The sequence below is a fragment of the Alteromonas sp. CyTr2 genome, from assembly GCF_947311905.1.
GTDB classification, from domain to species: Bacteria; Pseudomonadota; Gammaproteobacteria; order Enterobacterales; family Alteromonadaceae; genus Alteromonas; species Alteromonas macleodii.
In genome coordinates this window covers 1-88,663 of record NZ_CAMZMZ010000016.1, presented here as the reverse complement: position 1 = coordinate 88,663, position 88,663 = coordinate 1, and the positions used below count along the sequence as shown (strand labels likewise).

Below are 88,663 nucleotides of genomic sequence, written 5' to 3'. Positions count from 1 at the left end.
AAATCAATATGAGGCGGACATGAAGAAATTGAAAAAAGTAGCTTAACTGGGTTGGTCAATTTTGGTTGACCACGTCAATAATTAACCGGAAAAAGAAGACAGGATGAAAATTTCACTGGAAGAAATAAACAAATCTAACTATGAGCAGGTTTGTGACTTGGATGTGGCGGATGATCAACAAGCGTTTGTAGCGTGCAATATGTGGTCGTTGGTTGAGTCTTTTTACAACGAGAACCATACCTGCAAAGCCATTTATTGCAACTACCAGCCCGTAGGGTTCTTGATGTGGGTTCAGGAAACGCCAACCAAAGTGTCCATTTGGCGCTTTATGATTGATGAGAGCCATCAGAATAATGGAATTGGCAGAGTTGCTTTATCTCAAGCTATCACGCTTATAAAGCAAACTTCTGAGCTCAAACAGATAGAGATATGCTATAACCCCAAGAATCCTGTCGCCAAAGCCTTCTATTCAAGCTTTGGTTTCGAAGAGGTGGGGTTAGATGAAGATGGCGAAGACATGCTTGCTGTTATTGCCATTTAGCCACGATTTAAATTTAAAGCAGCGAAATGCGAGGGATCTCAAGATATGGACGTCATAGATATTAAGACTTTTATTCCAAGCAAAAACTACGACATTTCTAAAGCATTTTATTCTGAGATTGGATTTAATGCAGAATACGTAAATGAAGACCTAACACTGTTTGAAAATGGTGATTGTCTCTTCTTTCTTCAGCGCTTTTATAACCCTGAATTGGCGAATAACTTTATGCTACAAATATGTGTAGCAGACATTCAGGACGCTTTTGATTTGTGCTCGCGCTCGTTACATAAAACGAAAATTTCATCAATTGAGCAACAACATTGGGGAAGTGTTTTCTATCTATGGGGCCCGTCGGGCGAACTACTTCACATTACCGAATTAGGTAGCTAGCTTTTGCGAAAACGAGGGGCGGAATGACGAATGATGCATACCAATTACACCGTTAAAGAAAGTCCTCCGTCAGCTGAAGACTTTACCAGTCTGAGAAAATTGATTGGATGGAGTAACCCGTGTTTATCGGTTGTTCAAAAAAGTATTGATGCCTCGTTGTTTTGGGCAACAATTTACCTCGACAACAACCTTGTAGGCTGTGGTCGGGTGATTGGCGATGGCGCAATGTATTTTTATATTCAAGACGTCATTATTCATCCAGAACATCAGAATAAAGGCTTGGGATCGAAAATAATGAACACGTTGATTGCACATTTGGAGTCTTGCTGCGCACCTGGCGCAACCATTGGCCTGTTGGCTGCGCATGGTAAGGAAAGTTTTTATCTTAAATTCGGTTTTGAACCTCGTGATGGTGAAAGTTTAGGTTTAGGCATGTGCAGGTTTATTTAGCTAATTGGTCATTAACGCGGCATGAGAGTCCCGGGAGTTCTCAAGTTTTTTAATCACTTGGCATTGTGATCATTGCCTATTTAATTATCGGCAGCTTTCTGTCCTAAGGCGGCAAGTCGCCTCCGCTTTTCATGCACGGCCTGACGATAAACATCAAGTTCTTTTAACACTGAGAAAGGTACATCTCCTGAAACTAGGCGCTTTACGTCACTTGGTTATCAGCAATTTTTTTTCAATGTAACCTCCAATGTAACGGTCAATGCTGCTTGTAGCCTCTCTTTGGTGTGAATTTTGCAAAAGCCTGTTTAAATACACTGAAAATGTCGGTTTGCGTAGTAGCTGATCACTGTTTTTTGATGAGTTTTTGCTTCTTTCCGATAGAAATTTGACGTTTTTCACTGGACACGTGTAATGAAAAGTATGACAAAACCTGTCTCTCACGCTTTGCCGACAGAAAATGGTCGCTTAGTCGCGAAAGCCTTGGCATATACCGCGCTTATCTTGGGCTTACTCTCTGCTTGCTCTTCATCTGATGAACCTAAGAGCCAATTTGCACAAACCGATGCCAGCGATGTATCGGCATTGGGGAATGTGGAATACCATACCTATATGTTGGCGAACGAACTTTTTGCTGATGTGGGTCCAGCACGTCAGTCTCGCTATGCGGTAGTCGGCTTTGTACCTGCGGATACTATGAAATACAGTGCTGGTCATCAACATCCGCTAATGTTGTTGGGCCATCAACTTGAACAGGGAATGATTACTGAGGCCACGAAAAGAGGCTTTTCTACTCAAGAATTTAAGCTTTCGAACGATATAATTGTTAGTAACGAAAGCGACAGAGTATTAACCCGCGATATCGACCAGCTTTCCAACATTGAGCGCGTCGATTTTTATATAACCGGCACTATGGTGTATCAAGAGTCTGGCGCGGTGGTTAACGCTCGAATTATCAACGCTAGAAATAAAAACATTGTCGCTGCAGCAACACGCTTTTTCCCTGCCGAACTGTTTTGGCGCGAAGAACAAGTAACCACCAGAAACGGCAAGTTATACAGAACTGAAGGTACGAGGTAACCCCATGAAAAGACGAAATCAATACGCGGCGCTTTCGCTTTGTGCTTCACTGCTAAGCGTCAGCGGGTGTTCTATGATGATGGGGGAAGAAGAGGTAGCCGAACAAGCGCCTCAGCGCCCGGCCATGAACGTGATTGATATTACTGCCGCCGACCGCGCTCCCTCAAAGCCAGTTGAAAATACGAGTGATACTCAGTCTCAGGGTATGGATGCGTACGGCGCTATCGGTCAACCTCCTTTGTATTCGAGCGTACAGGGCGCGTATAAAGGTCGACCTCTAACCAAGCATATTGGCGACTATGTGAAGAACATGGCGCAAGACTTAATTGCCAATATGGAATATGTGAATAACAAAACACCTATTGGTGTAACCCATTTCGCACTGCTAGATACTGACTTGCAGAAAACAGATTTGCTTGGTCGTCAGATGGCGGAATCTTTTGTTCACGAACTGCATAAATTCCGCGTGCCGGTTATCGACTTCAAAGCCACTGAATATATTCGCATTACTGACGATGGCGATTTTGTATTAAGCCGAGACTATCTGGAATTGAGCAGCAGCCTTCCTATTGAATACGTGTTAACGGGAACGATGACAAAGCACCAAGGTGGCGTGTTAGTTAACGCTCGTATTTTGGGCATGGAGTCGCGCGCAGTTGTGGCAACTGCGCAAATGTTAGTGCCGTTCTACGTAGTAGATGCACTTATTCCAAGTGACGGTAGCCAGCAAAACGGTATGCGCGATGGTGTTAAGCTAAGTCGCGGCTAGGAGTTTCAGTATGGTGTTTACAAAGAAGCTTGTGTCAAGCAGTTGGGCAGCCGTTGGCGTAATGCTGAGTGTATGTATGACAGGGTGCACTAGCACAGAGTCTATTGGCTCATTTTGGTTAGGTGAAGACGGTGAAATTACTCATCACGCCGAGCCAGTGCCTGTACCAAGCCGCTCAGGGCTGGAGTACACACCAGATTCTCGCGATAGACAATATCAACAGCACGTGGAAGTCGAACCCGGCTATAAAGACCCACTACATCATGGCTATTCACCTTCACAAACGCATAAGCGCTTAAATGATTACGCCTCGCAACTTGCGATGGAGTTAATGGACAATGCAACCCGTCTTACGCAGCAAGATATGGTGGGTGTGGCGAGCTTTGTGAGGCTTAATCAGTCGTTGAGCGACAGCACCGTGTTAGGCAATCAGCTTTCAGAGTATCTAATAGCCGAGCTACAAGACTTTGGGTTAGCGGTTGTCGACTTTAAGCTTGCAGGTGGCATTACCGTAACGCCAATTGGCGATTTCGTACTTACTCGAGATGGTACTGCACTCGCTAAACAGGTTGAAATGGACCATGTTGTAACAGGCACTATCATTGAAGATGACAGAGGCGTCCGCGTAAACGCCCGTATCGTGTCGCTGGAAAATAAACAAGTGGTGGCAAGCGCCAACGTATACATTCCTGCGTTTATCGTGATGGATTTAAATAAAATGGCTAGCGTAAACTAGCCATTTACTTCCATTGGGCTCTGTTTTTTCAAAGCGAATTTCTTTCATGTTCGCTTTCAAACCTCTAAACGTCTGGTCTTTTGTGTCCTGCACAGGAGAATTTTTACAAAGACCTCTCCGTTTATTAACCCTGACTTCTAATTGCTTCGCGAGTCATAAAGCGGCTTGTGTTCACTGCATTAAGCAAATCGTTGCTTAAAGGCAGCGGCTCCTTACATAGACTGCTCACCAAGACCTCTGCCATTAAAGGCGCTGTGGTTAACCCTCGTGACCCTAAGCAAGTAAGGGTGGAAACTACGCTGCTTGGCAACACTGGCGCGCTAGTCAACGGTTTGCCCACGCCTAGCATAGTGTAGTGTTCTTTTAATGAGTCAAAATTATGTAGTGCACCGACAACAGGCTGATGGTCGGGTGAACCTAAACGCGTAGCCGCTCTGGCTTTACCGTCATGTTGTAATGCTTGCACGATGTCGGTGTTTGCCAGCGCCTGTTCGTGGGTGGCGAGGTTCATTTCAGTTTCATCGCTTCTCACATCGGTACTTAAGTCGTTTTTAACGTAGGTTGAACCTAACGCATGCCGACCTTCGAATACAGGTGTCATATAGCCTTTGTGACACAACACAGTGTTAAGCTGTTCAATTGGCATTTGGGTGGGAATAGCTTCAACCTGGCCGCGAACGGGGCGAAGGGACAGGCTGTTAAAATCGCTAGCGTTTACCGCACCTGCACCAAGGGCAAGGATAAGATGATCGGCAGTAATAACTTCTTCATTCTCAGCGCTATCTAAGTTAAAACGAATCCGCACCTGTTGCTTTGTTGTCTCAACTGCCTCATGAGATACATAGATATGATTGGGTTTCAGCGTGAGTTTGCCACTTTGAAGTGCTTCTTCAATCATGGCAGTAACTAGCTGTGGAGGAGAAATCCATCCGCCCAAGCCAATGTATAAGCCAGAGTAGGGAAGAGCTAGGTTAGCGATATCGCTCACTTCTTTGCTGTCTACGGGCTTAATTAAAGTTTCAGGCCAAACGTCGGCAGCAGCCAATTTATTTTGGCGTTCTGCTACCTTGTCGTTAAAGCTTAGTTGAATAACGCCACAGAAATCGTGGGCAACGTCAGATAGGCCACAGGCTTTTGCATGTTCAATAGTGTGGTCGTAGGCTTTTCTAGCATACAAAAAACTGTGCGCCTGAATGCGGCTGGCAATACTTGCTTCGCTATGGAGCTGCGGATAAAAGCCGCCTTGCGGGTTGCCAGAAGCGCCGCTTGCAAGGGTGTCACCATCAAAATACAAAGTGGTGCTAATGCCGCGTTTTACTAAAGCCAAGCATGCCGTAGCTGCTGCAAGGCCGGAGCCTACTACTGCGACTTTGCTTGTTTTATCTAAACTGTCGTCAGCGTACCTGTAATAGGGGCCAGCAGGCAGACGAAGTTTATGCTGCACATTCTCATTGTCTTGGTTAAAAACGCCGGTCAGCATGTCGCGCTTACGGCCAAAACCGTTGCGTTTTTTAACGGTAAAACCCACACCAGCTAGCCCACGTTTTACGACACCTGCGGCGGTAAAGGTTCCAAAGGTTGTACCGGTTTTTGACAAGCGAGCCATTTGGCTAAACAGTGCATCGGTCCACATATCAGGGTTTTTGCTTGGTGCAAAACCATCTAAAAACCAGGCATCGATGAGGCCATTTGCAGGAGAATGCCATTGAGGCAAAAGCTCGTGCACATCACCAATCCACAAGTCGAGTGTGGTTGAATGGTTATCAAAATGAAGGCGATGACAACCTTCTAGGCCCATGGGGTAAAGTGAGGCGAGTGCTTGCGCTTCGTTTTTAAGGGCAGGAAAAGCTTCTAGCGCACGCTGCATATCCTGTTGAGGCAGTGGAAACTTTTCCGTGGTAATAAAATACAGGCGCTTTAACGGATGATCAGGGTTCGCTGCTCTAAATTCGTTAAAGGCACGCATGGCAACCAAAAAGTTCAGCCCAGTTCCAAAACCTGTTTCGGCGATGACAAAAGTAGGGGTGCGCCACTGTTGCCAGCGCTCAGCAAGGTCGTTGCCTGCAACAAAAACGTGTTGGGTTTCATCAATTCCGCTGTCGTTAGAAAAATAAACGTCGTCAAAATGGTCGGCGACAGGCGTACCGCTCTCATTAAAATGAACCTGTGCATGCTTAGATTTCACTGTTTATTTTTCTCCGTTTATGTCGTCGTTGTGTTGGCACTTTGAATTGGAGGCAGTTTTCACTACTTCAACAGCTTGCCCATCCGTTGCTTGTTTTGAAACGCCAGAGCTAACCTGGCTTTTAGAGGGACAGGACACTTCTGCAGGTGTTGAAAAGTGCGATGTTACTTTACTGGTTACGAGCTGCGCGCCAAGCATACCGCCAATAGTAACCCAAGAACCGTTAACGTTAATTAATCCGCGATGATCCATCGTAGGCGCTTCAGCTTCTGTTTTCGAGATAACCCAAGTGCCTTCGGAAATATCAAAGGTCCATATGGCGTCATCTGCAGTTGAAGGCTCGCCGTTATAGCCAATGCCATTATAATTGTACGGATTAGTCGAGCCGCCAACAAAATAGATTTTATTGGTGGCCTTATCGCCCGCTGCCGCCATGCGATAGCGCGCAGTACCCGTTGGATGGTCAAGTGTGCGCCAATCAATCTTAAAAGGGTTTTTCTTATCAATTACGCCTTTAAAGCAGGCAGTTTCTGCAGCAAAGCTACGGCGTTTATCACTGTGAGGTGTTACAGAAACGCCGTCACAAATTACCATAGTGTTATTAACGATGCCGCCAGCTTGCCCGAATACCGGATTGCCAAGAAAAGGGCTCGCCTGTTGCCATTGGCCGGTTTGCGTATCGTAAACCTGCACAAGGTTTACGTTGCCATCGTTGTGCCAGCCTGAAACTAAGTAAACGTAGCGGTCTTGGTAGACTAAAGCAGTTGCATCATCAACAGGCACAGGCATAGGCGTTAATAGCGTATATTTCCCAGTTACAGGCGCGTATTTATAAACATCTGGGGTACTAATTTCATTGTGATCTTCATCAACCGTGTAACCGCCAAAAATATAAATGCTGTCATTAACGCCCACTGCTACGGAGGCTAAACGGCCTTTAAGCGCAAGGCTGGATGAAACTGGGGTAAGGGCTTGCCATTGCAAAGGTTTATCTTTGTTGTTGATAACAAGTTGCCAAGCACGGTTGTGCACGTCTTTATGGGTCTTGCCTTTGCCCAGCCCCATAAAACTAAATACATATTGTGTGTCGTCGATGGTTACAGAAGCTACGGCATTGTTTGAAACTGGCTCTGGTAGCGCGGGGAGGACGATAGGCGCAGCTGTTACTGAGACAGTCGCTGCAGAAGCAATAATAAAGGCAGCCACCACAAAAGAAAGTCGGGGTACCGCACTTTGAAAAATGCGTAGAGCAATGGTTCTTGGCTTTTTTAATAACACAGCAATCTTCAGTTTTATCTAAATTTCGAACGTTTGGCCGCGTATTCTACCTGTCACCTTTTTGTTTTTCCGCAAAAGTTTGTACCTGCTTAAAACTCTTCTTTTCTTATTGCTTTTGCAAATAAAAATCTATCAGTAAAAACAATACGTTTATTTAATTGTTATTGTAAATAATTTGTTAAATTTAGCGCTAGGTCTATTCAAGATAGTTCAGGGAGAAGGTATGGCGGGCGTGTTTCACCAATGTGGTCAAAGCATTTGCAAACGCACTAGAGACGAAATGGATGATCGTGCACGTATCATAGCACGTGCACTGGCTGAGCAAGGTGTGTGCGATAACGATGTGGTAGCTATTTTTATGCGAAACCATGTCGATATATTTGAAATAGTTGAGGCATGCCGATATGTGGGTTCGCGCTATGTTCTGCTTAATTGGCACAGCCCTGTTGCCGAACTTTTGCCTATTTTAGACGACTGTGGCGCTAAAGTGCTATTCGCTCATCGCGACTTATTAAAGGGGGAGAATGACCGCCAAACGTTGTCACGCGTTCCCACCTTGTCAATGATATACACGATTAAAACGCCGGAAAGTATTTTAGAGCGCTATCATCTTACAGGTGATTCTGAATTGGCGAAAGAACCGAAAGCTGGGGCACAGTACCAGTGCCTTGATACGCTATTAGCTGCCCCAAACGCAACGCGCCACAATGAGCCGCCAAAACATTTTAAGGGCATGTTTCCCTACACATCTGGCAGTACCGGAAAACCTAAAGGTATTAAGCGAGATGAAGACCTAACGCGGCCAGACCCTTATTTAATATTTAAAGGGCTGTCTGAAGCGTTAATGCAGCTATCAATAGGTGATCGCTTTTTCGTCTCGGCACCGCTTTATCACAGTGCACCACATGCGCTTACGCTCTGCTGTTTAGCGGCGGGTAATATTGATGTATACATTGAGCCTCAATTCGATCCCGAACGCTTTTTACAAGACATAGAGCGGTTTAAGCTGACTCACGCCTATATTGTTCCCACTATGATGGTGAGGCTACTCAAACTGCCCGAGTCGATAAGAAGCAAATACGACACTTCAAGTTTGCGTTTTGCCTTATCAACCGGGTCAGCACTGCCAAGCGATGTGAAAGAAGCAATGATTAACTGGTTTGGTCCAATTTTCTATGAATCTTATGGTGCTAGTGAATTAGGCTTTATGACCCTAATTTCATCTCAAGAAGCATTAGATAAGCCAAATTCAGTGGGTAAGCCCATTCCTGGTGCCGCGATTAAAATACTGAGCGACGATAAAGAGGAGTGCGAAGTAGGTGGTGTTGGCGTTATATATGCGCACCTTTCCATGTTCGCGCCATTCAAATATACCAATACTACGGGCACGCAAAGCGACTTACATGTTGGTGAATTCACGACATTAGGTGATATGGGTTATGTGGATGAAGATGGCTACTTATATATTTGCGATAGGAAAAAAGACATGATCATCTCAGGTGGCGCCAATATATTTCCTGCTGAAATAGAAAGCGTCATCATAGAAATGCCTGAGGTTGCAGACTGCGCGGTATTCGGTGTGCCTGATGCTGAGTATGGCGAGAAAGTCGTGGTGGCTGTTCAATGCTCACCCGACAACGCGCTGTCGATTGATGCGCTACACGGGTATTTAGATGGCAAACTGGCACGGTTCAAGTGGCCTAAAATGTTGCAAATGCTCGATACTCTGCCCAGAGAAGATACGGGTAAAATATTTAAGAACAAACTTAGAGCCCAATTTACTTAATAAAAGAAACCGCTAAAGCTATTTTGAAGGTTTTATGAAGGTATAAATTAACGCTGGTCATGACCCTGTGCATTCATGCTACATTGGAAATATTCTGAACAAGAAAGCTTAGACAAAGACGGCAGAAACGAAAAAGAAGGGAAGTGGGAAACTACCTGTTTATATACATAAGCCCAGAATTGAAACAGCTACTGCAACGCTCAAGTTTAGCAAATTTGAGTATGGCAATTGGCAGAGCAGACCACTTTACCATTCAAAATCGTTACCATAAGCCGCAACAACGCAAAGGGTAAACTATGAGAAGAGCAGTTATCACCGGTCTTGGTATCGTATCAAGCATCGGCGTAAATAAAGAAGACGTACTTGCTTCACTTAAAGCGGGTAAGTCTGGAATTACATTTTCAGAACAGTTCGCCGAAATGGGCCTTCGCAGCCAAGTTTGGGGCAACATCGACATCGATTTGAAAGACCATATTGACCGTAAAGCTATGCGCTTTATGGGCGATGCGGCAGGCTACGCATACGTGGCGATGCAACAAGCCATTGCAGACTCTGGTTTAGAAGATAGCGACATTTCAAACGAGCGCACAGGTATTATTGCTGGCTCAGGTGGCGCGTCTTCTGAAAACCAAGTACTTTCTGCTGATATTCTTCGCGAAAAAGGCGTTAAGCGTGTTGGTCCATACATGGTCCCTCGCTGTATGGCATCTACGGTATCGGCTTGCTTAGCGACACCGTTTAAAATTCGTGGCGTGAACTATTCAATTGCCTCTGCGTGTGCAACTAGTGCCCACTGTATTGGTAATGCGCTAGAGCTTATTCAGCTTGGTAAGCAAGACGTAGTATTCGCCGGTGGCGGCGAAGAACTACATTGGTCACTATCAAGCCAATTCGACGCTATGGGCGCACTAAGCTCTAAATATAACGACAATCCTGCCGTTGCATCACGTACTTATGACGCAGCACGCGACGGCTTTGTAAGTTCTGGCGGCGGCGGTATGGTTGTTGTTGAAGAACTTGAGCACGCGCTTGCACGCGGCGCAAAAATCTACGGCGAAGTAGTAGGTTACGGCGCTACATCAGACGGTTTCGACATGGTTGCACCGTCGGGTGAAGGCGCAATTCGCTGTATGAAAATGGCAATGCAAAATATCGATGCGCCAATCGATTACTTGAATACCCACGGCACATCTACGCCTGTAGGTGACGTGAAGGAACTTGCGGCGATTCAAGAAGTGTTTGGCCAAGCGGGCGTACCTATTAGTGCAACTAAGTCACTGACAGGTCACGCACTAGGTGCTGCGGGTGTAAACGAAGCTATCTATAGCTTGTTGATGATGGAGAATAACTTTATTGCGCCATCAATTAATATCGACACGCTAGACGACGCGGCACAAGGGCTAGATATTGTTACCCAAGCACGTGAAGCAACGTTAAACACAATTATGTCTAACAGTTTTGGTTTCGGCGGCACTAACGCAACGCTTGTTATGCAGCGTTATAACGGTTAATTAAAACCGCTTGAACCAGTAAGCTTTTTTAACTTCAGTTAAGAAGTTTCAAAGAAGACAAAAGGGCGTAAACCTGAGCACCGTGGGTGCTTGTGTTTACGCCCTTTTTTTATTGGTATTTTTTAAATAAAACCTGTGTTTTCAGAAGCGGCCGCTTAAGCGATTGTAATTGTGTGTTTTGTCCGTGAAGCAGAATGTCAAATTTTTATTAAGCGCAGTGTTTCGAGTGACGCTAAATTTGTCGTTTAACTAAGTGCTCTGAGCTATCGGTTAAACCAACTTTCATTACTCAATCGGCAATCTTTGTCAATGTTTGCCATAATTTGCAAATGGTGGACATTCGGAAATAGACAATGGCAACTTTAAATGTGTCGCTTCCTGACGAAATGCGTACGTGGATTGATGAACAAGTAAAAACTGGCAAATTTGCTAATGCTAGTGATTATATTCGCGATTTAGTGCGTCGCAATCAGAGTGAGCGAGAGGCAATTAGCTTAGCTCTCATAGAAGGTGAATTGAGTGGGAAAAGTGATAAGAATGTTTTAGATATTATTCAAGTTAAGAAAACTCGAGCCTCAGAATGAATAAATATACCCTCTCCAATAAAGCAGAGGAAGTTATCTCCGGGATTTACGATTATTCAGCCAATATTCATGGCGTAACTCAAGCTGAAGCCTATCTTGTTGCCCTACACGAAGCTCTAGTCATTCTGGCGGAAAAACCTAGTATCGGTACTTCAGCAGAGGATATCAGAAAGAATTACTTTCAACTGCCAGTTCATAGGCACATGGTCTTCTATAAAAAAGTCGATGACGGCATTTTCGTTATTAGGGTACTTCATCAACAGATGAAATACTCTATACATCTATGCGATTGAAATACGGAGGAAAGACCCAGTAATGTGGCTGAAGCGTCAAGTCAAATAAACTGATAACGACTAAACAAGGTATCTGGCTCGGGAATAGTGATTTTCCCGTAATGCCGTTTTACCAAACCTTCTTGTTGAAGTTCACCTAATAACTGGTTCACCGTTTGCCTACTGCTATTTATCATTTGCGCTAAAGACTCTTGCGAAAGGGTAAGTGTAATCGCGTTATGTTTGGGCAAATGCTGACCGTAACTGGTGGTAAGCATTAAAAGCCGTTTTACCAGCTGGTGCTTAAGGCTAAGCCCCGCGCTTGAGTCAATAAACTGAAACGCACTGCGCACGCGCGTGCATAAAAGGCGAGTAAAATGCGGGTAGAGTTCAGGGAACTGTTCAAGCAGTGCTTTAAACGCGTTCTTTTGAATAATCGCTACCGTGCAATTTGTCTCGCAGAAGTTGTCGTGAGTACGGGGGAGGTCGTCAAACATCGATATCTCACCAAACCAGGTGCCGGGGCCCAGAAGCGCAAATAGCATTTCGCGACCATCCACGCCCACTGTAACAACTCTTAAACGGCCCTCGCATACGCCATAAAAACCGACACCGTCTTCACCTTTGGCATGCAGTTGCTGCCCAGCTTTTAGGTGTTTTAGACGCATCTTGTCGAACATGGCTTCCTGCAAATAGGGTGGGAGCGCGCCAAACCAAGTAGAGCTAGCGAGAACAGGTTTAAATTTTTCCATTTAACAAATTTCTTACAATGTCGTATATGCGACAGTGTATAGCAATTACAGCGCGTAATGTAGGTGGTAAGAGAAAGTTAGTGGAAGTTTAATTGAAACGTTCAAGGTATCGAGCCTTCCACCTAGGGCTCCCGCCTCAAATGAAATTAATTTGTACGTTAAAAGAGTAAATCTATGACAGATTCAGTAAAGTCGAAAGTTAGCAGTGAAGAATGGCAAACCCGTGTTGACCTTGCCGCATGTTATCGCGCAGTTGCTATGTATGGTTGGGACGACCTTATTTTCACCCATATTTCTGCCCGTGTTCCTGGGCCTGATCATCATTTCTTGATCAATCCTTACGGTTTAATGTTTGATGAAGTTACTGCATCAAGCTTGGTTAAAGTTGATCTTCACGGTAACAAGGTAATGGAAAGTGAGTACGACATTAACCCAGCAGGTTTTACTATTCATAGCGCTGTTCATGAGGCTAGATACGATGCAAAATGTGTCCTGCATTTGCACACAGCAGAAGGTGTGGCGGTATCCATTTTAGAAGAAGGGTTGCAGCCATACTCGCAACAGTCGCTTTTTCCGCTGGCGTCGCTTTCCTATCATGCCTACGAAGGCGTGGCGCTAAACCCAGAAGAAAAAGTGCGATTGGTTCGCGACCTTGGCGATACCCAATTTATGATTTTGCGCAATCACGGGCTTTTAACCTGTGCAGACAATATTCCCGATGCATTCTTGTTTATGTTTATTATGCAGCGCGCCTGTGAAATTCAGTTAAAAGCGCAGGCCACAGGCAAACCGCTTATTCCAATTCATTCGGCAATTCTAGATGGCATTCGTACACAAGCCGATCAAGTCACCCGGCAGGCTGGTGGTTCGTTAGCATGGCCGGGTATTAAACGACGCGTTGAACGCCGTTTCCCTGGTTACGACAAGTAACTATTTAAAGTTAACGTTATCCAATACCACGTTCGCAACGGATGAAGTGGACAAAAAACGTGAGCTAAAGCGGTTTGCTTCAAGCGTTCCCGTGTTAAAGGATTGTATGAACTTCGGCCGTCTCTTTAATGTTGCGGCCAAACGTGCATCAAAATGACGTAAATTAAACGAATCACCGATAAGATAAATCAAGGGCGCTTGGTTACTAAAAGCCTAAGTTAAGGTACACTTAGCGCCATGAAAATACTTCTTGAAGATACCATTCCGTTTGGCACCGATTACCTTAATAGCGTAGGTGAGATTGAAACCTATGCGTGGCAATCTCTTGTGCCTGAAATGCTGCGCGATGTAGATATTCTTGCGCTACGTTCTACCACCAAGGTTACCCCTGAACTGCTGACCAGCGCTAGCAAGCTCAAGTTTGTTACTACGGCAACGGCGGGGACCAATCATCTAGATAAAACGCATTTAGATAGCGTGGGTATTATGCATAGCAGTGCAGCAGGCTGTAATGCCGTAGCGGTTGCCGAGTACGTGTTGAGTGTTTTGCTGCACGCGCAAAAAGCCCAAAAGATCGATTTATATAATGCGACAGTGGGAATAGTAGGTGCTGGTAATGTGGGAACTGCATTATCAAGAATTTTAATGGCAATTGGCGTTAAACACTGTCTGTATGACCCACCGCTACAGCAAGCGCTAGCAAAATCTGGTAAGAAGGAGCATAACGGTCAGTCATTTGTAGACTTAGCGCAAATAGCAAAGTGCGATGTTATCTCGCTTCACGTGCCTTTTATTAAAGGCGGCGAATATCCTACATATCAGATGATAGACGAAGCGTTTCTGGAAGGATTAACGTCAAACCAGCTGCTTATAAATGCATGCCGGGGTGAGGTTATTGATGAAGTGGCACTACTTAGTGTACTTCGAGGTGAAAAACCGCCAACGGTGGTACTCGACGTATTCGACAATGAGCCTGCCATAAATACAGCATTATTTGACTATGTTTGGTTCGTTACACCACATATCGCGGGGCACTCTGTAGAAGGCAAAGTGCGCGGTACGCAAATGATTTACGAGCAAATTTGTGACGTAGTGGGCAAAGCCCCAGACAAAGTGCTTAGCGACTTTTTAGAGAAAACCAATCCGATCAAAGTTGCGTTAAATTCGCCTGAGGCGGTGCGGTTGTCGGTTGAGGATCTCATTGCCGTATTCCACAATGTGTATGATGTAGCTATTGACGATGAGATAACGCGAAACGCGTTTGCGTCAGGCCATAATGAAACGCCAGAGACACACATAGCAAATACGTTCTCTACATTGCGCAAGCAATACAGAGTGCGTCGCGAGTGCAGCGCCTATGCGTTACACTTGCCAAAAAACACCAGTAAGCAAATCCAAGACACATTCACCAAACTGGGCTTTCACGTAAGTCTGGTTTAGTTATTTTAATATTAGGAGCATAAAGCATTATGTCGCAAGCGTTTGACGTAGCGGTACTTGGCGCCACAGGTCTAGTGGGCCAAACCATGATTGAACTATTAGAAGAGCGAGACTTTCCGGTAAACCGTTTGTATCCGCTTGCCAGTAAACGTTCAGCAGGTAGTACCGTGTCGTTTAAAGGCGAAGACATTGAAGTATTAGATGCTGATGATTTCGACTGGTCATTAGTGCAATTTGGCTTTTTCTCAGCTGGAGGCAGCATTTCTGCAAAATTTGCTCCGATAGCGGCAGAGGAAGGCTGTATTGTTATCGATAATACTTCAGAGTTTCGTTACGAGCCAGATATCCCACTTGTGGTGCCAGAAGTTAACGCCCATGCACTGGCAGAATTTCGCAATAGAAACATTATTGCGAACCCAAATTGCTCAACCATTCAAATGTTGGTTGCACTTAAACCTATTCAAGACGCTGTTGGTATTGACCGTATTAACGTGTGCACATACCAGTCAGTTTCTGGTGCAGGTAAAGAAGCCATGGAAGAACTGGCTAAACAAACCGCAGGTTTGCTAAACGCACGTGAAGTAAAGCCAGAGTCGTTTAGTCGCCAAATTGCCTTTAATGTCATACCTCAAATCGACGTATTCCAAGACAACGACTACACCAAAGAAGAAATGAAAATGCTGTGGGAAACCCAAAAAATCATGGGCGATCAAAGTATTTTGGTAAACGCGACGGCTGTGCGCGTGCCGGTTTTCTACGGACATGCTGAGGCCATTCACCTTGAAACGCGTTCGCCAATAGATGCGCAGCATGTTAAAGAGCTTTTAGCCGATGCGCCAGGCGTAACAGTTTACGACGGCAATGAGCAATTCCCAACGCAAGTAAGCAGTGCTAGCGGCAACGACATTGTGCATGTAGGGCGTATCAGGAATGATATTACTCACCCTTGTGGTTTAAATTTGTGGGTGGTGTCAGACAACATTCGCAAAGGTGCAGCGACAAACAGCATTCAAATTGCTGAGACACTTATTCGCGACTACTTATAAGTATTCTACAGAGACACAGCCTCTGATTAATCGGATAAGCACAGGAAAAGGTAAACATTTTTCTGTGCTTGCCGATACGCAATGAAAGGGTAATGCCTGCTGCAATTGAAAAAAGCATTTAATGCAATGAAGCGGCGGTATGCAATGAAATAGAAAGACTGTGCTTGATACTACTTTCGACGGCTTTTAGTGAAAATTTGAGCATTAGAGTGATCCAATACTACTGTCTAACTAGATCACCCTTAATAACTGGTTTATAGTTTGTAGAGTTAGGAATAGAACAACGTTAAAAACAATACTCAGTCAGACACTTAGGCGAAGGGTAAGAACTCTAAAAAGCGCAAATAAATCTTACTGCTAAGTTCATAAAGACTGTAAAACGCTAGCTTGATTATTAATGGTTTCAAGGTGGCTTAAGAATAAAAATAAAAGCCAATATTTTCTTCCGTACTGATTGGCTAGAAAATCCGCCCATACGTCTCGGGTGGTAAATACGCTTGAGGGCATATAGGACTGCTATGAAATTGCATTTGACGGGCTTACTTTTACTAACACTTTGTTTGTCTGGCCCTATCATCACTGTTGATGCACAAGAACGCGCTACCTTCTTAAAAGGTCCCAAAGACGCAACTGATCAGTATTCAGGCCTAGAATATGGCCCTATCGACGCCAACGATACCCTATGGCGTATTGCTGAGCGTTATCGCCAAAATAATAACCTGAGCGTATATCAGGTTATGACCGCCATTTACGAGCTCAATCCAAACGCCTTTGAAAACGGCAATTTAAATTTATTAGTTGATGGTGCGGTATTAAAGCTACCATCAGAACGCTATATCGCCAGAATTGATAAGCAAAAAGCCCAGATGCGCGCTGAGCAGGATGATAGGGCATTTGCTGAAATGCTTAATAAGCCCGGCAGTAGCGTAAGAAATATCAAGCCTGCATCGCCTTTAGTCAATCAACAAGACTTAACGCAAACCCAAACTGATATTGAGCAGAAAATCACTCGCTTGGATCAGGAGCAAACCCGACAATTCGACGAACTGCGTATGCAGTTTGCAGCCTCATTGGAAAATGTTGAAGCAATTCTTAACGAAAACAGACGCTTGTACGAGCGTGTTGAGGCCGTTAATGGCGAACTTGAAACCTTGCGTGGGCAAGTCGAAGGAGATGTTAAGAGCCAACTAGATATGCAAGTGGCGCTTCAGCAAGAATTGCTCGACATGATCAAGGCCGAGCAAGCGCAGCGCGAAGCAGAAAAGCAGTCTTCTTTTTTAAGCGCGCTTAGCGGCCCACTCAGTCTAATCATAGGCTCTGCAATTCTGTCACTATTGTTAGTAGGTGGCCTTATCCTGTGGCTGCTAAAACGTAATAGTAAGCCTGACGAAGCGCCTGCGGCTGGACCTACGATTACAGCCGATAACGATGAAGTGCCGGTACCTGATTCTGACATTGGCGATCTTTCAAGTGCACTGGCCCCTGACTTTGATGATAAAGCAGAGTTGTCAGATGATGACTTGTTCAATGACGACGACCTACTTGATGACGTACTTACCTCAGATTTAGAAGAAAGCCTAGATGACGAACTAGAAACCTTCGCCGACCTTGAAGACGACATGTTGGTGCCAGACGATGGCAGTGATGACTTGTTTGAAGCTGGCGATGATGAGCTTGATCAAAGTGAACTAGATAGTCTGTTTGATGACGATGACCTGTCAGATAAAGTATTAAACGAAAACGACACTGACGACCTTGAAGGCTTCGACCTGTCAGGGGATGACGACATCTTTGATGAAGATGCTGCCGATGAAAGCGAGCCAGAGACGGAAGTTGCTGACGAGGCTGCATCGACAGATGCCGATGATTTTGACATTGATGACTTGCTTGATGATGTACAAAGCCAAGACGCGGCAGAACTTGAGAGTGATGAGCTAGATGAGTCGGGCGACATAGACCCTGACGACATACTGGCTGAGGTCAACGGAACCGCAGAATCTGACAATGTTGATGAAGACGATATCGACGCTTTGCTTGCCAGCTCGGTTGATGATTTATCTGACGCTGACGAAGAAACAGAAAGTGTTTCTTCTTTGCCAACCGTAGAAGATGAGGACGATAAGCCTGAAATCAGTATTGACGATTTGCTAGAAGAGCACGGCGTTGATGCAGGTCTTACTGATGAGCTAGACAGCAATGACGACCTTATCAATGAGGATATGCTAAGCAAGCTCGACGACGAGATTAATCAGCAAAATAAAGAAATTGATAAAATCACCGACGATTTGTTAAATGAAATTGAGCAAATCGAAATGATGGGTGGCTTGGGTGAAGAAGGTGACGAAGACGAGGATGATCTCGAGGAAGAAATAACAACGTCTTCGCCGTCGCCGCAGTCTATTCAGAGTCTTGATGCCATTACCGACGATTTAGACGAAATAGTCACCGACGAAATCGAAACTAACGCGGACTTCAGTGACCCTCTTTCCGATGAGCTTATTGCTGAACTACAGGCGGAAGATGAGCTTGCTGAAGAGCCTTCAGCGGATCAAATGCCTTCAGCGGATCAAATGCCCTCAGTTGATGAAGAGCTTAATGAAAGCGCTTCTAGCGAGTTACCTACTCAATCCGATGAGGAAGGTGATTTTGACGATCCGTTTACTGATGAACTACTTGCAGAGCTTGAAGCAGAGTTAGATGGCGAGCCTGAAGTTAGTCCAGAAGCTCACGATGAAGACGTAGGCCTTGAAACGCCTGAAGGCGATGAAGAAGATGCAAGCGAAGATGATTTTAGCGACCCGCTAACTGATGAGTTACTTGCTGAACTAGAAGCTGAAGAATCTAAAAGCAGTGAAGATGTAGATTTGCTGACAGACGAGCTACTTTCTGAGCTTGAGTCTGAAATAGAACCAGATGATGAAACAGATGCAGAGTTCGAACCTGAAGTCGAGTTTGAGTCAGAACCAGAAGCTGAGCTAGAAGCTGACATTGAAGATGAAGTAGAGCTTGAGACGGAAGCCGAAGGTGAACCGCAGTCAGAACTAGAATCAGAGCTTGGCACTGAAGTAGAAGCAGAGCAAGACGCTGAGATTGAGCCTGAACTAGAAGCGGAACTTGAGTCTGAGCCGGAGCCGGAATCAGAGCTAGAATTTGAAGCTGATTCTGAATCTGAATTCGAACAGGATTTCGATTCTGAAACAGAACTAGACCAAGAAGCAGAAGAAAAAGCTGAGCCTGAAGCCGCCTCGGAAGATGCAGTAGAGTTAGAGACGGAAGCCGAGGGGAAAACGGAGTCAGAACTAGATTCAGAGCCGGAGTTTGGCACTGAGGTAGAAGCAGAACAAGACGCTGATATTGAGCCTGAACTAGAAACAGAACTTGAGTCTGAACCAGCGACGGAGTCAGAGCTTGAATTTGAAGCTGAGCCTGAGCTTGAATCTGAATTAGAACAGGATATCGATTCTGAAACAGAACAAGACCAAGAACCAGAAGAAAACGTTGAACCTGAAACTGAAACTGAAGCTGAACCTGAAACTGACTTGGAAGATGAAGTAGAGCTAGAGGCGGAAGCCGAAGGTGAACCAGAGTCAGAACTAGATTCAGAGCCAGAGTTTGGCACTGAAATAGGAGCAGAACAAGACGCTGAGATTGAGCCTGAACTAGAAACGGAACTTGAATCTGAGCCGGAGCCGGAATCAGAGCTAGAATTTGAAGCTGAATCTGAATTAGAACAGGATATCGATTCTGAAACAGAACAAGACCAAGAACCAGAAGAAAAAGTTGAACCTGAAACTGAAGTTGAACCTGAAACTGAACCTGAAACCGACTTGGAAGATGAAGTAGAGCTAGAGGCGGAAGCCGAAGGTGAACCAGAGTTTGGCACTGAAGTAGATGCAGAACAAGACACTGAGATTGAGCCTGAATTAGAGGCGGAACTTGAATCTGAGCCAGAGCCAGAATCAGAGCTAGAATTCGAAGCTGAGCCTGAAACCGACTCGGAAGATGAAGTAGAGCTAGAAACGGAAGCCGAGGCAGAACTACAGCCAGAAACAGGCGTAGAGCCAGAGCTCGACGCTGTCGATGAAGACGTTGAAGAAAAGGCAGGGCAAACGTCAGACGATCCACTAGATGACGCTATTGAAGCGTTTGAAAGACAGATGATGGATGATATTCCTTCGTTCAGTCAGATGGATACGGAAAAGCCATCAGCGCCAGCGGAAGATGCTTCAGCAGAAGACAGTGATGAATACGACGACAGCCTGTTAAACGCTGCGTATGACGAAGTAGAAAGCTTTGAATTAGAGCAAGAAATTGACGGTGTAGTAGACGGTGAAGATGAAGGTGACGAAATATCATCAGAATCTACTGCTGCTGAAGAATCGAGCTCGCCTGAAGAAACTGATTTAAACCAAAGCGATTCAGATAAGAACAGCGAAGAAGACTTTAACGAACTTGACGATGTTCCAGGCCTTGACGACTGGTTGTCTGCTTCCGGTGACGATGATCATGTAGACGACAACGAGATTCTTGACGATCTTGACAGTGCGGAATTCGATGAGCTTCTTCAAAGTCTTGAGTCAGACGCTATTGTTGATACAAGTGATGTCGACACCAGTGAAATTGAAAGTGATGACGACGGTCAGGATCCAGAAGCATCTTCAGCAGAGAGTGAAGATACTTTCGAACTTGAGCAGGAAGATGATGAAGCCACATTCGAGTTAGAAGGGAGTGGCGACAACCTTGGATTCGACGAAAGCGATGATACGTTTGAACTAGACGAAGAAGATGAAACCTTTGAGCTAGACGAAGATGGTGCTTTTGAGTCTGAGCAAGAAGACGACGAAGATACTTTCGCCCTTGAAGAAGATGATTCGGAACTTGCATTAGACGACCTTGAAATTCCAGATGATGTGGAATTGGATATTGCCACGCCAACTGAAATTGAAGAGGACGAACAAGAGGCTCAATCCGTTGAGACTGAAAAGGCTCAAGAGGATGATCTTAAACTCGATAACCCTGATTTAGATCTTGCCGCCTTACTTAGTGATGTCGATGGTGAAAGTGACGCGCAAACGCCACCAGAAGACTTCCTTGATGTAGAGGCTTTAATGGACGATGGCGATGATGCAGACGCTATTGACCCGGATAGCCAAGCACTAGATCTTGATGTAAGTTTATCTGACTTCACAGGTGTATCTGATGAAGATACGGTGATTGATATAGATAAAGACGCAGGGCAGAACGCTAACCTGGACTTAGCTCGCGCTTATATTGAAATGGACGATGTGGACGCTGCAAAAGAGTTGCTTGAAGAAGTAATGAAAGAGGGTAGCGAAGAGCAAAAACAGGAAGCTGCAGCGATTATAGCGAATATCGCCTAGATAATCTGTGCGGACGCACACAATAGATTGTTCGCCAGACATAATGAACGGCCTGTGTATTTACAAGATACGCAGGCCGTTTTTGTTTTAGGTGATGTACATTTATTTTCTATGACCTAAAAGAGTTTTGCGTATTAGCGGCATTGCATGTTGCAAGCGACATGACTACACTTAGCGCCTTTTCAGAAACGAGGTCATACAGATATGGGGCGAATTGCCTTAGGGATTGAATACGACGGTGCTGCTGTATACGGATGGCAACGCCAGCGTGAAGTACCAAGTGTTCAAGAACATCTTGAAAAGGCACTATCGACAGTAGCCAACGAACCCATTGAAGTGCAGTGCGCTGGACGTACCGATGCTGGTGTACACGCTACTGGGCAAGTGGTTCACTTTAACTGTGATGCACCACGCTCAGAGCGCGCTTGGACACTCGGCGTAAATGCGAATCTGCCTAACTCTGTTGCTGTTACCTGGGCAAAGAACGTCAGCGATGACTTCCATGCACGTTTTTCTGCTACCCATCGCCGCTATCGTTACGTTATTCATAATGCGAAAATGCGTCCTGCTATTCTCCATTCAGGGGTTACCCATATCCACCGCGAATTAGACGAGAAAAAAATGCATGTTGCCGCACAAGCCTTGCTAGGCGAACAAGATTTTACCTCTTTTCGCGCAGCGTTGTGCCAAAGTAAAACACCATTTCGCAACGTTACTGACGTAAGCGTATATCGCCAAGGGCGATACGTTATTATCGATATTCGCGCCAATGCATTCTTGCATCATATGGTTCGCAATATCACGGGCGCGCTTGTTGAGATTGGGGCAGGGGAGCAAGATGTAAATTGGATAGCTCACTTGTTAAGCCTGAAAGACAGAAGCAAATCTGCAGCCACGGCGAAGCCAAATGGGTTGTACTTGGTTGACGTCACATACCCTGACGAGCATGGTTTACCTAAGCCGCCTTTAGGACCACTATTCCTTCCAGAAGCCTAATCTATCTACCTTCGCCTTTAAATTTTTCAATCTGAGTTAGCTGCACATCGGCAAGCAGTTAACTCAGGTTGTATTGAAGCGTGTATCTTCAAATCATCCCTTGCCAACTTCTAAGACCAGTTTTGTTTTTTCCATTTCGTTGTATTGTGGTCTAATAGCGCGCTATATTAGGTAGCTGTTCTATTGTGTTACGTATTTTTTCTTTGTAATACAGTATGAAACTTAAAAAATTAATGTGTTGTTGACCACAAGTATGAACAAACATCAATCGTCATGGTCGGCAAACAAAAAACAAAGGATTCAATTTCCATGAGCTGGATTCAAAAAATTCTTCCTCGCACGCAAACATCAACCAAAGGTAACGTACCAGAAGGTATCTGGACGAAGTGTGGTTCATGCCAAGCAGTGCTGTATAAGAGCGAACTGGAAAAACTTCAGGAAGTTTGCCCTAAATGTGACCATCACATGCGTATTACGGCACGCCGCCGTATCGATGCGTTCCTAGATGATGGCGATCGCGTTGAGTTAGGTGCAGAGCACGAGCCGCAAGACGTACTTAAGTTTAAAGACTCTAAGCGCTATAAAGACCGTATCGTTGCTGCACAAAAGGCAACGAACGAGAAAGACGCGCTAGTGGTAATGCAGGGCAAGCTAAAAGGTATGCCGGTAGTGGTTGCGTGTTTTGAGTTTGCGTTTATGGGCGGCTCAATGGCATCGGTTGTAGGTGCTCGCTTCGTTGCTGCTGTTAATGCATGCTTAGAAAACGATATGCCGCTTATTTGCTTTAGTGCTAGTGGCGGTGCGCGTATGCAAGAAGCACTGATGTCGCTAATGCAAATGGCTAAAACATCTGCAGCGCTTGCTAAAATGAGTAAGAAAGGCCTGCCTTATATTAGTGTACTTACAGACCCTACAATGGGTGGTGTATCTGCAAGTTTGGCGATGCTTGGTGACGTAAACGTAGCCGAGCCAAAAGCGCTAATCGGCTTTGCGGGTCCTCGCGTAATCGAACAAACAGTAAGAGAAAAGCTGCCTGAAGGTTTCCAACGCAGTGAGTTCCTTGTTGAGAAAGGTGCAATTGATATGATTGTTGACCGCAGAGATATGCGTGATAGATTACACAGCCTGTTGGTTAAGTTGCATTATAAGAATTAGTGAATAACGAAAACAATTTAAATACTGGCTCAGCGCCACACGCAGAAAACGCTTCAGCGTCTTCATCTTCGCAAAAAAGCCTGAGCCAGTGGTTATCCTACCTAGAATCTATTCATCCTAGCGCCATCGATATGGGGCTAGACAGAGTGAAAGAAGTGGCCAATGCCATGGCACTTTCACTTAGCCAGTCTTTGGTTATTACTGTTGCAGGCACAAACGGTAAAGGCACAACGTGCCGCTTACTTGAGCAGGCCATGCTTTCGCAAGGCAAAAGTGTTGCGGTATACAGTTCACCCCATTTAACCGACTATCGTGAACGCGTGCGTTACAACGGCGAATTACCGCCTGCCGATGAATTTGTAAATGCATTTGAGTTTGTTGAAAGCGCGCGAAAAGACACGGGTGGCGAACCTATTACTCTAACTTACTTTGAGTTCGGTACACTGGCTGCCATGAAAATGATGCAGTCATGGGCTGTTGATGTGGTCATTCTTGAAGTAGGCCTAGGCGGACGTTTGGATGCCACCAACATTATTGACCCCAATCTGGCTGTTATTACGACTATCGATCTTGACCATCAAGATTGGCTTGGTAATACCCGCGAAAAAATTGCTCGGGAAAAAGCGGGCATTATGCGCAAAAGCGGCAATGCAGTAGTTGGTGAGCTGTTTCCTCCATCATCGCTTTACGATGTGGCTAACGAGCTACAAGCTAACGTACGTTGGGCTACACAAGATTTCGAAACAGTGGTAGCAAGTGATTACAGTGAGTGGAGCTGGAAAGGGAAGAGCAATAGTTATACGTCGCTACCTTATCCTAAAATTCCACTTCAAAATGCGAGTACAGCGTTGGCCGCGCTGGAGCTACTAGATTTGCTGCCCGAAGAAAGCGTGGTAAGAGATATTATTGAGAACACCACCATGCCGGGGCGCCAGCAGACTATCAGTGATTCCCCGTTAGTAGTTGTAGACGTTGCCCATAATCCACAAGCGACGACAGCTATGCAAGATTGGCTAAACCGTTACGATGTAAGCCAAATGCGCGTTGTGGTGGGCATGCTAAAAGATAAGTCTATTGCAGAGACCTTAGCGCCACTGGCGACACTTAATGCCAAGTGGTACGTAGCGTCAACGAGTGGTCCTCGGGGCTGCAAGGCAGAAGTACTTGAAAATGCACTTGTTAATGCCGGCACAACCATAGAGAATATAGACACGTTTCAGGACGTGACCTCGGCATATCAGCGCGCGCTTGCAGATTATCAAACTGGCGAACTTATTCTCGTTTTTGGTTCTTTTGTTACCGTAGCAGACGTGCTTGCTGAGCAAAACTAACACGCGCATTGTAGAGTAAAACCGTGTATTCAAGCAGGAGAGCACAGTGACATCGGCGTTAAAGAATAGACTGGTGGGGACAATTATTGTTGTCGCCCTAGCGGTAATCTTTTTACCAGACTTTCTTGATGGCAAAAAGCAAACAAACAGAGAACCTTTTGTCTCTGTTCCTGCTAATCCGCCTAAAAAGCCCATCGTAGAGCCAGAATCTTTTCCATCAGAGCGCGTGGCGAAAGCTGCGGTGCCAGCGGTTGAAATTCAAGATGAAACGGCATTAGATGATGATCTGGATTCTTCTGGCGCAGGGGAAAGTGGTCGTGCAGGTGAAGCCACTACCGCAAAAGCGCCAGCGGTGAAAACCTTTGAAGAAGAGGACAATCTAGCAAGCCAAACGGTGGTTAATACAAAAAGTGCCGCAGACGATGACGCTGGTTGGGTTATTCAACTTGGCAGCTTCCGACACGAGAAAAACGTGAAGGCACTGCTGACGAAACTGGAAAAGGCTGGGTATCGTGCGTTTAGTCGCAAAATTCAAACCAGTTCTGGCCCGCTTAATAAAGTTTTCGTTGGCCCAGATTTAGACAAGAAAAAACTGGAATCGGCACTACCTCACTTAAAGGAACTCACGAGTCTTAAAGGTAAGGTCACTACGTTCAAAGTTGAATAGTGCGCATTGTTCCTGGTGCTTGTCGAATTAAGCACGGACAGAGCAACAGGGATTGGTATTACAGACTAGCAATATTTTTATCTTCTGTTAGAATGCGCGCCATCTCGCCAAAGGCTCGTTGCTTTACGATAAAAAGCAACATCAACGCAATAAAGAGACGATGAACTGGGTAGACTTTTCCATACTGGGTATCATTGCGGTATCTACCTTAATAAGCCTGATCAGAGGGTTTGTTAAAGAAGCCATCTCGTTAGTGGTATGGTTTGCTGCACTCTTTATTTCAAGCAACTTCTACGCTGACCTCGCCGTTTACTTCACAGCCATTGACGATCCTTACTTAAAAAACGGTGCTGCAATTGCAGCATTGTTTGTCACCACGCTCATTCTTGGCGGCATGATCAATTACGTGATTAGCCAATTGGTTCAGGCAACTGGGCTGTCTGGAACAGATAGGGCCCTCGGTATAGTTTTTGGCGCACTGCGTGGCGTGCTTATAGTTAGCGCATTGCTCTTTTTTATGGATACCTTTACTGGTGCAGCTTCCTCAGATTGGTGGCAAGCATCGGTACTCATTCCAGAGTTTGGTGTCATCATTGAGTGGTTTTTCAGCTATGTGAAAGACTCCTCCAGTTTCTTAAATCCCGCTTGAAATAGGTAACGCACATGTGTGGTATAGTCGGAATAGTTGGTAAAACGCCCGTAGCTCAGTCACTGTACGACGGTCTAACGGTTATTCAACACCGTGGACAGGATGCCGCAGGCATAATGACTATCGACCAAAATATGTTTAATTTGCGTAAGGCAAATGGTTTGGTTCGAGATGTTTTCCATACGCGTCATATGAAGAGGCTCTCTGGCAACATGGGTATTGGCCATGTTCGCTATCCTACCGCGGGTACATCAAGCTCTGCAGAGGCGCAACCGTTTTATGTGAACTCGCCGTTTGGTATTGCCTTTGCTCATAACGGCAACCTCACCAACGCCCATGAGCTACAGGAAGAAGTATTCCGCATTGCACGCCGCCACATCAACACCACCTCAGATTCAGAATTATTGCTTAACATTCTTGCGCATGAACTGCAGCAGGTAGCAGGTTTAAGCGTAAGTGCCGAACACATTTTTGAAGTGGTAACGAAAGTTCATAAGAAAATTCGTGGTGCCTACGCAGTCGTTGCGGCGATCATCGGCCAAGGTATTGTAGCGTTTCGCGACCCGCACGGTATTCGTCCTCTAGCACTCGGTAAGCGTATGAGCGAGCTGGGTGAGGAATGGATGGTGGCATCTGAAAGCGTTGCGCTTGATGCTGTTGGCTTCCAGTTTGTGCGCGATGTAATGCCAGGTGAAGCGGTATTCATTACCGAAGAAGGTCAACTGCACACCAGACAGTGTGCCGAAAAACCAGTAACCTCTCCGTGTATCTTCGAGTTTGTTTACTTTGCTCGCCCAGATAGCTTTATAGATGGCATTTCAGTTTATGCATCGCGTGTAAACATGGGCCGTAAGCTAGGTGAAAAAATTAAGCGCGAATGGGCAGATCTGGATATCGACGTGGTTATTCCTATTCCTGAAACGTCGATGGATGTGGCGCTTCAAATCGCGAACACACTGGATTTGCCATATCGCCAAGGCTTTGTTAAAAATCGCTACATTGGCCGTACTTTCATTATGCCTGGCCAAACCATGCGTAAAAAATCAGTACGCCGTAAGCTAAACGCAATCTCATCTGAGTTTAAAGATAAGAGTGTACTGCTTGTCGATGACTCTATCGTGCGCGGTACTACATCGGGTCAAATCATTGAGATGGCGCGTGAGTCAGGTGCGAAGAAAGTATACTTTGCGTCAGCTGCTCCAGAAATTCGTTTCCCAAATGTGTATGGTATTGATATGCCATCGGCAAACGAACTGATTGCTTATGGTCGTGAAATCGATCAAATTGCAGAGCTTATCCAAGCAGATGGCCTTATCTTCCAAGACATTTCTGACTTGGTGGATGCCGTTCGCGAAGAGAACGAAACCATTCAGCGTTTTGAAACGTCTGTTTTTGATGGGAACTATATTACTGCGGATATCGACCAAGAGTACCTTGAGCGAATTGATATGTCGCGCGGTGAAGCGTCAAGAAAAGCGCCAGTGGTACAAGCAGAGCTTAGCAATCTTGATGTGCATAATATTGATGCCGCTGATTAATGTAAGACGCTCTTTGATATAACAAAAAGCCGCTTTTTAAAGCGGCTTTTTTAATGCTTTATTTCAATGAAAGAGGCTAGTGAACAAATACTGGTCCGCCGGACAGTCCCCACACCAAAACTGAACCTGTCATTAGAATAACGAGCAATACTAGCCCACATGTCACTACCGAGCTTGAGTAAATGAACCCTTTATCTTCTGGCATATGCATCAAAATTGGCACGCCAGAGTAGAGCAGGTATACCGAATAGCTAATACCGACTAACAGCGCCGTCATCACTACCCAGAGTTCTGGGTAAAGACCTGCGAAGCCCACCATAAACAACGGTGTAGCCGTGTAGGCCGCAAGTTCCAGCGACTGCGTATAAGTTGGCGTCGCATCAAACGCTTTAGCCAACTCATGAATAAGTACGGCCAATGCGACCACGCCTGCAATTAAGCCAAAATACATGCCTATACCCATCATAATTGCGGTATTTTCGCTAAGGCGAATTATGTCACCTGCGCCGATACTCCAGCCAGTATGGGCACTGGAATAATAGGCCACGAGTGATGGAATGAGAGATATAAAAGCGATATGGGTAAGCGCGTAAAAATAGGTTTCGTGTTTGGTATCAATGGTTTGCCACTCTTCTTTTGGATGAGTGTAAATACCAATTAAATGATTTAAAATCATAAAGTCCTGCCTTGTTCACCAACGTTATTATTTTAAAAAATATTGTTGTGAGGCAGGGAGAACACACGGACTAACCGTAAAACCAAGGAAACACAAACACAGCGCAAAGCGCTAAACACTGCCGTTAACAATATGTTTACAAATTGAGTGTGCAGCAGAATGACTAAGCCGTCAACATAAATTGATTAATTTATAAACGGATGCAAAGCGTTAACTTTAGCGTGGTGCGCCTGAGTGGAAACGCAATTCGTCATCGTCGCTTTCAATCAATGATCTTTCAACGTTTCCGAAGTGGGCAACGCGCTCTGAAATATCAGTTTTAGCGATTTGCCCAGCCAGCGTTAGGTAGTCTTCAAAGTGTCTGGCCTCAGAGCGCAACAGCGACACATAGAACTTGCCTAAATCTTCGGAAACATACGGCGCAAGTTTGGCAAAGCGTTCACAGGAGCGCGCTTCAATGTAGGCACCACAAATGAGCTTGTCGACAAGCTTTTCAGGTTCGTAAGTGCGTACGTGACGCAATAAGCCATTGGCGTAACGACTGGATGTTACCGACTTATATTCAAACCCCAACTCGTGCATAATTTCTAGTACTTGGTAAAAATGATGAAGCTCTTCTTTAATTAGCATGACCATTTTATCAAGCATGTCTTTTTTAAAAGTGTCTAGCCCTTCTGTGTTAAATACATTTTTGGAAAGGTGCTTAGTATTAAGCGATTGCCAATCGCCTTCGTGGCGGTAAGTGAAGTCTTCGTAAGGTTTCAACCAGCCCAGCAATACCTTACTGGTTTCTTCATCGGCCACATAGCGGCGAAGTAGGTACATAGCAGACTGAGCTGCTTTAAGCTCGCAAATTAGGTGGTCAGTAAGGATAACGCGAAGGTTTTCCTCTTTCTGCGCTTCGTCTATCCATGACTGAGGCGTCTCGCAATGTAAAAAGGCATTGATTGGTGAAAGTAGAGACGTGACTTCAGAAGTGGATATTACAGACATGTTGAAACTCAATTTTAAGTGCTATGGTTTTTCAGTTACATTTGAATTTGGCTGCTGCCAACGCTAGTTTCGGCAGTTCGGTTTATAAAAGTACAAATTTAGCGTATCTGAATTGGACCGCAATTTTACTTGATACCAACAAGCCCTTACAACTTAAAATAGAGGCCAATAAATTACAAAATGAATTATCTTGCCCATCTTTTCTTAGCCCGACCAACTGCCGATTCTCAATTCGGTAACTTACTCGGTGACTTCAGGCGGGGTGTTGATATTAAAGAGTTTGGACAAGCGGTACAGCTAGGTCTTAAAAACCACTATGAAGTGGATAGGTTCACCGACAGTCATACCAGCGTCTTAGCAGCAAAGGCGTTATTTCATAAAAGTCGTCGGCGCTTTGCACCTGTGGCGCTGGATATCTACTTCGATCACTTGCTAATTAAACATTGGGCGTCGTTTACAGCACAGGGTTTTGACGACTTCAGGGAACAGAGTTTCGCATTGTTAGAACAGCGATTGCCCACTATGCCAAGAACGATGCAGCACAGTGTTGGGCATATGATAACCCATGACTGGTTTGAAGATTATGCTAAGGAAGAGGGCATTGCTAAGGCGATTGCTGTGGTTGCTAAACGTATTCGTTTCCCCAACACGTTTCATCTTGCTGTGGATGATATTAATACGAACAGAGACGAGATTGAAGCGAGATTCTTAACGTTTTTCCCTGAACTCATTACACACATAAAAATCAATGGCCCTGAGAATATTTGAAAGGCTTAACCGTGTTACAGAAATGTATCGAAGAAATTGGTCGTTTTGTCGTTCATTGCTAAGCTGTCATGTGAACAGCGATATAGTAAAGCGTGCAATACAAAGACAACACAAAAAAGATAAAATTAACGACACTCAAAGATAATAATGATGAATATTCAATCCTTAGTTAGAAATACATCGCCCGTATTATTAAGTCTGGGTAAAAATAAACACAAAGCGCAATCGCACGCGACCCTGGCATGGTTAACGGCAGCCTTAATTGCTTTTGTAAGCTTAACTACCAGTGCTTCAGCGCAAGAAGAAAGCGCATCTGCCCATGCTCGTTCAATAAAAATTGATAGCAGTGTAGTGACAGAGCACGAAACTAAAATCCTAGGCAAGCGCGTAAAGTACAGTGCTACCACGGGTACTCAACCGGTTTGGAACAGTAAAGACGAAGCGGTTGCCACTTTGTTTTACACTTACTATCAGCGCACTGACGTAAAAGAGAATACTGAGCGCCCGCTTATTATTTCTTTTAACGGTGGTCCAGGCTCTGCGTCAGTGTGGATGCATGTAGCCTACACAGGCCCTCGTATTCTTAATATTGACGATGAAGGCTATCCAGTTCAGCCCTATGGTGTTCAAACCAATCCTTACTCCATTTTAGATGTGGCAGACATTGTGTTTGTTAACCCAGTGAATACAGGGTACAGCCGTGTGCTGCCTAAAGCTGACGGCAGCATGCCATCGCAAGATGAACAGCAGAAAATGTTCTTTGGTGTAAACGCCGATATTAGCTATTTGGCAGATTGGGTGAATACTTTTGTAACGCGTAATAATCGCTGGCGTTCACCTAAATATCTTATCGGTGAAAGTTACGGCACGACGCGCGTGTCAGGATTAGCATTAGAGCTTCAAAATCGCCAATGGATGTACTTAAACGGCGTAGTGCTTGTATCGCCAACCGATATTGGTATAGAGCGCAACGGGCCGGTAAAAGCCGCTAATCGACTGCCTTATTTTGCTGCCGCGGCGTGGTATCACAATAAGCTTGACCCCGCGTTGCAAAACAAAGATCTTACTGAGCTATTGCCTGAAGTTGAAGACTTCACCATCAATACGCTTATTCCTGCTCTGGCCAAAGGTGGCTTCATTGGTGAATCGGAAAAGCACGATGTGTTAAAGCAAATGGCGCGCTATTCTGGGTTAAGTGAAGCGTCTATTGCGCAAAACAACTTAGACGTGAGCACTGCATTTTTCTGGAAAGACTTACTGCGCGAGGAAGGGAAGACGCTAGGTCGTTTAGACAGCCGCTATTTGGGTATAGATGCTAAGCAAAGCGGCGACCGCCCTGACTATTGGGCTGAGCTAACATCATGGCTTCATTCGTTCACGCCCGCTATTAATTACTATTTGCGTGAAGAGTTAAACTACAAAACTGATATTAAGTACAACATGTTTGGAAACGTGCACCCATGGGATAGAAGCAATAATCAAACCGGTGAGAACTTGCGATTGGCCATGGCGCAAAACCCGTATCTGAATGTGATGATTCAAGCTGGCTATTACGACGGCGCAACGAACTACTTTGATGCAAAGTATACGATGTGGCAGCTCGATCAAAGTGGCAATTTAAAAGACCGTTTGAGCTTTAAGGGATATCGCAGTGGCCACATGATGTATCTGCGTCGCGACGACTTAAAACAGTCCAACCAAGACCTACGCGAGTTTATTAAAATGAGCACACCAGGCAAAGGCATACCTGCTGAATACAAGCGATAGTACGTCTGAGAATCTAAAGACAAGGATGTCAGGTTTTTTTACATTATATTAAACTAATTCATTATTTATTTTTTAAGCTTCTGTATTTAAAAGCTATTTTAGATTTGGCTTACACTTTGCTAAATCGGGTCTGCTAAATAATGAAATTCTTATTAACATAAACTACAAGGACGTATACATGAAAAAGTCTTCGCGTTTTTCATTATCCCTGCTGGCGAGCGCAGCGCTAGCATTCTCAATCTCAAGCACCACAGCCAATGCTTCAGTGCTCCTTTCCGGCTGGGAAGGCTCTACTGAAAGTGGATTTGGTAACTTAGCGATGAATGGTAACGACGACGGTTCATCGGGCGCTATCGTATTTGACGCATTTGAATCGCTTGCCTTCGATAGTGGCGTAAATTTCTTTGGTACTTCATACGATAGATTCTTCATTAACAATAACGGTAATATTACCTTCAATGGCACTGTGAGCTCTTTTACGCCAAGACCCTTCCCCATAAGCAACCAGCCAATGATCGCGCCATTTTGGGGCGATGTAGATACGCGCTGTGCAGAGTGTGGCGACGTGTTTATCGGTTCACCGAATGAAAACACGCTGGTAGTGACATGGAACGATGTTGGTTACTACAGTCAAAACAGTAACCCTACAAACACGTTCCAATTAGTGTTAATTGATCGGGAAGACACAGGTGCGGGAAATTTTGACGTTGAGTTTAGATATGAAGATATCGGTTGGACTTCAGGTAGTGCGTCAGACGGCGTTCCAGCACAAGCGGGTTATGACGCCGGAGATGGGGAAAACTTTTTCACTGTGCCGGGGTCTCAAACCGCCGCTATCGCTGATATAGACGAAAGTAACAGCAACACGGGCACGCCTGGTATTTGGAAGTTTGCTATTCGCGATGGCGTACTACCGGGTGATACTCCAGAAAACCCTATATTGCCTATTGTTAATCCAGAAACACCGACAGACTATGAATTTGAATTCTCTATCGATGATCCAGATGAACTTGTGTTCATCGACCCAGATGTGGCAGTAGGCTATGACTATATTGTAAATAGTGGTCCAAACATCGCGTCAGTACTTTTGCCTGAAGGTTACGACGACAACATGTTTGACCTATTTCTTTGGGACAATGTTCTGATGGATTGGTTCGATACAGGCACAGATATCACTGGTGGTGAGGAGTACGACTTCAATACCCCAGTTGACCGCTTCAGAATTATGGGAATTGATGTTTCGAATATGCTCGAGCCTACGCCGGACGCATTTGTAACCGGCCTCACTTTCGATGGTTCTGGCGTTGTTAATATGAACCAGAATGCCGTTACTGTGTTTGTACCTGATCCTGTATCTGTGCCAACACCCAATACTCTATTTCTAATGCTAAGTGCAATGTTTGCTACGCTTGTTATAAGAAAGCGGAAGCAATAAAGTTGTCATAAAAGAGGGGGAGCGTGCGCTCCCCGTTTTGCTAAGAGGTGAAAGTGAAATATTTAGTAGCAGTTAGTTTAGTACTTGCATCGTTTTTTTCATGGGCTGTAACGACAAGTGACTTTGGTAGTTGGAGTTTGCTATGTAATGATTCGTCTGTGTGTACGCTTAGCCAGCTCGTTGCCAAAGACAAAGAAGCAAAAAAAGTGCTATTGGGCGTCAACGTTGACTACTCCTATTCGCAAGATTTTCCAGTATTGAAAATAAAGCTTCCAAAAAATACACTCACAAAAAATGGTGTAGGAGTAAAAATCGACGATTTTGCATCCATACAAGTGCCATTCTCAGGCTGTGACGAGAAGTCTTGCCAAAGTATAGTGAAAATCGACAATGAACTTTTGAAACAAATGCACAATGGACAGACTATGCTAATAGCGTTTCAAAAATCTGAAAACCAGCAAGTTACCTTACCCATATCGTTGACAGGTTTTGAGGAAGCTTACGCACAGCTAAATCAAAGTATTCAAAAGTAAATGCACAGATACTCGTCTATTTTTGATATTTTGATACGCTGAATGCGGCTAGCTGCGCTAAACATTCAGCGCAGCGCTCTTTCAGCATATCTCTGAATAGTCTTACTGCTGGAGTAATAGATTGGCGGCTAGGGCAAATCAGCCAAAGCTGTTTCGGTTTAGGTTGATATTCGGGTAACAAGGTTACAAGTCGACCCTTTAAAATGTCGTCGCACGCATCTAAGCCAGATTTAACAGCAATACCTTTACCCGCGACGGCCCAACGCTTTACTATTTCTCCGTCGTTTGCGGTTCTGTTGCCTCGCATTTTTATCTTCAGCGGTGTCCCTTTGTGAAAAAACTCCCATTCGTTATATACCTTGTCGTGTAGTTGGTAAAAAAGCCCGTTGTGTGTTTGCAAGTCTTCAAATTTTTCAGGGGCACCATGAGAGCTGATATAAGAAGGGGAGGCAACAAGTAAACTTGGTACATCACAAATTTTGAAACCGTATACATTCGCATCGGTTGGAGTACCGTACCTTAGCGCTAAATCGACGGGATCGCGATAAAAGTCAATGTTGCTGTCACTCAGGTTGAGCTTTACGGTTATTTTGTCATGCAAATCCATAAAGTCATCTAGCCAAGGCGCAATCACATTTCGGCCTAAATCAGACGATAAACCTAACCTAAGCTCGCCCTCAATCACGCCTGTATCACCCTTTAAGTTCTGCTTGGCATTAGCCAGCATTGACATGGCTTCTTGGCACGTTGGCAAAAACCTTTCACCCGCAGACGACAGACGTAGTGAGCGTGTAGTACGAACAAATAATTCGGCACCAAGGGCCTGTTCTACGCGTTTGACCGCAGCACTTGCGGTTGCTGTACGCATATTCAAATGTGTCGCTGCTGCAGTAATGTTTCTAAATTCAGCAACTTTTATTACTACATTCAAGTCGTCGAGTAACATGGCTTTCAAAAACTATTTGATAATGTTTCTTTTATTGTGCTGTTTATCCAAATTTAATCAAGAGTATGATGATGATATTACTCAAAGGAGAGACAAATGATGAAAGCTATTGGTTATACCCACTCACGTGGTATTAATGAGCCTAATGCACTGGTGGATATTGACATCGAAAAGCCCAGCGCGTCGGGTCGAGATTTACTTGTAAAAATAAGTGCGATAGCAGTTAACCCGGTCGATTATAAAATTCGTCATCGCGTTAATCCTAATGGAGGTGATCCCAAAATTCTGGGGTGGGATGCAGTAGGTGAAATCGTTGATATAGGCGCTGATGTTACCGAGTTCGCAGTTGGTGACAGGGTTTACTACGCTGGCGACCTTACCAGAGCCGGCTCAAACGCAGAGTTTCAATTAGTTGATGAACGTATTGTCGGTAAAGCGCCTAAGTCTCTGTCAGACAGCGATGCTGCGGCACTTCCTCTAACCACAATCACAGCATACGAATTGTTGTTTGATCATCTTGCTCTAAGGCAACAAAGTGAAAAGAGCGATGAGGTTGTGCTTGTGGTAGGCGCAGCTGGTGGCGTGGGTTCTATTATGCTGCAATTGCTTAAAGTACTAACGGGGGCTACCGTGATCGCCACTGCCTCGCGTGAAAGCTCAAAAAGCTGGGTTCAGGAGTTAGGTGCCGACTACGTAGTGGATCACAGCAAGCCTATGGCTGAGCAAATCAAGGCGTTAAACATTGGTGAAGTGACTCATGTCGCAAGTTTAAATAATACGCACCAGTACATTGAAAGCTTTGTTGAAGTTATGAAGCCAAAGGGCAAACTAGCGCTAATTGACGACCCAGAAAGTCTTGACGTAGCCAAGCTAAAGCAGAAGAGCTTGTCACTTCATTGGGAGTTCATGTTTACGCGCTCAATGTTTGAAACCGACGATATGGCAGAGCAAGGCCGTCTGCTTACTCATGTAGCATCGCTTATTGACGAAGGCAAAATTAGAACTACCGTTGGCAAACACTTAGGTAAAATTAACGCTGCTAACTTAATCGACGCGCACAAAATTTTAGAAGAAGGGCGAGCTATCGGTAAGTTGGTTCTAGAGGGCTTCTAAAGAAAGCGTGCTTGAGATGATATTCCGTAATATTATGCGCTAAATTAGGTGGTTTTGGCTAAGGTTTATAGCGCAAATGTTTGAATGGCTTGCGAGTCCAGAAGCTTGGGTGGCATTAGGCACCTTAATGGCATTAGAGATAGTGCTTGGTATTGATAACATAATCTTTATTTCAATATTGGTGGGCAGGCTACCTGAACATCAAAGAAATAAAGCACGTCAAATAGGCCTTGGTTTAGCCATGGGCTCGCGACTGTTATTGCTATTTAGTTTGGCTTGGGTAATGGGCTTAGTTAATCCGTTATTTAGCCTCTTTGGGAATGAAATATCTGGCCGTGACATTATTTTAGTGTTGGGCGGCCTCTTTCTTATTGCAAAATCAACCCACGAAATACATGCCAGTTTCGAGGTGACCGAAGCATCAACTACGGAAGTAGCAGCTTCTGGTTTTTTCTCAATTTTGGTTCAAATTGCGGTGCTCGATGTTATCTTTTCTCTCGACTCTGTTATCACAGCAGTAGGGTTAGTTGAACATTTGAGCATCATGGTTATTGCTATTGTTGCGTCAGTAGCAGTGATGCTAGTAGCTGCAAAGCCGATTGGCGACTTTGTGGATGCAAACCCAACCATCAAAATGCTGGCTTTATCGTTTTTGATTTTAGTGGGCTTTACCTTAATAACAGAAGGCTTTGATGTTCATGTACCTAAGGGGTATGTTTATTTTGCGATGGCGTTCTCGTTTATTGTAGAAATTCTGAATATTAAGGTTCGCTCGCGAAGAGCAAAGCAGGTCAGCACCATTCACTTGTCTAAAAAAATGAGTAACGACAGAAACTAGTTGCTCGTCGGGGCGAGTCAGATAAACCGAAGGCACCATATTAAGGTGCCTTCTTTTTATGTACTTAGCCTTGAACATTAACCAAAGTACGGCCAGAAATCTGCCCTTTTAAGATTACGTCTATTTTTTCATTTACCGCATCAAGGGTCACTTCCTCGGTAAGGTTATCAAGGCAGTTTAGCTTCCATTCACTAGCAAGCTTGTCCCACAACCTCAATCTTGGAGGCATTGGGCACTGCACAGAGTCGATTCCAAGCAATGAAACGCCTCGCAAGATAAATGGAAATACGCTCACGTTAAGATCTGCAGCAGCCGTAAGACCGCAGCACGTCACCGCGCCGCCATATTGCGTAGCTTTGATTGCCTGTGCTAGATACTCTCCGCCTACTGTATCAACGGCGCCAGCGAATTGCTCTTTAAGCATGGGGCGTTCTTTGTTTTCTAATAGTTCGTCGCGAGTTATCACTTTGCTTGCGCCAAGTGTCTTTAAAAATGACTCATGCTCTTTTTTTCCGGTGCATGCCACAACCGAAAAGCCAGCTTTGGCCAATAGGGCAACAGCGACAGAGCCCACGCCTCCTGTAGCGCCAGTGACTAGAATATCGCCTTTGTCAGGAGTCACGCCGTGTTCAACCAAGCCTTGTACCGATAGTCCTGCAGTAAAACCTGCGGTACCAATGATCATTGACTCTCTCAACGTAAGTCCATTTGGCTTAGCTACCGCCCATTCACTTGGAATTCTGATGTATTCGCCAAAGCCTCCAGCGGTGTTCATGCCGAGGTCAAATCCGGTGACAATAACTTCGTCTCCTTCTTTAAAGCGATTGTCACCACACGATACCACCGTGCCTGCTGCATCAATTCCTGGGGTATGAGGAAAGTTTCTGCTCACACCTGGATTGCCGGTGGCTGACAGTGCATCTTTGTAGTTAAGCGATGAATAATGCACCTTAATGAGTAGCGTGCCTTCAGGCAAGTCATCAAGTGAACGCTGCGTTACTTTACGCGTAAAGGATTTATCTTCCTGCTTTTCTACAAGCAAAGCTTTAAACGATGTCATACCTGTCTCCGTTAGTCGAATGATTACGCTACCCATTGTGACAATATATAAACTTTGCGCAAGTATGCACTTTTTAGTAGGGTAGTACCCTAAAAGATACTATTGGCGTGATGTAAACCCTTGGTTCGACTGGTCGCTTTAACAAAGACCACTGACATCAATGCTGACATTAATAATAATGCCTTTTACGTAGTGAATATGAACGTAATTACTCTAAGAGGGAGTAGTATGACCGCAACTTTGAACAGTGTAGTGGCAGAGGAAAGTGATGTGACATCAGACATTGATAATAACGCCGTCCTAAAAAGCCAGAAACAAGATAATGCGCCCAATGCTGCAGAAAATAAGAACGACTCAAATCAATACATTTGTGGCGTAGCAGTATCCCTTGAGATAATAGGCGGTAAATGGAAAGGGGTTATTTTGTGGCACCTTTGCCATAAAACGCTACGTTTCAGTCAGTTGCGTAGACGATTGCAAGGCGTTACTCAAAAAATGCTTACACAGCAGTTAAGAGAGTTAGAGCGTGATGGGTTGGTAAACAGGAAAGTGTATGCAGAAGTGCCCCCTCGTGTAGAGTATTCTCTGACCGATTTAGGCCGAACACTAGAGCCAACTTTACGTCAGCTATGTGACTGGGGTAGGGCGTATAACGACGACTACAGATAAAACACCAACACAAACTAATACGTCGTTTAGGTAAACGAGTACTGAGTTAATTCACAACAATACCAGTTCTTCTGGTGGGGCTTGTAATACTTAAATCGTAATGGCTAATCCAAGGTTTACGTGCCGCTAATGCGTTTAAGCGCATTGACGACACGTGTTAATTCCTGAATAGCTGAGCGCTAAGTAGCTAAACTATCGCTAAAGATTGCGCTTTAAGCAAGTAGCGTGTTGATTGACAACACGCTTTCTTCACCATTATCCACCGTATGAATTGTTGCATCCATGGTGCTGAAGTTCACGTTTAGTGACGCCGCATGGTTGCCGTTTTTCCACGAAAGCACGAATACGTTGTTGATGTAACTCACGTCAAATACACCGTTAAAAGCATCGCTTTCGTTTCTTAGCCTAATAAGCTGCATCAAGCCTTTAACCACTGGCTTTTCAACGGCTTCTTTTACCATGGCAGTAGACAAGTATGGGCGGTTGATGTCGCGACCAACATTGGTTTTAGCAAGTAAAGCCATGTCGTTTTCAACAGCAAGCAAGCCACCGTAATAAACTTGAGGGATACCCGGGCTAAAAAATTGAATGGCGCGTGCAACCAAATAAGCGAAGTCATCTTTACCTAACGCATCGTAATATGTGCAGTTTACCTGATAAAGGTCTACATTATTTGCAGCGGCACCGGTGGCTTTTTTAGACTCGCCATTGGAATTTTCATGTATTTGGTCAACGAGCGAATTAATCGCATCTGCGGTAAGCAGGCCTGGTTTGTCACCATTCGCGCCCACGTCAACAATGCCGATGCCATCGTGAGTATCTAGCACGGTAAAGCAGTTACGTGGCGAAATTGAAAGCCAGTATGCCAATGCCTCTGCATTTTTAGAGAACAAGGTGTGTAGTACAAGCGGAGGTAAAGCGAAGTCGTAAACACTGTCGCAACGCGCAGCAATATCAATTTGAGTTTGATAGTGACTGTGTATTTCGACCAAACACTGCATGCCCATACCACGTGCGCGGTTTGATAATTCTTCGATAAATTCGAAGGTTTCTTCAAGCATAAAGCAGTTCGAACCCGCGCGTTTAATTGCATAGCCCGCCGCATCTAAGCGAATAAGATCAACATTACTTTCAGTAAACGACTGAAGAATAGAAGATAGGTAGTCTTTGCCTAACTGTGACTCCACATCAATATCAATTTGATTAGAGGTAAAAGTTGTCCAGAACGGCACGGTTTCAGGGTTACCAGTCTCTGTGCCCACCTCGTAATCGCTGAAAAACGGTGTGGGTCGAGGGCGGAACACTTGTGCTATTTGTTCGTCAATTTGCGTTTGAGCGTTGCCCTTAAAAATATCTTCCTTGGTTAAGAACAGCGGCCAATAACTCGATTCGCGCCCGTTTTTCAGCACGTCTTTGAACGCTTCACTTTGCCCCGACATATGGTTAACAATGAGGTCGGCCATGATATCTACCGATTCGCCAAGCTTTTTAACGTTATCCCAATCGCCCAAGCGCTCATCGACCAAGGTATGATCGATAGGATCGAAACCCGCGTCTTCACCATCGTAAGGATAGTAAAAAGGAAGGATGTGAACACCCGTAAACAGGCCACCTAACGGGCCCTGAAGTATGCTTGTTAGACTCTCGATGTTGCCATCGCCTAGTCGGTCTGCATAGGTGATTAGTTGAACGCCATTGCGTATAGACATGATAACTCTCCAAAATTCAGCATGCGCTTGCTCGTACTTCTCTTACGTATCGCGAGCACACATTACTACGAATTAAGCACTACCAGTCTGGCAGATTCAAAATTAACCATGTAACGGGTTTAGCTTAATTCTTAATCTTCTGCTATTGACTGACCAAATTTGGTTGAGACTCACAGAAAATCGAAATCTTAATCGATTAAGATAAAATAGCAGTAGAATAGAAATTTGTAAATGAGAAGTTTAAAAAATGGAACTGTCGAACGCTCATGCGGCGGTTTAAATTAGGCAAGTTCTAAGGCAGGATAGCTCGTTCGAGGGCTGTTCAATAGTAGGAAATAGCGAACAGGGCATTTTTAAATACGAGTACGGACCGCTAGTCTGGAGACCTTGTGTCTGATGACTCATTATTCGCTAACTCGTCAAATTCTCGCTTTGCTTCTTTCCACTTAGCAAGCTTTTCGTAGTATACGTCCCAAATACATGGGCAACACGAACCTCCGCCGCAACAATCGTCTCTTAATGGTTTCTCTGGTTCTTCGGGTAGCGACTTCATAGCACTTATCCTCGACTTTCTTCCTTAAAAATATCTAAATCTCAGATAATATTTTCAAGGCTTAACAATATCCTCACGTGCAAACCTAATGTTTAAGCGCAGAGAATACAACTTTGCCTGTGTATGTTACTCCTTATGATACGCCTTTGCAGCTTGAAAGGTTACAAAGGCGTTTAAGCTATTTTCGTTAATAAGTGAAAGCTGACATCAACGCCATCATGCTTATGGTGTTACAACTTCATACCACCAGATGCCTCAATCCTTTGGCCGTTAATCCAATAACTATCATTACTTAATAGCGCTGCCATAACGCCACCTATATCTTCGGGTTGGCCAACGCGGCCTAAAGCGGTCTGAGAGGCTATAGCATTATTGACTTCGCTATTATCGCGAACATAGCCACCGCTAAAGTCAGTCTCAATGGCACCTGGAGCCAGGGTGTTTACTCTAATTTTACGGGCTCCTAACTCTGCAGCCAGGTAACGACTCATTACCTCTATGGCTCCTTTAGCCATACCGTAGGCGCTGTATCCCGGGAAGCAAAATCTTGCCACTTCGGTTAAGAGTATTAGTTGATAAATTAAGTGAAAACAAAAAGCCCTGTTGAATTACAGGGCTTAGGATGTTGTGTCGTATTAGCTAGCTAAATACTAGCTCAATGAGCATTAATCAGCTGGAAGCTCTTCCGACGCTTTATTACCATTTAGGTTTTCTGGTGCTGCCACAATAGGTTTAGGTTTTACGGCATTGGCCTTGGTCAGTATGTCGCTGTTGCCTGTTACCAAATCATCTAATGTGCCTTTTTCCGCATCGACCAAGCCCACTTCACGCAACATAGAGTCTACCAGTGGGGCGTTAGCACGATAGCTTAGTGCGGCTTGCGTTACTTGTTCAGCTAAACCACTACCAGCAGTAGCAACGGTGTGATCGCCTTTCACGCCACTCCCTTGGCCGTAGCCTTGAAGAATTTTAATACCTTCTATGTTTTCAAGTGGTTTAACGGCGTGTGCCACAAGCTCAGGCAATATTTTGAGCATGGCAAGGGCTTTTTGCAGCTCAATTTGCTCGGTCTTAAGCGTATTTTCAGCCTCATAAAGCGCTTGTTTACCTTGTGCTTCAACAGCAAGCACTTTCTCATCAGCTTCAGCCTGAAGCATTTTTGCATCGGCAGCGGCCTTAGCTTCCGTAAGAATGGCGGCAGCAGAGTTTTCAGCTGCTTCTTTCTTAGCTTGTGCTTCTACGGTAATGCCCACAGCCTCACGCTCTGCCTCTTTGCGCGCGTCTATAACTTCAATTTGTTTCTTACGCTCAGCTTCTGCCACCATTTTCGCTGTGGTTACTGCTTCCACTTTTTCCACTTTAGCCTTTTCCGCTTCAGCAGCTTTAGCACGCGCGGCCGACTCTTCCTCAGATTTTGTCGCAACGGCAATTTGTTTAATTTGCTCAGAAACCTCAACTTCTTGCTGCTGACGAATGCGCGCTTGCTCTAATGCCTGACGCTTAGCAATTTCTTGGGTTTCAATTTCCCGTGATTTTTCAATTTCCGCAGCCTCGATAGCACGGTTTTTAGCGATCTCTGCTTCGCGCTCTTCCCGTTCTTTCATTTCGCGCTGCTTAGCAATTTCTGCTTTTTGTTCCTGACGTTTAAAGGCTAGAATTTGCTCTTGGGCTAAGCGAGCTTCTTCTTCGTCTCGTTTCACCTCTAGTGATTGTTTCTCAGCAGCCAAATTACGCTGTTCAATGAAAATGCGGTTTTCTTGTTGAATATCGTTGGTTTCTTTGCGTTTTTCTTCAATGATCTTCGTTAAGCGTGCACGCCCCTCTGCATCGAAAGCGTTGTTCTCATTGAAAAACTGAGGTCGGTTTGGTCAAAACCAGTCAAGCTCACCGATTCTAACTCAAGACCGTTCTTTTCAAGATCGTTAGCCACGCTTTGCTGAACTTTTTGTACAAAGTCAGCACGCTGCTCATGCATTTCGGTCATGCTCATTTCAGCAGCTACGGCACGTAGTATGCCAACTGTAACTTAGACTCCATTAGCTTTTTAACTTCTTCAGCGCGAGTGGTGCGCGTTCCTAGCGTTTGCGCAGCCATTGATATGCCATTGGCATTGGGGGCAACGCGTAAATAGAAGTCTGCCTTAACATCAACACGCATGCGATCTTTGGTAATAAGCGCGTCTTTTTGAATTTTTTCCACTTCTATACGAAGGGTGTTCATATTTACTGGAATTATTTCGTGAACGACAGGAAGCACGATAGCGCCACCGTCCTTAATGACTTTTTCACCGCCTAAACCGGTTCTTACGAACGCTGTTTCTTTCGTCGCGCGGGTGTAAAGTTTGGCAAAGATAAGGCCAATAACGATAAGCCCTACAACAATAGCACCGGCAATAAAGAGTATTGACGGCAAGCTAGATGGTTGAATTGTATCCATACTTTTATCTCTTTTAGGTTATAGGTAACGGGTTGCTAACCAGCTGTGTTGTTTTTTCTGAACTAAAATGACGCGCTCTCCCTGTGCGAACAACTCTTCATCTTCGAAAGGTTCTACTAACACAAAATGAGGCTGTGAATAATGGTCGGTAAACTTTGCTTCAGCTGGGTTGCCTCGGCTTGCTTTTCCAATCGTGATTTCGGCCACAGACCCAATGAAGTCATCGCTGTTAACCGCGCTAGACTCTACACTAGGCAACAAGCCTGAAATTACCTTTACGGTTTTAGCTGTTACGAATGCGCCAATAACAAATGCAAGAGGAACGGATAGGAAAGCTGGCAAGGTATAGCCGAGTGCACTCGCTGTTAAGCCGTTAACCATCAAGCCAACTAAACCGAATAGAGTAAGAAGTACTACCAGGTAAATAAGAAAGGGAACTTTATTAATATTAAGCCAGTTGGCAAACGAGGTATTAAGAAACCCATCGCCATCAAACTCTGCAAAATCATCGCCTAACCCCAACAGGCTTATACCAAAAATAGTGCTAACAAGTTCTAGTATGAAAATAAAGAAAACGGCTATAAGCGAAATGCTAAACCAGAAGTTTGTAGGGGAAAGAAGAACATCTGTCATTTACACCATCCATGATGACTAACTTGCTTTTATTCTTTATACCACAGAACAAAAATTAAGCCAGCGTCTGACACATGTACTTTCGGCTAGTTTGTAACAAAACCTTTTCCTAGTGAATAAATGGCCGTACTGCAGGCACAGCCATTTAGAAAGAGGCTTTTAAGGTTTAGTGTGAGTGACCTTCACCGATACTGTGACCATGCTCATCGTAGTAGCCACTGGCTCCTGCTTCAATAAAGCCTTGGGTAACCATTTTGGTTAAAAAAGGATCGGTGTGGTCATCGCCAATATCAGCGTAATCTGTACTTTGATAGTTTTGTCTTTTTGTAAAGAAGTCTTTCGTATTCTTATTGAAATCGGCGGTTTTGAGTTTCCACTCTCTTACATACCCACTTTTATCAACGCTAAAAGATTCTATTAATTTTAGATGGGGAAGCCATGCCAATTTAAAGTGGCCCTGACTGTTATCTAGTGAATAGTATTCCACTGTATTACAGCCTTTACCGCCTACTGTATCTAGTGTCATGACATCAATAAGTTTGTCGCTAATAAGTTGGTAGCGGTATGAAAAGTCCGACTCTTTTTTTCCGTGAATGGTTTCACCAGGCTGGTATTCAATAGCGCGCTGATGAGCATCGAAAAAGCGAGTAGGTTTTATAAATTTGTTTCTAACAAGCGTCCATGACTCAGTAATATTGGTTGCAGGGTATTCATGTGCAACCTTGTTGCCGTTTCGCCACAAATGAAGGGATGTAGTTCGTGAGGTTTTTGATGGGCTTGTCGTGCTTATTTCATAATTAGCAAATAGGCTGCCACTGTCTTTCTTACACGTCTGCTCACTAGATACATTAACTACCGACGAAGACTCAGCGACTTGAGCTAAGCTACACGTACTCGCACTTGTAAAAAAAATCAGCGCAAATGCATTGAATAATTTCATTCATTTATCCTACCGAGAATGATGTTATTAACTGAAGCGGAAAGGCGACCAAAGGCCGCCTTTGCATTACTTTTTTAAAATTTATTCCATTGCATTTTCTGCTTGAGATACAAAGTCTCCAGCAAAATCGATAACGTGGAATATAACGCTTTGCTCGTTAGTGCCGTTTACAAGGAAAGCGCCAGGGCCTTTGGCGTAAATGCCTACATCTTCACCTGAGTGTGTTTCCGACCCTAATGGGATTAAAGCTTCTTGGTGATAGCCTGGTGTTGTAGTATCGACATCAGTGATATCTTTACGACCTGTATCAGGGCCTTCTAAATAAGATGCATCTGAGTTAGTGACGTCTCCCAGATTTCTAAAGCCTAAACCATTGGTATAGCCAAGCGTGGTGTATGGGGTACCGTCAGCGGCTGTAGCGGCTTCATCTGAACCCACGTTTACCACTTTGCCCAAAATGGGGTTGCCGCGCTTAGGATAACCAGCAATGGTAAAGACGTGACCGTGGTCGGCGGTTACTATAATGAGAGTTTCTTCGTCATCAGTAAGCTTGTCAGCAGTATCAACAGCTTCAGCAAAAGCGATAGTGTCGTAAAGTGCACCGTAAGCATTACCCGCGTGGTGAGCGTGGTCGATACGACCGGATTCAACCATCAGGAAGAAACCTTCTTCATTGTTATCTAGCACTTTAATGGCCGCACTAGTCATTTCAGCGATAGATGGTTCACCGGCGATGTCGTTGCCGCGGTCGGCTTCGTATTGCATGTGTGATTCGTTAAAAAGTGCAAAGATTCTTTCAGTGGTTTCAGTATCTAGTCCGTCGAATCCAGACTTATCATAGATATAAACGCCGTTTTCGTACATGGCTTGCCACTCGGCCGTTAAATCACGTCCATCTGTACGATCACCTTCTACACTGCTTGCAGCGTCTGGGCTGTTAAATGCTTCGTCACGCGGTAAGAAGTGACGGCGTCCGCCACCCATCACAACTTCAAGGCCATCAACGTCTAATCCTTCAAAGTTCGCTTCCAAGTTAGCTTCGAAATTAACTAGCTGCTCGGCAATGTCAGAACAACCTGCAGTAATTGCATCTTCTGGCATATCTGAAATGTCTTCCCAGTTGCGATCCGCTGATTTTGCATAGGTTGCCGCCGGCGTGGCGTGCGTAATGCGAGCAGTAGAAATGATGCCTGTCGATTTTCCTGCAATTTCAGCAAGCTCAAGTGCCGTAACCAATTCGTTACCCACAACCGTAGAGCAATCACCGCGCTCAATATCTTCGTCTACGCCAATAACACCAACGTCAGTTTTTATGCCGCTCATCATTGCGGTCATGGTACCTGCAGAATCAGGTGTTTGGGCATCAACGTTATAAGTTTTTGAAAGCCCAGAGAATGGGAATTTGTCAAAGCTAAGCTGGTTTTCTTCGCCCGCTAGGCCGTTCATCTGACCATCTAGAATACGCGCCGCTGTAACGGTAGAAACGCCCATGCCGTCACCGACAAACAAGATAACGTTTTTCGCTTTACCACGCAGGTTCGCTACCATGGCTTTCAATTCTTCTTGCGAATTTACAGTCGCAGTAAAAGACGCGTTCGATGACGCTGTACTTTCACCCGATGTTGCGTTCATCCAAACCGCTTTATTGTTTTCTACTTCGTTTTTAGCAGCCACAAACCACTCGTTATTGAGGCTAGTCAGTAGTTCGCTATTGCTTACGCTGTTTACACCAGGAACACAAACATAGCTGGTAGAAGTGATTTCAGAATCACCAAGCGTGCCGTCGGCATCCGCGTCTAAGCCAGAGTCGATGCGAATACCAGAGTTAGGGCAGTTAGCATCGCCAACCGCTAACTCTGTTTGCACGGTAAGGCTTGTTAAACCGTTTTGACCATCAGAGCCATTAGCACCAGGTGCGCCATCGCTACCATCGTCGCCCTCTAAGCTACACGCTGAAAGACCTGCTACTGCTACCGCAATTATACTTAATTTAAAAAGGTTCATATTCTTATCTCTACTTACTCGTTTACAAGGCCAAGCGCTTGATTAATCAAGTGGAAAACAACGTTCTGCTCTATTACGCCTTGCGCAAGCTGGCTTCCAGGCCCTGTTGCATGTAGCGCAATGTCTTCGCCAGAGTGTGTTTCTGAACTCAATGGAATAAGTGCTTCTTGGTGATAACCAGGCGTTGTTGTGTCGATATTGGTAATATCAACACGGCCGGCTGCGTTTTCCAGTGCGTACGTGGCATCAGAATTCGTTTCATCACCTAGGTTGCGAAAACCTAGACCGTTGGTGTAACCGAGTGTGGTGTAAGGAGTGCCATCAGACGCTGTTGCAGGTTCGTCTGACCCCACGTTAACCACTTTGCCTAGAATAGGATTACCGCGCTTCGGGTAGCCTGCAATTGTGAACACATGTCCGTGATCAGCAGTAACGAGGATTAATGTTTCGGAAGGATCGGTATTTTCAACCGCAGTCATTACTGCTTCTTCAAATGCTAGAGTGTCAGTAAGTGCACCCGCCGCGTTACCCGCATGGTGAGCGTGGTCAATACGGCCTGATTCTACCATTAAGAAAAAGCCGTTCTCGTTGTTATTAAGAATATTGATTGCCGTTTCTGTCATCTCTGCAACTGATGGTTCGCCAGCGATGTCATTTCCGCGGTCTGCTTCGTATTGCATATGCGACTCGTTGAAAAGGCCGAATACACGCTCAACGCTTTCAGTGTCTATCGCGTCAAAACCTGCTTGGTCATAAACGTATACACCATTTTCGTACATGGTCTGCCATTCTGCCGTAAGGTCGCGTCCGTCGGTTCTATCTCCCTCAACGTCACTAACTGCATCTGGGCTATTGAATGCAGCATCTTTTGGCAAGAAATGACGGCGACCACCGCCCATAGCGACATCAATGCCGTCAACATCAACACCGGTGTAGCGAGCTTCTAAGTAAGTTTCAAAATTGACGAGCTGGTCAGCAATGTCACTACAGCCAGCAGTTAAAGCGGCTTCTGGCATATCAGAAATATCTTCCCAATTACGGTCAGCAGACTTGGCGTAAGTTGCCGCGGGAGTCGCATGGGTGATGCGAGCAGTAGAAATAATACCTGTAGACAAGCCTTTTACTTCAGCAAGCTCCAGCGCGGTAATAACTTCGTTGCCTGCGACCGTTGAGCAATCACCGCGCTCAATATCTTCGTCAACACCAATCACACCCACGTCAGTCTTAAGACCCGACATCATTGCGGTCATGGTGCCTGCTGAATCTGGGGTTTGAGCGTCTACATTGTAGGTTTTAACTAGGGCCGTATGAGGAAAGCTTTCGAAACTCAAATAACCTTCTTCACCAGGGTTACCTGCCAGTTGGCCTTTGTGAATTCTTGCCGAGGTGAGCGTTGAAATACCCATACCATCGCCCACAAACAAAATAACATTCTTTGCTTTGAACTGATTGTTGGTTTGTAGCTTTGTAGTTAGTTTGGTTTGGGCATCAGTAAACCAAGCGCTGTTAGTTTGGTGCTCGGGTAACACAGCCGCTTGAAGACTAGCAGAAACCGCTAGAGCAACTGCGGTGCATGCCACTTTCCAGTTACGATTCATGATTTTTTCCTAAACGTATTGTTTGTATTGGTTGTGGTGTTGTCTAGACATCTCATCACTGCCCATCATCATTTCTTGCATGGAGAGTGAATCGTTAAATCACAGAGAGCGTATGGAGAGAAGGTGACAATTCTTTGACATTTATATTGCTAAACTGTCACAAATGTCACAAAACTGTATTGCCGAGGCATTTTGCGGCCGATTGAAGATTATTAAAGCTTACGTTTTATAGTGAGTCAGGGGTAAGGAAGTGCACACATTGAAACTTTTTTAACAGTAATAAAAAATTGGTAGGACCACTTGTAAGTGTCAGATTTTCTTACTTAAAGTTGTGATGTTGTAACATAGCTTTTGAAGGGGTGACCTTCAATACACTGCCTTGATCATACCAATCGCCAAGTACAATACGAGTTGCAGGCTTGCCGTTTGCTGTAAGGCTATGAATGTTGGGTCTGTGTGTGTGGCCATGTATCATGCGCTGCACGCCCCATTTTTCCATGACTTTCACCACTTCTTCAGGCGTGACATCCATAATATCTGGCTTAAGATTTTGCTGCTTAGCCTTACTTTCCTTGCGACCGTTATCGGCAACACGCTGTCGATACCATAAAGGAAGCGCAAGCATTAAACGTGGCCACCACCAACCGCGGGATTTCTTGCGAAACTTTTGATAAGCAACATCGCGAGTGCATAGTTCGTCACCATGAGTAAGCAGGGTAGGTGTGCCGTATAAGTCTACAACTTCTTGTTCGTTTAATAACGTCATGCCGGCTTTTGATAGCCACTTTTCACGTATGGCGAAATCGCGATTACCGTGAATAAAGTAAATAGGGCAATGCTGACTCACTGCCTTGAAAGCTGATGCTATGGCAGTGTTAAATGGAGTAACGTTGTCGTCGCCAATCCAAACTTCAAACAAGTCACCAAGAACGTAAAGTGCATCAGCATTAATCGCGTCTTCTTTTAAAAAGCGCATTAAGCATTCTGTAATGTCAGGGCGGTCGGCACTTAGGTGCAAGTCGGCAATGAAGTAGGTGAACGACATAAATCTTCTTATTGTGGTTTAAAAAGCCGCGTTAAAGTAACGCGGCTTGTTTTTAACTCAAGGCCTTGAGTATGTCTTGAAAATCATATTGGCCAAGGCGTTATAGAGACAGCTATTCAAGCATAGATGTCAGCGGCTATTTAAGAAATAGTCGCTTTTTCAATGATAACAGGCTCAACAGGAACATCCTGGTGATAGCCGCTGTTACCGGTTTTAACAGCCTTAATTTTTTCAACAACATCCATACCTTCAGTTACTTTACCGAATGCACAGTAGCCCCAACCATTGACAGACTTGCTAGAGTGGTTAAGGAAGTCGTTGTTATTTACATTAATAAAAAACTGAGCCGTCGCAGAGTGTGGATCTTGGGTACGCGCCATCGCGATTGTACCCACTTCGTTTGCTACGCCGTTGTCCGCTTCGTTTTCAATAGGGTCTTTTGTGTCTTTCTGATCCATATCTGGCGTAAAACCACCACCTTGGATCATGAAGTTGTTGATTACACGGTGAAAAATAGTGTTATCAAAAAAACCGTCTTCAACGTAAGAAATGAAGTTAGCTACCGTTTTAGGCGCTTTATCTTCAAAAAGCTCTAGGGTGATGTCACCGAAATTTGTTTTTAACGTAACCATTGTGGTTTGTCCTGTGTGTTAGCATACATATAAAGTGGCGGCATTTTAGCGCAAAACGAGTCGTTAGCGCAAAGAGACGGTTATCGCAAAACCCAGCAATATCGTTGCAAAAGGCTTGTACCATTTAAATCGTGACAGTGCTAAACTTTGCGGCCGAAAAATTATGACATATAGGAAATATAGACATGCTACATCTTTACAACACCCGAACCCGTGAAAAAGCGAAGTTTGTACCGCTTCAAGAAGGGAAAGTGGGTTTGTATGTTTGTGGTATTACCGTTTATGACCTAAGTCATATGGGTCATGCCCGTACTTACCTGAGTTTCGATGTCTTAGTACGCTACATGCGCCACCTTGGTTTAGATGTGAAGTACGTGCGCAATATCACCGATATCGACGATAAGATTATTGCTCGCGCCAATGAAAATGGCGAAAGCTTTGAGGCGCTAACTGCACGCACTATTGCCATGATGCACGAAGACTTTGCGGCGATTAACTTACTAGAGCCAGACGTCGAGCCGACAGTAAGTGGACATATGGATGAGATCATTGAAATTATCCAGCGACTAATGGACAAAGGCTACGCCTATCAAGCCAAAAGCGGCGATGTACTATTCGACGTAAGCAAGTACGAAGATTATGGCAAGTTAAGCAAACAAGACTTAGATCAGCTTAAAGCGGGTGCTCGTGTTGAAGTGGCGGCAGGAAAAGACGACCCGCTAGACTTCGTACTGTGGAAAACCACCAAGCCTGGTGAGCCGGCATGGCAATCGCCATGGGGCGAGGGACGTCCGGGATGGCACATTGAATGTTCTGCAATGAATCATAAGCATCTTGGTGCGCACTTTGATATTCACGGCGGTGGCTCAGATTTAACGTTCCCACATCACGAAAACGAAGTGGCTCAGTCGTGCTGTGCGTATGACACACCATACGTAAACGTGTGGATGCACGCGGGTATGGTACAGGTTAATGATGAAAAAATGTCTAAGTCATTGGGTAACTTTTTTACCTTGCGCGATGTGCTTAAAGAGCACGACTCAGAAACATTGCGTTTCTTCTTGATGTCGGCGCATTACCGTAGCCAGTTAAGTTACTCTCAAGACAATATTACTCAAGCGAAGGCCGCCCTAGAGCGTTTGTACACTGCGCTGCGTGGTGTAACAGTAGACGAAAGCACTGACCTTAGTCTCGGTGGCTACCTAACGCGCTTTGAAGCGGCAATGAACGACGATTTAAACGTACCTGAAGCCTTTTCGGTGTTGTTCGATGTGGCACGTGAGCTTAACCGCCAAAAAGAGAACGCTGAAGAAGCGGGTAAACTGGCTGCTGTTCTTAAAGGCTTAGGCGCAATTTTGGGTATGCTTCAAAGTGATCCAGACACCTTCTTGAAAGGCGGTGAAGGCAATGACGACGAAGCGGCTGAAATTGAAGCGTTAATTAAACAGCGTAACGATGCCCGTGCCTCCAAAGACTGGGCAGCGGCAGATGCCGCACGCGATGCGTTAAACGCAAAAGGCGTAGTGTTAGAAGACGGCCCAAGCGGTACTACCTGGCGTAAAGCGTAATTAGCAGCCAATACTTGTTAACAGAAAGAAAGCCCGCATTTGCGGGCTTTCTTTTTAGTTAAGCTTAAAGGGCACACCGAGTTTTCGTCATTGAACAGCGGTTTTTGGATATACGTACGAGGCTAAACATCTGAAAGTAAAATGGTATCTCCCGAGCTAACGTTTAATGCTTGTGCTGTTTTGCGAGAAATAACAGCTATTTCGTCTTGTTCTTCGGTTTCTGCCATCATTGCATAAAAAGGCTGGCTCAACGTGGCGATAAGCGTCATTTTACTCTCGGTGCCGCGCCTTGTACCTTCGCCAACTTTTATTCTTACTTGCTTTGTTGATTTGACAGTTTTTAGGCTTGAAACTTCAGCTTCCATACTTGGCGCACCATCAAAAATATCGATGTAGTTCGTGAATTTAAACCCTTCTTTTTCTAGCATTGCCATAGCGGGTTGGCCGTCGTTATGTGGTTTACCAATAGCCAACTGAGCCTCTTTGGGTAACATATTTACATACAGCGGAAGTTTGGGCATTAAATCAGCAATAAATTGATTTCCGTTTACGGCGCCATATAAATCCGCTTCAGCGTATGTCATAGGAAAAAAGTGACGACCGACGGCATTCCAGAAAGGCGATTCCCCATCCTTATTTACATAGCCTCGTAGATCGGCCATGACCTGCTTTGAAAATACATATTGATGTAAGCCCATAAAAAGGTAGCGTACTTTTGAAAGTAGTTTTCCGTTAAAGTGTTTTCTGTATTCAGGCAGTAAGTAGAGTGATGCCACTTCCGCGTACCCCTCAAAATGGTGACTTAGGTGCAGTATGTCGTGGGTGTAGTGTGCGCCTAGTGATTTATTTCGCTGTGCGACTTTTTCTCGTTTGTAACTATAAAAACTGTCTTCTTTTCCTAATTCACCAAAAATTGCAGATGTACCAATAAGCTTGCCAGTTCGAAGGTCCTCCAATACAAACAAAAGGTAGTCTGGACGCTCTTGACGCATAAGTTTTTGTTCTTCTCTAATGGAACGCTTTAATTTGTTATCAAGCGTTGCTCTATCCGGTGGGAAGGTTGTCATACCTGGCGATGCAGCTTCAGCTAACGCAAGCAAGCCTTCCAAGTCATCACCTTTTGCTAGTCTCACGCGGGTGTCAAAGCTGATGTTATTAGTCGTAGTTTGTTCAGCGCCAATCGTTTTACACTCAAGGTGAATACCCGCGACCATGCAGCGAACGGAGCCTCCTCCCATTTCAATAGTAGGCACTGCGATGGGAAGTAAAGTAAGATCGCTGGGTAGTAAAGCTAGTTGCTCTTCGTTCATTGAACTAAAAGCAGTGTCTGATATAAGTAATAAACGTTTTCCATTGCTATTCAAAAGCTCTAGGCAGTTTCCGGCAAAACTATTCACTTGTTCTTCGCTAATTTCGATGACGTTTTTACCCGTCTCCTTAAGTGTTGAAAGCACCACATTTTTGTCGCTTTCTTCTATCATGCTAGTAGCAACAATGGCAAAATCACTGCCCACACACATCATTACGTTGGTGTGGTAAATCGCCGTACCAGCAGTATCAAAGGCGCTAAAACATATAGGCGTTAAACCAATAGCTTTACACGCCGACATTACAGCTCTCTTATTGGCTCGTTGGGATAGGCAAACATAGGCTAGCGCGTTTACATGGTCGATCACCATAGCCCCTGTACCTTCAACAATATCTCCGTCTTCTTCAAGGAAAGATAAATCTTTAGCTTGCTGTACGATATAGTGTTGCTGCAGATAACTGACAATATCGTCACGACGCTCCGCTCGGCGGTTTTCACAGTACATAGGGTAGGTGACAAGCAAACCGTTGGGATGTGTACTTAACCAATTATTTGGAAATACGGCATCGGGCGTGTTTTCCCCTTCTGTTTCAAACACCTCTACCGTTATGTGGTTCATACGTAAAGTGCGAACCATCTCATCAAATTCCGCACACGCATTTTTTGATATTTCCGCTCTATTTTTTCCCGTCGATACAAGGGGCTTCTGAAAACTATTGTCTTTGGCTGTTTGCTCGTTGGGGCGAAAGGCACAGGGGCGTACCATTAAAACGGAATTTGGTGTAGTTAATCGTGAGTTTCTGATGTGACTGGCTTGCATATAACGTCCTACAGCCCTTAGCTGAAATATTTCCACTGAAAAGAGCGTGTATTTTATTCTCTGGCGAATTCACTTAACCATGCTCAAGGTGTTGCACATTGTTATTTAGTTTAAGCATAATGCTCAAATGTTTTATCATTGTGCTTTTCGCTAATTAGTCTTGGATAATGCGTTAATGACTCGACGATTCGTTTATCTATTGGGGAAATGGCTATGTATGTAGATTTAGATGCGAAAGATCGCGAGCTTCTCGATATATTGAAGCGCGATGCGCGAACACCTGTAACCGTGCTAGCTGAAGTCCTCTCGTTATCGCGAAATACGGTGCAAAAACGAATCGACAGGTTAGTAAATTCGGGGGTGATCGACGGTTTTACTATTCGTGTTAACGAGCAGCTGCAACCAGACAAAATAAAAGCTCTTATGTCAGTCGAGCTTGAAGGGCTTAGTACAACACAGCTTATTAGTAAGCTTAGGCAGGTGAATGGTGTTGAGCGGTTTCATACTACAAACGGAAATTGGGATTTACTTATTGTTATAACCGCCGAAAGTCTCGCGCACTTAGATGGCATTTTAAAAGAAGTGCGCGGCGTTAAAGGCGTGCTTAATAGTGAGACGAGTATTATTCTGTCTACTACTGAAAAATAGTGTGTACGCCTTATCAGTCTTAACAGCTATTGTCGCCATTTATCCATCGATTTATATCATCACTTAAATTTAAGTCTGTGCCCAAGTTAAACTCACCTTCTCGAACAGATACCTCGCTGCCGTAGGTTGAGTGGGTAACGGTGACGTGTAAAAAAGGATATTGCGGGGTGCTCCCTTCTTTACGACTGGCCGTGAGTTTGTAGCCGTTTTGTATTGTATACGTGTTTACGACTATATCGCTATGGATTGGCTGATGCAGTGTGGACCAGCATCGGTTTGCATTGTATTCAATGCGCTCAACTATTTTTTCAGGTTCTTGGTTGGTGGAAATAGAAGAGGTCGGCAAGATCACCATGCAGCCTGAAGCAAATGCCGCCATACAAATTACTAGTATTGCGTGGTTAAGTGAGCGGCTGAACGTTCGGCAGCGTTTACTTTTCATCATCAGTCCCTCTAATCGTTATAATTATATTCATAAGGACTTTATATTAGCTTATTTGTATGAACAATGGCTGAACAGAATACTGGCTAGCGTTCACCTTGACTCAACAGCTTTGCAAATTAATTAAATTTCGGGCTTGCCAGTGGGAATAGCCGATTCTTTTTCGGTGAGATGTGACTTCCAACGCTGCTGTGCAACGTGCGCTTTCACCAGTTCTAAGCATTCGTTTACAACATTAAGTACTTCTTTATCAAGTGCATCGGCGGTAGGGGTATAGTCGTGCATGCCGACTGAAATGAAATGGTCGATGCGCTCTGCGTCTAAGTCGCGTAACAGATTAACTAGCGATGTGGTCACGATATCGGTGACTGACTCTTCCAACGTATTTTCAATGGTTTTACCGATAACAGGTAGGTAATGCAGGGAAGAAACTTGTGCATTACTTCTCACCGCTTTACCCACGCTCTTGCGCACGTGCTCCCGTATCACCTCGCCGTGCTCTTCGCTTTGAATTGACTGGCCTAAATGGTTGATAACGCCAGCCATCCATTGGGTAATGACAGGACGGCGGGGGGCCAGTACCTGTGCGTTGATATCGTCTAATAAAGGCGAACCTGCTGAGATGTCTTTTTGCGCATCGCTGAGCACTTTTACAACAATCCGGTCGCTTAACTCTTCAACAAATACATCGTAGTAAAACGCAAAAAAGCGAAAGACCGCGGTTTGATTTAAGTCGATGATTTCGAATTTGTGCAGGCGGTGCAAAATAGAAAATATGCGCAAGAATCGAAATAAGCGGGTAGGTCCAGTAGGGATTAGACCTATGATATCGTACCAATGCAAAAACGGAAAAAAGTACCAGCGTAAGTGTTCTTTACGCACAATAGCTACAACCCACCGGAAGCAAAACTCGCTGAAGAAAATGGCGATAAACACCAAGTCGACCAACAGAAAGTTGTTGTGAACGGGATCGTAAGCACTAAGAAAAGCGGGAAAATACGTGCCCAATAGACCATAGACAAAGTCGGTGGCGTATAAGGCATCGAAAATGAGCCATGTTAGGTTCACAAAAAGTATACCTAACATGACTAAATCTAAGATTAACCAAGGCGTTTCATGACTGTTTCGCAAATTTTCTCGGTTAATTCTTAGCATTTCCTTATCCTGTATTCTGACTTAAAGCGTAACGTAAATGCAGTTAGGCATGAACAATATTGAACTTTAAGTATTAAAGGTTAGCTTGATGCGTTCAACCTTGTTACGTCTACATAAAGTTTTAGCTTCTGACCAGGTTGTAGATAGCGCTTAGTATTAAGTGAGTTCCACTTGCCTATGTCGCTTACTCTAACATTGAACTTGCTGGCGATACGAGACAACGAATCGCCATTTCTTACTGTGTAGGTCACTTTTTTGGTAACACCGTCTTGCGCTTTACCTTCCTGCCAGATAACTAAGGTTTTGCCAGGGTGAAGCATATCGCCAGGGGCCATACCGTTCCATTTAGCTAATTGTTTAGTGCCTATATTGTACTTACGGGCAATATCCCAAAGCGTATCACCAGATTGTACGGTATGACGTACTTTTTGCTTAGACGTGTTGCCGTTCTGCAAGCTGGCTAGACGCTGTTCCTGAGATAATGTGTAGCTGTCCAGTTCTTGAAGTGCTACTGGTACCATTATCGCTTGACCCACGCGGATCATGGACGAGTCTAGCTCATTCACTTTTTTAAGAACTTTCACGGTGGTGTGATACTGCTTAGCGATTTTACCTAAGCTGTCGCCGGGCTTCACCGAGTGGCGTACCCAGTTTAACCGCTCTTTTTGATCAATTTTAGCCAGTGCTTGAGAGAACGCAGCAGCCTTATCAAGGGGAAGTATTAATCTATGTGGTCCTTCTGGTGACGTTGCCCAACGATTGAACCCTGGGTTTAACCCGTGTAGTTCTTTTAAAGACATACCAGCAAGTTCGGCGGCAAATGCTAAATCGACCTGTGAGCCGATATCAACCACTTCGATAACCGCTACATTCTCAACTTCAGGCCACGCATACGCATATTCATCTTTATTTTTTAGAATATCAGCCAGCGCAAGCAATTTAGGCACGTAAGCACGTGTCTCTTTGGGTAAATTTAAGTTCCAAAAGTCGGTAGGTTTACCCGCGCGTTTGTTAGCTTTAATAGCCCTTTGAACGCGGCCTTCGCCACTATTGTAGGCGGCAAGTGCGTGCAGCCAATTACCATCAAACATTTCGTTTAGATAGGTTAGATAGTCAAGTGCACCTTGTGTTGAAGCAACAACGTCTCGACGTCCGTCATACCACCAATTCTGCTGCATACCAAAGCGCTTGCCTGTGCCAGGAATAAACTGCCACATACCAGCCGCTCGGCCATGGGAATAAGCAAAGGGATCAAAAGCACTTTCTACTATTGGTAAAAGCACAAGCTCCATCGGCATGTCGCGCTTTTCAATTTCTTCGGTAATGTAATAAAGAAAAGGCTTGGCACGTTTTACAACGCGAGCCATATACTCTGGGTGCTTCAGGTACCATTTACGCTGTGCGCTAATGCGTTTGTCGTCAGGGATAGGTAAGGCGAAATTCGCGCTTGCACGTTCCCATACGTCAGTAACGACCGCCTGCGTATGCATATCCGGTGTATCAGTAAGCTCAGCGCCTTCTTCTAGCGTATCATCATTGGGGTGAACAACATCAATAACGCCGTCTCTTGCAACTTCACAATCAGAAATGGCTTCTTCGTTGTTATGAATTTCACTGCACGCTTCTAGTGAAGCGGTTTCGTTACTTTCTAATTGTGCATTGTCGTTATTATTATCGGTTAACTGACAACCCGTTAAACCTAGCGCCAATATCAGTGGCGACAGTGGGAAAAACTTCAACTGCATATATGAAGAAACCTCGTGGAGCACTGCAAACCGACCATGTTACGATAATCGGCTTACTTTTGCATCAAAACTCATCTTTCCAGCGGCGAACTGCAGCAAATACCGCTACATCGTCAGCCAGGTTATTTTCGCAATAGGCTTCGGCAGCAGTTTTCACAGAAAGTTCATGAGCCCGTAAAAATGGGTTTATGTTTTTTTGCTCTTTGAGATTACTTGGTAGTGTAGGCTGACCTTGAGCGCGTTTTTCTGCCACCCACTGTGCGTAGTCACACAGCGCTTTATTGTCTGGCTCTACGGCTAAAGCAAACTGGACGTTAGCCTGAGTATACTCATGTGTACAGAACACTTTCGTGGTGTCGGGCAGTCGCTTTAACTTATTCAGTGAATGATGCATTTGCTCTGGCGAACCTTCAAACAATCGTCCGCAACCTGCTGAAAATAACGTGTCGCCGCAAAACAATGCGCCATGCCCGAAGAAAGCAATGTGATCAAGGGTATGACCTGGCACTTCCATTACTTGCAGTGCCATTTTAAAAACAGGTAGCGAGACAGTATCGCCTTGAGAAACAGATTTAGTTATTCCTCTTATGTGATTGCCTCTTGGGCCAATAACTGGCAAATCTGGTACTGCAGATACTAATTTAGCAATACCACCCGTGTGGTCTCTGTGATGATGAGTGATGAGAACTGCACTTAGCGTTAATCCTTTGGCTTTAATAAAGGCCAGCACTGGCTCAGCATCACCTGGGTCGACAACAATAGCGCTACTCTCGTTATAAATACACCAAATGTAATTGTCGGTAAAAGCGGGAATAGGATGAATGGCTACGCCTGAAGGAAGTGTTTCTGCCGTCATAAGAGTACCTGCTTGTGTAGGTAGAATTATGCGTTACTATAGGGACTTGTGAAGAGCAGAGCAACCTAAGAGCGCGCAGTGTTAATGAGATCGGCGTTTAAAGCCAAACCGCCACGCTACCCTACAAATTGGAATGATTTCCCCGCCGGAGAGCACATTCGACATGCGGTCAATGCAGTTTGTAGCGATTATGCTGAGCGAATTTTTGGGTATCACTTTGCCAAACTAGGCTCGCTAAGTGCCGATATAAATCTCGACACCAGCCCAATTCGACACCACATCAATCACGTTCCGTTTAATGACCTAGCTAGCGAGCAGCCACACCACAATGAAGCGAAAGAGGGCTTTCCCAATCACAATGCATCGGGTATATCGTTAGGCGGTGATAAACGCGAACCGAAAATAAGTAGAGAAAACACGGTAGTGGGGCAGTCGCACTGCTTACCCTTCGCCGAAAACAGCATTGATGGCTTTCTACTTGCAAATGAATTAGATTTTGCGCAAGACCCTCACGAAATATTAAGAGAAGTAGACCGCGTTATTACACAAAACGGTTATGTGATCATAAGTGGCTTTAACCCCTTAAGCCTCGCCGGAATTGCCAAATTTCTACCTGTTAAGCGCGGAAATATCCTACACGATGCTCGCTTTTTTACGTCCTATCGCATTAAAGATTGGCTTCAGCTGCTGGGATTTGAAATTGTTGAACAACGTCAAGTGATGTTTTCAACGCTCTTTTTTCAACAAAAATGGAAAGGGGCGGTTAAGCTTCAAGACTATTTAGCATCTTATTTGCCATGGTGCAGTGCGGTGTACGTAATACTCGCGAAAAAGCGGGTTATACCCATGACCGCAATAAAACCCAAACGCAATTTGAAGCCGCGTTTTTCGGCGGTGGGCGCCAGTGTAAGGACCTCTACGATGAATCGCACGCCAAGCTCTTAACTTGAAAGCAGCGACAGACGCTAACCATCTTCTATATTTACCAAGATGTTGTAACTAAAACGGATGGCTTTCGCGTTTTTACGCAAGTTTGAAAGGGGAATAGGAGATAGCATAGACTGCTATCTCCCAACTGAGACGTTAGTCGTCACTCGTTTTATAGAGGTGCACATCTCGCTGTGGATATGGGATGCTAATGCCTTCTTCATCAAAAGCTTTTTTAACTTTTTCCTGCATATCCCAATAGTAAGGCCACAAGTCATCTGTGGCGACCCACGGTCTAAACATTAAATCGACTGAGTTATCGCCTAATCCGCCTACACAAATCCTTGGTGCAGGGTCGGTTAACGAGCGCTCATCTTCTTCGAACAGTCGCTGCAACACCTTCTTTGCTTTATCGATATCGTCATCGTAGCCTATACCAAATGTCATGTCGCAACGGCGTTTATCATACACGCTAACGTTAATTAACGTGGCATTAGACAGGCTGCCATTGGGAATAACAATGCGCTTATTGTCAAAAGTATTAAGTACAGTATAGAGAATTTGTATCTCTGACACTGAGCCTAAATGACCCTCTGCTTCAATGGTGTCACCCACTTTAAAGGGTTTAAAAATCAGTATTAGCACACCGCCAGCAAAGTTCGCCAGGCTGCCTTGTAATGCCAGACCAATGGCCAAACCTGCTGCACCTACGACGGCAATAAATGAGGTGGTTTCAATGCCTATCATTGAGGCAACTGAAATCAACAGCATTACTTTTAGCACCGCACTGATAAGTCCGCACAGAAACTTATTTAACGTGGGATCCTTTTTACCTAGCCGATGATCTAATAGGTTTACAAAACGATTCACTAACCAGAGACCCACCACCAAAGTAAGAATAGCCAACAACAATTTGGGGGTGTAAGTCATCACCAGTGATATAGCTTTTTCGGTTAATTCCGATAAATCGATATTAGTCCCGAAGAAATCTTCCATAAATACCTCTTTTATTAATTAACCACGTTGATTACGTTAAAAAAAGAGGGTTAGATCGCCTTGAATCAAACCGAACGGAACTGAGCTGTTTTTTGACAAGAATTTTCTAGCCGATTTGCCTTAGGCAGATAAGGTTAGTGAGTGGGTAAGTAATTAGTGAGTGGGGAGTGTAAGATGATAAGGCTTATTAGCATACCAAGTTACGTGCTTGCACTTTGATTCTGGTTATATGATTTTTGCTTTATAAATCTGAGCGCCGCTTTGACCGCCCAATAAAAAAGGTGACATCCCGTCGCGTTATAGCGCTGAATGTCACCTTACTTTTAAGGGGGCGCTTTACAGCTTACTTAACACGCATACCAGGCTTTGCACCTTCGTGCGGCTCAAGAATGTATAGCTCGTCGCCACCAGGGCCCGCGGCTAATACCATACCTTCACTCATGCCAAAACGCATTTTACGAGGGGCGAGGTTCGCTACCATTACCGTATGTTTACCGATTAGGGCTTCAGGCGAGTAGGCCGACTTAATACCTGCAAAAACTTGCTTGGTTTCGCCGCCTAAATCTAGCTCTAAGCGCAGAAGCTTATCGGCTTTTTCTACGTGTTCAGCTTTAGCTATACGCGCAATACGTAAATCTACCTTGGCGAACTCATCAAACGAGATAGTGTCGCTGATAGGATCTTTAGCAAGCGGGCTGTCTGGGTCGATTGCCGGTGCTGCTGGCGCTAGGCTTTCTTTTGAATCTTCAACCATGGCGTCGATTTTCTCCATTTCTACACGCTGCATCATCGGCTTAAATTTGTTGATGGCGTGGCCTTTCAATAGGGTTTGCAGTGAATTCCAGTCGAACTTGTCGTTTAGGAATTCTTCTGCTTTTTCTGCAAGTACTGGCAGTACAGGCTTTAAGTAAATCACCAACAGACGGAACATGTTGATACCTAGCGAGCACACATCGTGTGTGAACTGCTGCTTAGTCTCGTCTTTAATGGTTACCCAAGGTGCGTTGTTATCAATGAACTGGTTTGCTTTGTCAGCAAGGGCCATAATCTCGCGCACGGCTTGGTGGTACTTACGCTTCTCGAAAAGTGCAGCAATGCTCTCTGACGCGTTTTGGAACTCAGCAATCAGTTCTGGCTCAATCACGTTCTCAGACAGCTTTCCGTCGAAACGCTTGGTGATAAAGCTTGCACAGCGGCTTGCAATGTTAACCACTTTACCTACTAGGTCTGAATTCACTTTTTGTGCGAAGTCAGTAAAGTTAAGGTCGATGTCGGTAACACCGTCGCCTAACTTAGACGCAAAGTAGTAACGCAGATATTCTGGGTTCAGATGGTCAAGGTAAGTACGGCCTTTAATAAACGTACCGCGCGACTTTGACATTTTCGCGCCGTTCACCGTTACGAAACCGTGAATATTTACGCCAGTAGGCTTACGGTATCCCGCACCTTCTAGCATGGCAGGCCAGAATAGGCAGTGGAAGTAGGTAATATCTTTACCAATAAAGTGATAAAGCTCAGCCTCTGAGTCTGCTTTCCAGAAATCATCAAACTCTAGATTGTTTTGGTCGCAGAAGTTTTTGAAACTAGCCATATAGCCAACCGGCGCATCTACCCACACGTAGAAGAACTTGTTCGGCGCACCTGGAATTTCAAAACCGAAGTAAGGCGCATCACGGCTGATGTCCCACTGTTGAAGACCTTCAGTAAACCATTCTTGCAGCTTGTTAGCCATTTCTTCCTGCAGGGCACCTGAGCGGATCCACTCTTTTAACATGCCTTCAAATTTTGGCAGGTCAAAGAAGAAGTGCTCAGACTCACGTAGTACTGGTGTAGCACCCGATACAACGCTGCGCGGGTTCTTTACTTCTGTTGGGCTATACGTTGCGCCACATACGTCACAGCTGTCGCCGTTTTGATCTTCTGCGCCACAGCTTGGGCAGGTACCCTTAACGAAACGATCCGGTAAGAACATTTCTTTTTCAGGGTCGAACAGTTGGTTAATGGTGCGCTTGCTGATGTAACCCGCATTATCCAAACGGGTGTAAATTTCTTCACACAGCGCCTTGTTTTCTGGCGAATGGGTTACATAGTAGTTGTCGTAATCTACGTGAAAATCAACAAGGTCTTGGTGATGTTCAGCACGCGTTCTTGCCACCATTTCTTCTGGTGTAATGCCAAGCTCTTGGGCTTTAAGCATAACCGGCGTACCGTGTGCATCGTCGGCGCAAACACTGTAACATTCGTTTCCGCGAAGGCGCTGAAAACGAGTCCAGATGTCGGTTTGAATGTGTTCTAGCAAATGACCTAAGTGAATAGAGCCATTTGCGTATGGCAACGCACTGGTTACCAGAATTCGGCGTTTTTCTGACATAATGACGTTATTGATTCTTTGCGTTTCAAAATGGCTGCAAATACTAGCGGAAAACCGCGTTTTTTGCATTACGTAATTCACACAATTCTACTACTAGTAAGGCATTTTATGTTCTTTTCTCGCAAAGCAGAGCCGGTAACTCAAAAAGTTGCTGTAATTTTGGCCAAGTATTTTTCTTTAGATGTTGAAGATACCTTGCCATGGTGTGCTTTTAGCCAGCCAGGAAATGAAGATGCCGGCGTGACAGTTACTTTGCCGTTTTGTATTGCTACACAGCTAGACGCGCTTAAAAAAGAAGTGCTTAACCAGCTAAAAGGGAAGCTTGGCGATGACCAGCTTACGTTTAAACAAAACGTAGCGAGTGGAGAAACTGAAGTAGCACCGGTCACCAACATTAAAAACATCATAGCAGTGGCCTCTGGCAAGGGCGGCGTAGGTAAGTCGACAACCAGCATTAATTTAGCGTTTGCGCTTATGCAAGAAGGCGCGAAAGTTGGGATTTTAGATGCCGATATTTATGGGCCGTCTATTCCCATTATGTTGGGCAACCCCGATGCACACCCTGAAAGCGAAGATAATAAGAACATGCAGCCCCTTATGTCACATGGGCTGGTGGCGAACTCAATTGGCTATTTAGTGCCTCAGGAAGACGCGGCCGTATGGCGAGGGCCAATGGCAAGCAGGGCGTTAAAGCAGTTGCTAGATGAAACCCTATGGCCCGTGCTGGACTACTTAATTGTAGATATGCCACCAGGAACAGGCGATATCCAACTGACGATGGCGCAACAAGTACCGCTGACTGCTTCAGTGGTAGTTACAACGCCGCAGGACTTAGCACTAGCCGACGCCCAAAAAGGCATAAGCATGTTTGAAAAAGTGAACGTACCTGTATTAGGGCTTATTGAAAACATGAGTTATTACCAGTGCAGAGCCTGTGGTACCAAAGACTATGTGTTTTCAAAAGATGGGGGCGAGGCGCTTGCCGAACGCCACGGACTGCCACTTTTAGGTCAGCTACCGCTTGATATCCATATTCGCGAGCATGGCGATGCCGGCACGCCTTTGTTAATTACCTCGCCCGAAAGTGCATTGAGTGAAAGTTATCGCGAGGCTGCTCGCGCCCTGTCTATGCAATTGGCCCTTACTGTTGCGCCACGCAAAGGGGCAGTAAAACACATTAAGGGCAACCCTATTGGCATTGTTGGTAAAGAGTAACTAGCTTGAAATATCTAGGTAACAAATATCAGGAATGCCCGACGGATAGGTAAATTCAGACAGGTGTAGTAAAGGTGAATTATAGCCAGGTTCGATTGCTTAAATTTAAAATTTGATAAAACTATACAAAAATTGCGCAAAAGCAGATAAAACAAGCCTTTGAGCAGTTGAATGCATGCGGCGACATACGCATAATAGCGGCCTAACGAAATGAGGAATACACCATGCGCTTGTGCGACCGCGATATCTACCAACATCTGCAAGATGGAAAAATTAAAATTGACCCTACACCCAGCTACGATCAAATAAGTGGTGTAACGGTAGATATCCGCCTAGGTAATAAATTTCGCGTGTTTGAAGATCACCAAGCGCCGTTTATCGATTTAAGTGGGCCGAAAGCACAGGTTCAAGAGGCGCTCGACCATGTTATGAGCGATGAAATTGAACTAGAAGAGGGTAAAGCCTTCTTTCTACACCCTGGGGAGCTAGCGCTTGCCATTACCCACGAGTCAGTAACCTTGCCTGACAACATCGTAGGTTGGCTAGACGGGCGTTCTTCGCTTGCGCGTTTGGGCTTAATGGTTCACGTGACCGCGCATCGAATAGATCCAGGCTGGTCGGGCAACATCGTTCTTGAGTTTTACAACAGTGGTAAGTTACCGCTAGCGCTTCGCCCTAAAATGAAAATAGGGGCACTTAGCTTTGAGGTGCTATCGGCGCCCGCTGAAAAACCGTACAACGCACGAGTGGACGCTAAATACAAAGGCCAAGCAGGTGCAGTTGCAAGCCGAATCTCGTCAGACGACGAGAGTAAATAAAAGAAACCGTCTTAAAAACACGTTTTTTTCGCAAAAGCGTAGTGCGTTTCCCGCTAATTACTGATAGAAAATATAAGAGCAATAACTAGCACTTATAATAAAGCTATTAGTAACGGGAAGCGCAATGCACACAAACTCTGAACCTTCTTCAGAAACTCTACAACGAAAGCCAACACGCAAAAACAGTATAATTCTATTTGCCTTTATCGCTTCAGTACTATGTGGCTTGGGATTGTGGGCCATTGATCAGCCCAGCGAGATCATTTTTACCGCAGCAATTACGCTATTTGTCGCTGTGCTCTGGGTGACTGAAGCGCTCCCTATTCCCGCTACCTCACTTTTACCCTTCGCGCTATTCCCGCTATTTGGTGTGTTGTCTCACAGCGAAGCTGCCTCTGCTCTCGGAAGCCACGTTATCATTCTATTAATGGCTGCTTTCATGCTTTCAAAAGGGTTGGAGCGCGCTAACTTACACAAGCGTTTCGCCATTTACATGTTGCGTATAACGGGCAGCGGCAGCCCGCTCAAACTGGTACTGGGCTTCATGTTAACAACCGCAGTACTCAGTATGTGGATTAGTAATACGGCAACAATCCTAATGATGTTGCCAATGGCTATCGCTATTATCAACGCAGTAGACAATCCGCGATTTGGCGTGGCGCTTATACTTGGTATCGCTTATTCGGCAAGCTTAGGTGGGGTAGGGACACCGATTGGGACGCCACCTAATATTATCTTTATGAGCGTGTATGAAGAAACCCAAGGTATTGAATACAGCTTTATCGACTGGATGAAAACAGGCGTACCAATTGTAATACTAGGCGTACCGATTATGGCTTTATGGTTAGCGCGCGGTATTAAACAAGTGGGGAACATCGATTTACCTGTCCCAGGCACGTGGACAAAAGCCGAGAAGCGTGTTCTTGCTATTTTTGGCACTGTCGCTTTAGCTTGGATTTTCAGACCTTTTTGGACTGCTTGGATAGGCATAAGCACAATAAGTGACAGTACTATTGCCGTAGCGGGTGTTGCGGCTATGTTCTTTACAAACAGCGGAAACGATAGCGGTGAAGTAGACGAAAAAGGAAACAACGACAAACTGCTTGATTGGAAAACCGCAAACGATATTCCGTGGGGCATGTTGTTATTGTTTGCTGGCGGTATTTGTATTGCCAAAGCATTTATGTCATCGGGCTTAAGTGTTCTTATGGGAACATGGTTAACGGGACTTTCTACGCTTCCTGTTCTTCTGTTGGTACTTGGAATTTGCTTGTTCGTTACCTTCTTGACGGAAATTACCTCTAACACGGCAACATCTACACTACTAATGCCAATTCTAGCGGCCGCGGGTATGGCTGTGGGCGTAGATCCTAAGTTGTTGATGATCCCCGCGGCAATTAGCGCAAGTTGCGCTTTTATGCTGCCAGTAGCTACAGCGCCTAACGCCATTGCATACTCAACGGAAAAGTTCGACATAAAAACTATGGCCAGAGAGGGGGGGGTGCTAAACGTGTTAGTTGCACTGGTAGTAACTGGGGTGTGTTACGTTACGCTGGCCTAGCTTGAACGCGCTTTTGTGAAGGAGATACGCCAATCTCTCTTTTAAAAGCCTTTGAAAAAGAAGCTTCCGTTTCGTAACCATATTGGTTTGCAATGGTAATTAACGGCTTGTTGCTTTGGATTATTTCTGTGCAGGCACAACGCAGGCGCCATTGCGTTAGGTATTTAATTGGAGTTACGCCTGCACAGGCTTTGAACTTTGCTGCGTAGTTAGATTTAGACATATTCGCAATACTCGCCAGCAATTCTACGTTCCAATGTTGTTCAGGCGCGTTATGCAGCGCTTGAAGGCTATTTGCTATGGCCGGATGCAGTAGAGCCCCTAAGGTTGATGAGTACTTGCTCATTAAATGCTTCACAATCAAAAGGAATACAACCTCAGCGATTTTGTTTAGCAGAACCGACGAAGTGAAGGTTGAGTCCGACACTTCTAACGACGCGCTGATAAGTAACTGCAGACTTTCATGTAGCACTCTACTTTCTTTTGATGCTTTTTTAATTATCCAAAATTCTGGCAGTTCTTTTGTTATTACTCTCATTAAAGGGTGCTGATACTCGAAGTAACCGCAAAGTAGCACCGGGCCTTCAGCTCCTAGTTTCTCGCTAACAGGAATAGAGCTTGCGCTAACATTTTTGTAAGTGTGAGTTTTTGTAGGGCTTAAAAGGTGTGGGCTATCAACAGGCAGTAAAACCATGTCGCCTTTTTCTAACAGAACTGGGCCGTCGTCGTTACGGTGTAAGTAGCATTGACCGTGAGTTACGGCGTGAAAATTAATAAAGCCGGTGCCAGAAGTGTCAATTTGCCAGTTACCGCAATATTGTCCGTTGTGAAATACATTGGTGGTTATTTGAAGTTTGTCAAAAAGGCTTTCTAAATTTTTCATGGTGTTTTGGACAAGTATTTAAGCGTTTGGAGCATGTTTGTATAAGACCGAAGTACGTACCATATTCTTCGAACTTATACAGAGATAGTGTGAAAACACTCGAAACACCAATGTGGAGAAGAAATAGCATGAGAGCATTCTTAAAAGGTAGTTTATTTGCAGTTTCACTAATTGCTAGTGGCGCGGTATTCGCTGGCGTTGATACAGAGACCGACGAAAACGGAATTATTTTAGCCGGGCACGACGCTGTAGCTTATTTTACTGAAGGTAAGCCAGTGCTGGGTAAAGCGACTATAACGGCTGTCCACAACGACGCAATTTACCGATTTTCATCGCGGAAAAATAGAGACATGTTTGTAAGCAACCCAGACAAATACGTACCAGCGTACGGCGGCTTTTGTGCCTACGGAGCAACGTTTGGTAAGAAATTCGAAATAAACGGCAAAGCGTTTGAAATTGTTGATGGCGTACTTTACGTGAATAAAGACGAAAGTGTATACAAAGCATGGGCCAAGAACATTCCTACTCATATAGATGAGGCGAATGAAGAATGGCCAGAAATCAAAGATGTAAGTGCAGACGACTTGTAATAAGCTTCGTTTTAGATGGGTTTTGATTACCAAATAATCGTTTAGGCGGTTATTTGGTTTTTTTACATTGCAAAGTCGTTGAAATTGAGTAGACTTGTCGGCTCTTTCGGTCGGTGTGTAGCGCAGCCTGGTAGCGCACTGTCATGGGGTGTCAGGGGTCGGAGGTTCAAATCCTCTCACACCGACCAACTTCTCTCTCCCCATTCAATGGCTTATGCCATATATATCTCAAAGTAAAATCGAAACTCACTTTTCTTGTACCAATATACAGCAGTAAATTTAGCTCAATAAAAGAGTGCATACTTGTATATACACTCTTAAACATTATTAGCGCAAAGCCTAGTTGGTTTTAATGCTCAAGATGTCGAAAAGCATCAATAGAGAACCCGCCATAAATAACCATACTCCAGCGGTTGCAAATTTGCTGAAGGCTGGCAAGAAAAGGGTACTTCCCCAAAAAAAGCACAAGCAGGCGGCTACACCCAATTTGTTATTTTGTACTTGTTTCATGATAGTCATTTTCACGTCTTCCTTACTACTAAATAGAAGGTTGAAACTGAAGGCTTACTGAAATACGGTTCCAGCTATTAATTTGAAGAATAATAGACGTGAGTTCTATCAGCCCTTCTTTTCCGAAGGTGCTTTCTACACTGTTATACATTTCTTCAGTAATAGTGGAAGAGTGGATAAGCGTTAACGCTTCCGTCCACGCTAATGCTGTTCTCTCTTCAAAACTGAAGCAATTTAGCTCTCTCCATGCAGACAATACATCAAGCCTTGACTGATTTTCATCAGACTCTCTCGCTTCTTCGGCGTGCATGTGTTGGCAGAAGCCGCACTGATTAATTTGTGACGCACGAAGCTTAACTAAATGTATGAGTTTATGACTTAAAGTACTTTTGACTGAAGGCTTAACCAAGCCTGTGAGGTGCTCAAGAATATGGGGATATTCAGAATATAGCTCAGATTGTGTAATACGTTTTTTCATAGTGATCTCCTTTAAACTGCGGAGAACTATAAAGTCTAAGCAAAACGCTTAATTGTAAATTTGCGACAACTTTCGCTTTCTATACTGAAGGGGCGTTTCCAGCGCGAAATCACTAAACGAATGTGTAAAGTGCGCTTGGTCGAAGTAACCACATGCCAATGCGACGTGGCTCAGCGCTTCAGAATTTGAGGTTAATAACGATCGAGCATGGCGTATTTGAGCAAATTGATACAGTTTGTTTGGCGAGAAACCAAAGTTAGTGCGAAATTGGCGCTCCAGCGTTCTTCGGCTGACGCCGAACTGATCGGCAAGATGTTGTGGGGGCACCAGTAAATTCATCGACTGATAAAGCATGCGCTCCCATTTCTGAAAGGCTCCATCAGTATTTTCTGCTAGCTCAATCAACCAGTGCTGTATTGCTAAGCACTGCTGGCTAATAGTTTTTCCAATAAGATAGGCTTGCAGTCGTTGATAGGAATCACGCTGCTTAACCATAGCCAACGCGATGTCGATTTGTTGGTTTTTACTGTCATCAAAGGTTAAACCGAACAAGTATTTCAAGGCACCGGGCCTAAATCTTACACTTATTTGCCTACAAGCCAGTTCCCACGGCATGGCGCAGACCTGAGTATGGTAAAACAATTGTGCTTCACAGTTAGTTTGATCGAGATAAAAAGTCAAACTAGCACCTGCATCGGGATAAAATTTTTCGTTTAGCGTTGTAGCTGAGCCTTCAGGGTTATCAATCACCCATATGCATTGTACAAACCGTTTTATGGAAGCAGCAGGGGTCACGAAACCAATATCAATCTGCTTAAAGCTAGCGGCAGGAATAATTTCGTTGTAGGTTGAAGCGTCCATAAACGTTGGTTGCGAGTCTAGAGTTAAATCAGTGAAGCTTTATATTACCCCTGTCGCGTGCCGCATCAAGACAAAGTTTCACGTTTAGTTAGCGTAGCGACCTAAAAAGCTTGTTATAGATTTCACCACGGCTTCAGCACTTTCAATTTGCGGATAGTGCCCAATTTGCTCGATCTCAACTACGTCTGCATTGGGAATGAGTTGTTTGTACCGCGCCACCATATGCGCGCCAGAGATTGGATCAGCCATACCTGCGGTTAGTCGAAGAGGGGCATTGGCATTTTGCAGTGCACTTACCCAGCGCTTTCGGTATTGTTTTCGCTGCTTCATATAGTCCAAAAGCAAGTGCATGTGTTGGTGACCACTATTTGCACTGATAAGTGTCCAAAAATCATCGATGTCTTGATCTGAAGGAGGTGTGTTTGGGCCAAATATGTTGTGCATACTTTTTCGAATTGCATTTTTGTTTAAAAAGCGAATGAGTAGACCACCAAATGGAGAGAGCAGTAGCTTTTGAATGGGCAGAGCTCGATGTGTCTCAGGAAAAAGGCCACCATTAAGTAAGTGCAGCGATTCGATGCGAAAGGCAAGGTCGTTTTCCAGTTGCTGCGCCATCATTTCTTGCGCAACCGTATCACCGTAATCATGAGATAGAACATGGGCACTTGTGATACCTAAATGCCTTATTACCTCACTTATCGTGTCTGCTTGCTCCTTAATTAAGTATTTTTTTGGTGACTTATCGCTAAAACCAAACCCCGGCATATCGAGCGTCACGCATTGATACTTGTTTGTAAGTGCTGGCCATATTTTAGCCCAATCAAAACTTGCGGTGGGGTATCCGTGAATGAGTAATAGTATTGGTCCCGTGCCTTCTGTTTTATAAAAAACTTGCTGACCGTCGACGTTTAAAAAGTGGCCGGAACTTCGCCATTGTGAAAGTTGCATTTCTACATGCCTTGTTATGCTTTTGTATTTAGCTTGCCCAGCCTTTGATGTTAGGTCTGTCGTGAGGGCGACATTCTAATAATGTCGCGCGCTGCACAGGGAATTTATAACGCAGGGTATAGGTAGTGGAAAATGAGAGGCACGCTAGTCTTCAACCGGAATACAGACGGTTACTTTCGTTCCCTCTCCAGGGGTTGATTTTAAGTCAATCTCACCGTTAAATTTTTGTCGTACTAAGTTGTATAAAATATTTAGGCCCAGCCCTGTACCGCCTTTATCACGAGCCGTGGTGTAAAATGGCTCGAATACCTTCTTGTGAAGTGCCTCTGGTATACCCTTGCCATTGTCTTGTACGCTAATCACAATGCCTTTGGCATTTTTACTGCAGCTCACACTCACTCTATTTACGTCGTTATTTACCGATGGACCAAAAGCGTGACGCTGAGCATTCGATATTAAATTTGTTAGCAATTGGGCAATTATACCGGGGCAGGTGGTTATCACTAAATTGGGCGTAACGTCTATGCTTAGCTCGACTTGTTCTTTGCGAAGCATGGGTTTTAAAGGGTTACAGACTCTAGGGATATATTCGTCTAATGCAATTTCTTCTATTTCTAACGACGTTTGGTCAGCAGAAGTGCGCTTAAAGTCTTGTACTAAATTCGCTGCCCGCATCAGGCTCGTTTCAGCCAAGTTTAGCCCTTCAGAGCAAATAGCTTCGAAGTCTTTAAAACCCTGCTCGGTTAATTCATCGTTTTCGAAGTCTCGATAGATGCCTTTTAGTTCTTCTTTGCAGTTACTGACGGAGGTAAGTGCAATGCCTAACGGCGTATTAACTTCGTGAGCAATGCCTGCGACTAGATTTCCTAACGCCGCCATTTTTTCTGACTCGACGAGCTTTTCTTGTGCGGCCTCAAGTTCAGCCGTGCGGTCTATTACTTTTTGCTCAAGGGTTTGGTTGGCCTCAATTAGCCTCTGCTCGTAATCTGCGCGCTCATTTGCACTCACTGCACGCCCGTAAAGGTCTGCCAGTGACGCCGCAAATACAACTTCATCGGCATACCATTCACGGGCTTTGCCTTGATGTTCACAGCAAATTATCCCAATCATTTTGCCGCGGTGGCGAATAGGGACATCAAGCATAGAGCTAATCCCAAGCGGCGTTAAATACACTTCTGCAAATTCAAATGTTGCAACATCTGTTAATGCGTCGTGGGCCGCAATGGTTCTCTCTGAATCTAGCGCCTCGAAATAATGAGGAAAGTCTTTTCGGGTAAGTACTAAGCTTTCGTGGTCTAGGTCATTACCCTTATCAATGAGCAATGTGCACTGTACCAGTGTTTGTATTTCATCATACAACCAAATGCCAGCTCGAGTAATTTGCAAACCCTCACACACCGAGTTGATAATAAGTCTAGAAGCAACGTCTAATTCACCTTTATCAATATCTGCGCTTTGGCTAACGCGTAATAAGATTAGTTCTAGCGATTCTTTCATTCATCTTCGTCCGGTTCTGTGGCTCGGATTTCAAGGATCCTGTCGAAGTGCTCTATCATAATGTGGGTGATTAGCGGATCGAATTGTTTCCCGGAATTCTCATGAAGATAGGCTTTTACTTCCTCAGGACTCCATGCCGGTTTATAGCAGCGCTTAGATAGCAATGCGTCGACAACGTCGACAATTGCCATAATACGACCCTCCACGGGAATGTCGTCTCCAGCTAATCCTTCAGGGTAACCTTGACCATCCCACCGCTCATGATGCGTTTTCGCAATGATAGCGCCCATTTTAGCAACGATGCGATCAGATCCCGCAAGTAGCTCGTAGCCTTTTTGTGCATGGGTCTTCATGATCTCCCATTCTTCTGGGTCGAGTTTGCCCGGCTTATGTAAAATAGTTTCAGGAATGCTAATTTTACCCACGTCATGAAGTGCGGCTGAATACCGTATGGTCTCAATAAACTCTCGGCTCATGTGAAGCTTTTCAGAGAGAAATTCGGTCATAAGAATGACCCTTCTCACATGGCCACCGGTCTCTTTACTCCGCATTTCGATTGCGTCGCTAAGCACCATAATGAGTTCTTTTTGGGTTTTTTGTATGTCTTCTTTTTGCGTGAGATTTTGGAATATTACCGCCACATTAGAGGCAAACATCTCTAAGGTCTTGCGCTGCAGAGCATCCAGTGGATGATCTAACTTAACATACAAGATGTTGTGGCTATCTTCTCCAGTAGGGTAGTAGCCGATGAATAAATCTTTAGACTGATAGTGACTTTTGCTTTCTAAGACTTGTTTGATTTCTTCTTCGATGGTTTCAGGAATTCGGCTAGAAATTCCTGGTTCGCATAATCCAACTAGATCGCCGCTGGCACCCAGCACCGTCATGGTGGTATCGCCATATAAATCGGTGTGCTGAGTAGACAAGTAAAGTACAGAGTTGTTTAGGTTAAGCAGTGTAAGTGTCTGTTTCAACACTGCGGTGCCAAATTGGGCTAAAGACTGGCTTGCTAAAACGGAAGACGAGGATTTTAAAACGTCTTCCATACCGCGCTTACCTTGCTCAATAGTCTGAATATCCCGATACGACCTTATTGCTGTGTACACACAAGACTTAAGTTTAAGCGATGATAATTCAGTTTTGGCTTTGTAGTCGTTTATGTCGTAACGCCTGATTACCTCTTCTTCCGGCGCCTGACCAGGTTGACCTGTTCGCAGAATAAGGCGGGCGGTATGGTTATTGAGCTCGTTGCGAATGGCCTCAACCAAATTCAAACCCGCATCGTCAGTTTCCATCACCACATCAACGAAAGCGAGAGCGATGTCTGGATTTGCTTTGAAAAGTGCTAGGCCTTCAGCGCCACTGTGAGCTGATAGAAATTCAACCCCGCGTTTTTCGAAATTAAATTTCCGCAGAGTGAGTTTAGTGACCTCATGTACGCCTTCTTCATCATCGATTATGGCTATTTTCCATGGAGCTTGGCGAGAGGTGGATTGTTCTGTTTTTGACTTCTTAAATAACGACATACATAGCGCTATAAACGTTTAGATACATTAAACGTAAGCCATAATTTTCAATCTCGCAAACTTACTCGGCAAGTTTTGTTCTAAAGTTCAATGAGCATATTTTGATGACAGAAGTCTCTTAATCATCGGTTAGACGTGTTTAAGGCAAGTATTAAAAATATGCCATGTTTGTTAAATTGTGGAGCCCAGCAGATTCCAGTAAGAGAAAACTGCTGGGCCGCGATACCTTACAACAATAGCGTTTAGCTATCTTCGATAGGGGTATTTTCAGTAATCGGTACCGTATTTACGTCGGTATCTAAGCTTTCTACCGCATTTCGTACGCCTGCGGCGTAGTCTGGATGTACCTTTTCTAGCACGGCGTACCAACGCTCTTTTACGCTATCTGAGCACGGGCCCATTGCGGCAGCGTAGTTTTTATACAGCCGTTCTTTTTGATCATCAGAAAACATCTCATACAATTTTCGCGGCTGCACATAATCCACATCTGCTTCATCTTGATGATATCTATCAGCGTCTCCATCAATGCGAAGCGGAGGCTCTTTCACTGAAAAGTCAGCCACCGGACCTTCGTATTGATTGGGCTCATAGTAGGCGTCAGGGTTACCAAAATCATTGGTAAAGAAGCGCATTGCGCCGTCTTTGTGATAGTGGTTTACCTTGCTATTTTTCGGCGCGTTAGCGGGGAGTGCTTCATAGTGTGTGCCCAAACGATAGCGATGGGCATCAGCATAAGAAAATATGCGAGCCTGAAGCATTTTGTCAGGGCTAAAGCCAATACCAGGGACAACATTTGACGGACTGAATGCTGCGTTTTCTATCATTTGAAAGTAGTTTTCTGGATTTCTGTTCATTTCCAGTTCGCCAACTTCAATAAGCGGATAGTCATCGTGCGGCCACACCTTGGTTAGGTCGAACGGGTTATAGCTTTGCTGTCCTGCTTCCTCTTCTGGCATGGCCTGAATGTACATTGTCCATTTTGGGAAATTGCCTTCTTCAATGGCGTTATATAGCTCTTCTTGATATTTTTCCCGAGTGCTTCCAATGATTTTTTCAGACGTTTCATTGGTGTAGTTTTTAATGCCTTGTTGAGTTTTGAAATGGAACTTCACCCAATGACGCTTGCCTTCCTTATTCCACATGCTGAAAGTGTGGCTGCCATAGCCGTTCATGTGCATAGGTGACACCGGAATACCACGGTCTGACATTAAAATGGTAACTTGGTGCACGCTTTCTGGCTGTGCAGCCCAAAAGTCGAACATGGCTTCTGGTGAGCGCAGGTTAGTTTTCGGATGGCGTTTTTGCGTACGAATAAAGTCAGGGAACTTGTATCCATCGCGAATGAAGAAGATAGGAGTATTATTACCTACCATATCCCAGTTGCCTTGTTGTGTGTAAAACTTCAAGCTAAAGCCTCGCACGTCACGCTCGGTATCAGCTGCGCCTGATTCTCCTGCTACCGTAGACCACCGGCTTAATACTTCAGTTTGTTTACCCACTTCTGAGAATAAGTCAGCGCATGTGTAATCGGTAATGTCGTGCGTGACCGTAAATGTGCCCTGTGCACCCCAGCCTTTCGCGTGAACGACACGTTCTGGAATTCGTTCGCGGTTTTGATGCGCTAACTTTTCGATTAGTTGATAATCTTGTAAGAGGGCGGGGCCGCGCTCTCCTGCTGTTTTAGTGGTTTCGTTACTTACTACGGGGGCGCCTGCCGACGTGGTTAATTGCGGTTTCTTAGCCATTATAAAACTCCTTTCGTATGCTTTTTTTGAAAGCCAAACTTCCATAAACATCATGTGTGCCTGACTCATGACATGCTTTTGCTACGCACTGCTAAATGAAAGGGTTTACAAACTTCTATATATATCTATAAAAACAAACAATCTGAATTAGGTTTGCCACCTATTGAAGAGCAAACTCGTCGTGTTTACTCTAACTTAACAAGTTCAATTACCGCGTTTAAGGAAGTGTATGAATTTTGCCGAGTTTGCAGCATCAAGAAAGAGTGTTAGAGGGTTCACTAAACAGCCCGTTACTAAGGAAACAGTAAACGCGATTATCAACGCAGCGAAGTGGGCGCCATCGTCCTATAACACGCAAACCTGGAAAATTCATGCAGTAACAGGCGACGTGCTTGATAAAATTCGTGAAGGCAACACCAAAAATACACTTGAAGGTAAACCGCACGTTCGAGACTTTCCCTACAAAGAGGACTACGAGGGGATTCACCGTCAGCGTCAAATTGATGTAGCCATACAGCTGTTCGACGTAATGGGAATAACCCGAGAAGACAAGGAGAAGCGTATGGATTGGATGATGCGCGGCTTTAGGCAGTTTGATGCACCCGTTTCTTTGGTGCTTACCTATGACAAGGCTTTAGAGCCAGCAGGGATCACCCAGTTTGGTTTAGGGTCGCTGGCGTATGGCATTGTGCTAGCTGCATGGGACTTAGGGCTTGGTTGTGTTATCAATGGTCAGGGCATTATGCAGTCCGATGTTGTACACAAGCACGCTAACATCCCTGATGATGAGGCCATTATGATTTGCATAGCTTTAGGCTATCCAGACCCAGAGTTCGCTGCAAACGAGGTTCGCTCAACTCGCGCCAACAACGAAGAGTTTGTGACGTATCACGGGTTTTAGCGTTTTTCGATTTAGGCAGATTGTTATTTTTTCAGCAAGCCAATGCTGCGTTAAGCCATCGGCATGAAAATGTCCGTTTGAAATATCATGAGCTTCTAAAACGGTGCCTTCACAACGGAACATTTCCGAATTTTTAGTGTAAGTGGTTACTTTGTTGGATGATTACTTAAAAATCGTTCTATCTCGGGCGCGGGGAGTGGCTTGCTCCAATAATAGCCTTGCCCCAAGTCACATCCCATTTTTATTAGCTTTTCTAAAGCGGGTTTACTTTCAATACCTTCAGCTACCGCTTTCATGCCAAGGCTGTCGGCAATGCTGATTATTGCTGCAACTAAAGGTGCGTCGTTTTCCCCAATGCCTAAGGTGTTGATAAAAATGCGGTCTATTTTGAGTTTGCGAGCGCTAAATGTCTGTAGATAATTTAAATTAGAGTAACCGGTACCAAAATCATCAATAGCAAAGTGCACGCCTAACGATTTAATGGCTTCGAGTTGTTCACCAGTGGTGCCATTTTCATCCGCGAGTATGGTTTCAGTTAGCTCCAGCTCTAAAAATTGCGGTGCTAGTTGTGAGTTTTGCAAGGCCTGCTCAACGACCGCAGGGAGCGTACCATCTTTGAATTGTGCAAAGGATAAGTTTACGGCAACCGTAAGATTAGTATGACCGTTTTCATGCTGTTTAGCGCAAAATTCACAAGCCTGGTTTAACACCCACGCACCAAGAGGGATGATCAGGCCACTGCTTTCCGCTAAAGGTATGAACTTGTCGGGGAATATCATTGATCCGTCTTTCTGAGGCCATCTCAAAAGCGCCTCTACTGCTTGAACCTCGTTAGAGGCAAGGTCTATCAAGGGTTGGTAGTACACCTCGAATTCATTGGCATGTACGGCCGGGCGCAAACGCTGAATAAGTGTGAATTTTTCATCGTTTTCTTCGTCAAAGCGCACGTCATAGTATTCGTATCTATTTCTGCCGTTGCGTTTCGCTTCGTACATGGCAATATCAGCTTTTCGGCACAGCTGTTTAAATTTAATTCCGTCATAAGGCGCTTGTGCTACACCAATTGAACCCGAGACTACCACTTTGGTTTGCAGCACTTCGAATTCGTTCGAACACCACGTAATTAAGTTCTTACATAAGTCATCGATTTCAGATTTGTCTGATATTTCTGGCGCCAAAACAATAAACTCATCGCCACCGAAGCGTATTAAACTTTGCTTTGTGGATAGGTGGTCGGTGATGGTTTGAGATATTTTTTGAAGAAACCGATCGCCCGCAGCATGGCCAAGAGCGTCATTCACGGGTTTAAAGTTGTCTAAGTCTATGAACAGCAGCGCGAGCTGAAGCCCTTTTTCTTCACTCTCGCGTAGCTTTTCGTTGAAAAGTCGCTCGCCCAAAATCCTATTTGGCAAGTTTGTGAGCGGATCGTGATGTGCTAAGTGCTGGATATGTGCTCTATTTTGCTCAACTTTAGACACCTCTTGCTGCAGTGACTGCATAAGCCGACGAATATCCTGTATCAAAATAAAAACGCTGAAGCCCGTAATAACGTAAATAACCATGATGAAGAGCACGTGAGACCAGCTCAAAATAGGCGGGTTTGGTGTTACTACATCGTGCATAATCAACCACGTAAGCGTAATGCACTGAAGAAGCACTAAAGATAAAACGGTGCCAAATAGGGCAATTCCACCTAATAAAGCCGCAAATATGATGACGCCAGGGTAGCCAATCATGGCGATATCAAATACGCCTGCACCTGTTGCGGATAGGGCAAACAGCATTGACGACATAGCGCCTAAAAGTAGGTAACTGCTGGTGGTAACGTAATACTTGTATGCGAGCGAGCCAGTGACGATTAATGAGAACAAGCCCAGTAAAAAGATATCAAAAGTTATGCCTCTCGCGACCAGAGACGAAGCGAAAAGCCCGAAGCCTGTTACCGCGCTTATTTGAATGACACGGCGCCTTCGGAGTGACGTTAGATCAGCAAGCTTTGCTGATGAGGAAAAAAAATCTTTAACCTGCATTCTTCCAAATCTTGAAGGAGGTTTATAGCAACCTTAAACCTAACTTGGAAAAAAGCAAGTACAGAGACGCAACGTTATACGTTATTGGCAAAAGACGAGGAAAAACACAGCAGTGCTCGAACACACTGCTGCCTGTAAAGTCAATAACTACCTTTCGTCTGATGGTGCGTAACGCTCCAACCAGTGTGCATATGGTGCAGGCATTACCCAAGATGGTTTTTCAACGCCTAGCTTTTTCGCTGCAAAATAAGACCAGTGTGGGTTAGTAAGATGCATTCTACCTACCATAACAACGTCAAGTTGTTGGTTTTCAATGGTATCATTGGCGAGCTCTGGTGTGTCTACTCCCCACGCTGTAGCAACCGGGATTCCGGCTTCATCACGTACCTTTTTAGCAATTGGAGCAAGGAAAGCCGGGCCCCAAGGAATATTCGCATCAGGTGTGTTAAAGCCAACGCTAACGCTAACGAAATCAGTACCAATTTCTTTGAACTGTTTTACAAGTTCGATAGACTCGCTCAACGTCTGTTCGTCATCACCATCGTATTCGATAACGCCAAAGCGTACGGTAAGCGGTAGGTTTTCAGGCCAAACCGCACGCACTGCGCTCAGTGTTTCAAGTAAGAATCGGCCACGGCCTTGCGCATCACCGCCGTATTCGTCGGTACGCTTATTGGCGTGCTTCGAGAAAAAGCTTTGAGCCAAATAACCGTGGGCAAAATGCAGTTCAAGCCACTCGAATCCAGCTTCAAGCGCGCGCTGGGCACCTTTCACAAAGTCACTCTTAACGCGCTCAATATCGGCTTTGGTCATTTCTGTAGGCGTAACAGGTAAGTGTGCCCCAAAGGCTTCTGCCGAAGGTCCAATAGGCTGCCACCCTTTTTCTTCACTTGGCTGAATGTGGTCATCACCTTCCCAAGGGCGGTTAGCACTCGCTTTGCGCCCGGCATGTGCAATTTGAATTCCAGCAACAGCGCCTTGGCTTTTTATACGATCAGCAACATTTTTTAAGCCACTAACGTGTTCATCTTTCCAAATACCTAAGCAATTTGGCGTGATACGTCCTTCTGGCGAGACGGCGGTTGCCTCAACGATAACCAATCCAGCACCGCCTCGGGCAAATGACTGGTAGTTTGCTTCATGCCACTGGTTTGTAAACCCATCTTCTGCAGAGTATTGGCACATAGGAGGCACAGCAATACGATTGCGAAGCGTCACGTCTTTTAACGAAAATTGTTCAAATAATGCAGTCATATTTCTCTCTTTCTAAATAAACAAAAAAGCACTCAGCGAAGGCTGAGTGCTTTAGAATCTAGGGGTTATGCCGCGAGAGTTAGAATTTCACGGGCTTTAGCAAGATCGATGTCACCATGCTCGCCAAGCGCTGTTAAGCCGTTGCGTTCAAGGTTCTCGATTAGCCCATCAATGGCAGACTTTTCAATGTTGTGGTCTGACAGGCGGGTTTTAACCTGCATAGTTTCAAAAAAGTCCTGAACCGCTTTTATGGTTAAGTCGATGGCCTTTTCTTTGTCATTTTCCTGAATGCCAAACACGCGCTCACCTAGCTGCAGAATTTTTTCCTGCTTTTTGTCACGCTGCACGAACATTAACGACGGTAGAACAATTGCTAAGGTCACGGCGTGATCTAAACCGTGTAACGCAGTAAGTTCGTGACCTATCATATGTGTGCCCCAGTCTTGCGGTACACCTTTACCGATTAATCCGTTAAGCGCCATTGTTGCTGACCACATTACGTTTGCACGCACATCGTAATCTTCAGGCGTCGCTAACGCTTTAGGACCTTCTTGAACTAAGGTTTGTAAGATTCCTTCTGCAAAGCGGTCTTGAAGCGGTGCGTTTACAGGGTAGGTAAGGTATTGCTCAATCACGTGAACAAAAGCATCAACCACGCCGTTTGATACTTGACGTGGTGGAAGTGAATAGGTGAACTCAGGATCGAGTACGGCAAAAACAGGCTGAACTGTTTCAGAAGAAAACGCGCGTTTTTGCGACGTTTCTTTTCTGTTTACTACCGAGTTACCGTTACTCTCAGACCCTGTCGCAGGTAAAGTAAGTACTGCGCCAATAGGTAATGGATTTTCAAATGCTGCACCTTTAACAAGTATGTCCCACGGATCGCCTGCAAAGTTAACGGCAGCAGCTACAAATTTCGCGCCATCAATAACACTTCCACCGCCAACCGCAAGAATGAAGTTCACGTCATTTTCACGGGCGACATTCACAGCTTTCATCAGTGTTTCAAATTCTGGGTTTGGTTCAACACCCTGAAATTCAATAACTTCAGCACCTGCTAGTGCAGTCGTTACTTTATCGTAAATACCATTTTTCTTAATTGAGCCGCCACCGTAGAGGAAGAGGACTTTTGCTTGTTTCGGCAAACGTGAAGACACTTCACTTAGTTGCCCTTTGCCGAACAAAATTTCGGTTTGATTCTTAAACGTAAAATTAAGCATAGTGTTGCCTGTCCTTAATTAGATTGTGAATTTAACTGTTGTAAAAGCTTTTCAGCTAACAGTTCATCAGAAAACGGGTTTTGGCCTGTAATAAGCTCACGGTCTACTACTACATTGGGCGCCCACATTTCTTTGAATTCCATCTTGCCACCCGCTTGCGCCATGGCGTCTGCTGGGTAATACAATAACGTTGCGTCGTTTAACGTGCTTTCAAAATAGGCCTCTTCCGGTGTGGAGAAGATTGTCATTTTGTAGCCATCATAAATCCAACTCTCAGATGAGGCTTGCTCACCGGATTTCAATGCCAGTTCAAAAGCCTGCGGGTTAGATTGCCCAGAAAGTAAGGCGATTGGGCCATGGCAGATAGCGGCAGTAGGTTTTCCTTCACTGTGAAAGTGAGACAAAATTTCACCCACTTGAGGATTGTTTGCTAGGTCGATAAGCGGTGCATGACCGCCTGGAATGAATACGCCTTCAAACTCTTCTAGCCCTTGTCCAATCACTTCGCTCAATGACAGCGTGTCATCAATGCCTTCTATTGACGCTACAAACGTTTGAATGTCTCGCATTTGCGATTCGCCGCCATCAAAGTATTGCGGTATTACTGACTTTTTATCTACAGATGGCGCATTGCCTTTTGGCGTGGCCAATACCAGTTTGTAGCCTGCGTCTACCAATGCTTTTGCCGGCACACCAAACTCGTTAAGGTAATAGCCTGTAGGCTCTGTTTTGCCATCTGCAAGTTGCATTACATTTTCACTTGAAAGTAGTACAAGTATTTCGCCTTTACCGGCATTCGCAGCTTTAACGTCTGCCGCATAGGCCGACTGTGATAAACCCGCAATAATGGCGAGCGATAAAATTGATGATGCTGATTTCATGTGCAGCTCCTGTCGCATTAGAAAGTGCGTGTATCTTAGAGAGGTTGGCTTACATCGAGAAGTCAGATAAATTGTGATGAGTCATCAAAAATCTGATGGGTAGGGATTATGTCTTACTTAACACAGTTAAAAACCTTTGTAGAAGTTTATCGAAGCGGCAACATTACACGTGCTGCAGCTCGCCTTCATATGTCTCAGCCAGCGGTCACTTCTCACATACAAGCCATGGAGAATATTGTCGGTAAAGAGTTGTTCATAAGAAAAGCGAGAGGCGTTGAGCCAACGGCTATCGCTGATGACTTGGCGCTGCAAGTCGCCAGTCACATTGATACGTTAGAGCAGAAAGTGGCTTCTATTCGCAGTCGTGCTTCCACCGATCACGGCACGTTACACCTAGCGGGCCCTGCGGAGTATCTCAGTCTGGTGGCAGGTCCGGCACTCGCTAACTTGCTTCAGGCCGATAAAGTGAATTTAGTGATCCATACCGGCAACAAAAGTAATATTTATCATTTGTTGGAGAACGATGTAGCGGAACTTGCCATTACGGCCTCTGAGCCCACTGATGCGATGTATGAATATCAGAAGTTAGATAAAGAGCGCTTAATCTTAGTGATGAACCGTGTGCAGGGAAAGTTGCTGGGAGAAAGAGAAATATCGGCAGCGCTACTAAACCAACATAAAGTAGTGACGTATGATGAACAGTTACCGCTTGTTCGGCGATACTTTTCGGAGGTATTTAATGCCGCGTGTGAGTCGCCTGTCGCGGCTGTTTGCCCCGATATAAGAGCAATAAGTAGTATTATCAAAGCGGGAATTGGTTATTCCGTTTTGCCTGACTACTTATGTAAAGAAGGTATTGCAAAAGGCGAATTGGTCGCGCTGGGCAAGCCAGGCCCAGAAAATGATGTTTATTTAGTGTGGAAAAAGGGAGCGCTTCGTCATCCTAGGGTCGACTTCGCCAAAGATGTCATAATGGCTTTTGCAAACATTAACTATCTTTCGACACTTCCTGATTGAAGCTAGACGCCTAAAAAGGGCGACGCATTTAGACAAGGCGTCGCCAATTGTTCCTAGATTAAATAACTAGGGCTTGTTGGTCTTTGCTGAATATTAAACAACAGCAGGCCCTAAAATGTACCGACAACTTTTACCGTGCCATCAACTTTACCTTCATCCACAAAACCTATGGTATTGGGGTTGGTCGCGACAAGATTTAACATCTCATCCTCAGTTGCTATCATTTCAGGTGGTGTGCCTCTGCCAGTAAACACAAGCTTCGACCAGAATGCAGAGTATTGTGATTCAGATTTTCCAAGCACATTATTATTAAAAGCGTCTCTGATATTATTACCTTGTTCGAAGGTAAGGGGAATTGCGCGACTTCCATCGGGAAATGCTTTTACTTTCCCCAAATATATTTTCTTGACGGTATCGATATCGATCCCAGAATTGTTATTGGCATTTATTATCACGGCTGTACCGGCATAAATCGGCGCCGACATTAAAAAGCACAGGGCTGCAACTATCTTCATTGATATTACCTTCGTTCTTAACTCGCTAACATCGAGGCAAGCATGCTAGTGGTTTATACCCAAGGGCGACGCGCCCTCACGAAAGTATAACCGAGATTTACAATTTGTCGCATTTCGACAAAAGGTGAAATTTGAAGGATCCTAAAACATACAAAGAGAAATTATGGCAAAACCTAATGCAAAAGGGCCGGTCAGAACCGTGCAAATTTATTGCTCCAAGTGCAAATTCCAGCTATTTAAATATCGAAAAGGCGGCAAAGGCGCGTTGGTTAAATGCTTTAAAGAGAGAATAGTTGAGGACTTTACTCATGAAGAAGGAATATGTCCTTCTTGTGACGCACAGTTTGCAAGAAATGCCTTAATTCGAGGTGCACCGGCACTGAAAATTGTTGGCACAAAGGTGACCATGAAGTAGCACAGACTGATAATCGGTTGTTAATTGGACAACTTTTTTAAAATATAAACGTTTGGATAATTTGCTCTTACGTAATTTTTGCCTAAATTAATATAAAGGGATTACAGCCTCAAGCCGTTGTGCTGTTTGGTAAAAAATTTAAGGCTGAGGTTAGAAAGCGCAACGGAATGGCTTTGTATTAAACGTCTACACATCGAGATGATAAATGTCCATTCAAAGAAAGTTTCTATTTTCTATTTCTGCTGTTATCGCTTTGTTCGCTTTAATTGTTGCCGTGGCAACGGTTATCACCACTTCCTCAAATGTTTCAAACCTTGTTCAAGAGCAAAAGAAGAACACCGCCGATCGTTTAGTGAATATTCTTACTGTGACTGACTCTATCATGCTTGAACGCGTCAAAAGCAGTATGGCGTTGCTTAAGCAACGAGGTGAGGCAATCGGTGAACCCAATCAAACCGATATTGTTTCCGTTAAAAATACGCAGGCTCGGCAGCTAAGGTTGGGCAATGCGGAGCAAGCCAACACATTCGATTTGGTCGATAACCTGACAAGCGTAATGGGAGGCACCGCCACGCTTTTTAGTAAAACAGGAGACGACTATATTCGCGTGAGTACCAATGTCATTAAAAATGGCGAGAGGGCGATTGGCACTAAGTTGGCCCCTGATGGCAAGGCGATCAAAAAGATTAATCAGCAGGAAGCGTATTACGGTGCGGTTGATATTTTGGGTAGCCCTTATTTAACAGGTTACGAGCCAATGTTTAACAGCAGTGGTGACGTTGTGGGCATCTGGTATGTGGGATACTCAGCCGACCTTAACGTATTAGAGCAAGCCATTAAGCAAAGTCACGTGCTAAAAGAAGGCTTTGTTGCCCTTCGTGATGCAAAAGGTAACATTCGCATGCATTCCGCACATGTGAATGATCGGCAGGTGGCCGACGCCCTTCAACCTAATGATGACTGGGTTGTAGAAGTGGTACCGTTTTCGCCTTGGGGGTACGATATTATATTAGTGGCGTCGACGTCAGAAAAATCGGCTATGGTTCGAAGCTCTGTGTTGGTTGTTGTACTTAAAATCGTATTGGCGAGCGTGGGAATTTTGATCACCATTTGGTTGCTCGTTAAGTATATTGTTGGCAAGCCACTTGAAGAATTCATTGGGGTAGTAAACAACTTGTCTTCTGGTGAGGGAGATTTAACGTTCCGTTTTCAGGCATCAAGAAGCGACGAGTTTGGCACCATGGCAAGAGCGTTTAATGGGCTTCTTAGCCAGTTACAAGACACGTTGCAGAGTGTGGACGAAGCCACCGACCACATGCTAGCAAAGTCAGAAAGGTTAAATGCAACAGCTTTGCAATCCAAAGATACCGTTTCACAACTTAGCCGAGAAACGGAGTCAATTAATAACGCCATTTCATTAATGCAGCAGAATGCACAAACTGTGTCGTCAACCATTCGCAGTTCAAGTGAAGCGGCACACGCTGCCGATCAAGATACGCGAAACAGCGTAAGCGTTCTGGCGCAAACCATTAAAGACATCCAGTCTCAGGCAAGCGATGTGGACGCGTCAGTACAGGTTATCACTGAGTTGGCTCAGGCAAGTGAAGAAATTAGCGGTGTAATGGAAGTTATCAGGAATATCGCAGAGCAAACGAATCTACTTGCGCTCAATGCAGCTATTGAAGCGGCTCGCGCTGGTGAGCAGGGACGTGGCTTTGCCGTTGTCGCTGACGAAGTCCGCTCGCTAGCAAGCAGAACGCAGTCTTCCACGGAAGAAATTCGCAATATGATTGAACGCCTTCAGCAAGGTAGCCGCGTGGCTTCTGAAAAAATGCAGCAAAATAAAGAAACCGCCTATAAAACCGTGGACACCACAAAACATGCTGGCGATTCGTTAAAGCAGGCGCTTGACGCTGTTGCACGCATCACAACGTTAAACCGAGACGCTGCCACAATGGCTGAAGGACAAACAGAGGTTGCTAACGATGTTAATAAAGGGGTAAGCAGTATTCAACAGGTGGGCAATGCCAATACTACCTATGCAAAAGAAGTGGTAGATAACTGTGAAGCCTTAGTTCAGCAAGTTAAGCAAATGCAAATGCAGTTGCGACGATACCATTTCTAGAGTTGCTGGCTTATTCAATCGACTTGGCTGTTAGCAGGCAGCGAAGCAGAAACAAGATAAATCGCCAGAGTCAATGTACGCTGAAATGCACAATTCTTGCGGTTGACATGAATAGTAACAATTTGAACCAATGCCAAAAGGGCTTTAGATTGCTAAGGCCCTTTTTGATATTTATTCTTACCCATGGATGAATATAGGGATTTTCCCATAACATGGATAAACCATAATGAAACAACTATCTACACTAGCTGGTGTGGTTGCGAGTGTTTTTGCATTCACATCGCTATCGACAACAGCAGTAGTGGCGCAAGAAGCGCAAACTGCATCTGCAGTCGTATCTCCCGCGAAAAAGACGCTTGCTGATGTTGAATACCGCTTACCGTCAACAATCGCTCCCACTTTTCAACGCATTCACTTAAATATAGACCCTGACAACCCTACATATTCTGGAAAAACGAATATTGATGTAACGGTTAAAACCCCAACTAAGAAAGTGGGCTTTTATCAGCAAGATTTGACCGTAACTTCTGCGCGTTTAGTGTCTGGAAGCAGCAGCTTTCCTCTAAATGTTACGATTGAAGAATACGACATCAATTGGGGCGAATCGCAAAATGAGATTGCGCCTGGGAAGTATACGTTAGAGATTACGTTTGAAGGGAAAGTGAACACGTCTTCAGATGGCATGTATCTGTCACGTTTTGAAGAGACCAACTATATATTTACCCAGTTTGAAGATATGCATGCGCGAAAAGCGTTTCCAAGTTTTGATGAGCCAAACTTCAAAATTCCTTATCAAATGACCATCAGTTCTCCTGAACATCAGGAAATAGTGGGTAATACACCTGTTGAAAAGGTGACAGTGGAAAACGGCATAAAAACCGTAGTGTTTGAAAAAACTAAGCCCATGCCGACTTATCTTATTGCCTATACCGTAGGGCCTTTTGATAGTGCTGAAATTTCTGGGCTGTCGGTGCCAGGAAAAATATACGTTCCAAAAGGGTATGCCGATAAAACCAAATTTGTTATCAAACACATCCCAGAAATCCTAGCCTCGCTAGAAGATTTTTTCGGTATCAAGTACCCCTATAAAAAAATGGATTTTGTTGCCGTACCCAACTTTACCCACGGTGCAATGGAAAACGTAGGTTTAATTACCTATCGCGATAGTTTGTTACTGCTAGAAGATAACCCAAGCGTCACAGAGCGTTCACGACCGCTAAATGTTATTGCGCATGAACTTGCTCATCAATGGTTTGGCAACTTGGTAACAATGGCGTGGTGGGATGACCTATGGCTGAACGAAGCGTTTGCGTCTTGGGCTGCAAGTCATACTATGAAAACCTTGTATCCAGAGTTGAACTACGCCGATCGCATAGTACAAGAGGGAGCATTTGGTGCAGATGCTAGTCCCACGGTGAAACCTGTCAAAAAAGTAGTGAAAAGTCAGCCAGATGTGATGGATGGGTTGGGCTTGAACTACTCAAAAGGTGAATCAATTTTACAAATGATTGAATCGCTAATTGGTACAGAAAAGTTTCGTGAAGGTGTTCAAAACTACATGAATACCCATGCTTGGGGTAATACCGTAGCAGATGATTTGTGGCGCGCCCTAGATGAAGTGTCTGATTTCAACTTAAGCGCCATGATGAAAGCTTACTTGGAACAGCCGGGCTACCCACTTATTCATATTTCAAAAGATGGCAAATTAACCCAGTCCCGTTTTCACCTTGCTGGCGCGACCGTGGAAGATAAGACATGGGCAGTTCCTTTAAAGCTGACTTATCAATCAAACGGAAAAATACTAAACGAAGTGGTTTTTATTGATAAAGAAACCACAGTTTTACCTCAGCTTGCTGAAGCAGACTGGGTGTTCCCTAATGACAATGCAACAGGTTACTTCCGTTGGTCAATTGAACCAGCTCAGCTAAACGCACTGCTAAACAACATTGATGCGCTAAATAAGCGTGAAAAGAAAAATGTGCTATACAACTACCAGGCGCTGTTAAACGCAGATCAAGTAGGTGTAGACAGTGTGATGAAGGTGCTTAATAGCTTGGCAAAAGATGATGACCCTGCGGTCATTCGTGCGGCTGTTGGGGTGTTAGCTGAGTTTAGTTATTTAGTAAATGAAGACAATAAAGCCGCATATGCAAAGCTTCTAAATCAAAATTATATGCCTTTGTTAAACAAACTTACCTTGTCTCAAAGTGAGCAGGATAACGCAGATGTCATTCGCCTGCGTAACCAGCTATTCAGCTTACTGGGTACTCATTCGAACAATGATCAACTTGTTGAACAAAGCGTTAAAATAGCGAAACAGTACCTTGCAGATACTAGCAGTGTTCCTTCCGGTATTGCCGGTACAGCAATTGAAATTGCTACGCGAAATAGTGAACAAGGCGAGCAGGGCACATGGTTTAATACAATTGTAGAGGCTTTTAAAAAAGCACAGTTGCCAAATGTGAAAAGCACGCTGGTGTATTCGATGTACTTTGAAGACAAAGCGACCGTCTTTAAAATGTTAGATTTAGCGCTTACCGATGATATTACGCCTGCAAATACCATGTATATGGTGGTGAGAGTGGCACGTAACTTAGACGATCATACGCTATTGTACGAGTGGCTTAGTAAGAATAAAGACGCGCTACTAGCAAAAATGCCTGATTACCATGTAAGCAGAATGCCGGAATTTGTTTCAACAACCTGTTCGGCTGAAAACTTAGAAATGGCCAATGCGTTCTACGCGCCAATTAGCGAGACCTATCAAGGAATGGCACGCGGTGTCGAAATTATGCAGGACGAGTCTCAACAGTGTATGCGGCTGAAATCTGCATTTCAGGCAGACTTTAACGCCTTCTTAAACGAGCAGTTATAGGCAACAACGAAAAGGCGTTTACCCAGCGCTTTTTGTCCTAAAGTTATAATTGAAAGAGCGTCCACTAGGCGCTAATGCCGATCAGTTAAGAATTTAATGATCGGTTGACCGATCTTTTTAAGGCTTCAAAATCCGGTATCAGGTAACTG

Annotated in this window: 75 protein-coding genes, 1 tRNA gene and 1 pseudogene; 40 read left to right on the top strand and 37 right to left on the bottom strand. The window is 44.7% G+C overall.

The features are described 5' to 3' along the window. The first annotated feature begins 103 nt into the window (after positions 1-103). From QME20_RS10625 to QME20_RS10600, 6 genes are all read left to right on the top strand, one after another. Positions 104-541, top strand: a complete 438-nt coding sequence (locus QME20_RS10625; protein WP_281715898.1) for a GNAT family N-acetyltransferase — start codon at positions 104-106, stop codon at positions 539-541. 45 nt (positions 542-586) lie between these two features. Then, positions 587-931, top strand: coding sequence for a lactoylglutathione lyase (locus tag QME20_RS10620; protein WP_039225261.1), 345 nt, complete (start codon positions 587-589; stop codon positions 929-931). A gap of 30 nt (positions 932-961) precedes the next feature. After that, the gene (locus tag QME20_RS10615) at positions 962-1,381 is read left to right on the top strand and encodes a GNAT family N-acetyltransferase (protein ID WP_039225262.1); all 420 of its coding nucleotides are present in this window, start codon (positions 962-964) and stop codon (positions 1,379-1,381) included. 411 nt (positions 1,382-1,792) lie between these two features. Then, positions 1,793-2,458, top strand: a complete 666-nt coding sequence (locus QME20_RS10610; protein WP_281715897.1) for a FlgO family outer membrane protein — start codon at positions 1,793-1,795, stop codon at positions 2,456-2,458. A gap of 4 nt (positions 2,459-2,462) precedes the next feature. Then, complete coding sequence (locus QME20_RS10605) at positions 2,463-3,227, top strand: FlgO family outer membrane protein (protein WP_014949957.1); 765 nt, start codon at positions 2,463-2,465, stop codon at positions 3,225-3,227. Positions 3,228-3,237: 10 nt separating this feature from the next. Then, the gene (locus QME20_RS10600) at positions 3,238-3,963 is read left to right on the top strand and encodes a FlgO family outer membrane protein (protein WP_049587774.1); all 726 of its coding nucleotides are present in this window, start codon (positions 3,238-3,240) and stop codon (positions 3,961-3,963) included. Between the two features lie 124 nt (positions 3,964-4,087). On the opposite strand, the gene mnmC is transcribed toward QME20_RS10600, so the two are convergent. After that, positions 4,088-6,148, bottom strand: a complete 2,061-nt coding sequence (gene mnmC, locus QME20_RS10595) for a bifunctional tRNA (5-methylaminomethyl-2-thiouridine)(34)-methyltransferase MnmD/FAD-dependent 5-carboxymethylaminomethyl-2-thiouridine(34) oxidoreductase MnmC (RefSeq protein ID WP_281715896.1) — start codon at positions 6,146-6,148, stop codon at positions 4,088-4,090. A gap of 3 nt (positions 6,149-6,151) precedes the next feature. Further along, positions 6,152-7,426 (bottom strand): galactose oxidase, encoded by a 1,275-nt coding sequence (locus tag QME20_RS10590; protein ID WP_281715895.1) that lies wholly within the window; start codon positions 7,424-7,426, stop codon positions 6,152-6,154. Between the two features lie 223 nt (positions 7,427-7,649). Here QME20_RS10590 and QME20_RS10585 point away from each other — a divergent pair, with 223 nt between their 5' ends. From QME20_RS10585 to QME20_RS10570, 4 genes are all read left to right on the top strand, one after another. Continuing rightward, on the top strand, positions 7,650-9,212 hold the full coding sequence (locus QME20_RS10585; RefSeq protein WP_281715894.1) for an AMP-binding protein: 1,563 nt from the start codon (positions 7,650-7,652) through the stop codon (positions 9,210-9,212). Positions 9,213-9,508: 296 nt separating this feature from the next. Continuing rightward, positions 9,509-10,723 carry a beta-ketoacyl-ACP synthase I gene (gene fabB, locus QME20_RS10580; RefSeq protein WP_168462852.1) on the top strand — a complete coding sequence of 405 codons (1,215 nt, stop codon included), beginning with the start codon at positions 9,509-9,511 and terminating at the stop codon, positions 10,721-10,723. 353 nt (positions 10,724-11,076) lie between these two features. After that, positions 11,077-11,307: a type II toxin-antitoxin system ParD family antitoxin gene (locus tag QME20_RS10575; protein ID WP_014976888.1), complete on the top strand. Its 231-nt coding sequence runs from the start codon at positions 11,077-11,079 to the stop codon at positions 11,305-11,307. Beyond that, positions 11,304-11,600 (top strand): type II toxin-antitoxin system RelE/ParE family toxin, encoded by a 297-nt coding sequence (locus QME20_RS10570; protein ID WP_049589147.1) that lies wholly within the window; start codon positions 11,304-11,306, stop codon positions 11,598-11,600. The genes QME20_RS10575 and QME20_RS10570 overlap by 4 nt, the downstream gene beginning before the upstream one ends. A 41-nt stretch (positions 11,601-11,641) precedes the next feature. On the opposite strand, the gene QME20_RS10565 is transcribed toward QME20_RS10570, so the two are convergent. Next, complete coding sequence (locus QME20_RS10565; RefSeq protein WP_014979674.1) at positions 11,642-12,331, bottom strand: Crp/Fnr family transcriptional regulator; 690 nt, start codon at positions 12,329-12,331, stop codon at positions 11,642-11,644. A gap of 174 nt (positions 12,332-12,505) precedes the next feature. Between QME20_RS10565 and QME20_RS10560 the strand changes: the two genes are divergently transcribed. From QME20_RS10560 to purF, 10 genes are all read left to right on the top strand, one after another. Next, on the top strand, positions 12,506-13,261 hold the full coding sequence (locus tag QME20_RS10560) for a class II aldolase/adducin family protein (RefSeq protein WP_168462853.1): 756 nt from the start codon (positions 12,506-12,508) through the stop codon (positions 13,259-13,261). Positions 13,262-13,498: 237 nt separating this feature from the next. Beyond that, positions 13,499-14,701 carry a 4-phosphoerythronate dehydrogenase gene (locus QME20_RS10555; RefSeq protein ID WP_168462854.1) on the top strand — a complete coding sequence of 401 codons (1,203 nt, stop codon included), beginning with the start codon at positions 13,499-13,501 and terminating at the stop codon, positions 14,699-14,701. A gap of 29 nt (positions 14,702-14,730) precedes the next feature. Continuing rightward, a complete protein-coding gene (locus QME20_RS10550) occupies positions 14,731-15,747 on the top strand; it encodes an aspartate-semialdehyde dehydrogenase (RefSeq protein WP_014949948.1) in 1,017 nt (338 codons plus the stop codon). Positions 15,748-16,265: 518 nt separating this feature from the next. After that, positions 16,266-21,128: a FimV/HubP family polar landmark protein gene (locus QME20_RS10545; protein WP_281715893.1), complete on the top strand. Its 4,863-nt coding sequence runs from the start codon at positions 16,266-16,268 to the stop codon at positions 21,126-21,128. 204 nt (positions 21,129-21,332) lie between these two features. Beyond that, positions 21,333-22,124 carry a tRNA pseudouridine(38-40) synthase TruA gene (gene truA / locus QME20_RS10540; protein WP_014949946.1) on the top strand — a complete coding sequence of 264 codons (792 nt, stop codon included), beginning with the start codon at positions 21,333-21,335 and terminating at the stop codon, positions 22,122-22,124. A 309-nt stretch (positions 22,125-22,433) separates the two neighbouring features. Continuing rightward, entirely contained in the window at positions 22,434-23,279 is an 846-nt protein-coding gene (accD, locus tag QME20_RS10535; RefSeq protein ID WP_014949945.1) for an acetyl-CoA carboxylase, carboxyltransferase subunit beta, read from the top strand. Beyond that, a complete protein-coding gene (gene folC, locus QME20_RS10530; RefSeq protein ID WP_281715892.1) occupies positions 23,279-24,610 on the top strand; it encodes a bifunctional tetrahydrofolate synthase/dihydrofolate synthase in 1,332 nt (443 codons plus the stop codon). The genes accD and folC overlap by 1 nt, the downstream gene beginning before the upstream one ends. A gap of 46 nt (positions 24,611-24,656) precedes the next feature. After that, a complete protein-coding gene (locus tag QME20_RS10525; protein WP_014976881.1) occupies positions 24,657-25,277 on the top strand; it encodes an SPOR domain-containing protein in 621 nt (206 codons plus the stop codon). Between the two features lie 160 nt (positions 25,278-25,437). Then, on the top strand, positions 25,438-25,926 hold the full coding sequence (locus tag QME20_RS10520) for a CvpA family protein (protein ID WP_014949942.1): 489 nt from the start codon (positions 25,438-25,440) through the stop codon (positions 25,924-25,926). A gap of 14 nt (positions 25,927-25,940) precedes the next feature. Next, a complete protein-coding gene (gene purF, locus QME20_RS10515) occupies positions 25,941-27,464 on the top strand; it encodes an amidophosphoribosyltransferase (RefSeq protein ID WP_239241510.1) in 1,524 nt (507 codons plus the stop codon). Between the two features lie 76 nt (positions 27,465-27,540). Here the strand turns inward: purF and QME20_RS10510 are convergent, their stop codons facing one another. Beyond that, positions 27,541-28,140 (bottom strand): Yip1 family protein, encoded by a 600-nt coding sequence (locus tag QME20_RS10510; RefSeq protein WP_014949940.1) that lies wholly within the window; start codon positions 28,138-28,140, stop codon positions 27,541-27,543. A gap of 216 nt (positions 28,141-28,356) precedes the next feature. After that, complete coding sequence (gene miaE, locus QME20_RS10505) at positions 28,357-29,133, bottom strand: tRNA isopentenyl-2-thiomethyl-A-37 hydroxylase MiaE (RefSeq protein ID WP_239301833.1); 777 nt, start codon at positions 29,131-29,133, stop codon at positions 28,357-28,359. 180 nt (positions 29,134-29,313) lie between these two features. On the opposite strand from miaE, the gene QME20_RS10500 reads away from it, so the two are divergent. From QME20_RS10500 to QME20_RS10485, 4 genes are all read left to right on the top strand, one after another. Beyond that, positions 29,314-29,901, top strand: a complete 588-nt coding sequence (locus tag QME20_RS10500) for an ACP phosphodiesterase (protein ID WP_281715891.1) — start codon at positions 29,314-29,316, stop codon at positions 29,899-29,901. Positions 29,902-30,051: 150 nt separating this feature from the next. Beyond that, positions 30,052-31,668 (top strand): carboxypeptidase, encoded by a 1,617-nt coding sequence (locus QME20_RS10495; RefSeq protein ID WP_281715901.1) that lies wholly within the window; start codon positions 30,052-30,054, stop codon positions 31,666-31,668. Between the two features lie 178 nt (positions 31,669-31,846). Beyond that, positions 31,847-33,103 (top strand): nidogen-like domain-containing protein, encoded by a 1,257-nt coding sequence (locus QME20_RS10490; RefSeq protein WP_101565064.1) that lies wholly within the window; start codon positions 31,847-31,849, stop codon positions 33,101-33,103. A 53-nt stretch (positions 33,104-33,156) separates the two neighbouring features. After that, positions 33,157-33,636, top strand: coding sequence for an invasion associated locus B family protein (locus QME20_RS10485; protein ID WP_039236473.1), 480 nt, complete (start codon positions 33,157-33,159; stop codon positions 33,634-33,636). A gap of 16 nt (positions 33,637-33,652) precedes the next feature. On the opposite strand, the gene QME20_RS10480 is transcribed toward QME20_RS10485, so the two are convergent. Continuing rightward, positions 33,653-34,582: a LysR family transcriptional regulator gene (locus QME20_RS10480; protein WP_196248034.1), complete on the bottom strand. Its 930-nt coding sequence runs from the start codon at positions 34,580-34,582 to the stop codon at positions 33,653-33,655. Positions 34,583-34,681: 99 nt separating this feature from the next. Between QME20_RS10480 and QME20_RS10475 the strand changes: the two genes are divergently transcribed. Continuing rightward, a complete protein-coding gene (locus tag QME20_RS10475) occupies positions 34,682-35,695 on the top strand; it encodes a zinc-binding alcohol dehydrogenase family protein (RefSeq protein WP_281715900.1) in 1,014 nt (337 codons plus the stop codon). 76 nt (positions 35,696-35,771) lie between these two features. Next, positions 35,772-36,533: a TerC family protein gene (locus tag QME20_RS10470; protein ID WP_281715890.1), complete on the top strand. Its 762-nt coding sequence runs from the start codon at positions 35,772-35,774 to the stop codon at positions 36,531-36,533. 64 nt (positions 36,534-36,597) lie between these two features. Here the strand turns inward: QME20_RS10470 and QME20_RS10465 are convergent, their stop codons facing one another. Beyond that, a complete protein-coding gene (locus QME20_RS10465) occupies positions 36,598-37,593 on the bottom strand; it encodes a YhdH/YhfP family quinone oxidoreductase (RefSeq protein ID WP_014976875.1) in 996 nt (331 codons plus the stop codon). A gap of 228 nt (positions 37,594-37,821) precedes the next feature. Between QME20_RS10465 and QME20_RS10460 the strand changes: the two genes are divergently transcribed. Next, positions 37,822-38,262: a helix-turn-helix domain-containing protein gene (locus QME20_RS10460; RefSeq protein WP_039236480.1), complete on the top strand. Its 441-nt coding sequence runs from the start codon at positions 37,822-37,824 to the stop codon at positions 38,260-38,262. A 212-nt stretch (positions 38,263-38,474) separates the two neighbouring features. Here the strand turns inward: QME20_RS10460 and gtfA are convergent, their stop codons facing one another. The 10 genes and pseudogenes from gtfA to QME20_RS10410 all read right to left on the bottom strand — a co-directional run bounded on the left by gtfA (position 38,475) and on the right by QME20_RS10410 (position 49,812). Next, positions 38,475-39,971, bottom strand: coding sequence for a sucrose phosphorylase (gene gtfA, locus QME20_RS10455; protein WP_281715889.1), 1,497 nt, complete (start codon positions 39,969-39,971; stop codon positions 38,475-38,477). Between the two features lie 373 nt (positions 39,972-40,344). Next, positions 40,345-40,524: an oxidoreductase-like domain-containing protein gene (locus tag QME20_RS10450; protein ID WP_014949928.1), complete on the bottom strand. Its 180-nt coding sequence runs from the start codon at positions 40,522-40,524 to the stop codon at positions 40,345-40,347. Between the two features lie 230 nt (positions 40,525-40,754). Beyond that, positions 40,755-41,039, bottom strand: coding sequence for an SDR family oxidoreductase (locus tag QME20_RS10445; RefSeq protein WP_281715888.1), 285 nt, complete (start codon positions 41,037-41,039; stop codon positions 40,755-40,757). A gap of 150 nt (positions 41,040-41,189) precedes the next feature. Further along, positions 41,190-42,960, bottom strand: a pseudogene (locus QME20_RS10440) (flotillin domain-containing protein). Positions 42,961-42,978: 18 nt separating this feature from the next. After that, the gene (locus QME20_RS10435) at positions 42,979-43,593 is read right to left on the bottom strand and encodes an OB-fold-containig protein (RefSeq protein ID WP_014949924.1); all 615 of its coding nucleotides are present in this window, start codon (positions 43,591-43,593) and stop codon (positions 42,979-42,981) included. Positions 43,594-43,759: 166 nt separating this feature from the next. Next, positions 43,760-44,533: a hypothetical protein gene (locus QME20_RS10430; protein ID WP_230962121.1), complete on the bottom strand. Its 774-nt coding sequence runs from the start codon at positions 44,531-44,533 to the stop codon at positions 43,760-43,762. Between the two features lie 81 nt (positions 44,534-44,614). Then, entirely contained in the window at positions 44,615-46,537 is a 1,923-nt protein-coding gene (locus QME20_RS10425; RefSeq protein ID WP_239241322.1) for an alkaline phosphatase, read from the bottom strand. Between the two features lie 14 nt (positions 46,538-46,551). Continuing rightward, positions 46,552-48,135: an alkaline phosphatase gene (locus tag QME20_RS10420; protein WP_239241320.1), complete on the bottom strand. Its 1,584-nt coding sequence runs from the start codon at positions 48,133-48,135 to the stop codon at positions 46,552-46,554. A gap of 319 nt (positions 48,136-48,454) precedes the next feature. Further along, positions 48,455-49,180, bottom strand: coding sequence for a UDP-2,3-diacylglucosamine diphosphatase (gene lpxH / locus QME20_RS10415; RefSeq protein WP_239241318.1), 726 nt, complete (start codon positions 49,178-49,180; stop codon positions 48,455-48,457). A gap of 140 nt (positions 49,181-49,320) precedes the next feature. Beyond that, entirely contained in the window at positions 49,321-49,812 is a 492-nt protein-coding gene (locus QME20_RS10410) for a peptidylprolyl isomerase (protein WP_014949922.1), read from the bottom strand. Positions 49,813-49,997: 185 nt separating this feature from the next. On the opposite strand from QME20_RS10410, the gene cysS reads away from it, so the two are divergent. Further along, positions 49,998-51,380, top strand: a complete 1,383-nt coding sequence (gene cysS / locus QME20_RS10405; RefSeq protein WP_281715887.1) for a cysteine--tRNA ligase — start codon at positions 49,998-50,000, stop codon at positions 51,378-51,380. A 122-nt stretch (positions 51,381-51,502) separates the two neighbouring features. On the opposite strand, the gene QME20_RS10400 is transcribed toward cysS, so the two are convergent. Beyond that, positions 51,503-53,509: an arginine N-succinyltransferase gene (locus tag QME20_RS10400; RefSeq protein ID WP_281715886.1), complete on the bottom strand. Its 2,007-nt coding sequence runs from the start codon at positions 53,507-53,509 to the stop codon at positions 51,503-51,505. Between the two features lie 213 nt (positions 53,510-53,722). Between QME20_RS10400 and QME20_RS10395 the strand changes: the two genes are divergently transcribed. Continuing rightward, positions 53,723-54,157 carry an Lrp/AsnC family transcriptional regulator gene (locus tag QME20_RS10395; RefSeq protein ID WP_014949919.1) on the top strand — a complete coding sequence of 145 codons (435 nt, stop codon included), beginning with the start codon at positions 53,723-53,725 and terminating at the stop codon, positions 54,155-54,157. Between the two features lie 19 nt (positions 54,158-54,176). Here the strand turns inward: QME20_RS10395 and QME20_RS10390 are convergent, their stop codons facing one another. The 4 genes from QME20_RS10390 to gloB form a co-directional block, all read right to left on the bottom strand. Then, positions 54,177-54,602, bottom strand: a complete 426-nt coding sequence (locus QME20_RS10390; RefSeq protein WP_281715885.1) for a halomucin — start codon at positions 54,600-54,602, stop codon at positions 54,177-54,179. A 120-nt stretch (positions 54,603-54,722) separates the two neighbouring features. Continuing rightward, the gene (locus tag QME20_RS10385; protein WP_281715884.1) at positions 54,723-55,754 is read right to left on the bottom strand and encodes an ion transporter; all 1,032 of its coding nucleotides are present in this window, start codon (positions 55,752-55,754) and stop codon (positions 54,723-54,725) included. An 80-nt stretch (positions 55,755-55,834) separates the two neighbouring features. Beyond that, complete coding sequence (locus tag QME20_RS10380; RefSeq protein WP_239220211.1) at positions 55,835-57,499, bottom strand: LysM peptidoglycan-binding domain-containing protein; 1,665 nt, start codon at positions 57,497-57,499, stop codon at positions 55,835-55,837. Positions 57,500-57,563: 64 nt separating this feature from the next. After that, the gene (gene gloB / locus QME20_RS10375; RefSeq protein ID WP_039225290.1) at positions 57,564-58,355 is read right to left on the bottom strand and encodes a hydroxyacylglutathione hydrolase; all 792 of its coding nucleotides are present in this window, start codon (positions 58,353-58,355) and stop codon (positions 57,564-57,566) included. Positions 58,356-58,439: 84 nt separating this feature from the next. Here gloB and QME20_RS10370 point away from each other — a divergent pair, with 84 nt between their 5' ends. Beyond that, entirely contained in the window at positions 58,440-59,300 is an 861-nt protein-coding gene (locus tag QME20_RS10370; RefSeq protein WP_281715883.1) for a methyltransferase domain-containing protein, read from the top strand. A gap of 138 nt (positions 59,301-59,438) precedes the next feature. Here the strand turns inward: QME20_RS10370 and QME20_RS10365 are convergent, their stop codons facing one another. Together QME20_RS10365 and metG are read right to left on the bottom strand one after the other, a co-directional pair. Then, positions 59,439-60,278: a mechanosensitive ion channel domain-containing protein gene (locus QME20_RS10365; RefSeq protein ID WP_014949914.1), complete on the bottom strand. Its 840-nt coding sequence runs from the start codon at positions 60,276-60,278 to the stop codon at positions 59,439-59,441. Positions 60,279-60,621: 343 nt separating this feature from the next. Then, the gene (gene metG / locus QME20_RS10360) at positions 60,622-62,649 is read right to left on the bottom strand and encodes a methionine--tRNA ligase (RefSeq protein ID WP_049586883.1); all 2,028 of its coding nucleotides are present in this window, start codon (positions 62,647-62,649) and stop codon (positions 60,622-60,624) included. Between the two features lie 108 nt (positions 62,650-62,757). Here metG and apbC point away from each other — a divergent pair, with 108 nt between their 5' ends. The 3 genes from apbC to QME20_RS10345 all read left to right on the top strand — a co-directional run bounded on the left by apbC (position 62,758) and on the right by QME20_RS10345 (position 66,243). Then, positions 62,758-63,864, top strand: a complete 1,107-nt coding sequence (gene apbC / locus QME20_RS10355) for an iron-sulfur cluster carrier protein ApbC (protein WP_281715882.1) — start codon at positions 62,758-62,760, stop codon at positions 63,862-63,864. A 224-nt stretch (positions 63,865-64,088) separates the two neighbouring features. Beyond that, entirely contained in the window at positions 64,089-64,682 is a 594-nt protein-coding gene (gene dcd / locus QME20_RS10350; RefSeq protein WP_014976864.1) for a dCTP deaminase, read from the top strand. A 124-nt stretch (positions 64,683-64,806) separates the two neighbouring features. After that, complete coding sequence (locus tag QME20_RS10345; RefSeq protein WP_281715881.1) at positions 64,807-66,243, top strand: SLC13 family permease; 1,437 nt, start codon at positions 64,807-64,809, stop codon at positions 66,241-66,243. Here QME20_RS10345 and QME20_RS10340 read toward each other — a convergent pair. Next, positions 66,230-67,126 carry an AraC family transcriptional regulator gene (locus tag QME20_RS10340; RefSeq protein WP_281715880.1) on the bottom strand — a complete coding sequence of 299 codons (897 nt, stop codon included), beginning with the start codon at positions 67,124-67,126 and terminating at the stop codon, positions 66,230-66,232. The genes QME20_RS10345 and QME20_RS10340 overlap by 14 nt on opposite strands. 128 nt (positions 67,127-67,254) lie before the next feature. On the opposite strand from QME20_RS10340, the gene QME20_RS10335 reads away from it, so the two are divergent. Together QME20_RS10335 and QME20_RS10330 are read left to right on the top strand one after the other, a co-directional pair. Next, positions 67,255-67,716: a YHS domain-containing (seleno)protein gene (locus tag QME20_RS10335; RefSeq protein WP_281715899.1), complete on the top strand. Its 462-nt coding sequence runs from the start codon at positions 67,255-67,257 to the stop codon at positions 67,714-67,716. 111 nt (positions 67,717-67,827) lie between these two features. Continuing rightward, positions 67,828-67,904, top strand: a tRNA-Pro gene (locus QME20_RS10330). A gap of 151 nt (positions 67,905-68,055) precedes the next feature. Here QME20_RS10330 and QME20_RS10325 read toward each other — a convergent pair. From QME20_RS10325 to QME20_RS10295, 7 genes are all read right to left on the bottom strand, one after another. Further along, positions 68,056-68,226, bottom strand: coding sequence for a YrhK family protein (locus tag QME20_RS10325; protein WP_230633717.1), 171 nt, complete (start codon positions 68,224-68,226; stop codon positions 68,056-68,058). A gap of 28 nt (positions 68,227-68,254) precedes the next feature. Further along, positions 68,255-68,704 (bottom strand): carboxymuconolactone decarboxylase family protein, encoded by a 450-nt coding sequence (locus QME20_RS10320; protein ID WP_281715879.1) that lies wholly within the window; start codon positions 68,702-68,704, stop codon positions 68,255-68,257. A 48-nt stretch (positions 68,705-68,752) separates the two neighbouring features. Next, complete coding sequence (locus QME20_RS10315; RefSeq protein ID WP_281715878.1) at positions 68,753-69,565, bottom strand: helix-turn-helix domain-containing protein; 813 nt, start codon at positions 69,563-69,565, stop codon at positions 68,753-68,755. A gap of 84 nt (positions 69,566-69,649) precedes the next feature. Further along, positions 69,650-70,513 carry an alpha/beta hydrolase gene (locus QME20_RS10310; RefSeq protein WP_281715877.1) on the bottom strand — a complete coding sequence of 288 codons (864 nt, stop codon included), beginning with the start codon at positions 70,511-70,513 and terminating at the stop codon, positions 69,650-69,652. Positions 70,514-70,657: 144 nt separating this feature from the next. Continuing rightward, the gene (locus QME20_RS10305; RefSeq protein WP_281715876.1) at positions 70,658-72,010 is read right to left on the bottom strand and encodes a GAF domain-containing sensor histidine kinase; all 1,353 of its coding nucleotides are present in this window, start codon (positions 72,008-72,010) and stop codon (positions 70,658-70,660) included. After that, positions 72,007-73,536 (bottom strand): DUF3369 domain-containing protein, encoded by a 1,530-nt coding sequence (locus QME20_RS10300; RefSeq protein ID WP_039225303.1) that lies wholly within the window; start codon positions 73,534-73,536, stop codon positions 72,007-72,009. Before QME20_RS10300 ends, QME20_RS10305 begins: the two co-directional genes overlap by 4 nt. A 242-nt stretch (positions 73,537-73,778) precedes the next feature. Next, positions 73,779-75,281, bottom strand: coding sequence for a catalase (locus QME20_RS10295; RefSeq protein WP_039225577.1), 1,503 nt, complete (start codon positions 75,279-75,281; stop codon positions 73,779-73,781). Positions 75,282-75,510: 229 nt separating this feature from the next. On the opposite strand from QME20_RS10295, the gene QME20_RS10290 reads away from it, so the two are divergent. Then, the gene (locus QME20_RS10290) at positions 75,511-76,182 is read left to right on the top strand and encodes a nitroreductase (RefSeq protein WP_187446272.1); all 672 of its coding nucleotides are present in this window, start codon (positions 75,511-75,513) and stop codon (positions 76,180-76,182) included. A 146-nt stretch (positions 76,183-76,328) separates the two neighbouring features. Here the strand turns inward: QME20_RS10290 and QME20_RS10285 are convergent, their stop codons facing one another. From QME20_RS10285 to QME20_RS10270, 4 genes are all read right to left on the bottom strand, one after another. Next, positions 76,329-78,212, bottom strand: coding sequence for a bifunctional diguanylate cyclase/phosphodiesterase (locus QME20_RS10285; RefSeq protein WP_187446273.1), 1,884 nt, complete (start codon positions 78,210-78,212; stop codon positions 76,329-76,331). 147 nt (positions 78,213-78,359) lie between these two features. Then, entirely contained in the window at positions 78,360-79,466 is a 1,107-nt protein-coding gene (locus tag QME20_RS10280; protein ID WP_014949897.1) for an NADH:flavin oxidoreductase/NADH oxidase, read from the bottom strand. A 65-nt stretch (positions 79,467-79,531) separates the two neighbouring features. Then, a complete protein-coding gene (locus tag QME20_RS10275; RefSeq protein ID WP_014976852.1) occupies positions 79,532-80,686 on the bottom strand; it encodes an iron-containing alcohol dehydrogenase in 1,155 nt (384 codons plus the stop codon). A 14-nt stretch (positions 80,687-80,700) separates the two neighbouring features. After that, the gene (locus QME20_RS10270) at positions 80,701-81,567 is read right to left on the bottom strand and encodes a type 1 glutamine amidotransferase domain-containing protein (RefSeq protein WP_239219551.1); all 867 of its coding nucleotides are present in this window, start codon (positions 81,565-81,567) and stop codon (positions 80,701-80,703) included. Positions 81,568-81,675: 108 nt separating this feature from the next. Between QME20_RS10270 and QME20_RS10265 the strand changes: the two genes are divergently transcribed. Then, entirely contained in the window at positions 81,676-82,584 is a 909-nt protein-coding gene (locus QME20_RS10265) for a LysR family transcriptional regulator (protein WP_014949894.1), read from the top strand. A gap of 110 nt (positions 82,585-82,694) precedes the next feature. On the opposite strand, the gene QME20_RS10260 is transcribed toward QME20_RS10265, so the two are convergent. Then, positions 82,695-83,099: a phosphate ABC transporter substrate-binding protein gene (locus QME20_RS10260; protein ID WP_014949893.1), complete on the bottom strand. Its 405-nt coding sequence runs from the start codon at positions 83,097-83,099 to the stop codon at positions 82,695-82,697. Positions 83,100-83,262: 163 nt separating this feature from the next. Here QME20_RS10260 and QME20_RS10255 point away from each other — a divergent pair, with 163 nt between their 5' ends. From QME20_RS10255 to QME20_RS10245, 3 genes are all read left to right on the top strand, one after another. After that, on the top strand, positions 83,263-83,514 hold the full coding sequence (locus QME20_RS10255; protein WP_014976849.1) for a hypothetical protein: 252 nt from the start codon (positions 83,263-83,265) through the stop codon (positions 83,512-83,514). A gap of 205 nt (positions 83,515-83,719) precedes the next feature. Next, a complete protein-coding gene (locus tag QME20_RS10250; RefSeq protein ID WP_187446274.1) occupies positions 83,720-85,639 on the top strand; it encodes a Cache 3/Cache 2 fusion domain-containing protein in 1,920 nt (639 codons plus the stop codon). A 226-nt stretch (positions 85,640-85,865) separates the two neighbouring features. Further along, on the top strand, positions 85,866-88,514 hold the full coding sequence (locus tag QME20_RS10245) for a M1 family metallopeptidase (RefSeq protein ID WP_187446275.1): 2,649 nt from the start codon (positions 85,866-85,868) through the stop codon (positions 88,512-88,514). The last annotated feature ends 149 nt before the right edge of the window (positions 88,515-88,663 follow it).

Excerpts from the sequence above, each read along its gene's own strand:
- metG (WP_049586883.1), bottom strand. The coding sequence starts at position 62,649 with ATGTCAGAAAAACGCCGAATTCTGGTAACCAGTGCGTTGCCATACGCA.
- QME20_RS10500 (WP_281715891.1), top strand. The coding sequence starts at position 29,314 with ATGAATTATCTTGCCCATCTTTTCTTAGCCCGACCAACTGCCGATTCT.
- QME20_RS10365 (WP_014949914.1), bottom strand. The coding sequence starts at position 60,278 with ATGGAAGATTTCTTCGGGACTAATATCGATTTATCGGAATTAACCGAA.
- QME20_RS10380 (WP_239220211.1), bottom strand. The coding sequence starts at position 57,499 with ATGCAGTTGAAGTTTTTCCCACTGTCGCCACTGATATTGGCGCTAGGT.
- QME20_RS10550 (WP_014949948.1), top strand. The coding sequence starts at position 14,731 with ATGTCGCAAGCGTTTGACGTAGCGGTACTTGGCGCCACAGGTCTAGTG.
- QME20_RS10335 (WP_281715899.1), top strand. The coding sequence starts at position 67,255 with ATGAGAGCATTCTTAAAAGGTAGTTTATTTGCAGTTTCACTAATTGCT.
- QME20_RS10450 (WP_014949928.1), bottom strand. The coding sequence starts at position 40,524 with ATGAAGTCGCTACCCGAAGAACCAGAGAAACCATTAAGAGACGATTGT.
- QME20_RS10285 (WP_187446273.1), bottom strand. The coding sequence starts at position 78,212 with ATGCAGGTTAAAGATTTTTTTTCCTCATCAGCAAAGCTTGCTGATCTA.
- QME20_RS10265 (WP_014949894.1), top strand. The coding sequence starts at position 81,676 with ATGTCTTACTTAACACAGTTAAAAACCTTTGTAGAAGTTTATCGAAGC.
- dcd (WP_014976864.1), top strand. The coding sequence starts at position 64,089 with ATGCGCTTGTGCGACCGCGATATCTACCAACATCTGCAAGATGGAAAA.
- QME20_RS10245 (WP_187446275.1), top strand. The coding sequence starts at position 85,866 with ATGAAACAACTATCTACACTAGCTGGTGTGGTTGCGAGTGTTTTTGCA.
- QME20_RS10565 (WP_014979674.1), bottom strand. The coding sequence starts at position 12,331 with ATGGAAAAATTTAAACCTGTTCTCGCTAGCTCTACTTGGTTTGGCGCG.
- QME20_RS10385 (WP_281715884.1), bottom strand. The coding sequence starts at position 55,754 with ATGCTAAGAATTAACCGAGAAAATTTGCGAAACAGTCATGAAACGCCT.
- QME20_RS10275 (WP_014976852.1), bottom strand. The coding sequence starts at position 80,686 with ATGCTTAATTTTACGTTTAAGAATCAAACCGAAATTTTGTTCGGCAAA.
- accD (WP_014949945.1), top strand. The coding sequence starts at position 22,434 with ATGAGCTGGATTCAAAAAATTCTTCCTCGCACGCAAACATCAACCAAA.
- apbC (WP_281715882.1), top strand. The coding sequence starts at position 62,758 with ATGTTCTTTTCTCGCAAAGCAGAGCCGGTAACTCAAAAAGTTGCTGTA.
- QME20_RS10625 (WP_281715898.1), top strand. The coding sequence starts at position 104 with ATGAAAATTTCACTGGAAGAAATAAACAAATCTAACTATGAGCAGGTT.
- fabB (WP_168462852.1), top strand. The coding sequence starts at position 9,509 with ATGAGAAGAGCAGTTATCACCGGTCTTGGTATCGTATCAAGCATCGGC.
- QME20_RS10475 (WP_281715900.1), top strand. The coding sequence starts at position 34,682 with ATGAAAGCTATTGGTTATACCCACTCACGTGGTATTAATGAGCCTAAT.
- QME20_RS10435 (WP_014949924.1), bottom strand. The coding sequence starts at position 43,593 with ATGACAGATGTTCTTCTTTCCCCTACAAACTTCTGGTTTAGCATTTCG.
- QME20_RS10585 (WP_281715894.1), top strand. The coding sequence starts at position 7,650 with ATGGCGGGCGTGTTTCACCAATGTGGTCAAAGCATTTGCAAACGCACT.
- QME20_RS10605 (WP_014949957.1), top strand. The coding sequence starts at position 2,463 with ATGAAAAGACGAAATCAATACGCGGCGCTTTCGCTTTGTGCTTCACTG.
- QME20_RS10280 (WP_014949897.1), bottom strand. The coding sequence starts at position 79,466 with ATGACTGCATTATTTGAACAATTTTCGTTAAAAGACGTGACGCTTCGC.
- QME20_RS10315 (WP_281715878.1), bottom strand. The coding sequence starts at position 69,565 with ATGGACGCTTCAACCTACAACGAAATTATTCCTGCCGCTAGCTTTAAG.
- QME20_RS10555 (WP_168462854.1), top strand. The coding sequence starts at position 13,499 with ATGAAAATACTTCTTGAAGATACCATTCCGTTTGGCACCGATTACCTT.
- gloB (WP_039225290.1), bottom strand. The coding sequence starts at position 58,355 with ATGACGGCAGAAACACTTCCTTCAGGCGTAGCCATTCATCCTATTCCC.
- QME20_RS10370 (WP_281715883.1), top strand. The coding sequence starts at position 58,440 with ATGAGATCGGCGTTTAAAGCCAAACCGCCACGCTACCCTACAAATTGG.
- QME20_RS10410 (WP_014949922.1), bottom strand. The coding sequence starts at position 49,812 with ATGGTTACGTTAAAAACAAATTTCGGTGACATCACCCTAGAGCTTTTT.
- QME20_RS10560 (WP_168462853.1), top strand. The coding sequence starts at position 12,506 with ATGACAGATTCAGTAAAGTCGAAAGTTAGCAGTGAAGAATGGCAAACC.
- QME20_RS10290 (WP_187446272.1), top strand. The coding sequence starts at position 75,511 with ATGAATTTTGCCGAGTTTGCAGCATCAAGAAAGAGTGTTAGAGGGTTC.
- QME20_RS10305 (WP_281715876.1), bottom strand. The coding sequence starts at position 72,010 with ATGAAAGAATCGCTAGAACTAATCTTATTACGCGTTAGCCAAAGCGCA.
- truA (WP_014949946.1), top strand. The coding sequence starts at position 21,333 with ATGGGGCGAATTGCCTTAGGGATTGAATACGACGGTGCTGCTGTATAC.
- QME20_RS10600 (WP_049587774.1), top strand. The coding sequence starts at position 3,238 with ATGGTGTTTACAAAGAAGCTTGTGTCAAGCAGTTGGGCAGCCGTTGGC.
- QME20_RS10390 (WP_281715885.1), bottom strand. The coding sequence starts at position 54,602 with ATGATGAAAAGTAAACGCTGCCGAACGTTCAGCCGCTCACTTAACCAC.
- QME20_RS10610 (WP_281715897.1), top strand. The coding sequence starts at position 1,793 with ATGAAAAGTATGACAAAACCTGTCTCTCACGCTTTGCCGACAGAAAAT.
- cysS (WP_281715887.1), top strand. The coding sequence starts at position 49,998 with ATGCTACATCTTTACAACACCCGAACCCGTGAAAAAGCGAAGTTTGTA.
- purF (WP_239241510.1), top strand. The coding sequence starts at position 25,941 with ATGTGTGGTATAGTCGGAATAGTTGGTAAAACGCCCGTAGCTCAGTCA.
- QME20_RS10325 (WP_230633717.1), bottom strand. The coding sequence starts at position 68,226 with ATGAAACAAGTACAAAATAACAAATTGGGTGTAGCCGCCTGCTTGTGC.
- QME20_RS10425 (WP_239241322.1), bottom strand. The coding sequence starts at position 46,537 with ATGAACCTTTTTAAATTAAGTATAATTGCGGTAGCAGTAGCAGGTCTT.
- QME20_RS10310 (WP_281715877.1), bottom strand. The coding sequence starts at position 70,513 with ATGCAACTTTCACAATGGCGAAGTTCCGGCCACTTTTTAAACGTCGAC.
- QME20_RS10545 (WP_281715893.1), top strand. The coding sequence starts at position 16,266 with ATGAAATTGCATTTGACGGGCTTACTTTTACTAACACTTTGTTTGTCT.
- QME20_RS10460 (WP_039236480.1), top strand. The coding sequence starts at position 37,822 with ATGACCGCAACTTTGAACAGTGTAGTGGCAGAGGAAAGTGATGTGACA.
- QME20_RS10250 (WP_187446274.1), top strand. The coding sequence starts at position 83,720 with ATGTCCATTCAAAGAAAGTTTCTATTTTCTATTTCTGCTGTTATCGCT.
- lpxH (WP_239241318.1), bottom strand. The coding sequence starts at position 49,180 with ATGTCGTTCACCTACTTCATTGCCGACTTGCACCTAAGTGCCGACCGC.
- QME20_RS10615 (WP_039225262.1), top strand. The coding sequence starts at position 962 with ATGATGCATACCAATTACACCGTTAAAGAAAGTCCTCCGTCAGCTGAA.
- QME20_RS10570 (WP_049589147.1), top strand. The coding sequence starts at position 11,304 with ATGAATAAATATACCCTCTCCAATAAAGCAGAGGAAGTTATCTCCGGG.
- QME20_RS10510 (WP_014949940.1), bottom strand. The coding sequence starts at position 28,140 with ATGATTTTAAATCATTTAATTGGTATTTACACTCATCCAAAAGAAGAG.
- QME20_RS10255 (WP_014976849.1), top strand. The coding sequence starts at position 83,263 with ATGGCAAAACCTAATGCAAAAGGGCCGGTCAGAACCGTGCAAATTTAT.
- QME20_RS10465 (WP_014976875.1), bottom strand. The coding sequence starts at position 37,593 with ATGACATCGTTTAAAGCTTTGCTTGTAGAAAAGCAGGAAGATAAATCC.
- QME20_RS10300 (WP_039225303.1), bottom strand. The coding sequence starts at position 73,536 with ATGTCGTTATTTAAGAAGTCAAAAACAGAACAATCCACCTCTCGCCAA.
- QME20_RS10520 (WP_014949942.1), top strand. The coding sequence starts at position 25,438 with ATGAACTGGGTAGACTTTTCCATACTGGGTATCATTGCGGTATCTACC.
- QME20_RS10340 (WP_281715880.1), bottom strand. The coding sequence starts at position 67,126 with ATGAAAAATTTAGAAAGCCTTTTTGACAAACTTCAAATAACCACCAAT.
- QME20_RS10270 (WP_239219551.1), bottom strand. The coding sequence starts at position 81,567 with ATGAAATCAGCATCATCAATTTTATCGCTCGCCATTATTGCGGGTTTA.
- gtfA (WP_281715889.1), bottom strand. The coding sequence starts at position 39,971 with ATGTCTATACGCAATGGCGTTCAACTAATCACCTATGCAGACCGACTA.
- QME20_RS10575 (WP_014976888.1), top strand. The coding sequence starts at position 11,077 with ATGGCAACTTTAAATGTGTCGCTTCCTGACGAAATGCGTACGTGGATT.
- QME20_RS10345 (WP_281715881.1), top strand. The coding sequence starts at position 64,807 with ATGCACACAAACTCTGAACCTTCTTCAGAAACTCTACAACGAAAGCCA.
- QME20_RS10260 (WP_014949893.1), bottom strand. The coding sequence starts at position 83,099 with ATGAAGATAGTTGCAGCCCTGTGCTTTTTAATGTCGGCGCCGATTTAT.
- QME20_RS10395 (WP_014949919.1), top strand. The coding sequence starts at position 53,723 with ATGTATGTAGATTTAGATGCGAAAGATCGCGAGCTTCTCGATATATTG.
- QME20_RS10420 (WP_239241320.1), bottom strand. The coding sequence starts at position 48,135 with ATGAATCGTAACTGGAAAGTGGCATGCACCGCAGTTGCTCTAGCGGTT.
- miaE (WP_239301833.1), bottom strand. The coding sequence starts at position 29,133 with ATGTCTGTAATATCCACTTCTGAAGTCACGTCTCTACTTTCACCAATC.
- QME20_RS10495 (WP_281715901.1), top strand. The coding sequence starts at position 30,052 with ATGAATATTCAATCCTTAGTTAGAAATACATCGCCCGTATTATTAAGT.
- QME20_RS10400 (WP_281715886.1), bottom strand. The coding sequence starts at position 53,509 with ATGCAAGCCAGTCACATCAGAAACTCACGATTAACTACACCAAATTCC.
- QME20_RS10295 (WP_039225577.1), bottom strand. The coding sequence starts at position 75,281 with ATGGCTAAGAAACCGCAATTAACCACGTCGGCAGGCGCCCCCGTAGTA.
- QME20_RS10430 (WP_230962121.1), bottom strand. The coding sequence starts at position 44,533 with ATGAAATTATTCAATGCATTTGCGCTGATTTTTTTTACAAGTGCGAGT.
- QME20_RS10620 (WP_039225261.1), top strand. The coding sequence starts at position 587 with ATGGACGTCATAGATATTAAGACTTTTATTCCAAGCAAAAACTACGAC.
- QME20_RS10445 (WP_281715888.1), bottom strand. The coding sequence starts at position 41,039 with ATGGCTAAAGGAGCCATAGAGGTAATGAGTCGTTACCTGGCTGCAGAG.
- QME20_RS10320 (WP_281715879.1), bottom strand. The coding sequence starts at position 68,704 with ATGAAAAAACGTATTACACAATCTGAGCTATATTCTGAATATCCCCAT.
- QME20_RS10470 (WP_281715890.1), top strand. The coding sequence starts at position 35,772 with ATGTTTGAATGGCTTGCGAGTCCAGAAGCTTGGGTGGCATTAGGCACC.
- QME20_RS10490 (WP_101565064.1), top strand. The coding sequence starts at position 31,847 with ATGAAAAAGTCTTCGCGTTTTTCATTATCCCTGCTGGCGAGCGCAGCG.
- QME20_RS10480 (WP_196248034.1), bottom strand. The coding sequence starts at position 34,582 with ATGTTACTCGACGACTTGAATGTAGTAATAAAAGTTGCTGAATTTAGA.